The sequence below is a fragment of the Amycolatopsis sp. La24 genome (assembly GCF_029087445.1).
Classification (GTDB): Bacteria; Actinomycetota; Actinomycetes; order Mycobacteriales; family Pseudonocardiaceae; genus Amycolatopsis; species Amycolatopsis nivea.
In genome coordinates this window covers 1-111,034 of the sequence record NZ_JARACH010000005.1, presented here as the reverse complement: position 1 = coordinate 111,034, position 111,034 = coordinate 1, and the positions used below count along the sequence as shown (strand labels likewise).

At 69.8% G+C, this 111,034-nt stretch carries 121 protein-coding genes (1 of these 121 cut by a window edge); 68 read left to right on the top strand and 53 right to left on the bottom strand.

Annotated elements, in window-relative coordinates; genetic code table 11:
• Positions 1-236: the 5' portion of a DUF2231 domain-containing protein gene (locus tag PUT80_RS08705; protein ID WP_158242502.1), read on the bottom strand. It extends 241 nt beyond the left edge of the window; 236 of the gene's 477 nt are visible here — the first part of the coding sequence; the start codon lies at positions 234-236; the stop codon falls past the left edge of the window.
• A 142-nt stretch (positions 237-378) separates the two neighbouring features.
• Between PUT80_RS08705 and PUT80_RS08700 the strand changes: the two genes are divergently transcribed.
• Positions 379-924 carry a VanZ family protein gene (locus PUT80_RS08700; RefSeq protein ID WP_037359803.1) on the top strand — a complete coding sequence of 182 codons (546 nt, stop codon included), beginning with the start codon at positions 379-381 and terminating at the stop codon, positions 922-924.
• Here PUT80_RS08700 and PUT80_RS08695 read toward each other — a convergent pair.
• Positions 884-1,201, bottom strand: coding sequence for a hypothetical protein (locus PUT80_RS08695; protein WP_200862801.1), 318 nt, complete (start codon positions 1,199-1,201; stop codon positions 884-886). The two genes, PUT80_RS08700 and PUT80_RS08695, sit on opposite strands and share 41 nt — an antisense overlap.
• Before the next feature lie 538 nt (positions 1,202-1,739).
• Here PUT80_RS08695 and PUT80_RS08690 point away from each other — a divergent pair.
• The gene (locus PUT80_RS08690) at positions 1,740-2,411 is read left to right on the top strand and encodes a hypothetical protein (RefSeq protein WP_037359801.1); all 672 of its coding nucleotides are present in this window, start codon (positions 1,740-1,742) and stop codon (positions 2,409-2,411) included.
• The gene (locus PUT80_RS08685) at positions 2,405-2,818 is read left to right on the top strand and encodes a hypothetical protein (RefSeq protein WP_037359798.1); all 414 of its coding nucleotides are present in this window, start codon (positions 2,405-2,407) and stop codon (positions 2,816-2,818) included. The genes PUT80_RS08690 and PUT80_RS08685 overlap by 7 nt, the downstream gene beginning before the upstream one ends.
• On the opposite strand, the gene PUT80_RS08680 is transcribed toward PUT80_RS08685, so the two are convergent.
• Positions 2,815-3,270, bottom strand: coding sequence for a hypothetical protein (locus tag PUT80_RS08680; protein WP_101437989.1), 456 nt, complete (start codon positions 3,268-3,270; stop codon positions 2,815-2,817). The two genes, PUT80_RS08685 and PUT80_RS08680, sit on opposite strands and share 4 nt — an antisense overlap.
• 65 nt (positions 3,271-3,335) lie before the next feature.
• Positions 3,336-4,001 carry a hypothetical protein gene (locus PUT80_RS08675; RefSeq protein WP_051165923.1) on the bottom strand — a complete coding sequence of 222 codons (666 nt, stop codon included), beginning with the start codon at positions 3,999-4,001 and terminating at the stop codon, positions 3,336-3,338.
• Between the two features lie 330 nt (positions 4,002-4,331).
• Here PUT80_RS08675 and PUT80_RS08670 point away from each other — a divergent pair, with 330 nt between their 5' ends.
• From PUT80_RS08670 to PUT80_RS08620, 11 genes are all read left to right on the top strand, one after another.
• Positions 4,332-4,730, top strand: coding sequence for a hypothetical protein (locus tag PUT80_RS08670; protein ID WP_037359793.1), 399 nt, complete (start codon positions 4,332-4,334; stop codon positions 4,728-4,730).
• Positions 4,731-4,798: 68 nt separating this feature from the next.
• On the top strand, positions 4,799-5,911 hold the full coding sequence (locus tag PUT80_RS08665; RefSeq protein WP_037359789.1) for a PLP-dependent cysteine synthase family protein: 1,113 nt from the start codon (positions 4,799-4,801) through the stop codon (positions 5,909-5,911).
• Positions 5,908-7,152, top strand: coding sequence for an MFS transporter (locus PUT80_RS08660; RefSeq protein ID WP_037359786.1), 1,245 nt, complete (start codon positions 5,908-5,910; stop codon positions 7,150-7,152). Before PUT80_RS08665 ends, PUT80_RS08660 begins: the two co-directional genes overlap by 4 nt.
• A 96-nt stretch (positions 7,153-7,248) precedes the next feature.
• Positions 7,249-7,662 (top strand): hypothetical protein, encoded by a 414-nt coding sequence (locus PUT80_RS08655; RefSeq protein WP_037359783.1) that lies wholly within the window; start codon positions 7,249-7,251, stop codon positions 7,660-7,662.
• Between the two features lie 65 nt (positions 7,663-7,727).
• Positions 7,728-8,402, top strand: a complete 675-nt coding sequence (locus PUT80_RS08650) for a DUF305 domain-containing protein (RefSeq protein WP_037359780.1) — start codon at positions 7,728-7,730, stop codon at positions 8,400-8,402.
• A 244-nt stretch (positions 8,403-8,646) separates the two neighbouring features.
• Positions 8,647-9,705, top strand: coding sequence for a C40 family peptidase (locus PUT80_RS08645; RefSeq protein WP_037359777.1), 1,059 nt, complete (start codon positions 8,647-8,649; stop codon positions 9,703-9,705).
• A gap of 37 nt (positions 9,706-9,742) precedes the next feature.
• Complete coding sequence (locus PUT80_RS08640; protein WP_037359775.1) at positions 9,743-10,105, top strand: BlaI/MecI/CopY family transcriptional regulator; 363 nt, start codon at positions 9,743-9,745, stop codon at positions 10,103-10,105.
• Positions 10,102-11,046, top strand: coding sequence for a M56 family metallopeptidase (locus tag PUT80_RS08635; RefSeq protein WP_037359772.1), 945 nt, complete (start codon positions 10,102-10,104; stop codon positions 11,044-11,046). Before PUT80_RS08640 ends, PUT80_RS08635 begins: the two co-directional genes overlap by 4 nt.
• A gap of 587 nt (positions 11,047-11,633) precedes the next feature.
• Positions 11,634-12,038 carry a DUF302 domain-containing protein gene (locus PUT80_RS08630; protein WP_037359769.1) on the top strand — a complete coding sequence of 135 codons (405 nt, stop codon included), beginning with the start codon at positions 11,634-11,636 and terminating at the stop codon, positions 12,036-12,038.
• Positions 12,035-12,628: a hypothetical protein gene (locus PUT80_RS08625; protein ID WP_037359766.1), complete on the top strand. Its 594-nt coding sequence runs from the start codon at positions 12,035-12,037 to the stop codon at positions 12,626-12,628. Before PUT80_RS08630 ends, PUT80_RS08625 begins: the two co-directional genes overlap by 4 nt.
• A gap of 228 nt (positions 12,629-12,856) precedes the next feature.
• Positions 12,857-13,126, top strand: coding sequence for a metal-sensitive transcriptional regulator (locus PUT80_RS08620; RefSeq protein ID WP_037359763.1), 270 nt, complete (start codon positions 12,857-12,859; stop codon positions 13,124-13,126).
• 116 nt (positions 13,127-13,242) lie between these two features.
• Here PUT80_RS08620 and PUT80_RS08615 read toward each other — a convergent pair whose 3' ends face one another.
• Genes PUT80_RS08615 through PUT80_RS08600 form a run of 4 tightly spaced genes read right to left on the bottom strand, consistent with a single transcriptional unit; the run spans position 13,243 to position 16,992 of the window.
• Positions 13,243-15,495 carry a heavy metal translocating P-type ATPase gene (locus PUT80_RS08615; RefSeq protein WP_037359760.1) on the bottom strand — a complete coding sequence of 751 codons (2,253 nt, stop codon included), beginning with the start codon at positions 15,493-15,495 and terminating at the stop codon, positions 13,243-13,245.
• Positions 15,492-16,400, bottom strand: coding sequence for a hypothetical protein (locus PUT80_RS08610; RefSeq protein WP_037359758.1), 909 nt, complete (start codon positions 16,398-16,400; stop codon positions 15,492-15,494). The genes PUT80_RS08615 and PUT80_RS08610 overlap by 4 nt, the downstream gene beginning before the upstream one ends.
• A gap of 49 nt (positions 16,401-16,449) precedes the next feature.
• Positions 16,450-16,656 carry a heavy metal-associated domain-containing protein gene (locus PUT80_RS08605; protein ID WP_037359755.1) on the bottom strand — a complete coding sequence of 69 codons (207 nt, stop codon included), beginning with the start codon at positions 16,654-16,656 and terminating at the stop codon, positions 16,450-16,452.
• Between the two features lie 27 nt (positions 16,657-16,683).
• Entirely contained in the window at positions 16,684-16,992 is a 309-nt protein-coding gene (locus PUT80_RS08600; protein WP_037359752.1) for a metal-sensitive transcriptional regulator, read from the bottom strand.
• A gap of 58 nt (positions 16,993-17,050) precedes the next feature.
• Here PUT80_RS08600 and PUT80_RS08595 point away from each other — a divergent pair, with 58 nt between their 5' ends.
• The 3 genes from PUT80_RS08595 (at position 17,051) to PUT80_RS08585 (ending at position 19,472) form a co-directional block, all read left to right on the top strand.
• A complete protein-coding gene (locus PUT80_RS08595; RefSeq protein ID WP_037359749.1) occupies positions 17,051-17,605 on the top strand; it encodes a carboxymuconolactone decarboxylase family protein in 555 nt (184 codons plus the stop codon).
• 560 nt (positions 17,606-18,165) lie between these two features.
• Complete coding sequence (locus tag PUT80_RS08590) at positions 18,166-18,519, top strand: BlaI/MecI/CopY family transcriptional regulator (protein ID WP_037359746.1); 354 nt, start codon at positions 18,166-18,168, stop codon at positions 18,517-18,519.
• Positions 18,516-19,472 carry a M56 family metallopeptidase gene (locus PUT80_RS08585; protein ID WP_037359743.1) on the top strand — a complete coding sequence of 319 codons (957 nt, stop codon included), beginning with the start codon at positions 18,516-18,518 and terminating at the stop codon, positions 19,470-19,472. The genes PUT80_RS08590 and PUT80_RS08585 overlap by 4 nt, the downstream gene beginning before the upstream one ends.
• Here PUT80_RS08585 and PUT80_RS08580 read toward each other — a convergent pair.
• Positions 19,401-20,048, bottom strand: coding sequence for a DUF2218 domain-containing protein (locus PUT80_RS08580; RefSeq protein ID WP_051165922.1), 648 nt, complete (start codon positions 20,046-20,048; stop codon positions 19,401-19,403). The genes PUT80_RS08585 and PUT80_RS08580 overlap by 72 nt on opposite strands.
• A 3-nt stretch (positions 20,049-20,051) precedes the next feature.
• On the bottom strand, positions 20,052-20,669 hold the full coding sequence (locus tag PUT80_RS08575; RefSeq protein ID WP_037359740.1) for a class I SAM-dependent methyltransferase: 618 nt from the start codon (positions 20,667-20,669) through the stop codon (positions 20,052-20,054).
• A 97-nt stretch (positions 20,670-20,766) separates the two neighbouring features.
• Here PUT80_RS08575 and PUT80_RS08570 point away from each other — a divergent pair, with 97 nt between their 5' ends.
• A complete protein-coding gene (locus PUT80_RS08570) occupies positions 20,767-21,360 on the top strand; it encodes a TetR/AcrR family transcriptional regulator (protein ID WP_037359738.1) in 594 nt (197 codons plus the stop codon).
• Here the strand turns inward: PUT80_RS08570 and PUT80_RS08565 are convergent.
• The 4 genes from PUT80_RS08565 to PUT80_RS08550 are packed head-to-tail and all read right to left on the bottom strand — an operon-like array spanning position 21,348 to position 25,027.
• Complete coding sequence (locus PUT80_RS08565) at positions 21,348-23,264, bottom strand: copper resistance protein CopC (RefSeq protein WP_081655050.1); 1,917 nt, start codon at positions 23,262-23,264, stop codon at positions 21,348-21,350. The genes PUT80_RS08570 and PUT80_RS08565 overlap by 13 nt on opposite strands.
• Positions 23,261-23,530 (bottom strand): glutaredoxin, encoded by a 270-nt coding sequence (locus tag PUT80_RS08560; RefSeq protein WP_037359736.1) that lies wholly within the window; start codon positions 23,528-23,530, stop codon positions 23,261-23,263. Before PUT80_RS08560 ends, PUT80_RS08565 begins: the two co-directional genes overlap by 4 nt.
• Positions 23,527-24,159 carry a peroxiredoxin family protein gene (locus PUT80_RS08555; RefSeq protein WP_051165921.1) on the bottom strand — a complete coding sequence of 211 codons (633 nt, stop codon included), beginning with the start codon at positions 24,157-24,159 and terminating at the stop codon, positions 23,527-23,529. Before PUT80_RS08555 ends, PUT80_RS08560 begins: the two co-directional genes overlap by 4 nt.
• The gene (locus PUT80_RS08550) at positions 24,143-25,027 is read right to left on the bottom strand and encodes a cytochrome c biogenesis CcdA family protein (RefSeq protein WP_037359733.1); all 885 of its coding nucleotides are present in this window, start codon (positions 25,025-25,027) and stop codon (positions 24,143-24,145) included. Before PUT80_RS08550 ends, PUT80_RS08555 begins: the two co-directional genes overlap by 17 nt.
• Positions 25,028-25,237: 210 nt before the next feature.
• On the opposite strand from PUT80_RS08550, the gene PUT80_RS08545 reads away from it, so the two are divergent.
• Positions 25,238-25,609 (top strand): BlaI/MecI/CopY family transcriptional regulator, encoded by a 372-nt coding sequence (locus PUT80_RS08545; protein WP_081655048.1) that lies wholly within the window; start codon positions 25,238-25,240, stop codon positions 25,607-25,609.
• The gene (locus PUT80_RS08540) at positions 25,606-26,565 is read left to right on the top strand and encodes a M56 family metallopeptidase (RefSeq protein ID WP_037359724.1); all 960 of its coding nucleotides are present in this window, start codon (positions 25,606-25,608) and stop codon (positions 26,563-26,565) included. Before PUT80_RS08545 ends, PUT80_RS08540 begins: the two co-directional genes overlap by 4 nt.
• Here PUT80_RS08540 and PUT80_RS08535 read toward each other — a convergent pair.
• Positions 26,558-26,998 (bottom strand): DUF2752 domain-containing protein, encoded by a 441-nt coding sequence (locus PUT80_RS08535; protein WP_158242501.1) that lies wholly within the window; start codon positions 26,996-26,998, stop codon positions 26,558-26,560. The two genes, PUT80_RS08540 and PUT80_RS08535, sit on opposite strands and share 8 nt — an antisense overlap.
• Positions 26,999-27,118: 120 nt before the next feature.
• Here PUT80_RS08535 and PUT80_RS08530 point away from each other — a divergent pair, with 120 nt between their 5' ends.
• The 5 genes from PUT80_RS08530 (at position 27,119) to PUT80_RS08510 (ending at position 29,868) form a co-directional block, all read left to right on the top strand.
• Complete coding sequence (locus tag PUT80_RS08530; RefSeq protein ID WP_167442019.1) at positions 27,119-27,295, top strand: hypothetical protein; 177 nt, start codon at positions 27,119-27,121, stop codon at positions 27,293-27,295.
• Positions 27,296-27,401: 106 nt separating this feature from the next.
• Positions 27,402-27,725 carry a DUF1707 domain-containing protein gene (locus tag PUT80_RS08525; RefSeq protein WP_037359719.1) on the top strand — a complete coding sequence of 108 codons (324 nt, stop codon included), beginning with the start codon at positions 27,402-27,404 and terminating at the stop codon, positions 27,723-27,725.
• 48 nt (positions 27,726-27,773) lie between these two features.
• A complete protein-coding gene (locus tag PUT80_RS08520; protein WP_101437987.1) occupies positions 27,774-28,388 on the top strand; it encodes a TlpA disulfide reductase family protein in 615 nt (204 codons plus the stop codon).
• A complete protein-coding gene (locus PUT80_RS08515; RefSeq protein ID WP_037359713.1) occupies positions 28,385-29,164 on the top strand; it encodes a cytochrome c biogenesis protein CcdA in 780 nt (259 codons plus the stop codon). The genes PUT80_RS08520 and PUT80_RS08515 overlap by 4 nt, the downstream gene beginning before the upstream one ends.
• 14 nt (positions 29,165-29,178) lie before the next feature.
• Positions 29,179-29,868 carry a hypothetical protein gene (locus tag PUT80_RS08510; protein ID WP_101437986.1) on the top strand — a complete coding sequence of 230 codons (690 nt, stop codon included), beginning with the start codon at positions 29,179-29,181 and terminating at the stop codon, positions 29,866-29,868.
• A gap of 194 nt (positions 29,869-30,062) precedes the next feature.
• Here the strand turns inward: PUT80_RS08510 and PUT80_RS08505 are convergent, their stop codons facing one another.
• Complete coding sequence (locus PUT80_RS08505) at positions 30,063-30,266, bottom strand: heavy-metal-associated domain-containing protein (RefSeq protein WP_037359712.1); 204 nt, start codon at positions 30,264-30,266, stop codon at positions 30,063-30,065.
• 310 nt (positions 30,267-30,576) lie between these two features.
• Between PUT80_RS08505 and PUT80_RS08500 the strand changes: the two genes are divergently transcribed.
• Together PUT80_RS08500 and ctaD are read left to right on the top strand one after the other, a co-directional pair.
• Positions 30,577-31,440, top strand: a complete 864-nt coding sequence (locus tag PUT80_RS08500) for a class I SAM-dependent methyltransferase (RefSeq protein ID WP_037359710.1) — start codon at positions 30,577-30,579, stop codon at positions 31,438-31,440.
• A 249-nt stretch (positions 31,441-31,689) separates the two neighbouring features.
• Positions 31,690-33,453 carry a cytochrome c oxidase subunit I gene (gene ctaD, locus PUT80_RS08495; RefSeq protein ID WP_101437985.1) on the top strand — a complete coding sequence of 588 codons (1,764 nt, stop codon included), beginning with the start codon at positions 31,690-31,692 and terminating at the stop codon, positions 33,451-33,453.
• 13 nt (positions 33,454-33,466) lie between these two features.
• On the opposite strand, the gene PUT80_RS08490 is transcribed toward ctaD, so the two are convergent.
• Positions 33,467-34,567 (bottom strand): prolipoprotein diacylglyceryl transferase family protein, encoded by a 1,101-nt coding sequence (locus PUT80_RS08490; protein ID WP_051166279.1) that lies wholly within the window; start codon positions 34,565-34,567, stop codon positions 33,467-33,469.
• A 544-nt stretch (positions 34,568-35,111) separates the two neighbouring features.
• Between PUT80_RS08490 and PUT80_RS08485 the strand changes: the two genes are divergently transcribed.
• The 4 genes from PUT80_RS08485 (at position 35,112) to PUT80_RS08470 (ending at position 39,732) form a co-directional block, all read left to right on the top strand.
• Positions 35,112-36,320 carry an Ig-like domain-containing protein gene (locus PUT80_RS08485; RefSeq protein ID WP_051166278.1) on the top strand — a complete coding sequence of 403 codons (1,209 nt, stop codon included), beginning with the start codon at positions 35,112-35,114 and terminating at the stop codon, positions 36,318-36,320.
• Positions 36,321-36,563: 243 nt separating this feature from the next.
• On the top strand, positions 36,564-37,412 hold the full coding sequence (locus PUT80_RS08480; RefSeq protein ID WP_235079427.1) for a sugar ABC transporter permease: 849 nt from the start codon (positions 36,564-36,566) through the stop codon (positions 37,410-37,412).
• Positions 37,409-38,299, top strand: coding sequence for a carbohydrate ABC transporter permease (locus PUT80_RS08475; protein WP_037365799.1), 891 nt, complete (start codon positions 37,409-37,411; stop codon positions 38,297-38,299). The genes PUT80_RS08480 and PUT80_RS08475 overlap by 4 nt, the downstream gene beginning before the upstream one ends.
• 35 nt (positions 38,300-38,334) lie before the next feature.
• Positions 38,335-39,732 carry an ABC transporter substrate-binding protein gene (locus PUT80_RS08470; RefSeq protein WP_037365829.1) on the top strand — a complete coding sequence of 466 codons (1,398 nt, stop codon included), beginning with the start codon at positions 38,335-38,337 and terminating at the stop codon, positions 39,730-39,732.
• A gap of 120 nt (positions 39,733-39,852) precedes the next feature.
• Here PUT80_RS08470 and PUT80_RS08465 read toward each other — a convergent pair whose 3' ends face one another.
• Positions 39,853-41,214: an MFS transporter gene (locus tag PUT80_RS08465; RefSeq protein ID WP_037365796.1), complete on the bottom strand. Its 1,362-nt coding sequence runs from the start codon at positions 41,212-41,214 to the stop codon at positions 39,853-39,855.
• 51 nt (positions 41,215-41,265) lie between these two features.
• On the opposite strand from PUT80_RS08465, the gene PUT80_RS08460 reads away from it, so the two are divergent.
• The gene (locus tag PUT80_RS08460; RefSeq protein WP_037365795.1) at positions 41,266-41,616 is read left to right on the top strand and encodes a metalloregulator ArsR/SmtB family transcription factor; all 351 of its coding nucleotides are present in this window, start codon (positions 41,266-41,268) and stop codon (positions 41,614-41,616) included.
• 169 nt (positions 41,617-41,785) lie between these two features.
• Here the strand turns inward: PUT80_RS08460 and PUT80_RS08455 are convergent, their stop codons facing one another.
• Positions 41,786-43,129 carry a HAMP domain-containing sensor histidine kinase gene (locus PUT80_RS08455; RefSeq protein WP_081655250.1) on the bottom strand — a complete coding sequence of 448 codons (1,344 nt, stop codon included), beginning with the start codon at positions 43,127-43,129 and terminating at the stop codon, positions 41,786-41,788.
• Between the two features lie 235 nt (positions 43,130-43,364).
• On the opposite strand from PUT80_RS08455, the gene PUT80_RS08450 reads away from it, so the two are divergent.
• From PUT80_RS08450 to PUT80_RS08430, 5 genes are all read left to right on the top strand, one after another.
• Entirely contained in the window at positions 43,365-43,964 is a 600-nt protein-coding gene (locus tag PUT80_RS08450) for a hypothetical protein (protein WP_101437983.1), read from the top strand.
• Positions 43,964-44,626 (top strand): ABC transporter ATP-binding protein, encoded by a 663-nt coding sequence (locus tag PUT80_RS08445; RefSeq protein WP_037365793.1) that lies wholly within the window; start codon positions 43,964-43,966, stop codon positions 44,624-44,626. Before PUT80_RS08450 ends, PUT80_RS08445 begins: the two co-directional genes overlap by 1 nt.
• The gene (locus PUT80_RS08440) at positions 44,623-45,357 is read left to right on the top strand and encodes an ABC transporter ATP-binding protein (RefSeq protein ID WP_051166276.1); all 735 of its coding nucleotides are present in this window, start codon (positions 44,623-44,625) and stop codon (positions 45,355-45,357) included. The genes PUT80_RS08445 and PUT80_RS08440 overlap by 4 nt, the downstream gene beginning before the upstream one ends.
• Positions 45,354-48,014 (top strand): FtsX-like permease family protein, encoded by a 2,661-nt coding sequence (locus PUT80_RS08435; protein WP_037365791.1) that lies wholly within the window; start codon positions 45,354-45,356, stop codon positions 48,012-48,014. Before PUT80_RS08440 ends, PUT80_RS08435 begins: the two co-directional genes overlap by 4 nt.
• A gap of 130 nt (positions 48,015-48,144) precedes the next feature.
• A complete protein-coding gene (locus PUT80_RS08430) occupies positions 48,145-48,894 on the top strand; it encodes a membrane protein (protein ID WP_037365790.1) in 750 nt (249 codons plus the stop codon).
• A 23-nt stretch (positions 48,895-48,917) separates the two neighbouring features.
• Here the strand turns inward: PUT80_RS08430 and PUT80_RS08425 are convergent, their stop codons facing one another.
• Positions 48,918-49,631, bottom strand: a complete 714-nt coding sequence (locus PUT80_RS08425) for a response regulator transcription factor (protein WP_037365789.1) — start codon at positions 49,629-49,631, stop codon at positions 48,918-48,920.
• Between the two features lie 135 nt (positions 49,632-49,766).
• Between PUT80_RS08425 and PUT80_RS08420 the strand changes: the two genes are divergently transcribed.
• The gene (locus tag PUT80_RS08420; protein ID WP_037365787.1) at positions 49,767-51,032 is read left to right on the top strand and encodes a MurT ligase domain-containing protein; all 1,266 of its coding nucleotides are present in this window, start codon (positions 49,767-49,769) and stop codon (positions 51,030-51,032) included.
• Complete coding sequence (locus PUT80_RS08415; RefSeq protein WP_037365785.1) at positions 51,022-51,741, top strand: glutamine amidotransferase; 720 nt, start codon at positions 51,022-51,024, stop codon at positions 51,739-51,741. The genes PUT80_RS08420 and PUT80_RS08415 overlap by 11 nt, the downstream gene beginning before the upstream one ends.
• 134 nt (positions 51,742-51,875) lie before the next feature.
• Here PUT80_RS08415 and PUT80_RS08410 read toward each other — a convergent pair whose 3' ends face one another.
• The 3 genes from PUT80_RS08410 to PUT80_RS08400 all read right to left on the bottom strand — a co-directional run bounded on the left by PUT80_RS08410 (position 51,876) and on the right by PUT80_RS08400 (position 54,403).
• Complete coding sequence (locus PUT80_RS08410; RefSeq protein ID WP_143271428.1) at positions 51,876-52,166, bottom strand: hypothetical protein; 291 nt, start codon at positions 52,164-52,166, stop codon at positions 51,876-51,878.
• 112 nt (positions 52,167-52,278) lie between these two features.
• Positions 52,279-52,959: a response regulator transcription factor gene (locus PUT80_RS08405; RefSeq protein ID WP_037365780.1), complete on the bottom strand. Its 681-nt coding sequence runs from the start codon at positions 52,957-52,959 to the stop codon at positions 52,279-52,281.
• 16 nt (positions 52,960-52,975) lie between these two features.
• The gene (locus tag PUT80_RS08400; protein WP_051166275.1) at positions 52,976-54,403 is read right to left on the bottom strand and encodes an ATP-binding protein; all 1,428 of its coding nucleotides are present in this window, start codon (positions 54,401-54,403) and stop codon (positions 52,976-52,978) included.
• Between the two features lie 202 nt (positions 54,404-54,605).
• On the opposite strand from PUT80_RS08400, the gene PUT80_RS08395 reads away from it, so the two are divergent.
• Positions 54,606-55,718: a phosphodiester glycosidase family protein gene (locus PUT80_RS08395; RefSeq protein WP_051166274.1), complete on the top strand. Its 1,113-nt coding sequence runs from the start codon at positions 54,606-54,608 to the stop codon at positions 55,716-55,718.
• A gap of 274 nt (positions 55,719-55,992) precedes the next feature.
• Positions 55,993-56,835, top strand: coding sequence for a prolipoprotein diacylglyceryl transferase (gene lgt, locus PUT80_RS08390; RefSeq protein WP_051166273.1), 843 nt, complete (start codon positions 55,993-55,995; stop codon positions 56,833-56,835).
• Here lgt and PUT80_RS08385 read toward each other — a convergent pair.
• From PUT80_RS08385 to PUT80_RS08375, 3 genes are all read right to left on the bottom strand, one after another.
• The gene (locus PUT80_RS08385; protein ID WP_235079432.1) at positions 56,832-56,975 is read right to left on the bottom strand and encodes a hypothetical protein; all 144 of its coding nucleotides are present in this window, start codon (positions 56,973-56,975) and stop codon (positions 56,832-56,834) included. The two genes, lgt and PUT80_RS08385, sit on opposite strands and share 4 nt — an antisense overlap.
• Positions 56,927-57,046, bottom strand: a complete 120-nt coding sequence (locus PUT80_RS08380) for a hypothetical protein (protein ID WP_235079431.1) — start codon at positions 57,044-57,046, stop codon at positions 56,927-56,929. Before PUT80_RS08380 ends, PUT80_RS08385 begins: the two co-directional genes overlap by 49 nt.
• 223 nt (positions 57,047-57,269) lie before the next feature.
• Positions 57,270-57,668 (bottom strand): hypothetical protein, encoded by a 399-nt coding sequence (locus tag PUT80_RS08375; RefSeq protein WP_101437982.1) that lies wholly within the window; start codon positions 57,666-57,668, stop codon positions 57,270-57,272.
• A gap of 180 nt (positions 57,669-57,848) precedes the next feature.
• Here PUT80_RS08375 and cei point away from each other — a divergent pair, with 180 nt between their 5' ends.
• Entirely contained in the window at positions 57,849-58,505 is a 657-nt protein-coding gene (cei, locus tag PUT80_RS08370; protein WP_051166272.1) for an envelope integrity protein Cei, read from the top strand.
• A 9-nt stretch (positions 58,506-58,514) separates the two neighbouring features.
• Here cei and PUT80_RS08365 read toward each other — a convergent pair whose 3' ends face one another.
• The 4 genes from PUT80_RS08365 to PUT80_RS08350 all read right to left on the bottom strand — a co-directional run bounded on the left by PUT80_RS08365 (position 58,515) and on the right by PUT80_RS08350 (position 61,593).
• Positions 58,515-59,132 (bottom strand): phosphatase PAP2 family protein, encoded by a 618-nt coding sequence (locus PUT80_RS08365; protein ID WP_037365777.1) that lies wholly within the window; start codon positions 59,130-59,132, stop codon positions 58,515-58,517.
• Positions 59,133-59,229: 97 nt separating this feature from the next.
• Complete coding sequence (locus PUT80_RS08360; RefSeq protein WP_037365774.1) at positions 59,230-60,129, bottom strand: M48 family metalloprotease; 900 nt, start codon at positions 60,127-60,129, stop codon at positions 59,230-59,232.
• Entirely contained in the window at positions 60,126-60,521 is a 396-nt protein-coding gene (locus tag PUT80_RS08355; protein WP_037365772.1) for a BlaI/MecI/CopY family transcriptional regulator, read from the bottom strand. The genes PUT80_RS08360 and PUT80_RS08355 overlap by 4 nt, the downstream gene beginning before the upstream one ends.
• Before the next feature lie 175 nt (positions 60,522-60,696).
• The gene (locus PUT80_RS08350; protein WP_101437981.1) at positions 60,697-61,593 is read right to left on the bottom strand and encodes an alkaline phosphatase family protein; all 897 of its coding nucleotides are present in this window, start codon (positions 61,591-61,593) and stop codon (positions 60,697-60,699) included.
• Positions 61,594-61,813: 220 nt separating this feature from the next.
• Between PUT80_RS08350 and PUT80_RS08345 the strand changes: the two genes are divergently transcribed.
• On the top strand, positions 61,814-64,231 hold the full coding sequence (locus PUT80_RS08345; RefSeq protein WP_143271427.1) for a transglycosylase domain-containing protein: 2,418 nt from the start codon (positions 61,814-61,816) through the stop codon (positions 64,229-64,231).
• A gap of 151 nt (positions 64,232-64,382) precedes the next feature.
• On the opposite strand, the gene PUT80_RS08340 is transcribed toward PUT80_RS08345, so the two are convergent.
• A complete protein-coding gene (locus tag PUT80_RS08340; RefSeq protein ID WP_037365768.1) occupies positions 64,383-65,729 on the bottom strand; it encodes a hypothetical protein in 1,347 nt (448 codons plus the stop codon).
• Positions 65,730-65,930: 201 nt separating this feature from the next.
• Here PUT80_RS08340 and PUT80_RS08335 point away from each other — a divergent pair, with 201 nt between their 5' ends.
• Positions 65,931-67,688, top strand: coding sequence for a CocE/NonD family hydrolase (locus PUT80_RS08335; protein WP_235079424.1), 1,758 nt, complete (start codon positions 65,931-65,933; stop codon positions 67,686-67,688).
• A 449-nt stretch (positions 67,689-68,137) separates the two neighbouring features.
• On the opposite strand, the gene PUT80_RS08330 is transcribed toward PUT80_RS08335, so the two are convergent.
• The 3 genes from PUT80_RS08330 to PUT80_RS08320 all read right to left on the bottom strand — a co-directional run bounded on the left by PUT80_RS08330 (position 68,138) and on the right by PUT80_RS08320 (position 70,710).
• Positions 68,138-69,061: a sensor histidine kinase gene (locus tag PUT80_RS08330; RefSeq protein WP_037365766.1), complete on the bottom strand. Its 924-nt coding sequence runs from the start codon at positions 69,059-69,061 to the stop codon at positions 68,138-68,140.
• Between the two features lie 228 nt (positions 69,062-69,289).
• Positions 69,290-70,033, bottom strand: a complete 744-nt coding sequence (locus PUT80_RS08325) for a hypothetical protein (RefSeq protein WP_081655249.1) — start codon at positions 70,031-70,033, stop codon at positions 69,290-69,292.
• A 221-nt stretch (positions 70,034-70,254) separates the two neighbouring features.
• A complete protein-coding gene (locus PUT80_RS08320; RefSeq protein ID WP_275291600.1) occupies positions 70,255-70,710 on the bottom strand; it encodes a MarR family transcriptional regulator in 456 nt (151 codons plus the stop codon).
• Between the two features lie 83 nt (positions 70,711-70,793).
• Between PUT80_RS08320 and PUT80_RS08315 the strand changes: the two genes are divergently transcribed.
• Positions 70,794-71,123 carry a rhodanese-like domain-containing protein gene (locus tag PUT80_RS08315; RefSeq protein WP_134728205.1) on the top strand — a complete coding sequence of 110 codons (330 nt, stop codon included), beginning with the start codon at positions 70,794-70,796 and terminating at the stop codon, positions 71,121-71,123.
• Between the two features lie 20 nt (positions 71,124-71,143).
• Entirely contained in the window at positions 71,144-71,710 is a 567-nt protein-coding gene (locus PUT80_RS08310) for a YceI family protein (protein ID WP_275291598.1), read from the top strand.
• A 46-nt stretch (positions 71,711-71,756) separates the two neighbouring features.
• On the opposite strand, the gene PUT80_RS08305 is transcribed toward PUT80_RS08310, so the two are convergent.
• Positions 71,757-74,591 carry a BTAD domain-containing putative transcriptional regulator gene (locus tag PUT80_RS08305; protein ID WP_275291597.1) on the bottom strand — a complete coding sequence of 945 codons (2,835 nt, stop codon included), beginning with the start codon at positions 74,589-74,591 and terminating at the stop codon, positions 71,757-71,759.
• A 51-nt stretch (positions 74,592-74,642) separates the two neighbouring features.
• Here PUT80_RS08305 and PUT80_RS08300 point away from each other — a divergent pair, with 51 nt between their 5' ends.
• Positions 74,643-75,587 (top strand): alpha/beta hydrolase, encoded by a 945-nt coding sequence (locus PUT80_RS08300; protein WP_275291595.1) that lies wholly within the window; start codon positions 74,643-74,645, stop codon positions 75,585-75,587.
• On the opposite strand, the gene PUT80_RS08295 is transcribed toward PUT80_RS08300, so the two are convergent.
• From PUT80_RS08295 to PUT80_RS08280, 4 genes are all read right to left on the bottom strand, one after another.
• Positions 75,584-76,243 (bottom strand): response regulator transcription factor, encoded by a 660-nt coding sequence (locus PUT80_RS08295; RefSeq protein ID WP_134667310.1) that lies wholly within the window; start codon positions 76,241-76,243, stop codon positions 75,584-75,586. The genes PUT80_RS08300 and PUT80_RS08295 overlap by 4 nt on opposite strands.
• On the bottom strand, positions 76,240-77,325 hold the full coding sequence (locus PUT80_RS08290) for a sensor histidine kinase (RefSeq protein ID WP_134667309.1): 1,086 nt from the start codon (positions 77,323-77,325) through the stop codon (positions 76,240-76,242). The genes PUT80_RS08295 and PUT80_RS08290 overlap by 4 nt, the downstream gene beginning before the upstream one ends.
• A 90-nt stretch (positions 77,326-77,415) precedes the next feature.
• Positions 77,416-77,973, bottom strand: coding sequence for a GNAT family N-acetyltransferase (locus PUT80_RS08285; RefSeq protein ID WP_275291594.1), 558 nt, complete (start codon positions 77,971-77,973; stop codon positions 77,416-77,418).
• Positions 77,970-79,205, bottom strand: coding sequence for an amidohydrolase family protein (locus tag PUT80_RS08280; RefSeq protein ID WP_275291593.1), 1,236 nt, complete (start codon positions 79,203-79,205; stop codon positions 77,970-77,972). The genes PUT80_RS08285 and PUT80_RS08280 overlap by 4 nt, the downstream gene beginning before the upstream one ends.
• 79 nt (positions 79,206-79,284) lie before the next feature.
• On the opposite strand from PUT80_RS08280, the gene PUT80_RS08275 reads away from it, so the two are divergent.
• Positions 79,285-79,728, top strand: a complete 444-nt coding sequence (locus tag PUT80_RS08275; RefSeq protein ID WP_275291592.1) for a MarR family winged helix-turn-helix transcriptional regulator — start codon at positions 79,285-79,287, stop codon at positions 79,726-79,728.
• Between the two features lie 55 nt (positions 79,729-79,783).
• Positions 79,784-80,566: an IclR family transcriptional regulator gene (locus PUT80_RS08270; RefSeq protein ID WP_037816931.1), complete on the top strand. Its 783-nt coding sequence runs from the start codon at positions 79,784-79,786 to the stop codon at positions 80,564-80,566.
• A gap of 348 nt (positions 80,567-80,914) precedes the next feature.
• Here the strand turns inward: PUT80_RS08270 and PUT80_RS08265 are convergent, their stop codons facing one another.
• Complete coding sequence (locus PUT80_RS08265; protein ID WP_275291590.1) at positions 80,915-81,208, bottom strand: hypothetical protein; 294 nt, start codon at positions 81,206-81,208, stop codon at positions 80,915-80,917.
• A gap of 225 nt (positions 81,209-81,433) precedes the next feature.
• Here PUT80_RS08265 and PUT80_RS08260 point away from each other — a divergent pair, with 225 nt between their 5' ends.
• The 4 genes from PUT80_RS08260 to PUT80_RS08245 are packed head-to-tail and all read left to right on the top strand — an operon-like array spanning position 81,434 to position 85,050.
• On the top strand, positions 81,434-82,159 hold the full coding sequence (locus tag PUT80_RS08260; protein WP_275291589.1) for a creatininase family protein: 726 nt from the start codon (positions 81,434-81,436) through the stop codon (positions 82,157-82,159).
• Positions 82,160-82,163: 4 nt separating this feature from the next.
• Positions 82,164-83,042, top strand: a complete 879-nt coding sequence (locus PUT80_RS08255) for an amidohydrolase family protein (RefSeq protein ID WP_037816935.1) — start codon at positions 82,164-82,166, stop codon at positions 83,040-83,042.
• Positions 83,039-83,941, top strand: coding sequence for a dihydrodipicolinate synthase family protein (locus tag PUT80_RS08250; protein WP_275291588.1), 903 nt, complete (start codon positions 83,039-83,041; stop codon positions 83,939-83,941). Before PUT80_RS08255 ends, PUT80_RS08250 begins: the two co-directional genes overlap by 4 nt.
• Positions 83,938-85,050, top strand: coding sequence for an enolase C-terminal domain-like protein (locus tag PUT80_RS08245; RefSeq protein ID WP_275291587.1), 1,113 nt, complete (start codon positions 83,938-83,940; stop codon positions 85,048-85,050). Before PUT80_RS08250 ends, PUT80_RS08245 begins: the two co-directional genes overlap by 4 nt.
• On the opposite strand, the gene PUT80_RS08240 is transcribed toward PUT80_RS08245, so the two are convergent.
• On the bottom strand, positions 85,034-86,614 hold the full coding sequence (locus tag PUT80_RS08240) for a carboxypeptidase-like regulatory domain-containing protein (protein WP_275291586.1): 1,581 nt from the start codon (positions 86,612-86,614) through the stop codon (positions 85,034-85,036). The two genes, PUT80_RS08245 and PUT80_RS08240, sit on opposite strands and share 17 nt — an antisense overlap.
• Positions 86,611-87,948 (bottom strand): MFS transporter, encoded by a 1,338-nt coding sequence (locus tag PUT80_RS08235; RefSeq protein ID WP_275291585.1) that lies wholly within the window; start codon positions 87,946-87,948, stop codon positions 86,611-86,613. The genes PUT80_RS08240 and PUT80_RS08235 overlap by 4 nt, the downstream gene beginning before the upstream one ends.
• 211 nt (positions 87,949-88,159) lie before the next feature.
• On the opposite strand from PUT80_RS08235, the gene PUT80_RS08230 reads away from it, so the two are divergent.
• Entirely contained in the window at positions 88,160-89,590 is a 1,431-nt protein-coding gene (locus tag PUT80_RS08230) for an FAD-binding oxidoreductase (protein ID WP_275291584.1), read from the top strand.
• Between the two features lie 46 nt (positions 89,591-89,636).
• On the opposite strand, the gene PUT80_RS08225 is transcribed toward PUT80_RS08230, so the two are convergent.
• Positions 89,637-90,083, bottom strand: coding sequence for a VOC family protein (locus PUT80_RS08225; RefSeq protein WP_275291583.1), 447 nt, complete (start codon positions 90,081-90,083; stop codon positions 89,637-89,639).
• 106 nt (positions 90,084-90,189) lie between these two features.
• Between PUT80_RS08225 and PUT80_RS08220 the strand changes: the two genes are divergently transcribed.
• Positions 90,190-91,371, top strand: a complete 1,182-nt coding sequence (locus PUT80_RS08220; RefSeq protein ID WP_275291582.1) for a winged helix DNA-binding domain-containing protein — start codon at positions 90,190-90,192, stop codon at positions 91,369-91,371.
• Here the strand turns inward: PUT80_RS08220 and PUT80_RS08215 are convergent.
• Positions 91,340-92,347 (bottom strand): aldo/keto reductase, encoded by a 1,008-nt coding sequence (locus PUT80_RS08215; protein WP_275291581.1) that lies wholly within the window; start codon positions 92,345-92,347, stop codon positions 91,340-91,342. The genes PUT80_RS08220 and PUT80_RS08215 overlap by 32 nt on opposite strands.
• A gap of 91 nt (positions 92,348-92,438) precedes the next feature.
• Here PUT80_RS08215 and PUT80_RS08210 point away from each other — a divergent pair, with 91 nt between their 5' ends.
• A complete protein-coding gene (locus PUT80_RS08210) occupies positions 92,439-93,341 on the top strand; it encodes an LD-carboxypeptidase (RefSeq protein WP_275291580.1) in 903 nt (300 codons plus the stop codon).
• On the opposite strand, the gene PUT80_RS08205 is transcribed toward PUT80_RS08210, so the two are convergent.
• On the bottom strand, positions 93,338-93,799 hold the full coding sequence (locus tag PUT80_RS08205) for a dihydrofolate reductase (RefSeq protein ID WP_275291579.1): 462 nt from the start codon (positions 93,797-93,799) through the stop codon (positions 93,338-93,340). The genes PUT80_RS08210 and PUT80_RS08205 overlap by 4 nt on opposite strands.
• Positions 93,799-94,596, bottom strand: coding sequence for a thymidylate synthase (locus PUT80_RS08200; RefSeq protein WP_275291578.1), 798 nt, complete (start codon positions 94,594-94,596; stop codon positions 93,799-93,801). The genes PUT80_RS08205 and PUT80_RS08200 overlap by 1 nt, the downstream gene beginning before the upstream one ends.
• Positions 94,597-94,704: 108 nt before the next feature.
• Here PUT80_RS08200 and PUT80_RS08195 point away from each other — a divergent pair, with 108 nt between their 5' ends.
• Positions 94,705-95,913, top strand: coding sequence for a cytochrome P450 (locus tag PUT80_RS08195; protein WP_275291577.1), 1,209 nt, complete (start codon positions 94,705-94,707; stop codon positions 95,911-95,913).
• A gap of 58 nt (positions 95,914-95,971) precedes the next feature.
• Entirely contained in the window at positions 95,972-96,865 is an 894-nt protein-coding gene (locus tag PUT80_RS08190; protein ID WP_275291576.1) for a hypothetical protein, read from the top strand.
• Between the two features lie 6 nt (positions 96,866-96,871).
• On the opposite strand, the gene PUT80_RS08185 is transcribed toward PUT80_RS08190, so the two are convergent.
• On the bottom strand, positions 96,872-97,363 hold the full coding sequence (locus PUT80_RS08185; protein WP_275291575.1) for a DUF1453 domain-containing protein: 492 nt from the start codon (positions 97,361-97,363) through the stop codon (positions 96,872-96,874).
• A 77-nt stretch (positions 97,364-97,440) separates the two neighbouring features.
• Here PUT80_RS08185 and PUT80_RS08180 point away from each other — a divergent pair, with 77 nt between their 5' ends.
• The 3 genes from PUT80_RS08180 (at position 97,441) to PUT80_RS08170 (ending at position 99,761) form a co-directional block, all read left to right on the top strand.
• Complete coding sequence (locus PUT80_RS08180; protein WP_043832696.1) at positions 97,441-98,034, top strand: TetR family transcriptional regulator C-terminal domain-containing protein; 594 nt, start codon at positions 97,441-97,443, stop codon at positions 98,032-98,034.
• Positions 98,035-98,285: 251 nt separating this feature from the next.
• Positions 98,286-98,969, top strand: a complete 684-nt coding sequence (locus tag PUT80_RS08175; protein WP_238604434.1) for a papain-like cysteine protease family protein — start codon at positions 98,286-98,288, stop codon at positions 98,967-98,969.
• A gap of 9 nt (positions 98,970-98,978) precedes the next feature.
• Positions 98,979-99,761 (top strand): hypothetical protein, encoded by a 783-nt coding sequence (locus PUT80_RS08170; protein WP_275291574.1) that lies wholly within the window; start codon positions 98,979-98,981, stop codon positions 99,759-99,761.
• Here the strand turns inward: PUT80_RS08170 and PUT80_RS08165 are convergent.
• The gene (locus tag PUT80_RS08165) at positions 99,748-100,683 is read right to left on the bottom strand and encodes a helix-turn-helix transcriptional regulator (protein ID WP_051729262.1); all 936 of its coding nucleotides are present in this window, start codon (positions 100,681-100,683) and stop codon (positions 99,748-99,750) included. The two genes, PUT80_RS08170 and PUT80_RS08165, sit on opposite strands and share 14 nt — an antisense overlap.
• A 107-nt stretch (positions 100,684-100,790) precedes the next feature.
• Positions 100,791-101,231 (bottom strand): MarR family transcriptional regulator, encoded by a 441-nt coding sequence (locus PUT80_RS08160; RefSeq protein WP_037816960.1) that lies wholly within the window; start codon positions 101,229-101,231, stop codon positions 100,791-100,793.
• A 131-nt stretch (positions 101,232-101,362) separates the two neighbouring features.
• Between PUT80_RS08160 and PUT80_RS08155 the strand changes: the two genes are divergently transcribed.
• Both PUT80_RS08155 and PUT80_RS08150 read left to right on the top strand, forming a co-directional pair.
• Positions 101,363-102,430: an LLM class flavin-dependent oxidoreductase gene (locus tag PUT80_RS08155; protein WP_275291573.1), complete on the top strand. Its 1,068-nt coding sequence runs from the start codon at positions 101,363-101,365 to the stop codon at positions 102,428-102,430.
• Positions 102,427-102,960: an NAD(P)H-dependent oxidoreductase gene (locus PUT80_RS08150; RefSeq protein ID WP_275291572.1), complete on the top strand. Its 534-nt coding sequence runs from the start codon at positions 102,427-102,429 to the stop codon at positions 102,958-102,960. The genes PUT80_RS08155 and PUT80_RS08150 overlap by 4 nt, the downstream gene beginning before the upstream one ends.
• On the opposite strand, the gene PUT80_RS08145 is transcribed toward PUT80_RS08150, so the two are convergent.
• Positions 102,912-103,820: a LysR family transcriptional regulator gene (locus tag PUT80_RS08145; protein WP_275291571.1), complete on the bottom strand. Its 909-nt coding sequence runs from the start codon at positions 103,818-103,820 to the stop codon at positions 102,912-102,914. The two genes, PUT80_RS08150 and PUT80_RS08145, sit on opposite strands and share 49 nt — an antisense overlap.
• 107 nt (positions 103,821-103,927) lie before the next feature.
• Between PUT80_RS08145 and PUT80_RS08140 the strand changes: the two genes are divergently transcribed.
• Positions 103,928-104,317, top strand: coding sequence for a hypothetical protein (locus tag PUT80_RS08140; protein ID WP_205670168.1), 390 nt, complete (start codon positions 103,928-103,930; stop codon positions 104,315-104,317).
• Positions 104,314-105,888: a multicopper oxidase family protein gene (locus tag PUT80_RS08135; protein WP_275291570.1), complete on the top strand. Its 1,575-nt coding sequence runs from the start codon at positions 104,314-104,316 to the stop codon at positions 105,886-105,888. Before PUT80_RS08140 ends, PUT80_RS08135 begins: the two co-directional genes overlap by 4 nt.
• Here the strand turns inward: PUT80_RS08135 and PUT80_RS08130 are convergent.
• From PUT80_RS08130 to PUT80_RS08120, 3 genes are all read right to left on the bottom strand, one after another.
• Entirely contained in the window at positions 105,885-106,406 is a 522-nt protein-coding gene (locus tag PUT80_RS08130) for a hypothetical protein (protein WP_275291569.1), read from the bottom strand. The two genes, PUT80_RS08135 and PUT80_RS08130, sit on opposite strands and share 4 nt — an antisense overlap.
• Before the next feature lie 130 nt (positions 106,407-106,536).
• Positions 106,537-107,205 (bottom strand): response regulator transcription factor, encoded by a 669-nt coding sequence (locus PUT80_RS08125; RefSeq protein ID WP_134667275.1) that lies wholly within the window; start codon positions 107,203-107,205, stop codon positions 106,537-106,539.
• Between the two features lie 42 nt (positions 107,206-107,247).
• The gene (locus tag PUT80_RS08120) at positions 107,248-108,453 is read right to left on the bottom strand and encodes a HAMP domain-containing sensor histidine kinase (RefSeq protein WP_275291568.1); all 1,206 of its coding nucleotides are present in this window, start codon (positions 108,451-108,453) and stop codon (positions 107,248-107,250) included.
• 148 nt (positions 108,454-108,601) lie between these two features.
• On the opposite strand from PUT80_RS08120, the gene PUT80_RS08115 reads away from it, so the two are divergent.
• Genes PUT80_RS08115 through PUT80_RS08105 form a run of 3 tightly spaced genes read left to right on the top strand, consistent with a single transcriptional unit; the run spans position 108,602 to position 110,846 of the window.
• Positions 108,602-109,108, top strand: a complete 507-nt coding sequence (locus PUT80_RS08115; RefSeq protein ID WP_037816974.1) for a hypothetical protein — start codon at positions 108,602-108,604, stop codon at positions 109,106-109,108.
• Entirely contained in the window at positions 109,105-110,154 is a 1,050-nt protein-coding gene (locus PUT80_RS08110) for a peptidoglycan-binding protein (RefSeq protein WP_275291567.1), read from the top strand. Before PUT80_RS08115 ends, PUT80_RS08110 begins: the two co-directional genes overlap by 4 nt.
• On the top strand, positions 110,151-110,846 hold the full coding sequence (locus tag PUT80_RS08105) for an ABC transporter ATP-binding protein (RefSeq protein ID WP_275291566.1): 696 nt from the start codon (positions 110,151-110,153) through the stop codon (positions 110,844-110,846). The genes PUT80_RS08110 and PUT80_RS08105 overlap by 4 nt, the downstream gene beginning before the upstream one ends.
• The last annotated feature ends 188 nt before the right edge of the window (positions 110,847-111,034 follow it).

Genomic DNA, 111,034 nt, shown 5'->3' with positions numbered 1-111,034 from the left:
CGGATCGGCAACCCGTCGACAAATCCCGCGAACCCGGCGACCGCTGCGCCGAGCAGCCCGATCCCGACCAGCCACGTTGCCGCGGTGGTGAATTCCCGTGGATCGTGCGAGCGCGCCGCCAGGTCCAGCACCGTGCTCGCGAACCAGCATCCGATCGGGACGGCCACCAGCACCGGGTGCAGCCGCACCCGCGACCTCGTCCGGACCGGAGCGGCTTCCTCCGCTGTCTCGGTCACGCCGGTTCCCAGGACCGCACCGGATCCGTTCCGCAGCATGGTAGACGCAATGAACTCACCCCGTTGATACTATTTCACTTAGTATTATGTCGGCTCCCGTGTCCCGCCCGGCTTCCCCGCCGGACTGCAGCGAGGAGCAGCCGTGCTGGTATTCGGCGCCGTCGTGCCCGTGTCCGCCTGGACCATTGCCGTACTGGCCCTCGGCGCACTCGTCGGCCTCTCCGCGGCCCGGCCGCTGGCCAAGCGGACCGAGTGGCCCGCGCGCGGCATCCTGATCACCGTCGTGCTGTTGTCCGCGGTTCTCGCGCTCACTCTGCCACCCGGCAGCGAGCGGCACACCAACGGCCTGCACGCCTGCCTGCCCGAGGACTTCCCCGACCTCGTGGGCACGGTGCTGAACTCTGGCGGCGGGATCGCCGGCAACGTGCTCAACCTGCTCCTTCTCCTGCCGCTGACCGCCTCGGCAGTGCTCACCGTCGGCCGCACCGTACCCGCAGTCGTGCTCGCCCTCACGCTGCCGCCCGCGATCGAACTGGCCCAATCGCAGATCCCCGGCCGGTGGTGCAGCCTCGCCGACGTGCTCGCCAATGTCGCGGGCGCGCTCGCCGGAGCCCTGCTCGGCGCGGTGCTCCTGCGGCGCAGGACGGTCAGGCGCGAAACCGCCGGCCCGCGAACACCCCGCCGATGAGGAACAGCACGCCCGCCATCGGCCAGCCGATCAGCAGGTCCTGCAAGCCCACCGTCGGCAGCAAGGAGAACTTCCCCAGGTGCGCTCCGATGTGGACGATCGCCATCACGACCCCGACCCCCATCAGCACGAAACCCGCGACCCGCACGACGAGCCATTTCCGGTACGCGCCGGTGTAGCCGGCCTTCTCGGGCTTGACCGCCGCGCGGCGGACCCCGGCCTCGAGCGCGCGCTGCCTCGCGCGGCGGTCGCGCCCTCTCGTCGACACCTTCGGCATGTCACAACTCCTCGCACCAGCCACCTCTACTAAGCGAGATCGTAGTACGCGAGGAGCCTTCCGGAATCCCGCCTTGCCATCAATTACTAAGTTTCCTAGTATGTCGGTTATGTCGCGAGCTTCCCGCATGCTGTCTCGCGGCCGCGCCGGACCCTCCCCCTCGGCCGGCGCGTAACGCGGACGCGGGCCTCGTTCCTCCGAGGCCCGCGTCCGTGCCCGCCTCGATCCCAGGACCGCCTGCCGCGACCGCACGAAAACGGGCGCGCCGCATGAAATCCTCGTGATCGCAGCCCAAAGCGCACTCGATCAGGTCCAGTGACGCCCGCGAACCGACCATCCGGCGCCGAATTTCCGCGCGCTGCCACAGCAGGCCGAGCCCAGCCTCTTTGGCACACAGGATGACCGCCACCCGGACAGATCGTCCGCGCCGTACCGATGTCCCCCGCTCGCCGCGGCAGCGCACCTCACGCTTGCCTAATACCCCCACGGGGTATATCTTCAGGTTATTCGATACCCCTGCCCGGTATAGGAGGACGTGATGGTCACGCATCGGGAAGCAGCAACGACCGCGAGCCGGTCCGGCCTCGCCCCTGCCGGTCGCGCGTTCAGCGCCCGCTGGGAGGACATCGGAGCCGCGCTGCTGGGCCTGTGGCTCGTCGTCGCGGTGTTCCTCGACGGGCGGGCGCACTGGCTGGGCCTGCCGGATTCGTTCTTCACGCCGTGGCACGGACTGCTCTACGGCGGCCTGCTCCTGCTCGGCCTCTGGTTGCTGGCGATGGGCTGGCGGCGGCGCGGAACGGCGCCGCCCTGGCGGGCGGTCCTCGCCCCTCCGGCGGGATACGGCTGGCCGCTCGTGGGCGCCGGGATCTTCGCCGCGGGAGGCGCGGCCGATCTCGCGTGGCACGAGGTGTTCGGCATCGAGGCCGGGATCGACGCGTTGCTGAGCCCGTCGCATCTGCTGTTGTTCGCCGGTGCCGGGTTCCTGTTGGCGGGGCCGGTCCTGTCGGCTCGGGTGAAAGGCGAACCGTCGCTGGCGGCGACAGTGCTGGCGCTGCTGGCATTGTCGGCGGTCGCGGCGTTCGCGTTGAGCTTCCTGTCCGGATTCTTCAGCGATGCCCCGGTCTACACGGTCGGGCACTTCCCCGAGGGCACCCGGCCCACATCGCGGCGGAGACCAGGGCAGAGGCCGGACTGGGCAGCTACGTGCTGACCTCCCTCGTAGTCGTCGCGCCGCTGGCCTACCTCGCCCGGACGTGGAAGCTGCCGTTCGGCGCCACCACGGTGTTCCTGACCGCGCACGCGGTTCTCGCGTCCACGCTCGTCGACTTCGGCTTCACCGGCGGGCGGGTCGTTCTCGCCGCCGCTGTCGCCGGGCTCGCAGCCGATGCCGCTCTCTACGGCGTACGACGAGCGGGAGCGTCGCGCCGCGCACAATCACTGGCGGCTGCGGGAATCGTCCCGGTCCTGTTGTGGTCCGGGGTGCTGGCGGCGGTGCAACTGTCCTACGGTATTCGCTGGTCGGCCGAACTGGTCGGCGGAGTCGTGGCCGTATCCGCGCTGGTTTCGGTGCTCGTGGTCCTGCTCGGCCAGTCCGGCCGCACACCCGCGACGCCCTAGCCTGTCCGCATCGAACAGTCCACACCGGACGGTGCACTGACGGAAACCCGTGTCACCGCTTCATTCGGGACGGTAATACGGGTTCCGCAAATGCCGGCTGCCCGGCCGAGGTTCGCGTCCACGGCATCCCGGCAGGCGCCGGTGCAGTCCCTGGTCCAAGTGACCACCCGGTAGCGGCCGACCGCCAACGGCGCGGACAACTCCGCCGGAGCGGTCCGGAATTCACGCTCCAGCACCGCTTTTCCCTGGCCGTCTTCAAGCCGGAAATAGCGGACGGCGCGGCCCGCACGGCTGGCCGGCTCCGCCACGACGATGTCGACCGTCCCGGACGGGACCTTGACCGCGGACGGCTGATGCGAAGGAATGGAGTCGCCCCGGGGAGCCGCCGAGCTGCAGCCGCCCGCCACGACCGCGAGCATTCCCAGAAAAGCTGTCGGCACCGCTGGTTTCATGGAATCTCCTCGCACAAGGGGACACCGGCCGCCCCGGAGGTGCCGGGCCGGCCGGTGCGCGACGGTCAGTCCTTCCAGAAGATCGAGGTCACGACGCCCCCGGCGACGATCTTCGACTGCGAGCCGTTCGAGGCCGCGGCCGAACCGTCTCCGTGGTTGTAAATCGAGAGCAGTTCGCTGTAGTCGTGCGAATTGGGGGAAACGTAGGCCGGGTCGCTCTGCCCGGCGTAGTCCATGCACGAACCCGCGTTGGTGAACTGGTGGTCCAGGCCGAAGTCGTGGCCCACCTCCTGGCAAATCACGTGCTGTTTGGCGTAAGTCCCCATCGAATAGGAATCGTTGACCTTCGTGGTTCCCCACGCGATGTGGGTGCCGCTCGACAAATCGATTTCGGCGACGCCGAGCCAGCCGGTGCTGCCGTAGGTGTAGTTGCACACCCGGACTTTCCCGGCCGCCGCGGGGCAGCTGCGCCGGGTCGTCGCGCTGCTGTCGCTCGTGGAAAGGGTGTTCTCGAACACCGGTGACCGGTTCCAGTCGGCATTGGCCTTGCTGAGGTTGGCGTCCCAGCTCGACGTGACGCTGTCGAGCACGGTCAGGCGCACCGTGCTGGAGGTGGACGAGCGAGCCCAGTGGTATCCGTTCCAGCTGTTGCTTGCCGACGCCTCCGCCGTAGTGGCCGCGAGAGCCGCGACCGCGAACGACGTGAGGAAAAGCAGCCGCCATTTGCGCATGGCAAACTCCTTGCGATTTCCGTGGGGACCCGTCCGGGAGTGCGGACAGTGCGCATGAAAGTAGCCCGGCGTGATCCGGTGGCACAGCTACGAAAGTCGCAAGGGGGCCGATTTCTACTTCTCTACTTAGTAGAGTAGTAGCCGCGTGCGCCGGTCGGCGGACAGCCGCTGACCCGACCGGCTCCGGCCGTTCGTCGGATTCCCGTCACGCGGATTTCAACTACCGTACGTAGTAGTCATATCAAACGAGTGAATCCGCAGTCATGGCAAGGTGATCGCAGCCGCAGAACGTGGCGAGCACAAGATCATCGCTGATACGGTCCGCTGACTGTGAGGTGTCATTCCGCCACGAAGCGTCGCGCCGGCTGGCGCGCCCTGGCCGTCTTCGCTGTGCTGTTCGGTTTCCTGGTCCTGCACGCGCAACCCTGCTGCGAGACCGGCCACGCCGGGTCCGCCGTCGTGCACGCCGCGGCCGCGAACGACACCGCGGCGGTGCCGAGCGACCCGGGATGCGGATCAGGGCACCACGGCCACGACGGCAGCGACACGCTCTGCCGATTCCTTCGCAGCGCCAACGACTTCCTGTGGCTGGCCGTGCTCACCACGGCAGCCGCGGCCTGCCTGGTGCCCGGGGCGCGCCCGCTGTCGCGCCCATGGGCCGCACGGCCGCCGCCCCGGGGATCCCCCGGCTCGGCACTTCTGATCGAGCTCTGCGTCTCGCGGATCTGACGGGCGCCGGAACCCCTGCCGTCACCCCGTTCCGCCGCGCCCGCGGCACTCACGCGAAAAGAGACTCGATGGAAACCGTCTTGCCCCCTGCCGCAACGAATTCTCCCCCTCAACTGCTCACCGCCGCCGCGCGGTGCCACAGCCCGGCCCGCGCGGTCGGCAACACCCCGGTGCTCTGGGTCGATCAGCCCTTCGCCTCCGCGGGACGCGGCTTCTGGGCCAAGCTCGAAGGATTCAACCCCGGCGGCATGAAAGACCGGCCCGCACTGCACATGGTCGAGCAGGCCCGTGCCCGCGGCGAACTGGCCCCCGGAGCCCCGATCGTCGAATCGACGAGCGGCACGCTGGGCCTCGGGCTCGCACTGGCAGGCATCGTGCACGGCCACCCTGTGACGGTGGTGACCGATCCAGGCCTGGAGCCGATCGTGCACCGGATGCTGTCCGCCTACGGCGCCCGGGTCGAGCTCGTGACCGAACCGCACCCGACCGGCGGCTGGCAGGAAGCCCGCCGCGAACGGGTGCGCCGGCTGCTCGCCGAGCGGCCGGGAGCCTACTGCCCGGACCAGTACCACAACCCGGACAACGTCGCGGCCTACGCGCCGCTCGCCCTGGAACTGGTCGCCCAGCTCGGCCGGGTCGACGTGCTCGTCTGCTCGGTCGGCACCGGCGGCCACTCCGCCGGGGTCTCGCGGGTGCTGCGGGAATACTTCCCGCACCTGAAGGTCGTCGGCGTGGACACGGTGGGCTCGACCATCTTCGGCCAGCCCGCGGCACCCCGGCTCATGCGCGGGCTCGGCTCCAGCATCTACCCGCGCAACGTCGACTACGCGGGGTTCGACGAGGTCCACTGGGTCTCCCCCGCGGAAGCGGCCTGGACCTGCCGCCGGCTCGCCGCGTCCCACCACGCCACCGGCGGCTGGAGCGTAGGCGCGGTCGCGCACGTCGCCGGATGGCTGGCCCGCACCGAACCCGCCGACGCCCGGATCGCCGCCGTCTTCCCGGACGGACCGAACCGGTACTTCGACACCGTCTACAACGACGACTACTGCCGGCAGCACGGTCTCCTCGACGCGCCGCCCGCCGCGGAACCCGACCGCATCGGCGCTCCCGCCGACCGGGTCGTGCAGCGCTGGACCCGGTGCACGCACGTCGTCGACCCGACCCTGGCGGTGGTCCGGTGACCTCGCTCATCACCCGGTACCGGTCCTTCGACCGGCCTTCCCGGCTGCTCATGCTCAACCAGCTCACCATCAACCTCGGCTTCTACATGCTGATGCCGTATCTGGCCTCGCACCTGTCGGCGGACCTCGCGCTGGCCGGCTGGGTCGTCGGGCTGGTGATGGGCGTGCGCAACTTCTCCCAGCAGGGCATGTTCCTGATCGGCGGCACGCTGGCCGACCGGCTGGGCTACAAGCCGCTCATCATCGCCGGCTGCGCGCTGCGCACCGGCGGGTTCGCCCTGCTGGGCCTGGTCGATTCGGTCCCGGCGCTGATCATCGCCTCGGCCGCCACCGGGTTCGCCGGTGCGCTGTTCAACCCGGCCGTGCGCGCCTACCTGGCGGCGGACGCGGGCGAGCGGCGGGTCGAGGCGTTCGCGCTGTTCAACGTCTTCTACCAGACCGGCATCCTGCTGGGCCCGGTCGTCGGGCTCGTCTTGACCAGCGTGGCGTTCAAGGTGACCTGCCTGACCGCGGCCGCGGTGTTCGCGGTGCTCACGGTCCTGCAGATCCGCGCGCTGCCGGCGCACTCGGCCGAGCGTCCCGCGCAGCCGCGCTCGATCCGGCAAGACTGGGCCGGGGTGTTCCGGAACCGCTCGTTCGTGCTGTTCTCGCTCGCCATGATCGGCTCGTACGTGCTGTCGTTCCAGGTGTACCTCGCGCTGCCGCTCGAGGCGCGCCGGATCGCCGGCCCCGGTTTCTCCGGCACCGCCTTGGTCGCGATCCTTTTCGGACTGTCCGGCGCCCTCGCGATCGCCGGGCAGCTCCGGATCACCGCCTGGTGCCGCGAACGGTGGAGCCCGGGCCGCTGCCTCGCCACCGGCCTGCTGCTGATGGCCGCGGCGTTCCTGCCGCCCGCGCTGACCGCCGGTGCCGCCGGCGGCCCCGCAGTCCTGACCTGGGTCCCGCTGATCCTCTCCGCGGCGCTGCTGGCTTTGGGCACGCTGGTGGTGTTCCCGTTCGAAATGGACACCATCGTCGCGCTGTCGGGCAATCGGCTCGTCGCCACCCACTACGGGCTGTACAACACGGTGGTGGGAGTCGGGATCCTGCTCGGCAACCTCTTCACCGGGACCGTGCTGGACCTGGCCCGGGACGCCGGGGTGCCCGCCGCGCCGTGGTTGATCCTGGCCCTGCTCGGGGCAGCCTGCGCGTGGGCGATCCGGAGCCTCGGCGCGGCGAACCGGCTCGCCCCGGCGGCCTGAACACGGGCCGCCGACTACCCCCGCTCGTACTGGGTGACATAGCACTCGGACGGGCTCGGCAGCGTCGGCGGCCCGGTGCCTGAGTACGGTGGGGGCATGGCGGCGAACCGGCTCGGCGGCATCCGGCAGATCCTTCTGCTGGGTGCGCTGGCGCTGTGCATCGCCGCCATGCACCACATCAGCCTCCCCGGCGGTTCCGCGCACGCGATGGCCCCGGCCGCCGTGCCCGCCGCGATGGCGGACGCGCCCATCGCGATGGCAGACGCGGCCCCCACCGGCTCGGGCGAGGAACACCCCGGCACGCCGGGCGGCGCGCACACGATGCTGCACCTCTGTCTCGCCGTGCTGTACGCGGTCGGCGCACTGGTGCTCGCGCTGCTGGCTTTCCGCAGGCATTCCGCCGCGAAGCTCCCGGTCCCCGCCGGTCCGCGCGGCTCGCCCGTCCCCGGGCGGCCGCCGGACAGACGCGGCCGCCTGGTCCTTGCTTCTCTCTGCGTGCTGCGGACCTGACCGGCCGGGCCTGCCTGGTCCCCACCGGTCATTTCAGCAATCACTTTTCGAGAGAAGGATTTGTCGTGCGCAAAACTCTGGTGATCAGCGGCATCGCGGTGGCGTCGGCCCTCGCGCTCAGCGCCTGCAACAGCGGCGATCAGCCGTCCGGCATGCAGATGGGCTCGTCGTCCGCCCCCGCGCCCGCGTCGAACCAGCAGGCCGCGGGCCACAACAACGACGACGTCGCTTTCGCCCAGCAGATGATCCCGCACCACAAGCAGGCACTGGACATGGCGAAGATGGTGTCCTCGCGCAGCACCAACCCGAAGGTCGTCGACCTCGCCGGCCGGATCGACAAAGCTCAGGACCCGGAGATCCAGCAGATGCAAGGCTGGCTCACCGCGTGGGGCGCCGCTTCTTCCTCCGCTTCGGCCATGCCGGGCATGAGCGACCACAACATGCCGGGGATGTCGTCGATGCCGGGGATGGGCTCGTCGTCCTCGATGCCGATGCCGGGCGGGTCGATGCCGGGCATGATGTCCGACGCGGACATGGCCAAGCTCGACACGATGAAGGGCGCCGAGTTCGACAAGATGTGGCTCGGCATGATGATCAAGCACCACCAGGGCGCGGTCGACATGGCCAAGACGGAACTGGCCAAGGGCGGCAACGCCGACGCCAAGGCGCTCGCGCAGAAGATCATCGACGGCCAGCAGGCCGAGATCACCGAAATGCAGGGGCTGCTCTCGCAGGGCTGACCCGGGCCGCCGGGGCCACGGCCGCCGTGGCCCCGGCGCACCGCTTTGCCGTTCTCCGGGTCTACTCCCGGGTTCGTGCGTTCCCGCACGAACGTTTTCCTTCCTGTTCACCGGATTCCGACAACTGCTTCGCTAGTACTAGATGCGATAGTGGACAAGATCCGCGCGTTACCTTAATGTGACCGCGGGCCGGCGGGGCGGTCCACCCCGAACGCAGGTCCCCACGACAGGAGATTCAGCACCCGTGACACCGCAACGGCGTCGTGCCTTCCGACATCCGATAGCCGCCACCGCCGCACTCGTCGTCCTGGGATTGGCCACCCTGCCCGCGGCGGCGCAGGCCGCGCCGCCCCCGGGCGGCAGCCAGGATCCGATGCAGCGCTACCAGGAACTCGGCGCACAAGCGGCCAAGGCCGACGAGGACCTCCTGGGCGCACAGGAGTCGCTCACCGCCCGGCAGAACGACCGTGCCGCGGCCGACGCGGCCGTGGCCAAGGCCAACGGCGAGGTCGTCGGCGCGCAGGCGGCGATCGACCGGCTCCGTCCGCAAGCGAACCAGGTCGCGAACGCCGCGCTCGAAGGCGGCCAATTGAGCAACACAGCCCTGCTTCTCGACAGCAGCAACCGGCAGGAGTTCCTCGATCGCGCCTCCATCCTCTCCCTGCTCGCGGAGCGGAAGAACGAAACACTGACCGGCCTGCAGCGCGCGGTCGCCTCCGCGAACAACGCGAAGGCCGCCGCGGAGAAGGCGCAGAAATCGGCGCAGCTGGCCGCGAACGACGCCGCCACCGCGCTGGAAGAAGTCCAGGGACGCAAGACGGATCTCGACAAGCAGATCGGCGAGGTGCGCAAGGCGCTGGCGCAGCTGCCCTCGGCCGCCCGCACGAAGCTGGGACAGGTGCAGGACAGCGGTTCCTATCTCGGTCCTCCAGGCGCGGCGAACGACGCGCTGCAGGCGGCGCTGTCCAAACGCGGTTCCGAATACCAGTGGGGCGCCACCGGCCCGAGCCAGTTCGACTGCTCCGGGCTGACCTCGTGGGCGTACAAACAAGCCGGGATCACCTTGCCCCGGACGAGCCGGCAGCAGTTCACCTCAGGCAAAGCCGTGCCGCTGGACCAGCTCGTCGCGGGCGATCTGCTGTTCTACGACGACGGTTCCGGCAGCGCCGGCGCGATCCATCACGTGGGCATGTACGTCGGCAACGGCAAGATGGTCGACGCGCCCACCGAGGGCCAGCTGGTCGACGTGCGGCCGATCCGCGGGGACGGGCACCTGATGGGAGCACGGCGCATCGTCGGGTGATCCCGGCGGAGCAAGTATCCTGATCCCCGGAGGTGCCATGCTGAAACTGGGCGAGCTCGAGGCGTCGGTGATGGACGTGCTCTGGAACGCGGCGGAACCCATGCGGGTCCGGGAAGTGCTCGACGAGCTCAACCAGCACCGCGATCTCGCGTACACCACGGTGATGACGGTGCTGGACAACCTGCACCGCAAGGGCTGGGTCGAGCGCGAGATGCGGAACCGCGCGTACCACTACCAGGCGACCGCCTCCCGCGAGGAGGCGACCGCGCAGACGGTGCGCGATCTGCTGGACTCCACCGAGGACCGGGAATCGGTCCTGCTGCACTTCGTCCAGACGGCGTCCGAGGAGGAGTCGGACATCCTCCGCCGGGCGCTGCGCCGGAAGTCGCGGAAGCGGTGATCGTCGCGGCGGCGCTCCTGCTCGGGGCCGTGTTCGTGGGCTGGTGGTCGCCACGCCCGCTGAGCAGGCTGGCCGCAGGCCGGATCTCTCCCGGCACCGCGATCGCCTGGTGGCTGCTGAGCGCCGCCGGGGTCCTGGCGGGCGCTGTCGCGGGAGTGCTGCTGCTCGTGCTGCCCGGGCACGGCCCGGCCGACGCGGTGCTGCGGGCGCTGCACGACTGCTGGGCCGCGCTCAGCCACGGCGAAGTGCCGCTGCTGGACCCGGTCGTCGGCGCGAGCGCGGGAGCCTTCGCCCTCGCCGGAGCCGTCCGGCTGGCGGTGGCCTCGGCCGGGCGGCGCCGGAGCCGCAATCGCCAGTACCGCCGCCACCTGGCCGCCCTGCGGTTGTGCGGCTCGGCCGGCTCCCGGTCCGTGCCGACGCTGTGGCTGCCGCACGACGAGCCGGTCGCCTACAGCCTCGGCGGGCGGCGCGCGATGATCGTCGCCAGCGAAGGGCTCGCCGCCCGGCTTTCGGTACCGGAACTCGACGCCGTCCTGGCCCACGAGCGGGCCCATGTCCGCGGCCATCATCACCTGCTTACCGCGTGCGCGGACATTCTCGGCCGCACTGTGCGGTTCGTCCCGCTGATGCGGGAACTGCCCGCCGCCGTGCGGCTGCTCGTCGAACTGTCGGCCGACCACGCCGCGGCTGCCCAGTGCGGCACCGGGCCGTTGTGCTCCGCGCTGCTTTCGATCCGCGCCGGCGGCGGGCCATGGCGAGCGCTCGCCATGGCCGGCGGCGACACCGCCATCCGGCTCGACCGGCTCCGGGAACGACCGGCCCGCACCAACCGGGCGGCCGCCCGCCTCGCCGCCGTGACCGGCGGGCTCACCGCGTTGCTGGCCCCGGCACTGGTCGCGGGCGCACTGGTGGTGCTCACCGGCCTGGTGTCCTGCTCGTGACCAAGGCTGCTGCCGCGTCCCGGGGACGATCCGCTTCGCCGCTCCGCTCCTGATCGCCCATGCCAGGAACTTAAGGCTCCGAGATCTCGGCCTACTGACAGTCCACAAAGGACGCCAACAGTGCCGGAATGCCCGCTTTGCCACCATGAGGCCAGGTTGTGGTCCCGGGTCCGGGGCCCACAGCGACGTGCGCTCGACCGGATCGAGCCAGCTGAGCCTGGGAACACGCCGGAAGCGCGTCCGCAGCACAGCCTTACTGTGCCGATCATTACTAATCCGACCACAGCCACGGCCGAATGGCTTTCGTAGCAACGGTTACGTGCCGCGGTCGGGGTCGGCCTACTTTTGGCCGGATTAGTAAGTTCCTGGCATTGCTCCTGATCGCCCGAACGTCTCCCGCGCGACAGCGGCAGTCCTTCCCCTGCTTGGCCTCTGCCCACGTCGGTTCCTGCCGTCCCAGCGTGCCGCGATCGCCGAGCCTGAACACAGCTCACCGTGCTCGCGCTCGGCGCCACACCGGGTCGACTGATACCCTAGGGGGCATGCCCAATACCCCACCGGGTATCTGCCGAACGGAAGGAGCAATCGTGAAACTGGGTTTGTCCCGCACCTACCGAGGCGCGGGCTTCGACGAAGTGATGGCGCGGACGCGGGCCGCGCTGGCCGCAGCGGGGTTCGGGGTGCTGACCGAGATCGACGTGCAAGCGACCCTGCGCGAGAAGCTGGATGAGCGGATGGAGCGCTACACCATCCTCGGCGCCTGCAATCCCGCGCTCGCCCACCGGGCGCTGGAGGCGACCCGGGAGATCGGATTGCTGCTGCCCTGCAACGTGGTCGTCCGCGAGAACGGCGCCGGCGAGACGGTCGTCGAGGCGATCAATCCCGCGGTCATGGCCGAAGTCGCGCCGGCGGCCGGAGTCTCCGAAGTCGCCGGGGAGGCCGCCGAACTGCTGGAATCCGCGTTGAACGCCGTGGACCGGGAGCTGGCATGAACGACGTGGTGCTCTACGGGGATCCGGTCTGCCCGTTCGCCTGGCTGGCGTACCGCTGGCTCGACGGCACGCGGACGGAGTTCCCGATGCGGCCGATGAGTCTCGCGGTGCTCAACGAAGGAACCGAGGTGGCCGAGGCGCATCGCCGGCGGATCGAGGATTCGCTGCGCGCCGGCCGCGTCCTCGCGGCGATCGAGGACCGGTCCGCCGCCGCCCGGTTCCACGTCGCGCTCGGCCGCCGGATCCACGAGCAGCGGCTGCCGGTGGACAACGCGCTGCTCCGCACCGCGCTGACCGCTGTCGGCTTGCCGGAAGACCTTGCGGCCAAAGCGGATTGCGCCGATCTGGACCCGGCGGTGCGAGCCGCGCACCAGGCGAGCCAAGACGCCCTCGGCGACACCGCGGGCAGCCCGATCACCGCGATCGGCGGCCGGGCTTTCTTCGGCCCGGTGCTGACCGAACTGCCCGCCCCGGCAGAAGGGCAGGCCCTGCTCGACGCCCTGCGCACTGCCTCGGCTGTCCCCGGATTCGCCGAACTCCGCCGTCCGCGGCGCGGCGCCCCGGCCATGCCGGCGGGACAACCGGTCTGATGTGCCGTCCCGTCTCGTGCCGCACCTGCGGCAAAACCACCTGGGCCGGCTGCGGCCGGCACGTCGGCCAGGTCAAAGCCGCCGTGCCGGCCGCGCAGTGGTGTCCCGGCCACCCTTCGCCACCGCGCCCGCCGCGTTCGTGGCCGTGGCGCAAGCGCGGCTCCTGACCAGGAATATACCCGCCGGGGTATTGTGAGCCTTCGTGAAACCAGCCAGGGAGGGGACCCCATGATCGGCGACCAGGACACCGTCACCCAAGTGCGCAACCGGCTCCGCCGCGCGCAGGGCCAGCTCGCCGGCGTCATCGCGATGATCGACGACGGCCGCGACTGCAAGGACGTCGTCACCCAGCTCGCCGCCGTCTCCCGTGCCCTCGACCGGGCCGGCTTCAAAATCATCGCCAGCGGCCTGCGCCACTGCGTCACCGCCGACGGCAACGGCGACGAGGCCGAGATGACCGCGGAACAGCTCGAGAAACTGTTCCTCACCCTCGCCTGACGCCGTCCGCTGCGGCCCCCGTCGCGAAAAGTCCGTGAAGGACTCCTTGAGGGAATCTGATTCCCTCAAGGAGTCCTTCACGGACAACTACGGGAGCGAGTCCCGGGGCGCTGCGCTCAGCCGACCGCCCGGAATCCGCGCAGGCGGAGGCTGTTGCTCACCACGAACACCGAGCTGAACGCCATCGCCGCGCCCGCGATCATCGGGTTCAGCAGTCCCGCCGCGGCCAGCGGCAGCGCCGCCACGTTGTAGGCGAAGGCCCAGAACAGGTTGCCCTTGATCGTCTGCAACGTGCGCCGCGACAACCGGATCGCGTCGACCGCAGCCCGCAGGTCGCCGCGGACCAGCGTGAGGTCGGCCGCCTCGATCGCGGCGTCGGTGCCGGTGCCCATGGCCAGGCCCAGGTCGGCCTGAGCCAGTGCCGCGGCGTCGTTCACGCCGTCTCCGACCATCGCCACGACCTTGCCCTCGCCCTGCAGCCGCCGGACGACGTCGACCTTGTCCTTCGGCAGAACCTCGGCGATGACCTCCTCGATGTCGACCTCCGCGGCCACCGAGCGGGCGACCGCCTCGTTGTCGCCGGTGAGCAGCACCGGGGTCAGGCCGAGCTCCCGCAAGCGGGCGATCGCCTCGGCCGAGGTGGGCTTGACCGTGTCCGCGACGACCAGCACCGCCCTGGCCTTCCCGTCCCATCCGACCGCGACCGCGGTCCGGCCGTGCCGCTCGGCCTCGGCCTTGGCCGAAACCAGGTCGGCGGGCAGGTGCTGGCTCCACTCCGCCAGCAGCGCCGTGCGGCCGACGAGCACCGCCGCCCCGGCCACGACGCCTTGCACGCCAAGGCCTTCCACGTTGGCGAAGTCCTCGACCGCGGGCAGCTCGCCGACCTTCTCCCGGGCGCCCCGGGCGATCGCCTTCGCGATCGGATGCTCGGAAGCGTCCTCCAGGGCGCCGGCCAGCCGCAGCACGTCGTCAGGTTCGACGCCGTCCGCGGTGTGCACCTCGACCAGCGCCATCTGCCCGCTGGTGACCGTGCCGGTCTTGTCCAGCACCACGGTGTCCACCCGCCGCGTCGACTCCAGCACCTCCGGGCCCTTGATCAGGATCCCGAGCTGCGCGCCGCGGCCGGTGCCGACCAGCAGCGCGGTCGGCGTCGCCAGGCCCAGCGCGCACGGGCAGGCGATGATCAGCACCGCCACCGCCGCGGTGAACGCCGCCGAAGCGGTGTCCCCGGCGCCGAGCCAGAAGGCCAAGGTCCCGGCGGCGAGCGCGATCACGATCGGCACGAACACCGCCGAGACCCGGTCCGCCAGCCGCTGCACCTGCGCCTTGCCGGTTTGCGCGTCCTCGACCAGCTTCGCCATCTGGGCGAGCTGGGTGTCCGAGCCGATCCGGGTGGCCCGCACGACCAGCCGTCCCCCGGCGTTCACCGTGGCCCCGACCACCGGGTCGCCAGGACCCACCTCGACCGGGACGCTCTCGCCGGTCAGCATGCTCGCGTCGACCGCCGAGCTGCCGTCCTCGATCACGCCGTCGGTGGCGACCTTCTCCCCCGGCCGCACGACGAACAAGTCGCCGACTCGCAGCTGCTCGACCGGGATCCGCTGCTCCCGGCCGTCCCTCAGCACCGCGACGTCCTTCGCGCCGAGTTCCAGCAGCGCCCGCAGCGCGGCACCGGCGCGCCGCTTCGACTTCGCCTCGAAATAGCGGCCGGCGAGAATGAACGTCGTCACCCCGGCCGCGACCTCGAGGTAGATGTTGCCGTCGCCGGACATCCGCTGGACCGTCAGCTCGAACGCGTGCGTCATGCCCGGCACCCCGGCGGTGCCGAACAACAGCGCGTAGAGCGACCACAGGAACGCCGCGATGGTCCCCATCGAGATCAGCGTGTCCATGGTGGCCGCGCCGTGGCGCAGATTCGCCCACGCGGCACGGTGGAACGGCAACGCGCCCCACACGATCACCGGCGCGGCCAGCACCAGCGAGATCCACTGCCAATAGGTGAACTGCAACGCCGGCACCATCGCGAGCAGGATCACCGGCACCGACAGCACCGTCGAAACGATCAGCCGCTGCCGCAACGGGCGGGTGGCGTCCTCTTCCTCGGCGCCTTCTTCGCTCGCAGCCTTCTCCGCATTGGGCACGGTCGCGCCGTAACCGGCCGCCTCGACCTGCTCGACCAGCCGCTCCGGCGCCACGTCGCCGGAGTAGACGACCTTCGCCTTCTCCGTCGCGTAATTGACGGTCGCGGTGACCCCGTCGAGTTTGTTCAGTTTCCGCTCGATCCGCATCGCGCACGACGCGCACGTCATCCCGGTGATGGCCAGCTCGACCTCGCCGGTCGCGGGCTGGTTCTCCACTTCGGCGGTCATGACCCGTTCCCTCCCTGTGCCGTGGTGCTGACGGTGAACTCCGCGGTGTGCACGGCGCCGCCGTGCCGGAAGTCCAGGAACAACCGGTAGCCGCCTGCCGACGGGACTTCGGCGAAGAAGGTCACCGCCGGCCCGGCCGCGGTCTTCCCGTCGCCGGGGGCGCCGTCCGGGTGGACGTGCAGATACGCGAGATCGCCCTGCCGCAACGCCACCAGATGGCCGTACGCGCCCAGATAGGGCTGCAGGTCGACGACCTCCGCGCCGTTGCGCGTGACCGTCGCGGTCACCTTCGACGCGCGGCCGGGAACCAGGTCTCCGGTCAGCCGGACCTGGTAGCCGTCCACAGTGGCCAGTCTCGATTCGGGATGCGCCACCGGCCGGAAGTCGCCGGGAGCGACCAGATCCACGCCGAGCGTCGTCCCGGTCCCGCCGGCCGGGGTGAAGTCGGCGAATGCCCGATAGCTGCCCGCCTCCTTGACCGACAGCGGCACCGTCCAGGCGCCGTCCGCGCCGAGCTGCGGGTGGAGGTGCTGGTATCCGGTGGTATCGCGGCGCACCACGATGAAGTGCATGCGTTTTTCGTGCTCGACGTCGAACGCGGTCACCGCCGCGCCGCCGGGCCCGGTGATCCGGAACGCGAAGGGGCTGGTCGTGCCGGGGGTGAGCGTCGTGCTGGTGGGCGTGAGGGTGTAACCGCCCCTGGACGACGCCAGCCCGCCGGGCTGGTCGGTGTTCGCGGCCTCCGCGACGGTGCCGCTGTGAGCGTCCCCGTGCCCGGCGTCCTCGCCGCCGTGCACCCCGGCCGCGCCGGAGAAGGGACCGACAGCGGTGCCGATGCCCCAGCCGCCGCCGGCGACCAGAGCAAGCGCCACACCGTAGGCGGAGAGCTTCGCTGCTGTGTTCATGTCCTCAGTCCTCACCGCGGGCTTGGCCCGCAGTCGCGAGAGCCGCCGCTCAGGCGGTCAGCTGGTAACCGGCTTCTTCGACCGCGCCGCGGACGTCCGCGACGTCGATGTCCTTGACTGCGCGCACAGTCACCTTGCCGGTCGGCAGGTCGACAGCGACATCGGTGACGCCCTCGATCTCGCTGACCTCCTCGGTGACCGAACGCACGCAGTGCTCGCAGGTCATGCCGGTCACGGTGTAGGTCTGCTCGCTCACGGTATTCTCCTTCTGGGACAACGGTTTTCAGGAACGGACGAGACGGGCGATGGCGTCGCTCGCCTCGCGGATCTTGTCATCGGCAGCCGCGCCGCCCTCGGCGATCGCCTCGGCGACACAGTGGTGCAGATGCTCGTCCATCAGCCCGAGCGACACCGCCTGCAACGCCTTCGTGGCCGCCGACACCTGAGTCAGGATGTCGATGCAGTACTTGTCGTCCTCGACCATCCGCTGCAGCCCCCGGATCTGGCCCTCGATCCGGCGCAGCCGCTTGAGATAGTCCTCTTTGTCTTCGCTGTAGCCGTGGGGCCCGGCGGCCGCGGGTGACTCGCTCATGGCACATTTATACCCTAGGGGGGTACCGTAGTCAACGCACCCGACGACAGGAGCCCGCATGACCCGCCTCACGCCGCCCGACAGGTCCGCCGCACCGGAGAAATCCCGGCAACTGCTCGACGAGATCACCGCGCGCACCGGCGAGCCCGGGGCGATGGTCGCGACGATGGCGCACTCGCCCGCGCTGCTGCAGGGTTACCTCGAACTCTCCCGGGCGATCAAACGGGTCAAACTCCCCCGGGCGCTCAGCGAAAAGATCTCCCTCGCCGTCCAGGAATGGCTCGGCTGCGCACTGTGCCTCGCCGCGCACACCGAGGCGGCGCGCGCCGCCGGAGTGTCCGAAGCGGACATCGCCCTCGCCCGGCAAGCCACCTCGCCCGACGCCCGCGAGGCGGCGCTGCTCACCTACGCGGTGCGCGTGCTCGCCGAACCAGCCTCGATCTCGGACGAGGACGTCGCCGATCTGCGCGCGCACGGCTGGACCGACCGCACGCTCGCCGACGTGGTCGGACTGGTGTCGCTCAACCACCTCACGGGCGCCTTCAACCTCGTCGCCGGACTCGAACCGGCTGCGGCCGAAGAGCCGCAGGAGCACATCTACTACCCACAGTAAGACTAAACCGCATCGGTGCCGAAGACGAGCAGGCCCGGCCACAGACCGCGGGGAGGCGCGGAAAAGAGAGCCTGGACCGCTCCCGTCGCGGCCGGATTCGCGGACGGGCCCGGTGCGCGATGCGGACGTCCGTGAAGGACTCCTTGAGGGAATCTGGTTCCCTCAAGGAGTCCTTCACGGACTTCTCCCGTCTTTTGACTCGGGCGGGCGCGTGACCAATGCTGGGGACTTAAGGCGGCGCTGCGGGTGCGGTTTGCCCAGGTCGGAGGATCTGGGCGGGGCCAGGCGTCCGTGAGGGCCACCCTGAGGGAATCTGATTCCCTCAGGGTTCCCCTCACGGACCTCAAGACCCGGCCACATGGTCATAGATCAGGCATCCGACAGCACTGACGTCCTTTGTGGACGGTCGGCGGGCATGGGCTGCGCGGCCTGAGTCCCTGGCATTGGGGCGCGTGACGGCAGGGGCGCCGCCGGCCGCACGGCGGCGGCCGTTGACCGCGGAACCGGCCAGCTATACTAGTGTTGGTAGTAGTGAGTGGCGAGCTGCCCGTGGAGGTCCGGTGCGCGGTCTCGGTGAGCTGGAGCGGGCGGTGATGGACGTCCTGTGGGACGCCGACGGCCCGGTGAAGGTGCGCGACGTGCTCGACCGGCTCGACACCGGCAAGGATCTCGCCTACACCACGGTGATGACCGTGCTGGACAACCTGCACCGCAAGGAGTGGGCGGTCCGCGAACGCGTCGGCAAAGCGTATCTCTACCGGCCGTCGGTCAGCCGCGCGGACGCCGCCGCGCGGTCCCTGCGCGAGGTCCTCGACGAGTCCGGCGACCCGGCGGCGGTGCTGCTGCACTTCGCCCGCTCCGCGTCGGCCGAGGAGTCCCAGGCGCTCCGGCAGGGTCTGCGACCGCCCCGATGACGGCCGCCTTCGCGTTGCTGCTGGGCGCGTTCCTCGCGGGCCGCACCATTCCCGGGCTGCTCGGCCGCGCTGATCTGACCCGCACCGATCCGTCCGCCCTGCTCACCGCGTGGCTCCTGGCCACTGCGGGCGTGCTGGCGGCTGCGGTGTCCGGCATCGCGCTGCTGCTGTTTCCCGGCCACGGCACCGGGACGAGCGTGGTGGCCGCCGTCCACGGCTGTCTGGCGGCGATCTCGCACGGCACGTCTCCGCGGGCCGAGGAACTCGTGGGGCTGGCCGGTGCCCTGCTGCTGGTTGCTCTCGCTGTCCGGTTCGCAGTGATCGGACTCCGCATGGCCCGCCGGAGGGCCCGGACGCGGCGCGAGCACCTGGGGCTGCTGCGGATCGCGGCACGCCGCGAAGGCGGTGCACCGGCGACCTGGTGGCTGGAGCACGACCGGCCGCTGGCGTTCAGCGTGGCCCACGGCCGCGGCGTCATCGTCGCCACCGAAGGACTGCGTCGGCAGCTGCCTGCCCGCGAAGTGGCCGCCGTGTTGACCCACGAGAAAGCGCATCTCCGCGGCCGGCACCATCTCCTGATCGGCTGGGTCGAGGCGATGGGCCAGGGACTGCCGTTCGTTCCCTTGTTCCGCCGCGCTCCGTGCGCCGTCCGCGAACTGGTCGAGCTGACCGCAGACGCGGCCGCCGTCCGCAGCCACGGCGCCGAAGCGGTGCGCGCGGCATTGCTCGCCGTCGCCGGGCACGGTGCGCCGGACGGGTCTCTGGCGATGGCACGCGACGGCGTGGCCGTCCGGCTCGCGCGGCTGGACGCGGGCATCGCACCGCCCGGCCGGCTGCGCCAGGCGTTTTCCTGCGGTTTCGCCGCGACGGCGGCGACCTCGCTACCCGTGTTGATGGGTGCGACGCTGCTGTTCGGCGTCGCGGTCGCGGCGTGCCCGCTGTCGGGGGTATAGGGCCCGCAGACGCGCGTGGCCGTTGCGGAGCCGGTGCCGGGACAGCACCGCCACCACGACGATCTTCAGGACGACCAGGCCCAGCACGACGTCGGCGAGCACACTCGTCCATGCCCAGGACGCCAGCGCGAGCCCGCCGACCACCAGGTGCGCGGCCACCGCCAGCACGACTGCGACAGCGAGAGCCACGGCGGTCCGCCGTTTCCGCGGGCGTCCGGGGTTCGCGGACACGGGACCGACGGTGCCGACGCGGTCCCAGCCGACGTGCAGGCCGTCCCGCCGTCCGAACCGTTCGAGGGTGGCGGCAAGGACTTTTTCGGCCGCGCGCAGCCGGTCTTCGTCGTCGATGTCGAGCCGGACGATCAACGTGTCGTCGGTCGCGCGCAGAGTGCACCGCCCCCAGCTGAACTCGATCTTCCCGGACGTGTCGGTCCATTCGACGGCACCGACCTCGGGCCGCACCCCGCGGCCGTGCAGTGCACGCGCCTTCCCGCCCATCGCTTCGGCGTGCCGGCAGAGCTGGACGAGGTACCGGCTCGCACGCGAGGTCCGGATGCGGGCTTCGGACACCGGCATCGGTCAGCTCCTCGTCAGCGCGGACAGCCAGGCATGAATGCCGTCCGGATCGGGAATGATCTCGATGACGGCCGGTTCGATCGCGTCGATCCGCCAGCCGTCGGCGAAGGCGGCGACGATCTCGTCGCGGCGCACCCGATGCACGTGCGACCAGTCGCCCCGGGTTTCCCGGTCGCTGAAGCACAGCATGAAGTACCGCCCGCCCGGTTCCACCGCGGCGCGAAGACTCTCGGCGAAGACGGCGCGGTCGTCGGCACCGAAGATGTGGAACAGCCCGCAATCGCGCACCGTGTCGAACGTTCGGCCGAGGTCGCCGAGACGGCGTGCGTCGTGGAGGCGGAACTCGGCCGTCAGGCTACGGGCGCGGGCCTTCTCCTTGGCCGCGCGGAGCGCCGTCTCAGCCAGGTCGACCCCCGTGGCGTCCAGGCCGAGCGAAGCAGCCATCAGCACGTGCTCACCGGTCCCGCAACCGACATCGAGGACCCGGCCCCGGATGTCCCCGGCGTCGGCGAGCTGGCGAAACGCCGGCTGCGGCCGGCCGATGTCCCAGGGCGGCCTGCACGCGTAGAGCTGGTCCGGGCTGCTCGGCGAGTGCGACTGCGGATGAATCGAACCGGTCATCGACGTGCCCTTCTCGAGGAGACCGCCAGTTTTATCGATACACAGTGTCTCTGTCAATGCACTCTGCCTCGTCCTTGGCATTGTGTATTCTCGCGGGGTGCCCAAGCTGTGGAACGACACGATCGAGGCGCACCGGCAGGCGGTTCGGGACGCGGCGCTGAACACCGCGGCCGCGCTGGTCGCCGCGCACGGTGCCGCGTCGGTGACGATGTCGCAGATCGCCGAGAAGGCGGGCATCGGCCGGGCGACCCTGTACAAGTACTTCCCCCACGTCGGAGCCATCCTGTCCGCCTGGCACGAGCGGCAGATCGACGCGCACTTCGCGCGCCTGGTCGCGATCCGGGACGAACCGGCGGAGCCGGAGGTCCGCCTGGAGCGAGTGCTGCTCGCGTACGCCCTCATCCACCAGGAGCGGGTGCAGCACCACCACGACGAGCCCTACGGCGCCGAGCTCGCGGCGCTGCTGCACCCCGACGAGCACGTCGCCCGCGCCCAGCAGCATCTGCACGAGCTGTTCCGGGAGCTGCTCGCCGACGCGGCGGCAGCGGGCGACGTCCGCGGCGATGTCGACCCCGCGGAGCTGGCGACGTACTGCCTCCACGCGCTCACCGCCGCCGGCGGCCTGCCGTCGAAGGCCGCGGCGGAGCGGCTGGTCGCCGTCACCCTCGCCGGGCTGCGTCAGCCGGGATAGACGAACCGCCGGTGGATCAGATGGGTGTCGTCGGACAGCGTTTCCTCGCTGATCCGGCCCTGCCCGTCGAGAGCGAGGACCACGTCGGTGGAGGCCGCCGGATAGCCGAGCGCCAGCCGCACCGGGCGGCCGTCCGGGGAGATCCGGGCGGCGAGCGGCGCGACCCCGGAGGCGTAGGGCTCCTGCGCGGCGAAGAACGACCCGGTCAGGTCCAGCCGCTGCGGCGGCGGGGCGGCCGCGGACGTGTCGCTCGTGACGGATTCGTAGACCGTCAGTTTCTCCGCCGACCGCAGCTTCTCGACCGCGCGGGAAAGGTCGCCGTTCCCGGGACGGGCGGGCCAGGGCACGATCAGGCTGACCACGCCGCCGTGCCATCCGGCCGCGCCGGCATTCAGCGTCAGGACGTTGTCCTCGGCTCTCCAGTCCACAGTGGACACGAAGCAGCCTTCCCCGCAGCCGCGGAAGGACAGATCGGAGTCGCCGGCGCTGAGCCGGCCGGAGAGCGAGAAGTCCTGCGCCGCTTGAGGACTGTAGTAGTCGCCGCGTCGCGGCGTGCTCAGGCGCACGACGAGCTGGCCGTCGCTGGCCGCGGCGCTCACCCCGATCTGCCCGGCCAGGGCACCGAGCGGCACGACCAGGCCGCTCGCCGGCGGAGGGCCGGACTGCTGGGACCCGGCGGGCGGAGTGGAGACCAGGACCGCGCTCGCCGCGAGCACGCCGATCAGCACGACAGCCTCGACCCGGGCCACCGCGCGTACGCCGCCGAGCCGGTTCCCGCGCGCCGCGGACCGGCCGGCCAGCGCGGCTCCGGCGGCGACCGCGACGAGACCGAGCTTGACCAGCAGGACCCGGCCGTAGGCAGTGTCGAAGAGGTCCGACAGCGGAATCAGGACCACGGCGCTCAGCGCGCCCGTCGCGACCACCGCGGCGAACACCCATCCCGCGAGCCGCAAGTATCCGGCCAGCACCCATCGGACCGCAGGCCGCCGCGTACGCCACGCGAACGCCGTCCGCACCACGTACACCAACGTGCCGGCCCAGACCGCGACCGCGGCCAAGTGCACGGCGGTCAGCGCCGCACCCCAGCCGGGGATCGCCTGGTTCGCGTGCGACCGGAGGCCGTCGGCGACCACCACGGCCAGCAGCGGCAGCGCGCTCGCCCGGCGGAACCGTCCACTCGCGACAGTTCCGAGCACGAGCGCGAGGACCAGCCCGGCCGATTCCACGAGCAGCAACAGCCCGATCCGGCTGCGCCACGCCTCCGCCCCGGCTCCGGCGAGCAATACCGCCACAAGTCCGGCAGCCCCGGCGAGCGCGACGAGCGTCCCGGGCGCCAGCTGAGACCTCGGCGCGCGCAACGCCGGATTCTCCGCGCGCGCCGATGCGGCGAATCGTTCGCCGACGAGTCCGCCGAGCGCGACGGCCACTCCGGCGAACAGCAACCAGCGAAGCGCGGCTTCGAGCCAGGAGATCGAGCTGCCGCCGCTCGTCCCCGACCCGGTGACCGCGGTGCCGATCGCGAATCGGAATTCCTCCTCGACCTGGTCGCCGTCGGAGCCGGTGACCCGCCAGCGCACGCTGTAAGCACCGGGCGCGAGGGGCCCGGCCGGGCGCGCGCTGACGTTCTGCCCGCCGCGCGCGAGCGTCGGCGCACCGAGCGGGACCTCCCGGCCTGCGCCGTCGAGGAGGGTGACGGCCCGCTGGCCGACGGTCACGGGTTCGTTGAACGCCAAGGTGAGCAGAGTCGGCGCCGTGGGCACGGCGGTGTCCGGGGCCGGATCGGTGAACAGCAGTGTCGGATGCGCGCTGGCCGGGGTCACGGCAGCGAGCAACGTGCCGAACGAGAGCACCAGCAGCACCGCTGCCCGCGCGGCCGCGCGCCGTGCGGAGCGAGCGGCGGTCATGCGTCCATCCGGCGCTTTTCCAGCGCACGCCGCAGTTTCCGCTCCGACAGCCGACCGTAGGAGAAAGCTTCCCCGTCGATCAAGACTCCCGGCGCGAACAGGACGCCCGCCGTTGTGGCAAGTGCGCGGCCTTCGTCGGTCGCGAGAGGGATCTCTTTGACCTGCAACGGGAATTCCCGGCCGACCCGGTCGAGCACCTCTCGGGCAACGGTGCAGAAGGCGCAGTCGTCCTGGGTCAGCAGGGTGATGTCGAACCGGTCGGTCACGAGGCGCGCTCCGCCTTCAGGTCGGTGAGCATTTTCCCGGTCGGCAGGAACATCGTGTAGTCCGGCGCGCCGCCGTAGTCCGCGCGCCAGCGGATCGTGCCGTCCGGGCCGACCAGCACGAAGCTGTGGCCGTCGCGCATTTCGCCCATCATGCCGTACTTGTTGGCGTTGTACGCCCGCGACACCCGCAGGTCCGGATCGGACAGCACCGGAGTGGCCAGCTTCTCGTCGGAGGCCTTCCGCCCGATGAGTTCCGCCGGGTCGGTGGTGATGGAAACGACGCTGTCGACGCCCGCCGCCTTGAGCGCGGCCTGGTTCTGTTCGAGGTCTTTGATCTGGTCCCAGCACGGCTGGCAGGACAGCCCTTCCTGGAAGTACAGCAGCACGGTTTTGCCGCGGAAGTCCGCCAGGCTGATCCGGGCGCCGCGGTCGGACGCGAGGGTGAACGCGGGTGCCGCCGTCCCGGCTCCGGGCGCACCTGAAACGTGCTGGTACCCGGAGCCGCCGATGGCGTCGGAACTGCTGCTCTGCGAGTTCTGGTAGACGACGAACAACACGACGACTGCGACCACCGCGGCCGCCGCCACGCTGATGATCGTCGCCCGCCGGGTCTTAACGCTGCTGCTCACGGGAATTCTCCTCGGAAGGTCGAGTACGGTCGGCGGATCTCGTTCGCAGGACCCGGCGGACGAGCAGCGCGAAGCCGAGTGCGAGCAGCGCCGCGAGGCCCCATCCGGGAAGCCAGGACAGCCGGCCGGCCGCGACGCTGCTCAGGTGCTGCAGCCAGGCGGACAGTTCGACCTGCCACCCGCCGCTCATGCCCGGCCCGGTGAACGCGAGGACCGCCGCGAGGACGCCCATGAGCATCATCAACGCCCCGCTGACCAGCGTGCCGAGCGCGATCTCTCGACGCCGCAGGCGCACCTTGCGGTCGGTGAGCAGCCGCGTCGCGTGTTCCCGGCGCTTGTCCCACAGCAACGCCACGACCGCCAGCGGCACCACCATGCCCGCGACGTAGGACGCGCCGATCGCCAGCGCCGCCGGGAACGACGCGGCCGCGCCGGACAGCACCGCCACCCCGGCCAGCACCGGCGCGCAGCAGGCGCTGGCCGCACCGGAGAAGGCACCGAGCACGTACGCCGAGCCGAAGCTGCCTTCGCGCACCGCGCGGCCGCCAGGCATCGGCAGCCGCGGCTTCCAGCCCGCCAGCGTCGCGAGCCCGCCGGCGATCATCAGCGCGCCGCCGATCGAGAAGATCCAGACGTGCCGGGTGAGCAACAGGCTGCTCAGGAACGTCGCGCCCAGCCCGATCGGCAGGATGACCGTCGCGACGCCCGCGCCGAACACCAGGGTCGCGGGGACCACTCCGCCCCGGTGCCGGAACCCGGTCGCCAGGTAGGCGGGCAGCATGACCGACACGCAGCAGGGCGCGAGCAGCGCTACTACGCCGCCGAGGAACGACGCGAGCAGCGTCGAGCCGAACAGCACCTCGCCCACGGCCGCCTCCCGGTCTCCTACGATCTACGTACGGAGATAGTACGTAGCTGGCGTGAGGTCCGCGCAGCGGCCCCCGCTACCCTGGAGAGACCAATGCCAGGAACTTCAAGCGCGCTGCGGGTGCAGCCGCCCAGGTCATGTGCCTGGGCGGGACCAGACCTCGCAGCCTGAGTACCTGGCATTGCCGGAGACGAAGGCGGAGGAGGCCGGGTGCGCGGATTCGGGGATCTGGAAGCGGTGATCATGGACCGCGTCTGGCGCCGCGGCGGAACGATGACGGTCCGCGCCGTCTTCGAGGATCTGCTGCACGAGCGGGAAATCGCCTACACCACCGTTATGTCCACAATGGACAATCTGCACGGCAAAGGCTGGCTGTCCCGCGAACGGCGGGGAAAGGCGTTCGTCTACTGGGCCACCTTGAGCCGGGACGAGTACAGCGCCCGGTTGATGCGGGACGCACTCGACGCGGGAGGCGACCCCGGTGCCGTGCTCACACACCTGGTCGAACAGCTCACCGACCAGGAGTCGACCGAACTGGGCCAGGTGCTGCGGCGGCTGAAGCGGACGCGAGGCACCCGATGAGCGTCGCCGCCTGCCTCCTGCTCTACAGCTTCACCGTCGCGGTGCTCGTGCCCCGCCCCCTGCGCAGGCTGACCCGCCGCGGAACCGCTCCCCGGGTCAGCGTGCTGGCATGGCTGGTGGTCATGGTCAGCGTGGTGGGCTCGTGGGCGGCCGCCGCCGCGTCGCTCGCCGTCGAGGCCGTCGGCGACTGGGGACGCCCCGCCCAGCTGGCCAGCACGTGTTTCGCCGCCGTACAGGCAGTGGCCACCGGCCGCTACGGCATATTCCTGCAGGCCGGGCTCATCGCACTGGCCACGGCGGCCGCGGCCGCTCTCGTCGCGCTGGCCTGCCGTCTCGGACGCGCCCTGCACACGGCGCGCGCCCGCACGCACGAGCACGCCTCCGCCGCTCGCATCGTCGGCCACCGGGTCGAGGGCGTGGACGCGGTCGTCCTGGACGCCACCGAGCGGGCCGCCTACTGCGTCGCCGGCCGCCCGGGCACCATCGTCGTCACCAGCTCGGCGCTCGACGTCCTCGACCGGCAGAACCTCGCCGCCGTCCTGGCCCACGAGCACGCCCACCTGGACGGACGGCACCACCAGATCCTCGCGTTCACCCGCGGCCTGGCGGCGATCCTGCCGTGGGCCGCTCTGTTCACGATCGGCGCCGCCGAAGTCGCCCGGACGCTGGAGATGTGCGCCGACGACGCGGCCGTGCGCAGGCACGGGCCGGACGCGCTCCTGGACGGCCTGCTGGCCCTCACCGGCCAGCCTCCGCTCCCCACCGGAGTCTTGGGCGCCACCGGCGCGAACGTACTGGCCCGGGCCGAACGCCTCACCCTCCCCGCGGCACCGCGCGCGCAGTGGCAGTCCCGCCTCGTGCTCACGCTCGTCACGCTCGCCGCCGCCGCGGGTCCCGTCCTGACCGGACTGCTGGCGGCCAGCGGCCTCGGCGTGTGCGACTTGTCGTTCAGCTGACCCCTGCGCCCGCCCAAGCGCGCGTGAGCAAATCAGCCTCGGCCTGCTGGCGAATCCACAGAAGCGCGACCGCCACCGCGAGCGCGGCCAGCAGCGCTCGTCGCCAGCCGGCCGGCAGCCGGATCTCCAGCCACCGCCGGCAGGCGACCCCGATTCCCGCGCGAACCAGCAGACCGGCCGCGATCGCCGCGAGCGGGAACACAATCGGGTTGTACCGCGCGGCCCCGGCAGCATCGCCGGACAGCAGAAGAAACGCCGCCCGCGTCCCGCCGCACAACGGGTCCATGACGCCGAGGTAGTGCAACGGGCCGTGGACGTCGACTGGCGGAAGCCCCGCTACGCGCAAGCCGACCGCCGCGGCACTCGCCACGACAGCGCAGAGCGTCCATGGGCGATGCGAGTCGCGGACGCTCCACTCGACTCGGGTAGCCATCCGCCGACTATGGCACGACAGGCGTGAAACCGTTGTCATTCCACCGTAATCGACGGGTGTGCACCCGGCCGCACCATCGTCTACTATCGAAGTACGTAGATCCGAGCCCTGGAGGTTCTCATGCAGTCACTGTTCCTGGGCATCGCAGCACTGGCTTGCCCGGTCGGGATGGGCTTCATGATGTGGATGATGTCGCGCGGCCAGCACAAGGACCGCGACGACGGCACGCACCAGGTCGAGCAGCTGCGAGCGGAAATCGACCAGCTCAAAGCCGAACGCGCCCACACCGGCCGCTGATGCCGGTCTGGCTCGCAGCATTGTTTGCCGTGTGCTCCGTCACCGCGACCTACTTTTCCTGCATACGGCCGCATCTGCGCCGCAATCACCGGATAGGACGTGACAAATGGCGGACCCGAAAATCCGCGCGTCTGACGCAGACCGAGAGGAGACCGTGGAACGCCTGAGCCATCAGGTCGCCGCGGGCCGCCTCTCCATGGACGAGTTCTCCGAACGCGCCGCCCGCGCGCACGAGGCGAAGACAGCCGGCGAACTGGCCGCACTGACCAGCGACCTGCCCCGCCCGTCGCCGCCTCGTTCGACCGCGCGCAAGCCGAACACCGTCCTGATCGTCGCACTCGTCGCCATTGTCGTTCTCATCGCGTTAGGCGTGCTCGCAGTCGTCCTCATGGGGTCGATGATGGGCAACATGGGCCCGATGCATCCGTGACCCGCCTCACCTACTAACCTACGGAGTAGATACGTAGGAGGTGGGTCGATGCGCGCAACGCGCAGTCGCAAGCATGCGCTTGCCGTCGCCGGACTGGCGCTGCTCACCGCGTGCAGCGCCGGCAAGGACGCGGTGGCGCGGGGCGGCACGTTCGAGTTCGTCTCCCCCGGCGGCCGGACCTCGATCTTCTACGACCCGCCGCAGACCCGCGGCACCAGCCCGGAACTGGCCGGGGACGATCTGGCCGATCCGGGAAAACAGCTCCGCGTCTCCGGATATCCGGGCAACGTGGTCGTCCTGAACATCTGGGGCTCCTGGTGCGGGCCGTGCCGTGCGGAAATGCCGCACCTGCAACAGGTCTACAACGAGACCGAAGCATCCGGCGTCCAGTTCCTCGGCATCGACGTACGCGACGAGCCGCGCACCGCGCCACAGGACTTCGTCCGCGACCGGCACGTCGCCTACCCGTCGATCTACGACCCGCCGGGCCGGTCGCTGCTGGCGCTGAAGGGATACCCGCGCAACGTCGTGCCGTCCACCATCGTGCTCGATCGCCGCCACCGCGTCGCCGCGGTCTTCCTCACTTCTCTGCTGGACACCGATCTCCGGCCCGTCGTCCAGCGGCTGGCCGCCGAACCCGCGTCCGGAGGTCCGGGCGCGTGAACCTCACCGACCTGGCCGTCTCCGGCCCGCTGTTCCTGGCCTCGCTCCTCGCCCTGGCCGCCGGTGCGGTGTCCTTCGCGTCGCCGTGCTGCTTGCCGCTGGTGCCCGGGTATCTCGGCTATCTCGCCGGCCTCGTCGGCACCGAACCATCGCCGGCCGGGCCGGACGGGAACTTGCCGCCCGCCACCGGGCGGTGGCGGGTCGCCGGCGCGGCACTGCTGTTCGTCCTGGGGTTCACCGTCGTGTTCGCCGCGACCACCATGGCGGTGCTCGGAGTGTCGGATGCGTTGCTGGCCAACGAGGAGATGCTGCAACGGCTCGGCGGCGTCGTCACCATCGCCATGGGCCTGGTCTTCCTCGGGCTGTTCCCGCCGCTGCAGCGCGGGATGAAGCTCCGGCACAAGCCGCGCGACGGAATCTGGGGCGCCCCGCTGCTGGGCGCGGTGTACGGCCTGGGCTGGACGCCGTGCCTCGGCCCGACGCTGGCCGGCGTCATCGCGCTCGCCAGCGGAACCGAAGCCGGGCCGACCACCGGCCGCGGCCTGCTGCTGATCACCGCCTACTGCGTCGGGCTCGGCCTGCCGTTCGTCCTGCTCGCGCTCGGCGCCCGCTGGGCAGTCCACGCGACCGCGTGGGTGCGCCGCCACATCCGCCGCGTCCAGCAGGCCGGCGGCGCGCTTCTCCTCCTCGTCGGCATCGCACTGGTCACCGGCCTCTGGGGCGAGATCATCGCCTGGCTGCGCGGCCCGATCGCCGGATTCTCCGTTCCCCTCTGACCACAGGAGCACCCGTGACCGCCAAGAAGTCCGCCCGCAATTCCGTGACGCAAGCGCGAAAAGGCCAAGGGCGCAGCACACCCTTGTTGATCGGCGGCATCCTGCTCGTCGTCGCACTGCTGGTCGTCGTCATCGTCACGGTGACGAACACGGCCAAAACCGGCCAGGGCGACACGGCGGCTGCCAGCTTGAACCATCCGCCGGCCACCACCGCGGCGGGCCGCGCCACCTCGCCGCCGTGGCCGGCCCCCGCCGACGCGACCGCCGCGGCGCGCGCGGCGGGCCTGCCGATGCTCACCGAAGAAGGCGCCGTCGAGCACATCCACGCCCATCTCGACGTTCTCGTCGACGGCCGGCCGGCACAAGTGCCGGCGATGCTGGGCATCGACCAGAACCGGGCCAGCATCAGCCCGCTGCACACGCACGACCCCAGCGGCGTCGTGCACATCGAATCACCGGTCGCCCGCCGGTTCAGCCTCGGCGAACTGTTCAGCGAATGGGACCTCAGCCTGTCCGCGGACAACATCGGCGGCCTCCGCGCCGGCAACGGCAAAACGGTGCGCGTGTTCGTCAACGGCAAGCAGCAGAACGGAAACCCCGCCGCCGTCACCTTCACCGCCCACGACGAGGTCGCCGTGCTCTACGGCAGCCCGCGCCCCGGCGAAAACGTGCCGTCGCGCTACGACTTCCCGTCGGGCGAGTGAGCCGCGCGACCGCATCGCGCGGCCGAGCCCTCGACGTTGCTCCTGAGTGCGCGCACCGCACAGCCCAGCAGGCAGACCAGCACAGCGCGGACAGCGTCCGAGGCGAGCGCCTGCCGCATCCGGCTCGAACCTGACGCCGTCACGGGTCTCCCCTGCCGCACGCGCACCCGGCCGCCTGAACCTGTTGCCACGGCTCAGGCCACTTCGTATCCCGCCTCAGCCACCGCGGACCGCACCACGGCAGCGTCGACAGGCCCGTCGCTCACCACGGTCAGCTCTCCGCTGGAGACGTCGGTGGCGACCTCCGACACGCCCTCGACGCCCTGAACCGCAGACGTCACCTTTGCCGAGCAACCCGAGCACGTCATGCCCTTCACCGTGAAGACAGTGGTCGCCATCCTTGGATCCTTCCCTTTGGCCGATGCGGTGCGGCGGACCGTTCCGCCGCACCGCATTACATTACCCCCGTAGGGTACACACGTCAGGATCTCCGCGCGACAGCCAAAATCGAAACGCACGACACCGTCGACGATCGAGCCGACGCTGCCGCCCAGCCTCCGCTGACGCCCGGCCGCGACCGGCGGACACCAAGGAATATCCGCGCATTCCCGGCATTCAGCGATATCGCTGTAACGATCTACTATCCCAAATAGTCTTAACCGTCGTAGTGGCCACTCGCGACCAGACAACCGGACCACGGAGGCAAGGATGGCACTCGGCGGCACCAGCGGCCAGGCCAGGCAACCCAGGCACGACGCACGCGACGATCGCGTCGGGGCACACTATGCCGATACCGCCTTGGTGTCCGGATATGCCGCCTCGCACGATGGGTGGGGCCCGCCTGCCCGGTACTTCCGCTCGCGTCTCCATGTCGTCGACGAGGTGCTCGGACAATGCCGCGGCGGCGATCTCCTGGATGTCGGCTGCGGGCCGGGCATGCTGGTCCGTCACCTGCTCGACGCGCGGCCGGGCGACTTCCGGATCACCGCCTGCGACCGGTCCCCGGCCATGATCGATGCCGTCGGCCGGCAGACCGGGCAACGCCGCGATCTGCGCCTCTCGGTGGCACGCATCGAAGATCTGCCGTTCCCGGACGGGAGCTTCGACGTTGTCCTCGCGACCGGGGTCCTCGAGTACGTCGACGTGCGCCGCGCGCTGGACGAGATCGCCCGGGTGGCCCGGCCCGGCGGGCTGGTCGTGGTGACGATGCTCAACCCGCTGAGCCCTTATCGCGCCTTCGAATGGTTCCTCTACTGGCCGGCACTACGCCTGCTGGGCCGAGTCGAGCGACTGCTGGGCATCCGGCCCGAGCGGCGCCACGGCGTGCGCAGATCCGGAATCCGCGCCTTGACCTCCCGCCGGCTCAGCGTGGCCTTGCGCACCGCGCGACTGCGCCCCGAGGACGTCGTGTTCTACGACCTCACCGCCTTGGTGCCGCCGTTCGACAAGGTCGCCCGGCGATGGACCCGGCGGTGGCGCAGCCATCCGGAGACCACCGCGAGCCGGAGCCGCCGCGGCTGGCTCGGCACCGGCTATCTCGTCGCCGCACGGCGAGCGCCCGACCCGAACTGACAGCACACTTCCCGCGCAAACCCCGTGCCGCCGCGGTCCACCTGCTTCCCGGCACTCCTGACCGCGGTCCGCCGCACGAAAGTTCACGACACCGTTTTGCGGAGTACAGCGACGGCGCCCCGTCGCCGACCTTGTCGCGCCGTGCGAGACAACCTCCGAGTGCACCGATCGGCCGCGAATGTACTATCTGCGATAGTAGACAGTGCCGAGGTTCCTTGCGCGGCGCGGACAAGCCGAACGGAGTCGTCCATGGTCGTCACCCCCAGCCCGGCCGCGATCCGGCCGTCGCCGGCCTCCCCTCCGCCGGCCAGCGGGTCGCTCCTCCTGCGGTTGTTCCGGACGACGGATCACAAGCAGATCGGGGTGATGTACCTGGTCACCTCGTTCGGCTTCTTCATGATCGGCGGCGCGCTGGCGATGCTGATGCGCACGGAGCTGGCCCAGCCCGGGCAGCAGTTCCTGTCGCAGGAGCAGTACAACCAGATGTTCACCATGCACGGCACGATCATGCTGCTGCTGTACGCGACGCCCAGCGTGTTCGGGTTCGCGAACTTCATCCTGCCGCTGCAGATCGGTTCGCCGGACGTGGCGTTCCCGCGGCTCAACGCGCTGTCGTACTGGCTCTACCTGTTCGGCAGCCTGCTGGTCGTGTCGGGATTCGTCACCCCCGGAGGCGCGGCCGACTTCGGCTGGTTCGCCTACACCCCGCTGTCGGACGCCATCCACTCGCCGGGAGCCGGCGCCGACCTGTGGATCACCGGGCTCCTGATCTCCGGCCTTGGCACGATTCTCGGCGGCGTCAACATGGTCACCACGGTGGTCTGCCTGCGCGCGCCGGGCATGACGATGTACCGGATGCCGATCTTCACCTGGAACATCCTGATCACGAGCATCCTGATCCTGATCGCGTTCCCCATCCTCACCGCGGCCCTGTTCGGCCTGCTCGCCGATCGTCAGCTCGGCGCCCACGTGTTCGACGCGGCCAACGGCGGGGTGATCCTGTGGCAGCACCTGTTCTGGTTCTTCGGCCACCCGGAGGTCTATATCCTCGCGCTGCCGTTCTTCGGGATCGTCTCCGAGATCATTCCCGTGTTCAGCCGCAAGCCGGTCTTCGGCTACAAGGGGCTCGTCTTCGCGACGCTGTCCATCGCCGCCCTGTCGGTGGCGGTGTGGGCGCACCACATGTACGCCACCGGAGCCGTGCTCCTCCCCTTCTTTTCCTTCATGACGTTCCTCATCGCGGTCCCGACCGGCGTGAAGTTCTTCAACTGGATCGGCACGATGTGGAAAGGCCAGCTGACGTTCGAGACGCCGATGATCTTTTGCATGGGCTTCATGGTGACCTTCCTTTTCGGCGGCCTTTCGGGAGTTCTGCTGGCCGCCCCGGCACTGGATTTCCAGGTGTCGGACAGCTACTTCGTGGTGGCGCACTTCCACTACGTCCTCTACGGCACGATCGTGTTCGCGACCTTCGCCGGGATCTACTTCTGGTTCCCGAAGATCACCGGCCGGATGATGGACGAGAAGCTCGGGAAGTGGCACTTCTGGACCACGTTCATCGGCTTCCACACCACGTTCCTGGTCCAGCACTGGCTGGGCGCGGAAGGCATGCCGCGGCGCTACGCGGACTACCTGGCCAGCGACGGGTTCACCACGCTGAACACGATCTCCACGATCGGCGCGTACATCCTCGGCGCGTCCACGCTGCCGTTCATCTGGAACGTGTTCAAGAGCTACCGGTACGGCGAGATCGTCACGGTCGACGACCCGTGGGGCTACGGCAACTCGCTCGAGTGGGCCACGTCCTGCCCGCCGCCGCGGCACAACTTCACCGAACTGCCCCGCATCCGCTCCGAGCGCCCCGCGTTCGAGCTGCACTACCCGCACATGGTCGAACGCCTCCACGCGGAAGGCGAGATCGGCTTCTTCGGCAAGGCCAAGCACGTCGCGGCCCCGTCGCAGAAGCTCGTCGCCTCCGGGGACGACCAGGACAACACCAGCCAGCAGCGTTGAACGGGGCGGCGCGCTAAGCGAGCACCTGCGCCGCCACCGCACCGATCAAGACCAGCCCGCACACTGCCATCGTCACCGCTCGGCCCGTGGCGGTGTGCGGGTCGCTGCGCAACGGGAACAGCAGCTGCCGGGCGAAGGTGTAGGCAGCGAGCGCGCCCGCGAAGATCGCGCCGTGCACCGACGGCTGCGCAGCGAGAACGAGCACCAGCGACACCACGCCGATCACCAGCGCGGCGGCCGCTTCGACCAGCTGGACGGGGAACCGGCGAACGATCAGGCGGCGGTCGGACGAGACCAGGCCCCACCGCGACGTCGTCGGCCTGCCCGCACAGCACCCGGTGAGGAAACACCCGGGCCTGCCCACCGCCATGCCCAGGAAGATCCCCGGAGCCGTGGCGTCCAGCACCGTCCCGACGGGATACCCCGCCAGCAGCGATCCGCCCACCACCACGCCGAGCGCGACGAGCAGGAAGCCTTGAATGCACGCGCCCGAGGCGAGCAGCTCCCGCGGATGTTTGCGGTGCAGCACGAGGTACCAGACCTTGCCGCCGACGAAACCGAGCAGGCAGCCGATCGCGGAAACCGCCAGCACGACACCGAAGTTCATCCCCCAGCGCGCGGACAGCACCGACTGCAGGACAAGCGCCAGCACGGCGCCGAGCCCGACGAGCACCGGCCAGGAGAGCAGGCTGACCTTCGGTCCCTGCGCCAGCACCCCGAACCGGCTGTTCGCCGCACTGGTCCGCCGCGGCAGCCGCACGCCGGACGAGCCGCCCCGCGCCGCCGGCCCGGCGGTGACCCGCCACGCGCCCGGGTTCAGCCCCTCGACCCGCGACGTGACCCCGATCCGGCCGCTGCCGGGCAAGACGCCGGCCACGCGCTCGACGACGTCGAACCGGTCCTGTGCGGTGCGCTTGCCGCGCACGTCGTCGCGCACCCCGGTGAAGCGGATGTCGACCGAGTAAGGCTCCCCGGCCGGCGCGGCGTCGAACCAGTACGTCGCCGCTACGACTTGTGGTCCGGTATCGGCCGTGACGCGGTCAAGACACCCCAGGGATTCCCTTCGGTTTTGCTCGACCTGCAGCTCCTCCTCGGCCGCGGCACTCGCGGGCACCGGCGCGCGGACGTTCGACGGCGGCCTTGGCCGACCGGCGAGGGCAGGAGGGACACCGCCGTGCGCCTGCTGCTTCCCTGCCGAGGCCGGGCCGCCGGCCGCGGCTCCGGCCGGCTTCCGCGTCGCAGAAGCACTTCCGGTTTCCGCGCCGACCGCGCTCCTGTGTGCCTTCTTTCCCACGTCACGCTCCCTGCCGCGCTATCAACTATGTGTGATAGTACTACTTTACTTAGTGTTAAGTCGCGGCTTGGCGGAGCCTGCGACACACCGTCGGCCAGCAGGCGCCAGAAAATCGGACGCCCCCGCGACCGCGACTCGTCGGCAGCCGCCGGGTCGGCGATTGGCGCGATCGGAGGCGGCGCGACAGATCCGACCTCCCGTGCCGCGGCTCGGAACACCCGGCCCCTGCCGTTCGGGCACGCCCGGACTCGACCTGCCTACTATTGCAATTAGTACATCAGCCCATGGCACCGCGCACCCGAGGCCGTACTACTATCTTTCTTCGTAGCGAAAACCGGGTTGGTTTCGGAACGAGGGAGCAGTCGTGGCACGAGTCACTGCACAGCAGCGGTACACGGCCCGGCGGCACCGCATTGCGGCACTCCTGGCCGTGGTGGCTCTCGGCGCGGCGGCCTGCACCTCCGCGCCGGACCGGCAATCCGCACCCGCGAGCACGTCGGCCGCGCCGGCCAAAGCGGCGTCGATCGCCATCGAGCCGGCCAGCACAGATCCGGTGAGCCCGGCCACTCCGGTCGTCGTGCGCGCGGCCGACGCGGCGCTGACGAGCGTCACGGTGACCAATACCGCGACCGGCAAGCAGGTGTCCGGCCGCACGACCCCGGACAAGCGAACCTGGACCGCGTCCGAACCGCTCGCCTACGGCGCTTCCTACCAGGTGAAGGCCGATGCGACGACCCCCGGCGGCACACCGCTGGAGCAGACCGGCTCGGTGCGCACCCTTCAGCCCAGGGTCCAGGCGTTCCCGTCGTTCATCCCGGCCCCGAACGTCTCGGACGTCGGCGTCGGCCAGCCCTTGGTGGTGAAGTTCGACCAGGACGTCGCTGACCGGGCCGCCGCCGAGAAAGCGTTGCAAGTCAACGCGAACCCGCCCCAACCGGGCGGCTGGTACTGGCTGTCCAAGCGGGAAGTCCACTACCGGCCGCAGAACTACTGGCAGCCGGGCAGCACCGTCACCGTGACCGCCAAGGTGTACGGCGTGAACCTCGGCAACGGGGTGTACGGGCAGACCGATCGCGCCGAGACGCTGAAGATCCACGACTCCTGGATCGCCAAGGCCGACGGCAAGACGGAGAAGCTGCAGATCTTCCACAACGGACAGCTGGTCAACACGATGCCGATGAGCCTCGGCTCGCCGGGCTTCCCGACGCACGAGGGCACGCACGTCGTCTCTGACAAGCAGCCCAGCATCATCATGGATTCCTGCACCTACGGCGTCTGCAAAGGACAGCCCGGCTACTACCGGGAGCAAGTCGCCCTCGACGAGCGGATCTCCAACGACGGCGAGTTCGTCCACTCCGCACCGTGGTCAGTCGGACAGCAAGGAAACAGCAACGTGTCGCACGGCTGCGTGAACCTCGCCCCGGCCGACGCCCAGTGGTTCTACGACCGCTTCGGACTCGGCGACGTCGTCGAGATCACCAACTCCGGCGGCTCGGCACTGCCTATTTGGGACACCTACGGCGACTGGGCCGCGTCCTGGCCGCAATGGCAAGCCGGCAGCGCCCTGCACTGAACGAACGCGGGCTCTCCGCAAGAGGCTCTGACGCGCGCACCTGCTCGATCCGATTACAACAATGTCATTCTCCGGCCCGGCAGTGGCAAGATTCCCGGCATGGCCGAGACCGACGACGTTCAGCGAGCCAGGCCAGGCTTCCGGACCGTGCCCAGCACGACCGCCCGGTCCGGAAACGCCGGCGATTCCGCACCGCGGCCGCGAAACCGGAAGCGTCATCGGCCGCGGGAAATACTGCTGGGCATGGTGTTCTGCATTCCAGCTTTGGCCGGTTTGGGCACTTTTGTCTTTTTCCCTTTGGTGCAGGCGCTCTTCCTTTCCACGCGAGGCACCGACATCAACGGAAACCCTTCGCGGTCGGTGGGCGGGCAGAACTTCGCGCAGCTGTTCACCCCGGAATTCGGCACCGTCCTGCTCCACACCCTGTTCTTCACGCTCTTCGTCGTCGCGGCCGGGGTCGTGCTCCCGATGGCGCTCGCGGTGCCGCTGGCCCAGCGGCTGCCCGGCATGCGCGTGTTCCGGACGCTGTTCACCCTCCCGTTCGCCTACTCCGCGTCGGCGGCGAGCGTGGTGTGGCTGCTCATGCTGGACCCGTCGATGTCGCCGGTGAACTGGCTGCTCGAACTGCTCGGGATGGACGCGCCGGGCTGGACCACCGAATCGCCGTGGGCGCTGCTCACCGTCGCGTGGGCGACAGTCTGGGTCGCGAGCGGATTCAACCTGCTCGTCCTCGGCGCGGGGCTGGCCGGCGTCGACGAAGACGTCCTCGAGGCCGCCCGGCTGGACGGCGCCACCGGGCTGCGCAGCTTCTTCAGCGTGGTCCTGCCGATGATCTCGCCCAGCGTGTTCTTCGTGGTGGTCACCACCACGCTCACTTCGCTGCAGGCGCTCGGCCAGGTGCAGGTCATGACCGACGGCGGCCCCAACGGCAGCACCAGCACCCTGGTCTTCTCGATCTACCACAACGCCTTCGAGAACGGGAACAACAACTACGGCCTCGCCAGCGCGCAGGGCCTCGTCCTGCTGGTGGTCGGCATCGTGCTCGCCGCGATCCAGTTCGGCGTCGTGGAAAGGCGGGTGCATTACCGGTGAGCCAGGCACTCGAACGCCCCGCGAAGACGTCGCCCCGGCGGCGCCGTTCGCTCAACCGGCCCGGGCGCCCGGTCAGCGCACTGACCTACGCGTGGCTGCTCGTGGCCATGGTCGTGCTGCTGTTCCCGGTGCTGCTCACCGTGGTGGGCGGGTTCCTGCCGGAAGGCCAGCTCGTGCGTCGGCCGCCAGGGCTGTTCAGCGGCAGCTACGGGTTCGACAACTACGTCGCGGCCTGGCGGGAGACCGTCGTTCCGCTGCTGCCCGCCTTCTTCAACTCGTTGTTCGTCGGAGTGGTGATCATGGCGGCGCACCTGGTGACCTCGTGCCTGGCCGCCTACGCGCTGGTGTTCGTCCGGATGCCGTTGCGGCAGCCGATCTTCTGGCTGTTCATGGTCACCATCATGGTGCCCTACGAAGCGATCGTCGTGCCCAATGCGCTGTTCATCCGCAGCATGGGCATCGAGAACAGCCAGTGGAGCCTGGTGCTGCCTTTCCTGGCCAACGGGTTCGGCGTCTTCCTGATGCGCCAGTCGTTTCGGCAGTTCCCCGCCGAACTGTCGGACGCCGCGCGCATCGACGGCTGCGGGCACCTGCGGTTCCTGTTCACGATCGTGCTGCCCTCGGTCCGCCCGTCGCTGACCGCGCTCGCCGTGTGGTCGTTCCTGCAGGGCTGGAACATGTACTTCTGGCCGCTGATCATCTCGTCGTCGAACAACTCGATGAACACCTTGCAGACCGCGGTGTTCGCGCTGAAGGCCAACGGCAACGGCACCCAGCAGGCCCTCGTGCTCGCCGGGGTCACCATCACCCTCGTGCCCACCCTGCTCCTGGTGATCTTCGGGCAACGCTGGCTCGTCCGCGGCTTCCTGGCCGGAGCCGTGAAATGACCACCGCACCCACCGTCCGACGAAAGGAAAACACCGTGCCGAACCGGAACCGCCGCGGTATCGCGGCCTTCGTGCTCGCCCTCGCCACCGCTGTGGCCGGCTGCTCGTCGGCGACCAACGCCGGCCCCCCGCCCGGCTCGGTCACCGCGCCCGGCGCGGACGCGCTGAACGGCAAGGGCGAGGTGACCGTCAACTTCTGGCACGCGATGAGCGGCACCAACGGCGAGACGTTGCGCAAGCTCGTCGACCAGTTCAACCAGCAGCACGCCGGCACGATCAAGGTCAACCTGAACTACAAGGGCCAGTACGACACCGCGCTGGCCGCGTACAAGAACTCCTCCCCGCAGCAGCGGCCGGACCTGATGCAGATGTACGACATCGGCACCCGCTACATGATCGACTCGAAGACGATCGTGCCGATGCAGTCGTTCATCGACGTCGACCACTACGACGTGTCCGACATCCAGCCGAACATCGCCGGCTACTACACCGTCGACAACAAGCTGTACTCGATGCCGTTCAACACCTCCATGCCGCTGCTCTACCTCAACCGGGAGGCCTTCGCGAAAGCCGGCCTCGACCCCGGCAAGCCGCCCGCGACACTCGACGAGATCACCGCGGACGCGCGCAAGATCAAGGCCACCTCGGGCGAAACCGTGCGATACGGCTTCGGCGCGACCCTCTACGGCTGGTTCGTCGAGCAATGGAACGCGATCGCGAACCAGACCGTCTGCGACTCCGAGAACGGCCGCACCGGCCGCGCCGGCAAGGCGACCCTGGCCACCGGCACCACCATCAAGCTGCTGCGGTGGTGGCAGCAGATGGTCAACGAGGGCCTGGCCATGAAACTGGACAGCAACACCGACAACGGGGACAACGCGTTCAGCTCCGGCACCGTCGCGATCGGACTGGAGTCCACCGGCTCGCTCGGCCAGTTCACCAAGGGCGCCGCCGCCGCGAAGAACCCGTTCACCGTGTCCACCGGCTTCTTCCCGAAGGTCAACGCCACCGACACCGGCGGCCCCATCATCGGCGGAGCCTCCCTGTGGACGATCAACTCCGGCGACGCCGCCCGCGAGCGCGCGTCCTGGGAACTGGTGAAGTTCCTCGCCGGGAAGCAAACCCAGGTCGCCTGGCACACCTCGACCGGCTACTTCCCCATCAGCAAAGCCGCCCTGCGGGAACCGGCCGACCAGCAGTGGGTCGCCCAGAAACCGCAGTTCGCGACAGCGATCCGACAGCTTGAGGCCACCAAGCTGACCCCCGCCACCCAGGGCTGCTCGGTCGGCGTGATGCCGGACATCCGCAAAGACGTCGAACAAGCCCTCCAGGCCGCGGTGCTCCAAGGCCAGGACGCCAAACAAGCCCTCACCGACGCCGAGAACAAGGCAGCCAAGCAGATCGCCGACTACAACGCCAAGCTCGGCGGCTGACCCCTCCCCCGGCCCGCGGCGCGTCCCTGCTGCTCGGCTTCGGTCCCGTGGGCGCCGAGCCGGGTGCCCGGCTCGGCGCGCTGATGATCGACCTCGGCCGTCACCGGCGCGTCCCGCCGCTCACTCCTGATCCGGCCGACCGGCCGAGACCGGCCAGCGGCGGTGCCGGCCGTCGATGACGAACGCGTGGCGGTGCCGCCACAGCCCGTCCTCGCCCTCGACCGCATCGGCGAGGTGCTCGGGGTCAGTACTCGCGTCGTGCGTGTGCTCGACCAGCGCAGGATCTCGCCGCGGCCACACGCGGGCCGCGGCCACCGCGCCCACCGCGGCGAGAGCAGCGAGCACGATCCAGGCCGCGGTGAACCCCGCGCCGGTGGCCAGCCATCCCGCGATCGGGTAGGCGAGCAGCCAGCACGCGTGCGACAGCGAGAACTGCGCGGCGAAGACAGCCGGGCGGTCAACCGGTGCGCTCGACCGCCGCAGCACCCGGCCCGCCGGTGTCAGGACCAGCCCGGTCCCCGCGCCGACGACCGCCCACACGACCAATGCGACCGGCCAGCGCCAGCCGCCGGCGTCCGCCGTGGACAGCGCGACCGCGCCGGCGACCGCGGCGAGAAGCCCCGCGGCGCCGGCGAACATGACAGCGCGCTCACCGGCCCGGCGGAGCAACTTCGGCACCAGCAGCGCGACCGCCATCGTGCCGACGCCGTTGCCGGCCAGCAGCCAGGCGACGTCGGCCTGCGATCGGCCGAGTTCGCCCTGGACGTAGTTGACGGTGTTGACCATCACGATCGCCCCGACCGCCGCCACGACCAGATTCAGCCCGAGCACGCCCCGCAGCCGCGGCGTCGCGGCGTAGATCCGCATCCCGGCCAGGGTCCGCTCCCACACGCCGCCGCGCCCGCTGCGAGCCGCGTCCGGGATCCGCGTGGTCACGACCAGAGCAGCGGACGCCAGGAACCCCGCCGACGTGCCGGTGAACAGCCAATGGAACGACACCGCGCTCAGCAGGGCCGCGGCCAGCATCGGAGACAGCAGGCTCTCCATCGTCGAGGCCAGCTGCGATGCCGACAACGCCCGCGTGTAATCGCGTTCGTCGGGCAGGATGTCCGGCAGCACGGCCTGGAACGTCGGAGTGAACGCGGCCGACGCCGACTGCAGCACGACGATCAGCACGTAGATCTGCCACACCTGGTCGACGAACGGCAGCGCCAGCACCACCAGGGCCCGCACCAGATCCAGGCAGACCAGCAGCACCCGCCGCGGGACCCGGTCCGCATACGCGCCCGCGACCGGAGCCACCGTCACGTAAGCGACCATCTTGATCGCCAGCGCGGTGCCCAGCACCGCGCCCGCGTCCGCACCCGCCAGTTGATATGCCAGCAGCCCGAGCGCGACCGTGGTCAACCCGGTCCCGAACAACGCCACCAGCTGCGCCCCGAACAGGTGCCGATAGTCCCGGCGGCCGAACAACGACAACACAGCGGCACACTCCTACTACCCGACGAGGACTGCCTCCCATGATAGGTGCACATGTACGCACATGATGAACCTGGTGTCCAATGGACCCAGCTGCCGCCTGCCGAACTGGTCGAAACCGCGTCTACCGCGCTGCGGATGCTCGCCGAACCTGGCCGGCTGCGGATGCTGTGGCTGCTCAGCGGCGACGAATACGACGTCGCGTCGCTGGCCGCGGCAGTCGGCATCGCCCGGCCGTCGGTTTCCCAGCACCTGGCCAAGCTCCGCCTGGCCGGGCTCGTCGAACTGCGCCGGGACGGGCGCCGCGCCCTCTACCGCGCCCGCGGCGGCCACGTGCGACGCCTCCTGGCCGAGGCCATGAACGCCGCCGACCACCACCTGCACAGCATCCCGGACCACGACTAGCCCGGAGGCGGTGCGTGCCGCCGGCCGACGCGAGGTTCCGCTACCTCGTCCGCTTCTTCGCCCGCTCGAACGCCACCCGAGGCCGGCCGTGCACTCGGGGTGCGAGTGTGCGGCCTGCCGCCGACGCTCGACGGCTCGGCCTGTCACGCGAACAGCTCGAAGGCCAGCGTCAGCGGTCCAGGTCGAGCGCGGCGTGGGCCTGCCGATCGTCGTTCTCCCTGCCGGTCGCATCGCCGCGCCGCACCGGCAGCAGCAGGGTGAAGGTCGGCGGCGCCGGCCGTCCCAGCAGCAGCCGGCCCCCTTCGGCTTCCGCCAGGCTGCGGGCGAGAGCGAGGCCGATCCCGTGCCCGGCGGCGGAGTCGGACCGCCGCCGGAAAGGATCGGCATCCGAGGCGAGACCCGGTCCTTCGTCGGTCACGTCGAAAGCGATGGCTTCTCCCATGTCTCGGACGGTGACGGTGACCGTGCCCCGGCCGTGCCGGGAGGCGTTGTCCAGCAGCACGGTCATGGCTTGGCGGGTCGCGAGAGCCGAGACGCGGGTCTCCGCGAGGTCGAGAGGATCTCGCAACAGCAAGACCCGGCCTTGCGCGGCCAGCAGACCGTGCCAATCCTGCCGGAACTCGGCGAGCGCGGTCTTCACCTCGACGAGTTCGGTGCCGGGATGGGCATCGCGGGCGAGGGCGAGCAGGTCGCGGATGGTGCGGTCGAGCCGGTAGGTCGTCTCCAGCGCGGCGGTGACAGCCGGGCGCAACGCCGGGTCCGGGCTCTCCAGCGCGACCTCGAGTTGCATCTGCAGACCGGCGAGCGGGGTGCGCAACTGGTGCGAAGCGTCCGCGGAGAACGCCCGCTCACGGGCGAGGATGTCCCCGATGCGCCCAGCGGTCGTGTCCAGTGCGATGCCCGCCCGGTCGATCTCGGGAATGCGGGACCGGCGGGTCCGCACGGTGAAGTCCCCGTCGCCGAGCCGCGCAGCGCTGGTGGACAGCTCTTCGAGCGGCGCGGCCAGCCGGACCGACAGGCGGTGCGCGACAAGCCAGGTGGCGGCCAGCGCCACCACCGCCAGGCCGCCCATGCCCAGCCACGTCAGCGCAGTGCGCCGATCCACCTCGCTGTGCGGGGTCGCGGCGCGCACCATGCCGACGACCGTCCCGGCATCGGTGATCGGAACGATGGCGACCAGGTCCGTCCCGGTGTCGTCGGCGATCACTTCGTTCGCCCGGATCGCCGAGCCCGCCGCTTCGAGCCGCGCGGGTCCGCCTCCGGCCAGCCGGTCCCCGGACGGGTTGTAGAGAGCCAGCGAGGTGTTCGCCTCCGCGGCCGGGAGCCGGTCGGGCAGATCGTGCCGGATCACCTGCGCCGAGACGGACAAGGCCGCCGAGTCGGCAAGCCGTTCCAGCTCGGCACGCTCGTCGTCGAGGTAGTAGCGGGCGACGCCGACCGCGAGCGGCAAGCCGAACAAGCTGATCGCCAGCACGCCGGCCAGCACGGTCAACAGGATGATTCGCTTGCGCACAACGGCTCCTTCGGCGGCGGGCGCGCGCCCTCGGCGTCCAGTGTGCAGCCGCTCCGGCCATCGTGCGTTCGCGAGGCGGTTCGTTTGCCGTCCGCTAACCGGCGGCCGCTCCGGCGGGAAACGGGAGGCCGCGGCCCGCGGAATTTTGCCGTGCGCTGGCCGAAACGAGCCGAAGGCCTTTCGCGCCCCTCTCTAGCGTCGTCCTCGCACCAGTCGCCGTGGGAGGGAAACCGCAATGAAACGCACGACCGGTCACGCCGGAATCGTTGTCGCGTCGCTCGCCGCGGCACTGGCACTGGGTGCGTGTTCCTCAGCGAACAGCCCGGCATCCCCGGGTGCTTCGCCCGCCCCGAATGCCCCGGAGGCCAATCCGGCGGGCGACATTCCCGACAACCAGGTGTACGTCCCGCTCACCACGCCAGACCACCGATTCACCGTGTCGGTTCCGGAGGGCTGGGCACGAAGCACAGCAGGCAATTCCGCGTTGTTCACCGACAAATTCAACAGCGTCCGCGTCGAAACCACCGCCCGCCCGCAAGCCCCCACCACCGGGTCGGCGACCGCGGAGGAATTGCCCGCCATCCGCACCGGCAGCCGCGGCTACGTCGCCGGGTCCGTCAGCACCGTCGCGCGCAAGGCGGGAAACGCGGTCCTGATCACCTACCAGGCCGACTCGCCACCGGACCCGGTCACCGGGAAATCGGTCGCTGACTCGGTGGAGCGGTACGAATTCTGGAACAACGGCGAAGAACTGGTCCTCACGCTGAGCGGCCCCAAAGGGGCGGACAACGTCGATCCGTGGCGCACGATCACCGACTCGGTGCGGTGGATGTGATGGCAGCGCCGCTGCACGCGCGCCAGCTGTATCGCTTCTACCGCTCGGGCGAGGAGGAAACCCTGGCGCTCAAAGGGGTTTCCCTCGCCGTCGAAAGCGGCGAGATCGTCGCGGTGACCGGACCTTCCGGATCGGGAAAGTCCACTCTGCTCGCCTGCCTGGCCGGCATGGACGATCCGGACGGCGGCAGCGTGCACGTCGCCGGCAGCCGGATCAGCCACCAGCCGGAGCCGGTGCGGGCCAGGCTGCGCTCCCGCCGGATCGGGATGCTGTTCCAGAACGGCAATCTCCTGGAGCACCTCACCGTAGCGGGCAACGTGGTGGTGGCACAGCGCCTCGCCGGCCGGCGCGCCGCGCGCGACCCGGGCGCGCTTCTGTCCGCATTGGGCATCGCGGATCGGGATCGTGCTTACCCCAGCCAGCTTTCCGGCGGCGAACTCGCCCGGGCGGGCCTCGCGGTCGCCCTGGCCAACACGCCGGCCGTGGTGCTGGCCGACGAACCCACCGGCGAACTGGACAGCACGACGGAACACCGGATCCTCGAACTGCTGGCCGAGACAGCACACGACGGGACGGCGGTGGTGGTCGCCAGTCACAGCCCGGCGGTGAGCGCGTTCGCGCACCGGACGGTCCGGCTCGACGACGGAAAGGTATGCGAATGACCGGCGACACCGCGCCCGCGACGCGATTCGGCCGCGCCGACCGCGAACCGGGGATATTGGCCGAATGCCGGGATGTCGCCCGTACCTACGGAAAGGGGCCGACCGCCGTCGTGGCGGTGCACGGCATCACCTGCCGGATCCGCCCGGGCCTGCGGCTGGCGGTCACCGGGCCGTCCGGATCGGGCAAATCCACTCTGCTGCACCTGATCGCCGGGATCGACCGGCCCACCGCGGGCACCGTCGAGTGGCCGGATCTGCACCACCGAGCCACCGAGGTCGGAGTCGTCTTCCAGGGTCCCAGTCTGCTGCCCGCGCTGGACGCGACCGAGAACGTGGCGCTGCCGCTTCTGCTGGCCGGAGAGCCCGAGGACGAGGCCTTCCGCCGTGCCCGGTCCGCACTCGGCCGGCTGGCGATCGACGACCTGGGAGGCAAGCTGCCGGACGAGCTGTCCGGCGGGCAGGCGCAGCGGGTCGCGGTCGCGCGGGTGCTGGCCGCCCGCCCGCTGCTGATCGTCGCCGACGAACCCACCGGCCAGCTCGACCACGAGTCCGCCGAACGGGTCATGACGGTCCTGGCCGCCACGGCCGACGAACTGGGCGCCGCGCTGGTCGTCGCGACGCACGACCCGTTCGTGGCCGCCCGGCTGGGGCAGGAATGGACGATGCGCGACGGCCGGCTCCACGGCGCGGCCGATCCCGGCCTTGCCGAGCGAAACGGAGAGACTCGATGATCCGGCATTGGATTTCCGGCTTGGTGCGCCGCCGAGGGGTCCGCCTCGGCGCGACGGCCGGCGGCATCGCGGTCGCCGTCGCGCTGCTGGTGTCCCTCGGCAGTTTCCTCGCCGCCGCACAGGGTTCGATGACCGGCCGCGCCGCCCGCGGCGTCGCCGTGGACTGGCAGGTCGAGGTGCGCGCCGGCGCGAACCCCGCCTCCGTCCGCGACCTCGTCCGGAACGGGCCGGGGGTGCTGCGCTCGGACACGGTGGGATTCGCGCGGACAACCGGCATGTCGGCATCCGGCGGCGGGACCGCCCAGACGACCGGACCCGGGGTGGTGCTCGGGCTGCCCGGCTCCTACCGCGGTGATTTCCCCGGCGCGGTGCGCACTCTGGCCGGAGCCGATCACGGAGTCGCACTGGCCCAGCAGACCGCCGCGAACCTGCACGCCAAACCCGGCGATGTCATCCAGCTCGGACGGGCGGGGCTGCCCCCGGTCAGCGTCCGCGTCACCGAGGTCGTCGACCTTCCGCAAGCGGATTCCCTGTTCCAGAAGGTCGGCGCCCCGGCAGGCGCGCAGCCCTCCGCGCCCCCGGACAACGTCCTCATCCTCGGCAGCGGCGCGTGGCACGCCTTGTTCGACCCGCTCGCCGCGGCCCGCCCGGACCTGGTGACCACCCAGATCCACGCCGCGCTGAACCGCTCGCTTCCCGCCGACCCGGCAACCGCCTACACCCAGGTCGTGGGCGCGGCACACAATGTCGAGGCCCGCTCCGCCGGCACTGCCGTCGTAGGCAACAACCTCGGCGCCGCCCTGGACGCGGCGCGCTCCGATGCCGCCTACGCGCGGGTGCTGTTCCTGTTTCTCGGGCTCCCGGGAGCAGTCCTCGCGGGCCTCCTGACGGCCGTGGCCGTGGCCGCGGGCGCCCCTCGCCGCCGGCGCGAGCAAGCTCTCCTGCGCGCGCGTGGCGCGACCGGCCGGCAACTGCTGCGCTTGGCCGCGGCGGAGGCCCTCCTCGTCGGCGCAGCTGGGTCGGTCGTCGGCGCCGCCGCTGCCGCCTTGATCGGGTTGACGGCTTTCGGATCGGCGCGGTTCGGGGCGAGCGGGGCGGACGCGACCGGCTGGTCCGTCGCCGCCGTTCTCTCCGGGCTGGCCATCGCCGGACTGACGGTGCTCGCTCCGGCCTGGCGCGACCTGCGCGGGACCACAGTGGCCTCGGGGCGGGCCGCCCTGACGCGCCGCGAGCGGCCGGCCTGGAGCCGGTACGGCCTCGATGTGCTCCTGCTCGCCGCCGCCGCGGTCGTGTTCTGGCTGACGAGCCGGACCGGCTACCAACTGGTGCTGGCGCCGGAAGGCGTGCCGGCCATTTCAGTGTCGTACTGGGCGTTCGCTTCGCCCGCGCTGTTCTGGCTCGGCTCCGGGCTGCTCGCGTGGCGATTGGCAGAGCTCTTGCTCGGCCCCGGCCGCCGTCTCCTGGGCCGCGGCCTCCGGCCCTTCGCCGGCTCGCTGGCGAATGTCGTGGCGGGCTCGCTGGCGCGCCAGCGGCGGCTGCTCGCGCACGCCATCGTGCTGCTGGCGCTGGCGCTCTCGTTCGCCGCGTCCACCGCGACGTTCAACGCGACCTACCAGGCCCAGGCCGAGGCCGACGCGCAGCTGACCAACGGCGCCGACGTCACGGTCACCGAATCGCCTGGAACTTCGGCCGGGCCATCCGCGGCCGGCCCGATCGCCGCCACCCCCGGCGTGCGCGGTGTCGAACCCGTCCAGCATCGCTTCGCCTACGTCGGAGCGGATCTGCAAGACCTCTACGGCGTGCGGCCGGACAGCATCACCACGGTGACCGCTCTGCAGGACGCCTATTTCCAGGGCGGCACCGCCCGGGAACTGATGCAGCGGCTCGCCGCACAGCCCGACGCCATCCTCGTGAGCGCCGAGACCGTCAAAGACTTCCAGCTGAGCCCCGGCGATCTGCTCAATCTCCGGCTGCAGGACGGACGGACAAAACAATTCACCACGGTGGCCTTCCATTACGCGGGCGTGGTGAAGGAATTCCCGACCGCGCCCAAGGACAGCTTCTTCGTCGCCAACGCCGCCTATGTCGCCCAGCACACCGGCAGCGACGCCGTCGGAGCGTTCCTGGTCGACACCGGCGGGCAGAACACCACCGCGGTGGCCCGCCGGCTCCAGGACCGGCTCGGTCCGGCCGCGACCGTGACCGACATCGCGCACACCCGCGCCACCGTCGGCTCCAGCCTGACCGCGGTCGACCTCGCGGGCCTGACCCGAGTCGAACTCGGATTCGCGCTCGTGCTCGCCGCCGCCGCGGGCGGCCTGGTCCTCGCGCTCGGGCTCGCCGAACGACGCCGCTCCTTCGCGATCGCCGGCGCACTCGGCGCGACTCCTCGCCAGCTGCGCTCGTTCGTGCTCGGCGAGGTGCTCGTGCTCGGCGCCGGCGGCCTCCTCGCCGGAGGCCTCGCCGGCTGGGCCCTTTCGCACCTGCTGGTGAAAGTGCTGACCGGGGTGTTCGATCCGCCTCCGGCCGCACTCACGGTGCCGTGGAGCTACCTCGTCGCGGTCGGCGCGACCGCTGTCGCGGCGCTCGCCGTGGTCGCCGCCGTCACGGTCAGAATCGCCCGGCGGTCCCCGATCGCGGTGCTCCATGAACTCTGACGCCCCGTCTCGCGCGGCCGCCCGCGGTGTCGGAATTACGTTAGACCACGGCAAAATCTCGCTCCGAACCCGTCACCGGATGGGCTGACGCACCGGCGAAACCGGCCGGCGGCACGCTTCACTGACGATCATGAACAAGCTTCCCCCGATCACCGCGGTCTTCTGGATCATGAAGATCGCGGCCACGACGCTCGGCGAGACCGCCGGCGATCTGCTCGCCCAGACCCTGCGCGTCGGTTACCTGGCAAGCTCGGCCATCCTCGTCACGGTCTTCGTCGCCAGCCTGGCGACCCAGCTGGCGGTGAAGACCTTCCGCCCGGCGCTCTACTGGACGGTCATCCTCGCCACCAGCACAGCCGGAACGACGATGTCCGACTTCATGAACCGGACCGCGGGCCTCGGCTACGCCGCCGGCGCGCTGGTCCTGGTGACCGCGCTGCTCGCCGTGTTCGCGATCTGGAAGTCCACCGGCTACTCGTTCGACGTGCAGACCATCGCCACGTTCAAGGGCGAATTGCTGTACTGGACGGCGATCCTGCTCTCCAACACGCTCGGCACGTCGCTCGGGGACTTCCTCGCCGACGATTCCGGCCTCGGCTTCGGCGGCACCGCCCTGGTGATCACCGCGGTCCTGCTGCTCGCGCTCCTGGCGATGCGGACGACCCCGATCTCGCGGACCCTGCTGTTCTGGATCGCTTTCGTCCTGACCCGGCCGCTGGGCGCGTCGGCGGGCGACTTCGTCAGCAAACCGGTCTCCGCGGGCGGGATGGGCTACGGCACCGTCGGAGCCTCGGTCCTGCTCGGATCGGTCCTGGTCGCGTTGATCGGCTACACCGCCTGGCAGCAACGGCAGATCCGGCTCGCCGGCCTCGCCGCGTGACGCGGACGGGTCCGGCGGGGTGCTCAGCCGTCCGGATCGCGGTCGGCTTGGGGCTGTTCGAGCCGATAGCCGTGGCCGCGCAGAGTCGTGATGGCGGGAGCCTCCGCCGGCCCGGCCGCGTCCTCGAGCTTGCGCCGCAGCGCGGCGACGTGGACGTCGAGGGTCTTGGTGGAGCCGAACCAGTGCGCGTCCCACACGTCGGCCATCAGCGTCGTGCGGCTGACCGCCGCCCCGGGTTCGGCCGCCAGCCGCGCGAGCAGGTCGAATTCCTTGGCCCGCAACGGAATCTCGTGTCCGGACACGGTCGCCCGGCGAGCCGCCCGGTCGACCTGGAGCGGCCCGACCGCGAGGACGGCCCGGTTGTCCGCCGGCGCCGCGCCCCGGCGCAGATGCGCCCGGATCCGGGCGTGCAGTTCGGTGAGCCGGACCGGCTTCGTCAGGTAGTCGTCGGCACCGGCCTCCAGTCCGACGACGACGTCCATCTCTTCCTGCCGCGCGGTGAGAATCACCAGCACGCAGCCCGGCTGGACGACTCGCAGTTCCCGGCACAATTCGACCCCGTCCAGGTCCGGCAGGCCGAGGTCGAGCAAAGCCAGTTCGAACTCGTGCAGCCGCGCTTCGCGCAGGGCCGCCCGGGCGGACCGGTGCCACGCCACCCGATGGCCGTGCTGGTGCAGGCTCGTCTGCAGGGTCCGCCCGATCGTGTCGTCGTCCTCGACCACCAGCAGCTCCGCCATGCCCCGAGCTTAGCCATCGGATTCCCGCCGGAAGGCCGGTACGGGCGGCCTCTCCCGGGTGAACCAGCCAGGTTTTGCGTTGCGCTAACCTCTGCCTTGACGGTTTTCTCCCCGCGCGTTCCTACCGTGGCGACTATGACGGTCCTGAATCGGCCCAGCCGCGGAACCCGGCCGTCCCTCCCGGTCCGGACGAGGGCGGCGGTCGCCGCCGGCAACGCGGCCGCCCGGGCCTCCCGCGCCGCCGGCCTCGGCCGCGGCGGCATCATCGGAGGCCGGGTCAGCTTGGCGCTCCAGCCGGCGGCGCTGGCCCATCTGTGCCGGGACCGGGAGGTGGTGCTGGTCACCGGGACGAACGGCAAGTCCACCACGACCTGCCTGCTCGCCGCCGCGCTGCGGCCGTTCGGCGGAGTCGCGTGCAACGCCAGCGGCGCGAACATGCCCGACGGCCTGGTCGCGGCGCTGGCCGCCAGCCCGACGGCCCGGTACGCGGCACTCGAGGTCGACGAAAACCACCTCCCCGCCGTGCTGGCCGAAACGACCCCGGCCGCGGTCGTCCTGCTGAACCTCAGCCGCGACCAGCTCGACCGGACCGGCGAGGTCCGGCGCACCGAGAATGTCCTGCGCGCCGCCTTCGCCGCCGGTCCGTCCACAATGGTCATCGCCAACTGCGACGACCCCCTTGCCGCCTCCGCGGCGATGGCTGCCGCGAATCCGGTGTGGCTTTCGGCAGGCAACTCCTGGCGAGGCGACAGCGCGTCCTGCCCGCGCTGCGGGAGCGCGGTGCGCGAAGCATTTGGCGGCTGGCGGTGTTTCTGCGGCTTCGCCCGCCCGGAACCCGCCTGGGTCCTGGACGACGGCGAACTCGTGCACCGGAAGGGATTGCGGGTCCGCTTGGCTCCCGCCTTGCCCGGACGGGCCAACGCCGGCAACCTCGCCTTCGCCGCCGTGGCCGCGGCGTCGCTCGGCGTGCCGCTGGACGCCGCCGCGGCCGCCGCCGGCGCGGTCGACCAAGTCGACGGCCGGTACCGCGTCGTCGGCTACCGGGAACGCCGGGTTCGCTTGCTGCTGGCCAAGAACCCGGCCGGCTGGGCGGAAACGCTGCGGATTCTCGCGCCGGGCGCCAGCCCCGCCGTGCTGGCGGTCAACGCGCGCGAAGCCGACGGGACAGACCCGTCATGGTTGTGGGACGTCGCGTTCGGCGCATTGCGAGGACGGCGGATCGTCGCTTCGGGCGACCGGGCCATGGACCTGTCGGTCCGGCTGAGCTACGCGGAAGTCGCACATCGCGTCGTGCCGGATCCGCTCGCCGCGGTCGCGGCGCTCCCGCCCGGGCCGGTCGAACTGGTCGGCAACTACACGGCGTTCCGCGACGCGGCGGCGAGGCTGGCGCATGCCCGGTGAGTCCGCGGTCCGCATCGGGCTGTTGCTGCCCGATCTGCTGGGCACCTACGGGGATTGCGGGAACGCCGAAATCCTCCAGCGACGCCTGCAGTGGCGGGGATTCCCCGCCGCGGTCATCCCGATCACCGTCGACGACGAGGTCGCCGACTCGCTCGACCTGTACGTCATCGGCGGCGGCGAAGACTCCGCGCAGTCGCTGGCCGCCGACTTCCTCGCCCGGCAACCCGGCTTCGCCCGCGCCGTCGGCCGGGGAGCGCCGCTGCTCGCCGTGTGCGCCGGGCTTCAGGTGCTCGGACGGGAATTCACGACCGGACACGGGCGGGTCCGGACCGGCATCGGCGTGCTCGATCTCGTCACCGCACCGGCCCGCGACCGGGCGGTCGGGGAGATCCGCACTCGCCCCGTTCCGTCTTTGCTCACGGAAGCGTTGACCGGCTTCGAAAATCACCAAGGCCACACCACGCTCGGCCCAGCGGCACAACCCCTCGGCCGGGTCGAGCACGGCACCGGGAACGGCGACGGCTTCGACGGAGCCGTCCAGGGCCGCGTCGTCGGCACCTACCTGCACGGACCCGCGCTCGCGCGCAACCCGGAGCTGGCCGACCTGCTCTTGAGCTGGGCCGTGGGCACACCGTTGCGCCCGCTCGAGGTGCCCGGCCTGGCCGAACTCCGGCGGCAGCGGCTGTCCCGCCCACGGCGTAGGCGCTGACGGCACGGCAGCCGATGCCTGATCCGGCGCCGTACAGCGGCTGCCGCCGGCCCAGGTCGACCGGCAGGCACCCGCTCCGTCGCCGCTGACCCCGTGCGCACGCTCCGCACGGGGTCAGCGCGATGCCCGAACGCCTACTCCTGGCCCTGGAACTGGTGATCCGCATTGCCCGCGGGATCCTGATGCCCGCCCGGGCCGTCGGCCTCCGCCGCGCCGCCGTGCGGCTCGGCGGTCGCTTCGGGCCCCTCCGCGCCCGGCTGCTCCGGCGCCGCCTGCGGCTCTGCCGCAGCCTGTTGCACCTGAGCAACGGGCGCAGCGGCCGGTGCCGGCGCGCTGGGGGCCGCGGACGCGACCGCTGTGCCCAGCATGGCGGCCAGCAGCGCCGCCGCTGCCGCGCCCGCGGCCAATCGTGCTCGTCCCGTCATGATTCCTCCTGCTGTCGTGACTTCGGCGACCGCTACCGGGCACCGTTGCCGCAGGCTGGCACGCGGACGCTGGCCACACGCTGAACGAAGCTGAGAAAACACCGTCGGCGACTCAGATCCGCGAGTCGTCGATCAGCCGGTAGCCGATCCCGCGCAGCGTCTCGATGGTCTGCCTGCCGAAGGGAACATCGATTTTCCGGCGGAGGTACCCGACATAGACCTCCACCACGTTGTCGTCGCCGTCGTACTGCGCGTCCCACACGTGGGCGAGGATGTCCGGCTTCGTCAGCGCCTCGCCCGGCCGGCGCATCAGGTACTCCAGGAGACTGAATTCCCTTGGGGTCAAAGCGATCTCCGTCTCCGCTCGCCGCACCGAACGCCGCGCCGGATCGAGGACCAGGTCGCCTGCCCGCAGCACGCTGGGGCGGGCCGGCGCACCGCGGCGGAGCAGCGCGCGCAGCCGGGCCAGCAGAACCACATAGGAGAACGGCTTGGTCAGGTAGTCGTCCGCGCCGAGGTCGAAAGCGTCCGCCTCGTCGTATTCGCCGTCCTTGGCGGTGAGCATGACCACCGGCACCCAGTTGCCCTCCGCGCGCAACGTCTCGAGCACGCGGTAGCCGGACAGCCCGGGCACCATGATGTCCAGCACCACGATGTCGTACGGACGCTCCCTGGCCGCCCACAACCCGTCGGGCCCGGTGCCGGCCACATCCACCGCGAATCCGTCCGCGACCAGGTTGCGGCGCACGGATTCGGCCAGCCGCGGTTCGTCCTCCACGAGCAGAACACGCATAGTCTCGACCTCTCGCTCAGTCCGGTGTCTCGTCCGCGACCCGCGCGGCGGCGGCTCCCGGGTCCTCCTCGGCGGCCGGGAATTCGACTCTGAAGAAGGCGCCGTGCCGACCGGGCGGCGGTGCGAGGCACTGGGCGCGACCGCCGTGGCGCGCGGCGATTCCCGCGACTATCGCCAACCCGAGCCCTGCTCCCCCATGGCCCCGGTCGCGTTCCGCGTCCAGCCGGACGAACCGGCCGAACACGTGCGACCGCTCCGCGGCCGGAACGCCCGCGCCGTCGTCGGACACCTCGACCACCGCCAGCCGGCCCTCTCGCCGGCAAACCAGCCGCACGGTGCTTTCCGCGTGCTCGCGGGCATTCTCGGTCAGATTGCGGACAGCGCGCGCGACCTGTGCCGCATTGCCGCGGATCCGCGCCGGCCGTACCCGGGCCTCGATCGTGAGCCCGCCGATCGACTTCAGCCGGATGGCTTCGGCCCGGACCACATCGTCCAGATCGACGTCGGCGGCGGGCGGTGCGTCACTGCCGTCGTCCGTGCGCGCGAGCACCAGCAGGTCGTCCACCAGCTCGCCCAGCCGGGCAGCCTCGGCGCCGTTGATGTCAACGAGCTCCGCCATGGTGATCCGTCCCGGATGCCGCGCCGCCAAATCCAGTGTCGCCGTGATCGTCGACAGCGGGGAACGCAACTCATGGCTGGCGTCGGCGACGAACCGGCGCTGCGCTGCCTGCGCGGAGGCCAGCCGCGCCAGCATCGCATTGAGCGTGCTGGCCAGGCGCTGGATCTCATCCTGCGCGCGCGGGACGGGGACCCGGACCGCCAGGTCTGTCATCGAGACCTCGGCGACGGTACGGCGCATCGCCTCCACCGGTCCCAGCGCGGCTCCCAGCGCCAGGTGGACCGCCAGCCACGCCAAGGCGAGCAACGGAACCGCAGCGGCGACCAGCAATACCGCCAGGCGCGCGACGGCCGTCCGGGCGCCTTCGAGCGACTGGGCCGCGACCACGGTGTAGCCGGCGGAGCTGACCGCCACCACCCGGTATTCGGCATTGTTCTGCCCCAACGGCAACGCGACGGTGGCGACCGCCTCGCCGCCGGCCGGCGGCAGGCCGGTCAGGATCGGCGGCTCGCCGGCCAGTTCGGCACTCGACCGCACCACCCGCCCGCCGGCGTCGAGAATCTGCACGGCCGCCGTTTCCCCGGGCGTCGCCGTGAGCGCCGGTTCAGCGACCGGGCCGCCCGCGGCGAGCGCGGCGGCGACATTCCGGGCTTTGGCCGACGCGGTATCGGTGGCGCCCGACACGAGCGAGCGGTTCAGCAACGCCAGCACGGCGACGCCGGCCGTGATCATGCCCAGCGCGAGAATGCCGATAGCGATGATGCTGCTCCACCGTCGAACACCGGCCCGCGCCACGCATTCGCGAATGCAGGCACTCGGCCTCATCTGCCGAGCATAACCGCGACACACCATTCGCTGAACGAATTCTCAGCATTTTCACAGCGCGCACCCATTTCGCGGCCGCGTTTTGCATTCCGCTTGCCGAACGCTGTCCTATTGCCCGCTCAACCGGGCCTACGGTCGGGTCATGGCCACTGCCGGCACACCGATGCCCAGACCCAAACGCCCGCGGCGCAAGCTAATTCTGGTGCTGGTCGTCGCGGTGCTCGCCTACCCGATCGGCAGCTACACCCGAGCCCTCACCTATCCCGGTGCGGCGTCGTTCGCGGTCCGCACTGTCGATTGGCTGCGCGAGATCGGGCTCGGCGGCGTCGTCAACACCGTCGAGAATTGGTGGTACACCAGGCATCCGCCCTCCGCCGCACCCCCGCCCGCCGGGTCGCTCCCGACCGCGCCGCCGCCTCTCCCCAGCCTCGGCGCCGGCCCCCGGCCCGCCGATCTCCCGGCACAACTCCCCCGGCTGCCCGGAGAAGGACGCTGGACCCCGGGAGCGAGTACGGCGGGCGGCCCGGTCGCCGACTACACGACCTTCATCCGGCCGGATCCCGCGCACGCCAGCGTGGTCGCCGGCGTCGCGTGGATCAACCAGTCGCTGGTGCGCGCCTCCCTCATCGCGGGCACCAAGGAGCCGGGCGGTTCCGGCTGGCCGGAGGGTGCGCGGGTGCCGTCCGGCGTGCGCCCGGCGCTGCTGGCCACGTTCAATGCCGGATTCAAGTTCAAAGACACCGCGGGCGGGTTCTACGCGGACGGCCGCACTGCCCGTCCGCTCAAGGACGGCGCCGCTTCGGTCGTCATCGACCGGTCCGGCCGGATATCGATCGCGCAATGGGGCCGCGACGCGACCATGTCCCCCGCCGTCCGCGCGGTACGGCAGAACCTCGCTCTGGTCGTCGACAACGGAAGCGCCGTCCCCGGGCTGCGGGCGAACGCCGTCGGCCGCTGGGGCAGCGCCAGCAACCAGTTCCAGTACACCTGGCGTTCCGGGCTCGGCACCGACCGGGCCGGGAATCTCCTTTACGTGGCCGGCGACAAACTGACCCTGCGGACGCTCGCCGGGGCCATGGTCCAGGCCGGAATCGTGCGCGGCATGGAACTGGACATCCACCCGGGAATGGTCGCGTTCAACGCCTACCGGCCCGACCGGCCCGGCAGCTCGCCGCGGAAGCTGCTGCCTGCCATGCCCGGCTCGGCGGACCGCTACCTGACCGCCGATCAACGCGACTTTTTCGCCATCGTCCTCCGGGGCGGAGCACCACCGGCCAGTGCCGGCGTCTCGCCGCTGTCGTCCCTCGGAGCGTGACAGCCGCCGCGACCGCGAGGACGCCCACCCGACCGGAAACTGACGTTCGGTCGCAGCCGACGCTGCGGCACCGTGCCGCCGCAAGGACCGGGAATCATTCTGCGAAAGAACGATCTGGACCACGCATGCGTGGTCCAACATCACTGAGGTTTTCTCCGCACGCGCTTGTCCGGCACCGCAGGTGCACACAGCGAGCACCGCGGAGAAGACTTCCAGGTCCGTGATCTATAGTTCTCCCACCGAGAGAATTCAGCTCCGAGGAGGGCCGTCCGCAATGGTCACGACGTCCCTGCCCAGCCCGCCGCAAGGCGTCTGGCACCTCGGACCGGTTCCGATCCGCGCCTACGCTTTGTGCATCATCGCCGGGATCGTCGTCGCCGTCTGGCTCGCCCGGCGACGCTGGCGCGCCCGCGGGCACAACCCCGACGACGTGCTCGACATCGCGATCTGGGCGGTCCCGTTCGGCATCGTCGGCGGACGGCTCTACCACTTGATCACCGACCCGGAACTGTACTTCGCCCCCGGCCGCGATCCGGTCCGGGCGCTCTACATCTGGGACGGCGGCCTCGGAATCTGGGGAGCCGTAGCGCTCGGCGCCCTCGGCGCCTGGATCGCCTGCCGCCGGCGGGGAATCAGCCTGCTGGAGTTCGCCGACGCCCTCGCTCCCGGGCTGGTCCTCGCGCAAGCCATCGGGCGCTGGGGCAACTACTTCAACCAAGAACTCTACGGCGCTCCGACCACCTTGCCCTGGGCATTGCGCATCGATCCGGCGCACCGCCCGCCCGACACCCCCGGCATCGGGCTGTACCACCCGACATTTCTTTACGAATGCCTCTGGGACGTCGGCGTCGCGGTGCTGTTGCTCTGGGCGGACAAGCGCTTCGACCTCCGCACCGGCAAGCTGTTCGCGCTGTACGTGGCCGCATACACCGTCGGACGCGCCTGGGTCGAAGCGCTGCGCGTCGACCACGCGAACCACTTCCTCGGCCTGCGCCTCAACGACTGGACTTCCCTGGTCGTTTTCCTCGCCGCGACAGCAGCGCTGCTGTGGCGGCGGCGCTCCGCGCGACCGCGCGACGACAGCGCCGGGGCGGCGAAAGGCCCGCCCCCGGTTTAACCGGTGCTCACCGCGGCCAGGGCCGCGTGCAACCGTTGCCCGGCTTCGTCGGTGACAGGCCGCAGATCCTGACGGCCGGGCACCGTGACCATCACTGCCGGGTCGAGCGCTTTGACCACGACATTGCACGGCAGCGGCACGCCGATCCGCGGCTCGATCTGCGGCGAGCCAGCTGCGGGTTGGAGGCCCCGAGAATCAACTGAGGGGGCACGGTCTCGTCCAGTTTCGCCTTGATCGTCGCTGCCACGTCGATCAGGACTCCGAACCTCTCCGCCGCGAGGGCTGCCGCACTTTTGCCACGACGGCTTCGGACGGATGGTCGCGGATGACCGACTTCGTGTAGTCCATGAGAGCATTTCCGTCCTGGACGCCGAAAACCGATTCCCGTCCGGCGACACGAACGGCATCCCTGACTCCGCGCGCGCGGCCCGCGCTCATCGCCCGTCCGGCATCCGACGGGGACGCTGCGGACGCTGGAGTCGTTCGCCGCGCGGAGGCGGCGCGGCGAACCGCTGGGGCGGCCTGGGAACCGCCGGACGGGGCGGCGCCGCGCGGCTCCGGTCTTGCGGCCCAAGGCTTTCCGGCCTGCGCCCCCGCGGAGACGCGACCGGCGGCGGTCCCGGGCGGCGCGTCGGCTCCGGCCGGTTGACCCACGCGTCGAACGTCACCAGGCCCGCCGCGAGAACGAGAAAAATGATCGTCATCACTACGCTGCGGGCGACGACCCCGACCCCGGCGATGGCCACGAGGCCGAGCACGGCGAACCAGCAGTAGGGATCCACGCGGCCGAACAACGGTTTCGCGCCTGCGCGTCTTCGCGAGCCGAGTGCCATCGCGCAACCCCAATCCACAGTGGACCGCTGACGCCCGGCCGCTCGTCGCCGCGCCGGAGCCCGGCCCGCGGCGAACGACACCGCGCTCGTCGCGGGACCTGGCCCTCATCCTACACGTTGTAGGATGAGGCTTGCCCGCTTCGGGCTGACCGCGCCGAACCAGACGACGGGAAGGGATCGATGCGGACCTTGACGGGACGACGCGATCCGCTGCGCTACCGGCGGCGAAAGCCCTTCGCCGGAATCGCCGCGCTGAGCGTCCTCATACTCGCCGCGATCGCGGTCTGGGTCACGACACTGCAGCGCGCCGCGGATGCCACCGCCTTGGTCGCCTGTCCTCCCCCGGCCGCCGGCACCGCGCCGCAGACGTTGGCCGCGCTGCCCTACGACGCGCTGGACGGCGTCGCTCCCGCGCCCGCCGCCGCCAGTCCGGTGACCGTGCTCAACGGCAGCGGCCAGCGCGGAAGCGCCGGACTCGCCGCGGGCGAACTCGCCCAGCTCGGTTTCCCGCAGGCGTCGCCCCCTGCCGACGACCCGTTGCACCCGGCCGGCGACTTGCGGTGTTTCGGCCAGATCCGCTTCGGTCCGGCAGGCACCGCGGCAGCCAGGACTCTCAGCCTGGCCGTACCGTGTGCCCAACTTGTGCGCGATCGCCGGACCGGCAGCAGCGTCGATCTCGCGCTGGGCAGCGACTTCAGCGACGTGACCCCGAATCCCGATGCCCGCCGGGCGCTCCAGCTGCTGGCGGCCGCGCCGAGCGGCCGTCCGGCCATCGGCGCGGCGCCGCCCGCCGTGACTCCGGCATTGCTGGCCGGGGCCCGCCGCGGGCAGTGCTGACCGCCGCCGTCATTCCACCGCCGCGCCCGCTGCCGGAGCCTCGACGCCGAGAAGAAGCGGGCGCAGCACGTTCGGCATCCGTCGCTGCACGAGCCTGCCCAGCAGCCCGGCGAGCGTCGGCACGAGCAGCAACGCGGCGACCGCACCGATGGCAAGCCCGGCCAGGACGTCGAGCGGGTAGTGCATCCCGGCGTACACCCGCGAGAAGGCAAGGAATACGGCGACCGCGCACGCGAGCACCCCCCAGCCGCGCGCGAACACGAGAACGCCCACCGCCAGTGCCGCGCCGAGCGCCGCGTGATCGCTGGGGAAGGAGTTGTCCGCCGAATGGCTCAGCAGCACAGTGACGCCGCGCAGAGCCAGGAACGGGCGAACCTCCTGGTGCAGCGCGGCGAAAAACTGGTTCAGACCCAGCGAGACGAGGGTCGCGACTCCGGTCAGCACCGCCGCCGCCAGCGCGCGGGCGGCGCCGCCACGGCCGCGGCGCGTCCACCACCCCAGAGCCAGCAGCAGCACGAGAATCACCGGGCCGCCCCACAACGCGAAGGCGGCCATGAACGGATGCGCCCACCCGGTGCGAGCGGCCAGCTGATTGATGTCCCAGAACAGGGCGAGATTCCACGGCACGGGCTTGGCTGGTCCTTCCGGCGGAAAGCGGATACGGCACAGACCGGTGATCCTACAGCTTGTAGGAAGAGCGAGCGGAAAGGCTCGCAACCGGCAGTCAGCCGAGCACCGCGCCGGCGACCCGCAGGAACGCGATGGTGGCGTCCGCCAGGACCGCGACGCCCGCACCGAGCACGGCCACAGTGGGCAGCAGCGACAGCGGGCGCGTCACAGTCGGAGCGCTTCGCAGAGCGCGGACGCGGCCCCCGACTCCGCGGTCGCTGAACGCGAGCGCGGGCGGGGCGGGCGGGACGGCGGCCAGCGCCGCCCGGGCCAGCGACCGCGCGGCGAGTTCACGGTCGGCCACCGCGGTCGCGGCATCTTCGTCCGCCCAGCGCTCGAGCTGAAACGCGATTTGGCCGCGCAGGCGGATCAGGACCGGATTGATCGCGACCGCGACGGCCGCGACCGCCTGATACCGATGGTGCCGGTGCGCGAGATGCGCGCGCTCGTGGGCCAGCAGCACGCGGCGCTCCTCGGCGTCGAGCGCCCGCAGCATGCCGTCGGAGACCACGATCCGGCCAGGCCGGCCGATGCCGCCCGCGACGGCATAGGCGTGCGGACTGGGATCGGTGAACACCACCAGCTCGCCGCGCGCGCCGGCGACGACGCCGTTCATCGCCCGCCGCACCCGGCCGCGGCGGTACAGCGCACTGGCCACCCGGACCACGATCGCCGCGAGCAGCACGGCCGCGACCAGGCCGGCGATCCGCGGCACCGGGTCCAGCCGGCGCAACTGGGCCGCCGAGATCGGCGAATGCTCGAGAATCTCCCCGAGATGGCTCAACCCCGCACCGGCGACCATGACCAATCCCCACAGAGTCCCCGCGCCGACCGCGGTCGCCACCGCGCAAAGAAGGCGCACCGCGGCAGGCGGCGCCAGCCGCCTGCCCGCCAGCGGAAGGCCGCGCACCGCCAGCACCGGAAGCAGCAAAGCCAGATACACGTCGACTCTCACCGCCGGCCGCCCTGGGGACGATCGCCCTCGTCGAGCATCTCGCGCAGCGCCGCCGCGTCCTCGGGCCCGAGGGTCGTCACGAACTTCTGCAACGCGGCCCCCCGGTCCCGGGCCTCGCGCAACGCCACGTTCATCCGTTCGGCAGTGAGCTCGGCATGCGCCCGCCGCGGCGAGTACACGTGCCCGCGCCCCGATGCCGCCCGTTCGGCCAGGCCCTTCTCGTGCAATCTGGTCAGCACGGTCAGCACCGTCTTGTACGAGAGATCCGTCCCCACCGCCTCGTGCACCGCCGCACCGGACAGCGGCGCCGGAGCAGCCCACAGCGCGGCCATCACTTCCGACTCCAGCGCGCCCGCCGCGCGCCGTGCCCGCGATCCGTCTCCGCCGGGCATGGTCCTCCTCAGTCCGTTCTCGCGGCACGGCCCCGCCCGCGCGCCCGCTCGGCTCGCCGGCCGCGAGCACCACGAGGGTACCTGCCGGACGCCGCCGCCCGGCTGCTGTCGCCGGACGGCGGACCGTCTCCGGGCACCGCCCGGGATTCGTCCCGGTCCTGGAAACGCCCGGGGCTCACCGCTTCCAGACGCCGGTGATCGGCCGGGCGGAAGCGGCCTCTCCGAGCGGTGCCAGGCCGTACATGTCCTCGACGGTGCGAAGAACGCTGTAGTGGTCGATCGGCTGGGCGCTGCGCGTCGTGCGCACCATCGGCCCGGACAGGATCGTCGGGATCCGATTGGCGGGGGTCCCGGTGTCCTCGTCGAAGGTCACGATGAGGAGGCTGTTGTGCGCCTGCGCCCACCGGGCGTATCCGGACAGATTCCCGGCCGCCCAGCCGTCTCCCGCGGAAACCGGGCAATCGTGCATGTCGTGGCACATGTCGGGGATCACGAACGACACCGTGGGCAGCGTCGAGTAATCGGCGGGGAAATGCCGATAGGTCCGGTTCGCGCTGGGCGGCACGTTGCTGAAATCGGGCAAGGGGTTGTGTTTGCGACGGTAGGCGCCGTCAGCCGAGGAACACCCGGCGAATCCGTCGCGCGGCATGCCTTCCGCGAACCCGGCGAACCGGAATCCGGCATCGGTCAACTGGCTCGCCAGGTTGGGCCGCGCACCGAGGTCCCGCGGGCAGGAATCGTCGGCGACGCCCTGCGGAGAGCCGGAGAACAACGCCACGTAGTTCGGCTGGCTGGGATGCGCGATGCCGTGCGAATCGGACAGGCTCGCCCCCGCTGCCGCGAGCGAGGAGAGATAGGGAGCGCCGGCCGCCCCGTCGACCTCGGTCTCGCCCTCGTTCTCGAAGATCGCCACGACGACGTGGTCCGGCCGGGGAAGGCTTGCCGGAGCAGCGGCGGCTGCCGACGGGTGCGCCCGCGGGTACGGCGTCGGTCCGGACGAGGCGCACCCGGCCAGCAGAAGCAGCGCACCGCCCAGCGCCGCCGCCCGGCTCACCCGTTTCCCGCGATACACCGGACCTCCTCGCCGCACTCCGGACCTGGCATTCGTCTCGCGGTCACGCGGAACACACAAGCACGACTTCTACAATAATGTAGAAGCGTTGACCGTCAGGAATCGAGCCCATGCCCTCTCTCCCCGCGCCCGGCCCTCACCTCCTCGCGTTCCCGGCAGCGGGAACACGACCACGTCGAGCCCGAGGGGACGCCTTCGCCGCGGTGCCGGAGAACCGCTCGTGAACCGCCCGTACCCGCCCGGCGAGCCGCCGCACTGGCCCCGCGGCCGCCACCCGGGGCCGATCCCGCCCCGGCGGTCGGCCGGGCCGGGGCGGCCCGCGGATCCGCGCAACCAGCCGGAGCCGGAACTGCTCACGCATCGGCTGCCCGCCCCGCCCCCGCTGCCGGCCGCCCGGCCCAGGCCGGCCGGCCCACGCAACCCGCCGCCGCCGAGCGGGCCCGCCCGGCCGCGAGTGCCGCGGAAGAAGCTCTGGCGGCGCATCCGGCGCGGCCTCTACGTCCTGGCCGGCGTGTGCCTGCTCGGCCCGGTCATCGCCTTCGTCGTCGCGTACCAGTTCGTGCGGGTGCCCGATCCGACAGCGCTCGCCGCCGCGCTCAACCAGCCGGTCACCCTGTACTACGCGGACGGCTCCGTGATGTACACCAAGACCGGAACCGCAGGCAATCGCCAGCTGGCCACCTGGGACCAGATCCCGCAGTCGATGAAGAACGCGCAGATGGCCGCCGAGGACGAGACCTTCATGACCAACTCGGGCTTCGACCTCAACGCGATCGTGCGCACGGTCTGGAACCGGCTCAACGGCGGCACCGGCGGCGGCTCCACCATCGGGCAGGAGTACGTCAAGAAGGCCACCGGCAACGACCAGCCGACGCTCGCCCGCAAGATGGCCGAGATGGTCGAGTCCTACAAGATGACGAACACCTATTCCAAACAGGACATCCTGACCGCCTACCTGAACACCGTCTACTTCGGACGCGGCGCGTACGGGATCAAGGCGGCGGCCAAAGCGTTCTACGGGGAAGACGTCAGCAAGCTCACCAACGAACAGGCCGCGCTGCTGGCCGGGATGGTCCAGCTGCCGTCCTACGCGGACAAGCCCGCCTACGAGCAACAGCGCTACCGCTACGTGCTGGGGCGGATGCTCGCCAACCACTGGCTCAGCCAGGCGGAATACGACTCGGCCGCCTTTCCGGCGCCGATCGCCCAGACGAGCGCGGGATCCGGCCCGGCCCTTTCCCCCACCCGCCAGTACATCGTCGCCGCGGTGTTCGACGAGCTGGCCAAGAAGGGCCTCCCGGAACAGGCGTTGTCCCGGTCCAGAGCCAAGATCTACACCTCGATCCAGCCCCCCGCGCAGACCGACGCCGAACACGCGGTCGCGAAGATCACCTCAGCCGACCGCGGCTATCCGCACGAAGGCGCCGCACTGGTTTCGGTCGACCCGTCCACCGGCGGGATCGTGGCGTACTACGGAGGGGACGGCTCGACCTCCTACGATCTGGCCAGAACCCCGCAACAGCCCGGTTCCTCGTTCAAGCCCTATGTCCTCGCCGCCGGCCTGCGCACCGACCCGGGCCGCATCGGGCTGAACACCGTCTACGACGGCAGCGACAACCAGACCATCGACGGGCAATTGGTGCACAACTCCGACGGCGAGGGCGCCAGCCGGATCACCGTCAAGGACGCCATGACCAAGTCCGTCAACACCGTCTTCTACCGCATGGGCGCGCAGGCCGGAGTCAACAACGTGCGGCAAGCCGCCTGGGACGCGGGAATCCCGAAACGCATCACTTCCTCGCTGGGGTCCGCCTTCGACTCGCTCCAGCAAGACGACCCGGTCACCGGCAACGGAACCGGCAGCACCCAGCTCGGGATCTCGATCGGCCAGTACCCGGTCCGGCCGATCGACCAAGCCCAGGGCTACGCCACCTTCGCGAACGACGGGAAGTACCTCCCGGCGCACTTCGTCACGAAAGTGACGGACGGGACCGGAAGCCAGCTGTACCGGTTCGACACCGCGGCCGTTCCGGCATTCGGCTCCGACCCCGCCGCCAGCGCCGCGATCGCGCACACCGTCACCGCGTCGATGACCGACGTCGCCTCGTCGTCCGGCGACGGCTTGCGAGGCGGCCGCCCGAACGCGGCCAAAACCGGAACGGCCCAATTCAACAACACCGGGCACAACTCGGAAGCCTGGATGGTCGGCTACACCCCGCAAAACGTCACCGCCGTCTGGTTCGGCAACACCCAGCAGCCCGCACCGATCTACGGCAACTACCACAACGGCATCGGCTCCGATCACGGCTACGACGTCTACGGACGCGAAGAACCCGGTTACATCTGGCAGGACTTCATGAACGCCTACCTCGCCGGGCAGCCCGCGCGCGACTTCCCGCCCGCCCCCGCGGGCACCGCCGCCCCGGCCACGACCGGCAACCCGGCGCCGGCCACCTCGAACCAGACCACACCGGACACGCCGACGACCGCCCCGGCAACCACGCCCTCCACCACCGCCGCGCCGACCACGTCCGACCAGCCGACGAGCCCGCAACCCACCGCTGCGTGCGGCCCCAGTTGCCCGACCACCACGCCCGGCCGGCGGCACCACGGTCCGGGTCCGGGCAGCGGCGGGTAAGAGCACCGCCTCGCCCGGCCCCGCCGGAGGATTGCCGGTGCCGGCGCCTACGTGACGAAGCCGCTGCTCGACGCCCGCATCCTCGCGCTGCCGCGGCGCGCCGCACCGATCCGGCACTGCGACGTCCGCGTCGGCGATCTGCCCCGATCGATCAGTTCGGGTAGCCCGCCGGTGTCCCTGCGGTCTGCACGGCGTAGCCGGTGGCGCTGCCCGAGCCGCCGAGGGCGGGGCTGTCCTGGGTGTAGGCGATGTGCGCGAACCCGTTTTGGTCGGTGTCGACGCCGAAGTCGTCGAGCAGCTGACGGCCTCCGGTGCAGCTGACGCCGCCCTCGCAGATGGCACCCTTGTGCACGGGGACAACCTGGGTGGTCGACCAGCCGCTGCCGGTGTTCTGCGCGAAGTAGACGTACCAGGTCTGCCCGTCGGGGGTGCCGTAGTAGACGAGGTCGGTGCCCGCGCTGGTGGCGACGTGCCAGGGAAAGACAGCCCGCTTGGAAGTGCTTACCGGACCGGAACAGCTCCAGGTGTCGCCGTGGTCGGCCGAGGTGGCGACGTAGACGGCGGTGTCGTTGGAGACGACGTAGGACAGGGTGCCGTTCGGTGCGACCGAGACGTTGGGGAAGTTGTGGCCCAGCCCGGCTGCGCCGAAGGCCGTCGTGCAGGGGATCGGTTTGCTGGTCCAGGTGTGCCCGCCGTCGGCGGAGACGCCGAGGAACGCTTCGTTGAACTCGCTGCCGGAGGATGAGCTGGGCGCGACGAACGATTGGTAGGCCCAGAAGCCGCCGGACACCGGAGAGGCATTGCGGTGGTCGATCGCCAGGTTGCCGAGTTCGTTGTTCATTGCTTTGTAGTCGGTGTCCGGGATTACGCGGGCGACGTGCGTGTAGAGAGTGCCGCCGTTGTCGGAGCGAAGTACATCGATGTTGTTGGTGAGGATGTCGTGGTAGGTCAGCAGCGAGGTGTCGGCGCCGTAGGCGGCGATCCATTCCCGGTCGTCGAGCGGCAAGCCGGCCTGGACCGGGGTTTGGCTGAAAGTGCGGCCGTTGTCGTCGGACACCGCGACGTTGACCGAGGCGAGGTTCAGGCTCGCGACGTAGATCCGGTAGGTGCCGGCGGCGGATTTCTCCGGTGCGAAAGCGCTGTCGGTGTCCCCGCCCGACAGGCCGATGCCGCCGATCGCGTTGGGCTGGCCCGCGTAGGTCAGCCCGCACGCGGCCGCGGTGCTCGGGCCCTGCCAGTACTGGCTGCCGCCGCCGAGGCCGTTCTCGGAGCTGAGCCCCACCAGACCGGCCTTCGACACGTGGATCGACGGCTCGCCGGCCGCGTTGGCGCCGCACCCGCTCGCACCCGCGTTCTGCACCTGCAACTGACCGGTGGCGAAAGCGGAGCCGGCCGCCTCCGCCCGATGACGGCTCGCCGCTGCCGGTGCCGCCACTGCCAGGAGGACCGCCGCGGCGAACACCGTCGTCTTGGACAGCCGGTTCTCGGAGTTCCGCATGGTTTCCTCCAGCCTCGATGCCAGACGGCCTGACAAAGGAGAGGGAACTCGGCGACGACTATGACGTGCGTCACCGAATCTGTCGAAGCTCGTTGCCTAACAGCGGGCATGGACCGCATTTCGGGAGGTCTTCTGATGACGTCGTGTGCGCGCCGAGTGGCCCTGATCGCGGCAGCAGTGCTGTTGACCGCACCTTCGGGAGTGGCTGACGCTACGGCCGGGGCCGGGGCCGGGGCGTACACCGTGCGCACCCTGCACTTCGACGTGCTGGTCGGGCCCGGCGGGGTGCAGCGCTGCGACATCGTCGGCGACCTGTACACGCCAGCCGACGCCGGTCCGGGCCACCGCGTGCCGTCCATCCTCACCACCAACGGGTTCGGCGGGTCCAAGGACGATCAGGCCGGAATCGCGCGATACTTCGCCGCGCACGATTACGCGGTATTGTCCTATTCCGGCCTCGGCTTCGGCGGTTCGGGCTGCAAGATCACACTGGACGACCCGGATTGGGACGGGCAGGCCGCGAGCCAGCTGGTGAGCTTCCTCGGCGGCGCCGACGGGATCGCCTACGCGGATGCGGCACACGCGCAGCCGGTCGCGGGCGCCGACTACGTGGTGCGCGATCCGGTGGACCACGCCGGCCGGACTGACGCCGCGGATCCCCGGGTCGGCATGATCGGCGGTTCCTACGGCGGCGAGGTGCAGTTCGCGGCCGCTTCGGTCGACCCGAGGATCGACACCCTCGTCCCGCTGATCACCTGGAACGACCTGTCCTACTCGCTGGCCCCGAACAACACCGATCTCCGCACTGGCGTCACCTCGGCCACCCCCGGGGTCACCAAGCTGACCTGGCCGCTGCTGTTCTTCACCGAGGGCGCGGTCTTGGACAGCGCGACGGGCTTCACCAGCGACCCGTCGAGGGTGATCGGCTGCCCCAACTTCACCACTGACATCTGCGCGGACCTCGCGGCGTCCGGGACGCTGGGCTATCCGACACCGGACACGCTCGCGCTGACGCGGCATGCGTCGGTGTCCGCCTACGTCAACCGGATCCGCGTTCCGGTCCTGCTGGCGCAGGGCGAGAACGACACGCTGTTCAACCTCAACGAGGCGGCCGCCACGTACCGAGCGCTCAGGGCCCAGGGCACGCCGGTGAAGATGATCTGGCAGTCCTGGGGTCACTCCGGTGCCACCCCCGCGCCCGGCGAGCTGGACCTCGCCGGCCCGGACCCGGCCGCCCAGTACGAAGCCGCCCGCGTGACCAGCTGGTTCAACCAGTACTTGCGCGGCGGCCAGCCGGACGCATACCCCGGATTCGCCTATTTCCGCGACTGGATCGACTACACCGGCATCGCCACCCCGGCCTACGGCAGCGCCCCCGCCTACCCGGTGGGCACGGGCATGAAGTTCTTCCTCTCCGGCAGCGGCGACCTGGTCACCGATCCGAGCGGTGTCCGGGCCGGGGCACAAAGCTTCCTCACACCCCCGGCCGGATTCCCGACCAGTTCGTCCGGAATCGACGCGTTTTCGCCGAACCTGCCGCCCGACGAGAATCTCCCTGGGACTTACGCTTCCTGGACCGGCCGCCCACTGGCCGCGCCACTCGAAGTGGTCGGCGAGCCGCAGCTCGAGGTGAAGGTGCAGGCGCCCACCACGGCGGTCAGCAGCACGCTCGGTCCAGCCGGCCAGCTCGTGCTGTTCGCCAAGCTGTACGACGTGGCGCCGGACGGCACGGAAAGCCTCGTGCACAACCTGATCGCCCCGGTCCGGCTGTCCGATCCGGCCAAGTCCGCGCGCATCACACTGCCCGCCGTCGTGCACCAGTTCCCGGCCGGGCACGCGATCCGCGTCATGCTCGCCAGCGGCGACCTCAACTACCGGGCGGGCCTGGTCGCGGCGCCTGTCACGGTGAGCACCGGAGACACCGGTCAGGTCCTCACCCTGCCGACCACCGGTCGCTGAGCGCGGGGACCGCTCGCCCGCCGTCCGGGAGAACCGACCGGCTCCGCCCGCGACCACGGACCCGGCTTGCCCGCCGCTCACGGCCGCCCCAGGTCTGTTCCATGCCGGGCTTCAGACCTCTTCTCCCCCGGTATTCAGCGGTGAACCCGCCGCAGCCGAAAAGCACAAGAATCAATTCCGGTGGCCCTGGCCGGGTTTCTTCTCGTGACTGACCCGGATCCGAGAGCGGGCGTCCCTTCGCCCGGACGACGCGGGAGACGACAGCCGGGACTCGGCGTCGACGCCGAGGACGAAGACCGTTTCGATCGGAGGGTCAGCGAGCCCCCGTCGCGCAGCGCCCCGGCCGCTTTCCCGATGTCGCCAGCCGCCGCGGTCGCCCGCACAGCCTTCACCAGTCCGGTCCGGGTGCCGTCCTCCGGCAGGCACGCACAGCCGCCCGCGACCCTCGGTCACCCGGCGGCGAACCGGGCCTCGACCGTCGACCCGGCCGGGTCGGAGTGCATCCGCACCAGGTCCGCGAGATGGTTCACCAGCAGCAATCCGCGGCCGCGGACCTGGTCCGGCGGAGCCGGGAGGCGGCCGGCCATCGGATCCGCCAGCCACCCCTCGTCCCGGACCTGGCACACCAGTTCGCCGTCCGCGAACCCCAGCCGCACCACCGCGGATCCGCTGCCGTGCTCCACGCTGTTGACCGCCAGCTCCGACACCGCCATCACCGCGTCCTCGACCCGGTCCTCGGGCAGGCCGTGCCGCCGCGCCGTCTCTGCCGTCACCAGACGGAGGTCGCCAAGATCGGGTTCGGCGACGGCAAAGGACCGCGCGCCGAGCGGCGGCGGCAGCTCACGGTTGTAGTCGGCGACCACCGCGTCGGGCGCGTAATCGCCGCTCTCGCGCCACTCCCCCGCGCCCTCGATCAGCCAGGGATGCGTCCGGAGAGCATCCGCCAGCTCGGTCGCGCCCAGCGCTTCGGCGTCGTAAGGACACAGGATGGTCGCCCACCGGCCATGGAAAGCCAGGTTGATCAACGCCTCGTGCTGAGCGCACGCCGGATACTCCGCCGACGACCGGCCCGCCCAGACCGGCTCCCCGACGATCCGCACATGCTCGTCCGGATGCGCGTCGGCGAACGCGCGCAGCACGCCCGGAATGATCCGCCCCGGGTTGCGGCCTGCCTCGGTCATGTCGACCAGCAGCGCCCGATCCGCGTCCGCACCCAGCTCGGCCCGCACCAGGTCCACGTGCTCCGGCGGCGCGGCGACCGCTGCTGGCTCGTCCGCGGCCAGCCCGTCCCGGACGAACGGGACGACGCCCGCCAAGAACTCGGCGGCACCCCGGTAGAACAGCGCCGGATGCAGGAACGCTCGGGCCCGCATCACGGACGCCGCGCGGGCAACGACGATTCCTCCGAGCGCATCACGATCACTTCCTCACCGCCGCCACCCTGCCGGCAAGCTCGGGTCACTATGCCCAACGCTATCCCTCCCTGCCAGGTCGACGCACGGTCGAAGCGAACGTGCCGGTCATTTCGGCAAGCCGAATTGGCCCCGGTTCGGCACTTTGAGCTCTAGCGATGGTTGAGGTGAGGTCCCGGCAGGCGACACCTAAGCACCGTGCGCGTCGCCCGCATACCCTTTCCCCAGTGCCGACGCGTTCCCCAGACGAACCATCGCCACCAATGCCCGCGATGTCGTCGCCCCGACTCGAAGCTCCTTCCGCAACGTCTCCGCAGAAATCGGACGCCTGTGCAGTCGCCAGTGCTCAGCATCGGCCCGACGGGCCCGCTCCACCAACTCCCCGTCAAGATCACCAGCGCCCCCGGCCGCGGCCCCCAGCCGCTCCCGGCTGTCCGGCGCCAACGGCTCGCACATCGCCCGCTCCACGCCTTCATCCCGGTGGCCCACAGCGCAAGACCCGGGCAACCACGCTGATCCGGCACCGGTGCTGGCAGCGCTCAACGCCCGAAGCAGGCCGGGGCCAGCCTCAGCCCAGCCGACCAGGAGCAGCGGGCCTACCGAGTCGAACGCTGCTCTGCCCCATTGACCAGCACATACCGGATCAGCGACATTCAACAGCAGAGTCACCACACTCGCGGCCAGCAGCAGGCGACGCGCCGGGCGCAGCACGTCGTCGCCAACGCCCGACAACGCCAGATGCCGCGTACCCACCAGCAACCCAAGGACGGTCAGGTCGACAGCGGGCGCCACCAGCGGGGCCACGAACACTGGAACCTGCAGCTTCAGCGCCAAAGTCAAGACATTCCCGAAGCCGAACGTGAACGTGAGTCCAACGACTGATCCCATGGTGACCGTGACAAACTGCGCCACCGTTCGCGAATTGGCACTCACGACGAACTCCTCGCGGACCTGAGTCCGAAGGTGGCCTCCACCACCAACGTCCCGGCGAGAACCTCCTGGTCAGCCCCGTTCCCATCCTTGGGCAGTCCTGCCGAGGGCACATCTTCTTCACTTCTTTTTCCGGTTTCTGACGCCAGGCCTCTCTCGGCCGATGTCAGGTGGCACCTGAACCGCAGGGACTCCCCTCACCGCGGTGCCCGGCCGCTATTTCGCTAGCTCGGCCGTCCAGGTTTCCCGCTTTCGGCGACCCGCAGCAACGCCTTCCCGATCACCGCGGCTTCCTCATCGCTGAGGTGCGCCGAGAAATGCCGCTCGATGCTCTGCAGGTAGACCGGTGCGGTCTTGCGCAGCGCGCGGACGCCCTCGTCGGTGATCACCGCCCAGCTGACCCGGCGGTCGTCCGGCTCCGGGCGCTTCGTCACCAGCTCGGCACGGACCATCTCGTCGACCAGCCTGCTCACCCGCGTCCGGCTCAGCACCACGCGTTCGGCGACCTCCGCCATCCGCAGCCCCTTCTTTCCCGCCGCGTTCAGTTCCAGCAGGACGTCGTACCAGGCCAGGGGCACGGTCCCGCCCCGTTGCACGTCGGTTTCGATGGCTCGCACCGCGGCGCTGTGCGCGAGCAGCATCGCCCGCCACGCGTCCAGGCCGATCTTCGGGTCGCTCACGCCTCCCAGTGTAGGTCATTGCGTGCGGGCGCACTTAATGAGTAAGGTGCGTGCGTACGCACTTAAATCCTGAGGAGGCACCGATGGTCGAACCCATCACGCGCGACGAGGTCAAGAAGCACATCGACGCCGGATCGGCGATCGTCGTCGAGGCGCTGCCCGCCGACTACTACGCGAAGGCGCATCTGCCCGGCGCGCTCAACCTGCCAGTCGACGACGTCGAGAAACTCGCGCCAACCTTGTTGCCGCACAAGGACTCCGCGGTGATCGTCTACTGCGCCGACTCCCCTTGCCAGAACTCCGCCACCGTCGCGAAGCACTTGGCGGAACTCGGGTACACCCAGGTCTTCGACTACGACGAGGGCAAAGCCGACTGGATCGCGGCCGGACTGCCGACCGAATCCGGCCGTTGAGAGCGAAGGAGGGAAACGACATGACAGACGCAACCCGCGTGGTCGCCGGAACGGAACTTCCCGCCGCGGGGACCTGGAAGGTCGACCCCGGGCACGCCGAGGTCGGTTTCGTGGGCAGACATTTCCTGCTGACCAAGGTCCGCGGCCGGTTCACCGGGGTGGACGCCACGGTGGAAATCGGCGAGAAGATCGAGGACACCACGGTGCGCGCGGTCATCGAAATGGCCACTGTGGACAGTGGAGATCAGACCCGGGACGACCATCTGCGTTCCGGCGATTTCTTTGACGTGGAACAGCATCCGCGGGCCACGTTCGCATCGACCTCGGTCACCGTGACCGGCACCGAGGCGACCATGGTCGGAGACCTGACCATCAAGGGCGTCTCGCGTCCGGTCACCCTCGCCGTCGAGTATCTCGGCCACGCGCGCGATCCGTGGGGGAACGATCGCGCGGTATTCTCCGCTCGCGGCAAAATCAACCGCGAGGATTGGGGGCTGGTCTGGAACATGGTGCTGGAATCGGGAGGCCTGCTGGTCTCGAAGGAAATCGAACTCGTCCTTGAGATCGAGGCGATTCGCGCTTCCTGAGTGGACAGTGGACCGGCCGGGTTGGCCGCCGCGCCAACCCGGCCGCTCAGTTCGACTCGGTGAGGACCGCGGCGAGAGCGAACTGTTCCCGCGCCGCTGCCTCCTCGCCCCTCGCCTGGTGACAAGCCCCAAGCCGGTTCCGGACTTCGATCTCTGCCCACGGGGACATCTGGTCGGTCAACGCGCTCAGCGCCCGCAGATGATACGAGAGTGCGAGATCCAGGCTCCCCAATTCCTGTTCCGCAGAGCCGAGCCGCGAAAGCGAACTCACCAGCAACAACCGGTCGTCGAGTCGCTCAGCCAATTCGACTGCCTCGCGCAAGGGTTCCGCCGCGTCCGGGCGGCCCAGATGCAGGCGGACGCTGCCGATGTGGCTGGACGCCCGGCCCAGCATCGCCGGATTTCCCGTTGCGACCGCGACTTCTCGCGATTCGGCGAAACGGACGAGCGAGCGTTCGTATTCGCCGTGCTTGAAGTGCACGTACCCTAGGCCCGAAACCGCTCGTTCGACTAACCAGCTGTCCGCCACTTCCTCGGCTAGCGTCCGGGCGTCGGTCAGCACTTGTTCCGCTTCGTCCAGCGGTCCGGCGAACATCGTGACCATTCCCAGTCCGCACAAGCCCCGTGCGGTTTCTCGCCGGTCGCCGTTTTCCCGGCTGATCCGCAGGCCTTCCTCGCACCATTGCCTCGCCTGGACGGGATCGCCCAGCCCGAGGTATGCCCAGCCGAGCCCGAACCGCAGTGCCGTGCTCATCCGCTGATCCGCCACGTTGTCTACTTCGGACAGAGCAACTTCCAGCAGGGCAACGCATTCCCGGTACCGGATGCGGCGCACGAGGTAGTCGACGGCTCCCTCGGCAATCCAGCACGCGTAGTCCGGATGGCCCGCGGCGACCGCGGACGAGACGACTTCCACCAAGTCGCCCGCCTGGTCCAGCCACGCCGACGCGTCCACCAGCCCCGTGAAAGGCGAGTCGGTGGGTGCCGGGCCACTGGGGAAACCGGGTTCGCCCCATTCGCTCGCGGCGCGGCAGGCGTGCAGGTAGACCCCCAGTCCGCTGGCGACGTCGGGTTCGTCCGCGGCGAGGCGGCGCGCGTAGACGGCGACCAGGTCGTGCATCCGGTACCGGCCCGCGGCGGGCGCTTGCACCAGGTTCGCGTCGACCAAGTCTTCGAGCACGCTTTGCGCCTCGCGCCGAGGACAGCCGAGCATCGCGGCGAGGACGAGTTCGTCGAATTCAGGCGCGGGCGCGCGGCCCAGCGTGCGGAAGGCGCGTTGAGTTTTAGGCGGAAGCTGGTCATAGGAAAGCCGGAACGCGGCCTCGACGCTCCGTTCCTCCGCGGTCAGTTCGCCGAGCCGGTCAGTGTCGTCGACGAGCCGGTCCGCCAGGTCCCGGAAGGTCCACATCGGACGGTTTTGCAGCCTGGCGCCCGCGATGCGCAGGGCGAGCGGAAGACGTCCGCACAGGCTGGCCAGTTCGCGCACGGCCTCGCGTTCCTGGCTCGCCCGCGCCGGGCCGACGATCCGGCCCAGCAAGCCCGCGGCGGCGTCGGAAGTCAAGGGGCCCAGGGAAATCCGGCGATCAACGTCCAGACCGGGCAGTCGGCGACGGCTGGTGATCAGCACCCGGTTTCCGGTTCCGCCGGGCAGCAGCGGGCGAACCTGCTCGGCGCTGATCGCGTCGTCCAGCACCAAAACCAGGCGGAGCGGAGCGGTGGCGGCGCGCCAGTTCGCGGACAATTCGTCCAGGTCATCCGGAATGTTCTGCTCGTTGACGCCCGCCGAGCGCAGCAATCGCCGCACCACCCGTACCGGAGTGAGCGGAGCGCGGCTGGTGCTGTGCCCGTGCAGTGCGACGAACAGGCAGCCGTCGGGATGTTCCTCGCGCAGCAGCTGGGCCGCGCGCACCGCGAGCGCCGTTTTCCCAGACCCGGGCACTCCGTCCACTGCGGACACTGCGCTTCCGGGCGCGACGAGCCGGGCGAGTTCGTCGTCGCGGCCGGATAGTTCCCCGACGTCGTGCGGCAGTTCGTCCCGGATCCTGGGCGCCGTGGCTGGCCGCGCCGCGACGCCGAGCGCTCCGTCATCGCCGCGCAGCACCGCCTCGTGCACGCGACGCAGATCTTCGCTGGGTTCCAGCCCCAGCTCATCGCGCATCCGGACACGGAACTCGCGCCAGGTGTCGAGCGCGTCGCTCTGCCGGCCGGCCCCGTAAAGGGCCCGCATGAGCAGGCCGGTCAGCGGTTCACGGTCCGGATGCTCGGCGAGCAGCGCCGTCACCTCGCCGATCGCCGACGCGTAGTCACCGAGCCGGATCAACGCGTCCGTCCGGTCCTCGACCAGCCCGACTCGGCGTTCGACAAACCGCCTTCGCTCCCGTTCGGCGAACGGGCCGGGCAGTCCGGCCAGCGGAACGCCTTCGTAGAACGCCAGCGCCTGCCCGTACCCGTCGGCGGCAGCGGCGAGCGAGCCGGCCGCGGCGGCTTTCTTGGCCCGGGCGGCGATCTCGTCGACCCGCACCGCGTCCACTCCGACGCCGGCCCCGGCGAACCGGTACCCGCCCGGATCGGTCCGGAGCACGGATTTCGCGTCCGCGCCGGCCGCGGCCAGGGATTTCCGCAGCTGGTAGATGTAGCCGGGCACGCCGTCGCTCTCCGGCGGATGCTCGCCCCACACCCGGTCGACCAGTTCGGCGCGGCTGACCGTGACGTCCGGCCGCAGCAGGAGCGCGACCAGCATCGTCGTTCGCAGCACCGGCCCGAGTTCCAGCGGCTGCCCGCCGTACCAGCCGCGGACCGGCCCGAGCACCGTGAACTCCAGCCGGGACCCGGGCTCGCGCTCCGCCCCTCCCCGGCCGGTTCGCACGGCGCCCGACGACATACCGAGAGTTTAAAGCAGCTCGCCGGTGTCCCCCAGGAGAGCTACCCGCAGGTGTCCACCGCGCGGGGACGTTTTAGCCCGACCGGATCAGTAGCGTTTTCCGGCATGAAGGGGTATTCGATGCACAAGGCCGGGGGAACCGCGGCGGTGATCGCGGCTTGTCTGCTTCTGACGGGATGCGACGAGGAAACAGAAGCGGAGCCGGCACCGAACAGCGCACCGGTCAGCCAGGCCGCGTTCACCGGCGCGAAGAAAATCACCGTGGACGGCAAATCGGTGAACGTATCGTGTTCGGGGCCGCTCGAGAAAGGCAAACCGGTCGTCATTCTGCTGCACGGAGGCGGCGACGCGCTGGACAAATTCGCCAGTCTGCAGGAAACGCTGGGCAAGAAGAACCGGGTGTGTTCCTACGACCGGCTCGGCGCGGGCGGCAGCGATCAGCCCGCCGACCGGCAGACGTTCGAGACCACCGGAAAGGTGCTGACCGGCGTCCTCGGCCAGCTCGCCGCGGATTCGCCGGTCGTGCTGGCCGGGCATTCGCTCGGCGGGCTGATCGCCGCCCGCTACGCCCCGGACCACCAGGACAAGGTCAAGGGCCTGGTGCTGATGGACGCTACCTCGCCGACCCAGGGCGCGGACCTGACCAGGGAAATCCCCGCCGACGCCACCGGGGACTCGGCCGCTCTCCGCGCGCAGACCCTGGCGGTCTTCAACGGCGAAAGCCCGGAAAAACTGGTCGTCGCCGACGCGGACGTGAAATCCGCCGGGGACATTCCGGTCGAGGTGATCAAGCACGGGAAGGAATATCTCGCGCAACTGCCGCAGTACGGTCCGGGATTGGAACGGGCGTGGACTGAGGGCCAGGTGAAGTGGCTCGCGCTTTCCAGCCGCAGCGAACTGACCGTCGCGAAAACCAGCGGGCATTACATTTACCAGGATCAGCCGGACGTCGCCGTGCGGGAAATCGAGGACGTCGCCGCGCGAGTCGCGGGTTAATCGACCAGTCCGTGCCGATAAGCGTAAACGACGGCCTGCACCCGGTCGCGGACGCCGAGTTTGGCGAGCATGCGCGAAACGTAAGTCTTCACGGTCTCCTGGCTGAGCACGAGCGCCGCGGCGATTTCGCTGTTGGAAAGGCCTTCCGCGACCAGACGGAGGACTTCCAGCTCGCGCGGGGCCAGCGGGACGTCGCCCGGATCCGCGGCAGCGGGGCGGATCCGGGTGGCGTACCGGCCGACGAGCTGGCGCGTCACCTCGGGGTCGAGCAGCGCCGCGCCGGACGCGACGGTCCGGATCCCGTGCAGCAGCTGGTCCGGCGGAGCGTCCTTGAGCAGGAACCCGGAAGCCCCGGCGCGCAACGCCTGGTAGACGTTCTCGTCGAGGTTGAAGTTGGTCACCACCAGCACTTTCACCGGTGCCGCGACGTCGGAGCCGGCCAGCAGACGGGTCGCGGTGATGCCGTCGAGCACCGGCATCCGCACGTCCATCACGACGACGTCCGGGCTCAGCTCGCGAGCCAGCTCGACCGCGGCCTGCCCGTCGCCGCATTCGCCCGCGACCTCCAGGTCCGGCTGCGCGTCGATGATCGTCACCAGCCCAGTGCGGACCAGCACCTGGTCGTCGGCGACGAGGACCCGCAACGGCGCGCTCACGCCGGAATCCGGGCCCGGACGCAGAACCCGCCGCTTTCGCCGCGCCCCGCGGCGAAGTCTCCCCCGACGTCGCCGACCCGATCGCGGAGCCCCGCCAGCCCGCGCCCGCTGCCGCCGACCGCCAGGTCGACCTCGCTCTCGGTGCGGACTTCCACGGTGATGTCCTCCTCGCCGTGCCGGACCTCAACCGAAGTCGGGCTGCCGGGCGCGTGTTTGAGGGCGTTGGTCAGCGCTTCCTGCACGACCCGGTACGCCACCTCCGAGTTCGCGGGCGCGCCTACCTCGGTGAACTCCACCGGCTGCCCGGCTCGCCGCGTCTGCTCGACCAGCGTGTCGAGCCCGAGGGCGGGCTGGGCGCCGGGGTTGAGCACGTCGAGCAGATTCCGCAGCTCAGCGATGGCTTGGCGGCCGGTGCCGCTGACCGTGGCGAGGGTCTGGTCGAGCCGCTCGCCGGTGAGATACCGCGCGGATTCGGTCTGCACGACCATCGCGGTCACGTGATGGGTCACGACGTCGTGCAGCTCGCGAGCGATCCGCGCCCGCTCCGCCGCGCGCGTTTCCTCGGCGACCCGGCGGCGCCGTTCGGCCTCCGCGGCGCGGGTGGAGCGCAGCCACGCCCCGATCCCCCACACGACGACCAGCGACAGGTAGAACGCGGCCACTCCCGCCGCCGATTCCCCGCCGCCACGCAGCGGAAACGCGGCCACGAACAGCAGATATGCCACGGTGAACCCGATCGCCGCCGCGCGCCGTCCCCGATCCGCCCGCCAGCCGGCGTTGAGCACCGCGACCGGCAACGCCGAGCCCGCGAACGAGTGGTAACCGCACAACTGGTCGATCGCGAACCCGGCCGACACCAGCGCGAGCACCGCGATCGGCCATCGGCGGCACCCGGCGAGCGACAACGACTGCAACGCGACCGCTCCGACGGCCAGCGCGTCGAACGGCCGCGACGGCAGCCCGCCGAACTGCGTGCCGAACGTCTGCAGGGACGGCAGCAGCGATCCGGCGAACAACACCAGCCCGAGCAGGGGGAACCACACCGCGTGCCGAGCCCGCGAGACCCGCAGGAGGTTGATCACCCGGCGAGTGTATTCCGGACGAAAAGGATGTCGTACGTGCTCACCCGGCGGTATGGACGGCAGGGCACGAGTGTTGCCCCTGCACCGCGCTCAGCCCCGGCCGTTGGCCACCCATTCTTCGCGGGTCAACGCGTACTCGACCTCACCGTGTTCCGTGCCTGGCAATGGATCGTCGAAGTGCAGGTGGAAGGTGCGGACGTACTTCAGCCCGGACCGCTCCATCACCCGCCGCGACGGAGTGTTCACCGCCATCGTCTGCGCCCACACCCGCCGCGTGCCGAGCTCGGTGAATCCTTTGTGGATCGCCGCCCGGGAGCCTTCCGTCGCATACCCGCGACCCCAGGCTTTCGCCAGCAGCCGGTAGCCGAGTTCCAGCTCCGTCGTACTGCCGTCTTCCGGCGGCTGCAAGGAAATCCAGCCCATGAACTCGTCGGTCGCCTTTTCGATCGCCGCCCATTGCCCGGCTGGCCCGCGTTCGTAATCGGCGAGAATTCCGGGCAGCACCTTTTGTTCGATCTCGGCGCGAGGCGTCGGCTCGCCAGTGAGGAACCGCATCACTTGCGGGTCGCTGTCGAGCTGCACCAGACTGTCTAAGTCGGCTTCGGTGAACCGCCGCAGCAGCAACCGATCCGTCTCCAGGACTATCACCCGACCACCAATCCGGCCGCCGCCGCGATCCGGTCGCGAGATTCCAGCAGCCTGGTCCTGAGCTTCGGCACATCCACTCCCAGCAACCGGCCGTCCCGCTTGACCGCCTTGCCCCCGACGAAGACGCTGTCCACGACACCCGGGTGCGCAGCTGTGACCACTGTGGACACCGCGTCGTTGACCGGGAACACCGACAGATCCTCCGCGTCGATGAGCACCAGATCCGCGTCCTTTCCGACACTGATACTGCCCGCCCGGTCACCGCGTCCGCAGGTACGGGCACCGTCCACAGTGGCGAACTCGAGCAGGTCGCGCGCGACAAGACCGCCGTCGAGACCGCGCTGCGCGGCAAACGCCGTACGCATAGCCGAAAACATGTCACCCCCAGCAGACGGACAGTCGTCAATGGACAGCGACGGCCGGATCCCAGCCGCCAGCAACCGTCCGGTATCCGGCCATCCCATCCCCATCTTCAGCTCGACGTCCGGGCTGACCGTCACCGAACAGCCCGCGTCCGCGAGGATCGCCAACTGCGTGTCGGTGAGACCGTTGCCGTGAACTATCGTCGTCCGGTCGTCAAGCAGTTTTCGTTCGCGCATTTCGGGAATCGAGTCACCGGCTGCGCGATGGATGTGCACGCTCACCCTGAGGCCGAGTTCCCGCGCCAACGCGACGTCGGCGGCCGTCGTGTCCATTGTGGTCAGCATCGGCCCACGCAACCCGAACGCCATTTCATCGCCGGTTAGCCGCTTCCGCACGCGGACAGTGTCGGCTGGTTCCATCGCGCTGTAGCAAAAAATGGATCTCCCAGGAGCGTCCTGGAGCGCGTCGATCGCCGCGTCGGCGTGCTCCGGCCGGTCGGAGCAATGGAACCAATCGAGCATCGTCGTCACACCCGAGTTCAGCGCTTCGAGCCGCCCCAGCAGGTTGCCGAGATACACGTCCTCCGGCAGGTAGTGCGGCCGGAGCCGCTCGTGCATGACTTCGCGGTATTCGGCGAACTTCCAGTCCGCGCCGAGCCCGCGGAACGCCGTCTGCCAGGTGTGCCGATGAGTGTCCACGAATCCCGGCAGGACGATCTTGCCCGAGGCGTCGACGACCTCGGCGTCGGCCTGGATCGAAGGCCCGACCGCCGCGATCCGCCCGTCCTCGATGAGCACGTCGCCGCGCGGGAGATCCCCGACCGCCGGGTCAAGACTGACCACGGTCCCGTTCTGGAGCAATGTCTGCATGAACCCTCCCCAAAGTTGATACATCAACTCTAGAGCCGCTGAAGTTGATGAGTCAACTCCCCAGGTACGCTTCCGTCTCATGACCCCCGACGACTGGGAGCTGTGGAACGCCTGGGTGCACGCGCAACGCCTGCTCACCCGCGAACTGGATCGCGGACTGCAGCGGGACTGCGGCATCTCGAAGGCCGAGTTCAGCGTCTTGGTGACCCTCTGGCGCACGCCCGGCCACGAAACGCGCGTCGCCGACCTGGTCGAGGCGCTCGGCTGGGAGAAGAGCCGGGTCTCGCACCAACTGACGCGGATGGAGACGCGCGACCTGGTCGCCCCGACCCGCAGCGGCCCCAGCGGACGGCGCACCGGAATCGCCCTCACCGCACACGGCCGCTCGGTCATCCAGGAGGCGTTGGTGGTGCACGGCAGCAACATTCGCCGCCATTTCCTCGACGAATTGACCCCCGCCCAGGTCAACGCCATCCGATCATGGGCCGAAGAGACCATCGCGCGAATCGAGCCAGCCGGCTGACCGGACGCTACCGTGTTCCGAAGATGACTACAGGTATCCGAAAGGTTGATGCCGGATGAGCGACGCATCGGGCAAAGCAGCGTCGCCGGCCGCGGACCGGACGCTGACCGTGCTGGAAGCCCTAGTGCGGGCCGAGGAGCCGCTGACGCTGACCGCCCTCGCGAAGGCCGCCGGGGTTCCGCTCGCCACCTGCGCGTCGATCGCGTACACGCTGGAGCAGCGGGGGTATGCCGTGCGGCGGGTCGTCGGGCGCAGCCACTTCTGGCGTCCCACCCTGCGGCTTTACGGTTTGGCCATCGAGTTGGTGCGGAAGGTCGACCTGCCTTCGCTCGTCCAAGCCGACCTGCGACGTCTTGCGGAGAGCCTAGGGATGCCCGCGCATGTGGGGATCTTGGAGGACGCTTCGGTGGTTTATGTCGCCAAGGCATCCACGCCTGGGTTCGTCCAGTTCGACACTTATCGGGGGAAGGTCGCGCCGTTCGATCTGACCGCCCTGGGTCGGGCTATCGCGGCGCATCTTCCGGAGGCTGAGCTGAAGCCGTTGCTGTCTCGCCTTTCGCGCGGGGTTGGGCCCAAGGCTGCGGCTCCGGATGCGGGTCAGTTTTTGGCGTTGCTGGCGAAGGTGCGGGCGGATGGGTATGCGATTGAGAGCGAGGAGGAGCAGGCTGAGATCGCCTGCCTCGCTGCGCCGTTCTTCGACGCCGAGGGGGCTGTGGCCGGGGCCGTTGGAGTGACGGGGTTTGCGCGGCAGTTGGTTGGAGAGAAGAGGAAGGCTGCGGTGCGTGGGGTGGTGCAGGTTGGGCAGGAGGTCTCACGGCGGTTGGGGTTTGCGGTGTGAATGGCCGAAGTCCTAGGCGTCAGCAGCGGCCAGTGCAAGTTAGGGCATCTGGCGACAACAAGGTTTCCTAGAAACACCGCCACATCGTTCACCACCGCATACCAAAGATTGCGGAGACGATCCGGGTTGTCCGGGTTCGGTTCAACGTTCGCCCTGAACCAGTCGTTGAGCTCCTGCACCGACTCGTCCTCGTCCCCAATCTCGATCCCGTTGCGATGGAGCAACCTCCGCAGGCGCTCGACCCGCTCAGGCACCGCCTTCATGAGGCGCTCATAAGACTCGCGCGCCTGGCTCTTCGTCAGCTCCGCATGCGGCCGGTCGTACGGCGGCACGTACGGTTCGCAACCATCAATCTTTAGGATCAAATTTTCGCGCCGCCTTCGCTGCTTTCCGCTGGAAGCGCTCGTCAGGTTTCTTCGCATCCGCCCACGCTGGCGAGTTGTGGACAAGCAGCTTGGCTTCACCGAGCGAAATTCCGGCAATCCTCGACACCACATCCACGCAGCCACCCTTAGGGCAACCCATCTTACGCAGTTCAGCTACCAAATAATTTAGATCAACGCCTTGCTCGAGCAAACGTCGTGCATCATCATATTCGTAGAAGTCGATATCTCTCATTTCAAAGAATCTGCCGTCTGCCATCTCCGTACCCTACTTCCTGGTGCCAAATGCGGGCCTCGTCGCACGTCTTGGATGCGACAAGCGACGGGTCCGGACCTGCGTTGCGCGCGCTGCGCCCGGCCGGGCCGCTTCTTGTCGCCACGCCAACGGCATTGCGTCTCCCTCCCCGATCGACTATCTTCCTGAATCAAGAAGACTTCTACGAAATACCGGAAGATAGGCCAACCGGAGTATCGGGGAGACGTCGTGGGCGCACTGTTGCGCTGGGCGGAGGCCGATCGCGCCGTGGTGCGCGGGGTGCTTTCCGAGGCGCTCGTTCTGGTGTCCATCGGCGCGACTGAGCAGCATGGGCCGCACTTGCCTACTGGGACCGATGGCTTTCTCGCGGCTGCGGTGTGCGAGCGCGCGGCCGAGTTGGCGGCGCCGCGGGCTGGGCGGGCGTTGTTGCTTGCGCCGACCATTCCGTACGGGGCTTCCGATCATCATCTGCCGTTCAACGGGACGCTTTCGCTTTCGGCGCAGACCTTGTTGCATGTGCTCGACGACCTCGCCCGGTCGATCGCGGTGCAGGGCGGGCGGCGGCTGGTCGTCGTCAACGGGCACGGGGGCAACGTCGGCGTCTGCCATGCGTTCGCTGGTGCTGCCTCGACTCGGCACGGGCTTGCGGTGGCGCACACTGATTACTGGCGGGTCCTTGAGCCGGAGGACGTCGTGCCTGGGCATGCTGGTGAGTTCGAGACGTCGATGATGATGGCGGTTCGCGGGGAGCTGGTGCAAGAACCGGCGGCGAGGGAGTTGCCCGCAACAATCAGCGTGTCTGATGTGGACATTCATTCCGAGCGGGTTTGGCTGAGCATCGACGGGTACACCGACCGGCCTGAATTGGCTGCCTTGGATCGGGGCAGGCGGTGGTTCGAGAGGATCGCCAGCGGGCTCGCGGATCGGTTCGTCGAGCTGGCGGAGGTGTTGTGAAGCCATGATCGTGGACGTGCACACTCATACTCCCACCCACCAGGCCGCGGTGCCGGAGGACGAGCGGCGCGTCTACGAAGGGTGGCGGACCGACCGGGCTGTGGTCACTACGAATTCTTGGGCGGATTACGACAAAGCTACCGAGGTCGCCGATCTGTCCATTGTGTTCAACATTGCTGTTGAGGAGCCGGAAGAGGCGACTGGGCTGCCGTATCGGGCGGAGGATACTAATACTGCTACGGCGGCGTTTGTGACGGCTGACCCTGGGCGGCGGATTGGGTTTATGTCGGTCAATCCCACTGCGGCCGACGTGTTCGACGAGGCTGATCGGTGCCGGGAGCTCGGGCTGGTCGGGGTGAAGCTCGGGCCGAATTATCAGAATTTCGATCCGCTGGGGCCGAAAGCGTTGGAGTTCTACGGCTATTGCGAGCGGCATGGGTTGCCGATCTTGTTTCATCAGGGTGCGTCGCCGATCCGGCAGGCGCCGTTGCGGTACACGTATCCGCTGGTCACCGACGAGGTTGCGCTGCAGTTCCCGGAGCTCCGGATCGTCATGGCGCACATGGGCCATCCCTGGGGACGCGAGACTGTGGTGACCATCCGCAAGCATCCGCACGTGTATGCGGACGTGTCTTCGATTTACCTCCGGCCTTGGGTCTGTTACGAATCACTGCTCGCGGCGCAGGAGTGGGGCGTGCCGCACAAGCTGTTGCTTGGTTCGGACTTTCCGATCGCCACCACCGCGGAGGCGATCGCGGGGATCCGGCGGGTCAACGACATCGTCGCGGGTACCGCGTTGCCGAAGATCTCGCCCGAACTGATCGAGGGAATCATTCACGCGGACGCGGTCGCCGCGCTCGGCCTTCAGAAGGGGATTCGATGACGCCTATTCGCGGAGTGTCTCCCGTTCTCGAGGTGCCTTTCACCGACGACGGCGACATCGATGTTTCCGGCTTCCGGCGGGTCATCCGGCAGGTGCTCGGGACCGGGGTCGGCAGTGTGATGTTTCCTGGCTTCGCCTCGGAGTTCTACAAGTTGGCCGAGGACGAGCGGCACACGCTGACCGAGGTGTTGCTGGCGGAGACGAACCCGCGGGCGGATGTCCTGGCCATTATCGCGGTTCAGGACCATGCGACGCGGCTGGCGGTGCAGCGGGCCAAGGAAGTCGTGGCCGCGGGGGCGGACTTGATCAATCTTCTGCCGCCGCATTATCTGCAACCGTCCCGGAAAGCGCTGGTCAAGCACATCCGGGAGGTGCTTGACGCGGTCGCGCCGACTCCGGTGGTGTTGCAGTACGCGCCCGAGGAGACCGGAACCAGTCTTGACGCGGATGTGCTGCGCAAGATCGCCGCCAACCATGCCAATCTGCAGCTGGTCAAGGTCGAATCCAGCCCGCCTGGACCGTTGATCGCCGAGCTGGCCGCCGGGGATCCGCCGATACCGGCGGTCGAGGGATATGCGGGCGTGCAGCTGCCGGACGCGATCCGGCGCGGGGCGGTCGGGACGCAGCCGGGGTGTTCGTTCACCGAGATCTACGTCGAGATCTGGCGGCGGTTCGAGGACGGCGACGAAGCGGGCGGCGACGAGTTGCATCGACGGCTGCTGCCCTACATTTCCTATTGGATGCTGGACACTGAGCGGATTATCGCGGCGGAAAAACTGATTTCCGTACGCCGTGGGTTCTTCGGCAGCCCGTACTGCCGTGCGCCCGCGCATCGGCTCGACGCTGAGGACATCCGGATGATCGACCGGTTTCTCGCCGAGTTCCGCGAGTTTCTGTGAACACCGTCGACGACCTCGAGGTCACCGCGATCAGTCCGGTCGTCCGGCCGGAACTGGTCGTCGCCGGGGCTCGCGGGACGCATGACCGTTCCGACTTCCTGCTGGTCCGGGTGACCACTTCGGACGGTGCGACCGGGCTGGGCGAAGTCAGTGCGACGCTCCAGTGGAGCGGCGAGGACGCTGGCACGGCGGAGTATCTCATCAAGAAGGCACTTGCCCCGGCGATCCTCGGCCGGCTGCTCGTTCCGGTCGCTGATCTTGAGCGGCGCATGGACGAGGCAGTGGCCGGTGCGCCGTTCACCAAAGCCGGGATTTCGACGGCGCTGTGGGACGCGTACGCGCGCATGCTTGAAGTCCCGCTCGCGGTGGCGCTCGGGGGTCCATTAAGGACTGAGGTGCCGGTGAAATGTTCGCTCAGCGGCAGCGGGCGACGGCTCCATGACGTCTACCACGCAGCGTTCGCGGCCGGATTTCGCAGTTATAAGCTCAAGGTTGGCTTCGATCCCGAAGACGACGCGCGTCGGCTCGCTGAGGCACGGGAGCTCGTCGGAGCGGACACGTTCCTCGGGCTGGACGCGAACGGCGGCTACCGGCTCGGGGACGCTGCCCGGGCGATTCAGTTGATGCGCGACCAGGGTCCGGCGTTTCTCGAACAGCCGGTGGCACCTGGCGATCTGGCTGGGATGCGGGAGTTGCGCGGGCGCGGGTTGTCCATTGTGGCCGATGAAAGCGTGTTCGGCACGGAAGACCTCGTGTCGGTGATCCGGGCCGAAGCGGCGGACGCGGTCAGCCTGTACATCGGCAAAGCGGGCGGGCCGGGCCGAGTGGTGGCGATGGCGCAGCTCGCGAACGCGTTCGGGCTCGACGTCGTGCTTGGTTCCAATGGGGAGCTTGGCATTGGCGCGGCGGCCCAGCTCCACGCGGCGTGTGCCGCGCCTGGGCTGTCGGCCCGGATTCCGTCTGACATCATCGGCGCGCATTACTACGAGCGCGACATCCTCAAGACGCCGTTGAACAGCGACGGCCAGACCGTGCGGCTCGGCGACGCGCCCGGCCTCGGCGTCGAGGTGGCCGACGATATCGCCGCCGGGTTCAGGAGCGTCCGGTGAACCGGTCGAGGACATTCGCCGTGATTGCGGAGACGCCGTCGTCTACCAGCACGGCGGACGTCCAGGCGATCGATCCGACGGAGAACACCTCGCCGCCGCTGGCCGTGGTGTAGCAAGCGATTTCACCACCGCCGTCGCCGGGGTTCAAGCCGCGGGCGAGTACGTGAGTCCCTTGTGGACTGTGCGGGCCGGTCTTGTCGGTTTCGTGTCCGGAAGCGCCGCCTGGACACCGTTCGTGCAGGCTTCGGACGCCGAACAGGTCTCCCTTGTCCAAGCCGGTGCCGCGGAAAGCCCAGTGGCTGGGGTCGACGACCTCGTATGGGGCTCCGGTCATCGCTCCCGCGCTCGTGAACACGACGCCGAACAGCTCCGACGTCGGCCGGAACGTGCGGTGCATCCGGCTCTCATACGCACTGGACTCGACGGCCTGGGTGCGGAAGCGCAGTGCGTCCGAAGAGAACACCACTTCGCAGTCCGCGACATTGCCGCCGAAGTTGGCCAGTTTTCCGCCGCGGTCGTGCACCCAGGAATAGACCGCGGAGTACATCTCGCGGGACCAATACTCCGGATGTGTGCTCAGGACCAGCGTGCGGTAGCTGTCCAACGGCAGAGTGCCGTCGTGCAGGTGCGCGTCGGAGTAGAGGTCGTACTCGTAGCCGTTGCGTTCCAGCCAGCTGAGCAGCCGCCATTCCGCGGCGGCCAGGTGACACGGTTGCCTGCCGCGGATCGGGTCCTCCGGCTGGGCTTCGGCGCTGAGCTGGTTCAGCGGTTCCGGGCGTTCAAAGGAGAGCGGCGGGTACGCGTCGTCGGGCAGGGCGTGTTCGCTGAAGCTTGACGCCAGGTAGCGGGGCATTTCCAAGCGGGGCACCAAAACTGGCGCGGAAGGCAGAGCGGAGGCGTTGATGTAGTTGCTGCGGCCGCCGAAATTGTTGTAGGCGTTCCAGGTGTTCGTGGACGCGACGACGGCGATCGGCGCGGTCGGCTGGCGTGGCGCGACTACCCAGGGAAACGAAAACCGGGCACCGGATTCGCCTTCGACGTGGAAGTAGTACAGGCCGCTGCGGTCCGGAGCCGTGACGTACTGGCGATGGGACGGATCGACGTAGCCTTTTTCGTTGAACCGCACGCCGGTTTGCGTGTAGTCGCCATCGGGCGTGACCTGGACGGTGGCGCGCGGCGCGTGTTCGTCGAACCAGCCGATCAGCGCGGTCTCCTCGGCCACCGCGCCGTATCGCCACAGGCTCAGGCGGTACGGCTCGGGGCTGTGGATCCGGAATTCGCCTTCGTCGCCGCTGCGGGCCCATTTCGGCCACAGGTAACCGAAAATCTGGTCGGACAGCAGCCGGAACTGGTGCGGTTCGGCTCCGAGCGCGAGGTCGACGTGTTTGGCGCCGTAGCCGTCCTTGGCGAGGGTGACGCGGTAGTTGCCGGGCGGAACGTCGGCGTGGATCGCGCCGGTCGCGGTGGAGCGGGCGGTCCAGTGCGCATCGCCGGCGTTGATCTCGACCGCGACATCGGGCAGCGCGAGATAGCGTTCGTCGCTGACGTATCCCAGCAAGGTCATACTGTCGCGGCTTTCGGTTCAACGGCCGGTTCCGGCAACGGTTGCCCGGCGCGTTCGGGCAACAGCAGCATCGCGATCGCGCTGAGCACGCAGCCGGCTATGACGTAAATACCGACGCCCCACACCGCGCCGGTCGCGCCGACCAGCAACGCGCTGAGGTACGGCGCGAATCCGCCGCCGAGCACCGCAGTCAGCTGATATCCCAGGTTGACGCCGGTGACACGCGAGCGAGTGTCGAACAGTTCGGACAGAATCGTCTGGGACAGCGCGGACATCGCCATCACGAACACCGAGAAGCCGAGCACCATCGCGACCGCCACGAGGACCGGGTTCTTCGTCTCGAACAACCAGAACACCGGGAAGATCACCACGGCGAGCCCGATGCAGCCGCCGAGGAAGACCGGTTTCCGGCCGATCCGGTCGGACAGCGCACCCCACGTCGGCGCGAGAACGATCTGCGCGCCGGCGGCGACCATGGTCGCGGTGAGCGCCACGGACGCGGGCATTCCGAGATCCTTTTTGACATACGACGCGCCGTAGGTGGTGATGACGTAGCCGCCGATGCTGTTGGCGAAACCGAACAGAACGCCGTAGATCAAATTGCGCGGTCGGCGCAGCACAGCGACCAGCGGAATGCGCGCGCCGGCGTCCTTCTTGCGTGCGCGTTCAAAGTCCGGCGTTTCGCCTACGCGCATCCGGATGATCAAGCCCGCGACCAGCAGCACGAAGCTGAGCAGGAACGGGATCCGCCAGCCCCAGGCCAGGAAATCTCGTTCGGGAAGCGTGGCGAACAACGCCATCAGCCCGGAGGAAATGAGCAGCGCGACGCCTGCCCCGGAAAGGAGCAGGGCCCCGTAGAGACCGCGTTTGCGCGGCGGGGCGTGCTCGACGGCCAGCGAGATCGCGCCGCCCATTTCGCCGCCGGTCGAAAAGCCCTGCAGCAGCCGCAGGATCACCAGCAGAATCGGGGCCGCGACGCCGATCTGGCGGTATCCGGGAAGCGCCCCGATGAGAATCGTGGCGATCCCCATCAGCACGATGGTGAGGATCAAGGCCTTCTTGCGGCCGAACCGGTCCGCGATGTGCCCGATCACGATGCCGCCGACCGGGCGCAGCACGAACCCGACGGCGAAGGTGGCGAACGACGACAGCTGCCCGGTGAGCGGGTCCTCGGACGGGAAGAACACGGCCGGGAACACGACGGCGGCGGCCAGGCCGAACAGGTAATAGTCGTAGTACTCGAGCAGCGTGCCGATGCTGGAAGCCAGCACCGCGGACCGGCGCGCCGAGCGTGCCGGGGCCGAGCCTGCCGAGCCGGAGCGGTCTGCGCCCATGTCGCCCGCACCTCCTGATCCGATGGTGGATCAAGGCCGGTCGACCTCGACCCCAGCGCCCCCGAATCCCGCATTTTCGAAATACCGTAGATGCGTCTTCTATTTCGGAAAGATTAGTCTATGCTGGCGGCGTCGGACAAGGGGAATCTCGGGGCGGACCGGCGGGTTTCTTCTCGTGCGCGCGGGCCGCCGAGCCGTGGAGGGGTCGTCCATGACGTTGAGCCGTCGTCGTCTTTTGCAGTTGTCCGCGGTCGCGGCGGGCGCGGCCGTCGCCGGGACCGGAACCGTCGCCCACGCAACGGAAAAGGAGCCGGACTGGGCCAGGTTGCGCAGGCGGCTGCGCGGCGCGCTGCTGCAGCGGAACGACGCCGGCTACGCGGAAATCCGCCCGCCGTTCAACCTGCTCTACGACGATCGCTATCCGCCGGCGATCGCCCGGTGCGCCGACGCCGACGACGTCCGGAAGTGCCTCGAGTTCGCCGCGGAAAACACCGTCAAGTTCGCGGCCCGCAGCGGCGGGCACAGTTACGTCGCCTATTCCACTCCGGGCAACGGATTGGTCGCGGACCTCAAGCTGATGAACCGCGTCGAGGTCCGCCGGAACGGCACCGCCGTCGTGGGTGCGGGCACGCGGTTGCTCGACGTCTATCACGCACTCGCCGCCGAAGGACGCGCGTTGCCGGGCGGCACCTGCGGCTCGGTCGGCATCGCCGGGCTCGCGCTCGGCGGCGGGATCGGCGTCCTGATGCGGAAATACGGACTCACCTGCGACCACCTGGACGGCGCGAAAGTCGTGACGCCGCGCGACTTCCGGGTGCATTCGGTCGACCCGGGCTCGGACCTCGGCTGGGCGCTCACCGGCGGGGGCGGCGGGAATTTCGGGGTCACCACGGAGTTCACCTTCCGCACGGTTCCCGCGCCGCCGCGGGTCACCGTGTTCGTGGTGAACTTCCCCGAGGGCTCCGGTACTGACGTCTACGGGGCCTGGCAGGACTGGATCACCGCCGCGCCAAGGGAATTCTGGTCGAACATCTCGGTGCTCGGCGGCCCGAACCCGGCGGCGGGCGTCCCGGGCTGTCTCCTCGGCGGCGAACAGCAGGCCCGCGAACTCATCGCCGATCTGGAACGCCGGGCCGGGGTCAAGGGCACGGTCAGCGGTTTCCAGGAGACGGACTACCTGGGTGCGATGGATTTCTGGTCCGGAAGCCTGGAGCGTCGCCGGTTCATGGCCGCTTCCCGGGTGCTGGCGAAGAAGGCCGATCCGGCGCGGCTGAGCGCGCTCGTCACCGGCGAGACCAAGGTCGCGCTGGAGATCAACCCCCTCGACGCGGCGGTCTCCGACGTGCGGCCCACCGACACCGCGTTCGCCCACCGCGGGGTTTTCGGCGACGTGCAGGTCTACCTCAGCGCCGCCCCGGACGTCGACCGGGAGACCGCGAAGCACGAGGTGAACGACGTTCAGGCACGGCTGGCGGAGATCGCCACCGGCGGCGCGTACGTCAACTACATCAACGACGACCAGCAAGACTGGGCCACCGCGTACTACGGGGTGAACCTTCCGGCGCTCCGGGCGGCAGCGGCGAAGTACGACCCGAGCGGGGTGCTCGCGTTCGAGCAGGGTCTCTCGCCGCGCCCGGTGTGAAAGCCGGTCTGCGGCCGGCGCAGGACTCCGGCCGCAGACCGGCGGGCTACGCGGCGACCTGCAGAATCCAGGTGACGCCGAAGCGGTCCCGAAGCATCCCGAACGCCGGGGCCCACTGCGACGGGCCGAACGCCTCGACGACCGTCGCGTCCTCGGACAGCTTCTTCCAGAATCCACCGACCTCGTCGACGGAATCGCCGCTGACGGACAGGAAGAACTTCTCCGTGGTGATGGTCATCCCGTTCTCGCGAGTGGTCTCGCCGACCGGGGCGGCGGTCGCGACGCCCGGCACGTCGTAAGCCATCACCTGGAACCCGTTCTCGCCCGTCACCTGTCCGAACACCACGCGGTCCGCGCCGGGTGCGTCCTGGGGCATGCCGAAGTCGCCGTACGTGGCGATCCGGAGTTCCCCGCCGAACACCGACCGGTAAAACTCGAGCGCCTCCCTGGCCTCGCCCCGGAAGTTCAAGTGGGCGACGGCGTGCACTGCCATGATTTCGACTCCTCGATTCCCGCGCCGGACTCGTTCCCGCGCTGGAACCGAGACTCGCAGCAGTAGCGGTCAGGCAGTGACCGCTACTTCCGGCATGATCGAAACCATGCGAAAGGTGACCGACGCCGAGCGGCGTGACCGGATCGGGCTGCGGCACGCGTTGGCGACCGCCGCGTCCGGAGTGGAGGCCGCCGTCCGCGCGGTCACGTGCTTGCACGCGACTGAGGCCAGCAGCATCTATCTGTCCGCGTACGCCCGGTCCCGCGCCGACCGCGAGTCCATTTCGGACGCTCTGTTCGGCAAGCGGACGGTAGTGCGGCAGTTGGCGATGCGCCGGACCGTTTTCGCGTTTCCGGTCGATTTCCTCGCCGCAGCACGGGGAAGTGCGTCGGCCCGAGTTGCGAAACAGATGACCGCACGGCTGGCCAAAGACGCCGAACTCGCCGGAATAGACGACGGCCCGGCGTGGGTCGCCGACCGGTGCGCCGAGGCGTTGCAGGCGATCCGCGATGAACCCGGCACTACCGCACAGCTGCGTGATCGCGTTCCCTCTCTGAACGCGCGGATCGCCGCCGAAGGACGGCCTGCGGTGCTCGCCCCGGTCGGCTCCCGGGTGCTTTCCGTGCTGGCGTCGAGCGGTTCGGTAGTCCGCGGGGACAACGCCGGACGCTGGCAGGTCTCGCGTCCAGTGTGGACGGCGGTCGAACAGTGGCTCGGCGAGGATCCAGGCGTGCTGGACGAACGCGAGGGTTACCAGGAACTGGTGCGGCGCTGGCTGTGGTCGTTCGGGCCGGGGACCGAGGCGGACCTGGTGTGGTGGCTCGGCGCGACGAAAACCGCGGTCCGCCGGGCGCTGGACGACGTCGGCGCGACGCCCGCCCTGCTGGAGGACGGCACCCCGGCGTGGCTGCACCCCGACGATGCCGAGGAAGTCCGCCTCGACCAGGACTGGGCGGCCCTTCTCCCGACCCTCGACCCGACGACGATGGGCTGGCGCCGCCGCGACTTCTACCTCGGCGCCCACGGCCCGCACCTCTTCGACGGCGCGGGCAACGCCGGTCCGACCGCGTGGTGGAACGGGCGGATCGTCGGGACCTGGACGCAGCAGCCGGACGGGACGGTGGCGGTCGTGCCGATCGAACCGTTGTCCCTCGCTGCCGCGGCGGCGTTGGAAGAGGAGGCCGCGAAGCTCACCGCCTGGTTCGACGGTGAGGTGGTCGCGACCGGTTACGTGCCGCCGATGGTTCAGGGACGGATTAGCCGCGGCGGCGGAGCTTCGGGTCGGTAAGCGCCGGCGGAACGTACGACACGTCGATCGGACCCACGTCGGCGCCCGGCGCGACGATCTCGTCGATCCGGTCCAGGACATCGTCGTCCAGCCGGGTCTCGGCACCCGCCAGCAGGTCGTCGAGCTGCGGCAACGTCCGGGGGCCGAGGATCGCGGACGTCACGGCGGGATGGTTGACCGCGAACGCCAGCGCCAGATGCGTCAGCGAAAGCCCGGCTTCGTCGGCCACCTGAGCGAACTGCTCGACCGCCGCGTGCTTGCGCTCGTCGCTCATGTGCCGCGGCACGAACCGCAGCTGCGCTTCCCGGAGCCGCTCGCCGCCGGGCCGATAGCGGCCGGTCAGCAGTCCCATCGCGAGCGGGCTCCACACCAGGACCCCCATGCCGTACCGGTCGCACACCGGCAGGATTTCGCTCTCGATCCCCCGGTTGAGCAGCGAGTACGTCGGCTGCTCGGTCCGCAGCCGGGCCAGCCCCGCGCGTTGCGCCACCCACTGGGCTTCGACGATCTCGGACGCCGGGAAATTCGAGGACCCGACGGCGCGCACCTTGCCGCTGCGCACCAGATCGGTGAGCGCGGAGAGGGTTTCTTCCAGATCGGTGTCCGGGTCGGGGTGATGGAGCTGGTACAGGTCGAGGTGGTCGGTTCGCAAGCGCCGCAACGACTGTTCCACCTCCGCGACGATCCACCGCCGCGAACTCCCGCCGCGTCCTGGGCCCATCGAGCCGTTGACCTTCGTGGCCACCACGACGTCGTCGCGGCGGCCCTTCAACGCCGCGCCGAGGATTTCTTCGGACTCCCCGCCTGGCCCGTAAACGTCAGCGGTGTCAACGAAATTGATGCCCGCGTCGAGCGCCCGGTGCACCATCCGGACGCACTCGCCGTGATCGGGGTTGCCGATCTGCCCGAACTTCATCGTGCCGAGGCAGTAGGCGCTGACCTTGATCCCGGTCCGCCCCAAAAGCCGCATTTGCATGTGCCGGTTTCCTTTCCTGAGCAAGGTCACCGTGGCAGGGGAAGCGGCCATGCGGTGTCCGCTACTGCGGGAAGTCTGGGAAAGTGCTCGGGTGACCGACGCCGTGCGGCCGCCCCGGCTCCGACGAGGAGACCGGGTCCGGCTCGTCTCCCCCGCCAGCTGGCCCACCGAAGAACTGCTCGCGGAATCCGTGCGGACGCTGGAAAGCTGGGGCCTCACCGTCGAGGTCGGCGAGCACGCCCTCGACCGGCACGGTTACCTCGCCGGGCTCGACGAGGACCGGCTCGCCGATCTCAACGCCGCCTACCGCGATCCCGGCGTGCGCGCGGTCATCGCGACCCGCGGCGGGGCCGGCGCGTACCGGATCGCCGACGGGATCGATTTCGCCGCCGTCCGGGCGGATCCCAAGCCGCTCATGGGGTTCAGCGACATCACCAACCTGCACCTCGCGCTCTGGCGGCACTGCCGGATCGCCGGGATCCACGGTTTCCTCGCCGGTGCGCGCTCCGCCGAATCGACCCGGCGGCTGCTGTTCGAGACCGAGCCCACAACGCTGCACCGGGATCCGGACGCGCTCACCGCCGCGGTCTCGTTCCCCGGCACCGCCGCCGGGAACCTGATCGGCGGTCACCTCGGCACCGTCATCGGGTTCATCGGAGCCGGACTGCCCAGTCTCGACGACGCGATCCTGTTCCTCGAAGCCCCGCGCGCGATCGGGCTCGGCCAGGTCGACCGGCAGCTGACGCACCTCATGCGGTCCGGTTCGCTGCGCGGTCTGCGCGGGGTCGCGCTCGGCCGGTTCCCCGGGTTCGAGGACTACACCGACCGCGGCTGGACCGTGCTGGACGTGCTGCGCGACCGGCTCGGCGCGCTGGACGTCCCGGTGCTCGGCGGCATCGATGTCGGCCACGGCGACGACCCGTTGTCGGTCCCGCTCGGACCGGTCGCGAAGATCGACGGGGACACGCTCACCGTCGGACCCGCAGTCGGCTAGGCACCCCAGCTGAGGTGCCGGTAGTGCAGCCCGTTCTTCGACTCCTGCCACTCGCCGACCGTGTCCGGTTCCCGGCCGATCTCCGGCGCGTAGACGTCGCCCTCGAAGGACTCCCGGAGTTCGGTCACCTCGATCCGGTCGGCGAACGGCAGCGACTCCTGGTAAATCCGCGCGCCGCCCATCACCCAGACGTCGCCTTCAACGGCCGCAAACGCTTGCTCCAGGTCAGGGAACGTCTCCGCGCCCTCCTGCGGCGTGCGGGAGACCACGAGGTTCCGTCGCCCGGGCAACGGCCGGACGCGTTCCGGCAGCGACTCCCAGGTGCGGCGTCCCATGAGCACCGTCGCCCCCGCGGTCACCGTGCGGAAGTGCTTCATGTCCTCCGGGATGTGCCACGGCAACGCGTTGTCGCGCCCGATGACGCGGTTCGCCGCCTGCGCCCAGATGAGTCCGATCATCAGACGGCCACCGGAGCCTTGATGCCGGGGTGCGGGTCGTAGCCCTCCAGCGAGATGTCCTCGTAGCGGTAGTCGAACAGGCTCTCCGCCGGCTTCAGGCTCAGCGTCGGGAACGGGCGCGCTTCCCGGGAAAGTTGCTTGTGCACCTGGTCCACGTGGTTGTCGTAGATGTGGCAGTCGCCGCCGGTCCAGATGAAATCGCCGACGCGCAGGCCGACCTGGTCGGCGATCATGTGCGTCAGCAGGGCGTAGCTCGCGATGTTGAACGGCACGCCGAGGAACAGGTCCGCGCTGCGCTGGTAGAGCTGGCAGGACAGTTCGCCTTCGGCCACGTAGAACTGGAAGAACGCGTGGCATGGCGGCAACGCCATCTGCGGGATGTCCCCGACGTTCCAGGCCGACACGATGATTCGCCGGGAGTCCGGGTTTTCGCGCAGCGTACGCAGGACGTCGCTGATCTGGTCGACGTGCCCGCCGTCGGGGGTCGGCCAGGACCGCCATTGTACGCCGTACACCGGGCCGAGGTCGCCGTCCGGGGCTGCCCACTCGTCCCAGATCGTGACGCCGTGGTCACGCAGCCAATTGACGTTCGACTCTCCGCGCAGGAACCACAGCAGTTCGTACGCGATGGACCGGAAGTGCACCTTTTTGGTGGTGATCAGCGGGAATCCGTCGGCCAGCCGGTAGCGCAGCTGGTGCCCGAAAATCGACCGCGTGCCCGTACCGGTGCGGTCGCCTTTCTTGGCTCCGGTGTCGAGCACGTGCTGAAGCAAGTCTTCGTACTGCGTATCCGGCATGCCCGGATCGTAATCGAGACGGTCTGTCAGACCGTGGAGGCCCATGTCAGCGGGATGTCAGGTGGCGCGATGACGCTGGTCGCACCACCACCGAGAGGGGACCCGAAGATGACCCGCCCGCCCGGCCTGCCGCTCGAACGCGACGCAGGCCCGTTCGCCCCGCCGTCCGCCATCACCCGGCTGCGGGAGACCCGGCCGGTGAGCCCGCTGAAGTTCCCGGACGGGCACGACGGCTGGCTGGTCACCGGCTACGACGCGGTCCGCCAGGCGCTCGCCGACCCGCGGTTCAGCTCGCGCCAGGACCTCGGCGCGGTGCACGTGCCCTACGAAACGCCGAGCATGCCCGAGGCGCAGCAGGAGTTCGATCCGTCGCCGCAGGTGCCCGGCCTGTTCATCACGATGGACCCGCCGGACCACACCCGGCTGCGCCGGAAGCTCACCGGCGCGTTCACCGTCAACCGGATGAAACAGCTCGAGGAGCACATCGCCGAAATCGCGCAGCGGCAGCTCGATCATCTCGCCGAATGCCCGCGGCCTGCCGATCTGGTGCAGGAATTCGCGCTTCCGGTTCCTTCGCTGGTGATTTGCGAAATGCTGGGCGTCCCGTATTCCGACCGGGAGACGTTCCAGAAGAACTCCACGCAGATGATGCTCCGGGACCAGAGCATCGAGGACAAAATGGCCGCCTGGACGGCGCTCACTTCGTACCTCGGAAAGCTGGCGGCCGACAAGCGCGCGGACCCCGGGTCCGACATCCTGTCCGACCTGGCCCGCGACGACGGCCTGAGCATCGAAGAACTCGTCGGCATCGGCTTCCTGCTGCTGCTCGCCGGGCACGAAACCACGGCGAACATGCTGGCGCTCGGCACTTTCGCACTGCTGGAAAATCCCGGGCAAATGGCCGCACTGCGCGCCGAACCGGATCTGATTCCGGGCGCGGTCGAGGAACTGCTGCGCTATCTGGCGGTGGTCGATGTTCTGTTCCGTTACGCGTCCGAAGACCTCGAACTCGGCGGCGAAAAGATCAGCAAGGGATCGACCGTCCTCATTTCGATGCTGGCCGCCAACCGCGATCCTTCGCGTTTTCCCGAAGGCGACGAGCTCGACGTCGAACGGAATGCGCGCACGCATGTGTCGTTCGGCCACGGCGTGCACCAATGCCTCGGACAGCAGCTCGCCCGGATCGAAATGCGCGCGGGATTCGCCGGGCTGCTGCAGCGCTTCCCGACGCTCGCCCTCGCCGTCCCGCCGGAGGAGGTGCCGCTGCGGACCGGCATGAACATCTACGGCGTTCACGAGTTGCCCGTGACCTGGTGACACCCGCCGTCAACGTATCGGTTGACGCACGCCTGCGTCAACCGATACGTTGACGACCATGACGGACTCCGTGCAGGCAATGGCCACCCGGTACTTCCGGCAACGCGAGAACCCCTTCCTCACCGAACTGGTCCGCGCGGCGAGATCCGGCCGCCCGCCCGGCGAGGACCTGAGCGCCGAGGACGCGGCGGGCGCGTTGCACCTGGTCCCCGACGTCCGGCAAGACCTGGACCGCGCTGAGGTCACGCTGATCGAATCGGTCCTCGACCGCGGCTGGACCTGGGAGCAGCTGGGGGCGGAGTACGGCAACCGCTCCAAACAGGCGATGCAGCAGCACTACCGGCGGCGCGGCGGGACGCGTTCCTGGCCGGCCAAGGAACGCCCGCCGCGCACCGAATCACCGCATCGGCTGACCGACGAGGATCTGGACCCGGCCGATGTGGCGAAGGTGCGCGAGGCGATCATCGCGTTGCTCGCCACCGCGCACGACGTCGCCGAAACCCACACGGTCGACGGGGTGTGGACCGCGGGCGAACCGATCCTGGAGGAGATCTCAGCAGTCGGGCTGGATCCGTTGCCCCGCCTGGAAGTCGCGTGCCGCACCGCCGCCGCGGCGATCGAGGACATGGTCGTCGCGGGCTGGGAACGCCGCGATCCGGGCCGGACGGAACGGCAACGGCAGTCGTGGACGGTGCGACTGGAGGACGAGATGCGGGACATGGCGTCCTGGCTCGATCGGGAACCGCAAGGGCGGCTTCTTCCGCGAGCCGACCGTCCGTTGACCGTTGGGACGACTACTGCTGAGCGAGCAGACCACGTGGAGATCGCAGCCGAGGACGTGCCAGAAGTGCAGGAATCGATCAGCCTGACGCTCTCGCGACTGGAAGCCCATCGCGCCGTGTTTGATCAGGTCATTGCCGAGTTGAAGCGACGGCAGGCCGAACTGTCCTAAGCGGATTCATCGGGACGGAAGCCATCGCCGTTCTTTGTCCCTCGCGAATGGCACCTCCGAGGCCAGCCCGCGCGGGATGAGCACCAGCGCTTCTCCGGCGAAGCTGACCCCGATCGCCAACTGGTAGGGCCTCGCCTGTTCGTGCATGCCGCATTTCACTGCCAGCACAGTGAATCCGATCGAGACGGCAACGCCGAGCACGAACAGCGCAAGGCTCGACTTCCGGTAGCGCTGCCACAGTTCGCCCTTCTTCGCATACAGCCGGATCGTCGCGCCGCGCGCCGCTCCGAAGACGAGACCGACCGCGCAGCTGCCGACGATCCACCACACGTCAGCGCTGGTCAGCCCCTTGAATCCGACGACCCCCGCGACGCCGATCGCGATCAGCACGATCGGCGGCGCGACGGTGTCACGCCAGTTCAACGGCTCCCCGAGCATCCGGAACACCAGCATCACTACGACACCGACTACCAAGCTCACGAGTACCCATCCGCTCATCACGGACCCTCCCCAGGACGCGTTTTAGCACTTGCATGCTAAATCCATCGTGGCACCACCGTGCTATAAACGCAACCATGCCCAAGATCGTGGTGCCGGAAGACCGCCGCAAAGCTGTCAGCGAAGCCGTGGTCCGGGTAGTGCGCCGCTCCGGGGTCGAAGGCGCGACGCTCGGCAACGTGGCCAAGGAAGCGGGCCTCGCGATCGGGTCGATCCGGCATTACTTCGCCGACCACGAAGCGATGATGATCTTCACCATGGACCAGCTCGGCCGCCGGATCGGCGAGCGCGTCGCGGTTCGCGCGGACCGGCTGCTCGCCGCCGAAACCGGCCGCCGGACGCTGGTCGAAGACCTGCTCGCCGAGTTCCTCCCGCTCGACGACGAACGCCGGGACGAGGCGATGGCCTGGCTGGCGTTCACCGTCGCCGCGCGCACCCGTCCGGCGTTTCGCGCGAGCGCCGACGCGCAGCACCAGAACCTGCGCGACCTGATCACGCGAATCCTGCGCGAGGCCGTCGCGCTCGGCCGGCTTCCCGGGGAACTGGACCTGACCGTCGAAGCGGTCCGCCTGTCCGCGCTGCTCGACGGGCTGACCATGCAGGCGGTGCTGCACCCCGAATCGACGCCGCCGGAACTGCTCGTCACCGCGCTGCGGCGAAGCCTGCCGTAACCCCGGGTCCCTTGTGGACAAACCCCCGCGAGCGCGATTCATCGCTTGTGAACGCGCTGTGAATATTGCGAATTCCCTGTCGCCGCGGTGAGCGAAACCGCGGCGGTGCCAGTCATTTCCCCGCGGAACCGGCTGTGAACACTCACACCGCGTGCCGGAGCCGTTGCTCTGCGGGAGTGGGCGAGCACACAGTGATGCTCGGCCGGGGCATCCCGGCGAGCTCCCTTCCCCGTCTGGCACAAGGAGATTCGATGGATTACCGACCCACCCGGAGGACAGTCCGGATCACGGCGGCGACCGGGGCAGCCGCGCTTGCCGTGGCGTTGCTGCCGGGCACCGCGCTGGCCCAGTCGACCAACGACGCGCACCAGCCGAACGGCCTCATCAAAACCGCCACGCACACCCAGGTGCGCGAGGTCCAGCCGGTCGGCGGCGGCATGCGCGCCGCGGCGCTGCCCGTGTCGAAGCAGCTCGAATACAACCAGCAGGTGCAGGAAAACGACCAGTGGTGCTGGGCGGCGGACGGCTCCAGCATCGAGCAGTCGCAGGGCGGCACCGCCTCGCAGGCCGAGTTCTGCGCGGCGGGCAAGGGCACCCAGGCCGGGTACTGCCCGAACGAGGGCGGCCAGATCTACGAGATCGTGCAGGGCTTCCAGGGCACCGGGTTCTCCGCGCAGGACGCGAACGGGCCGATCAGCTACTCGTCGATCCAGAACCAGGTCAACTCCGGGATCCTGAACCTGACCGGCATCTACTGGACCTCCGGCGGCGGGCACGCCGAGGTGATCTACGGCTACGACAGCTCGAACCAGTCGCTGATGGTCGGCGACCCGTGGCCGAGCTACGAGCGGTACCAGACCTGGGACTACAACCAGTACCGCAGCAACGCCCAGTTCACCTGGAACGACACCATCGTCAACATCAAGAAGGGCTGACGAGCCGCCATGGGTGAGATCTGCCGGAAGTTCGCCGCCGGCGCGGCGATCGCGGTCGCGGCGCTCCTGTCCGCCGGTCCCGCCGAGGCCGCCGGGGCCTCGTGGGTCGCGCCGCCGTCGGAGCAGGACGTCGCGGCCGCGGTCAAAGCCGCGGAAACGACGCGCGCGATCAGTTTCGCCAAGTCGAACTTCCGGCAGGTCGGGCACGCCGATCCGGGCCGGATCACCCTGGAGCACAAGGGTTTCCCGGTCTACACGCTCAACCCGGACTTCGTCGCCGACAAGCCGGGAGCGCCGGCCGGGGTGCTGCGGGCGATCGCGGTGACGGCCACCGCGGCCACCGGCGCGAAAGCCACCCTCCGCGCCGCGCCCGACCACGCCGCGCCGACCGGCTGGTCGGTCGGGAACGTGTTGTCCGGCAACGACGAGGAGGCGCTGAGCGCCCGGCTGCGCCCGGGTTCGGTGCTGCTGAACGAACCGCAGATCAACGGGTGGTACGACCTCGGCCGCGACGGCGTCGTGTTGCTGCAGGCCAGCCTCCCGCAATCGCCGGTCGGCCAGTTCATGCCGATCGCCGAGTACCAGCAGCAGGTGCACTCCCGGTACGCCGACAAGCAGCCCGGCTCGGTTTACCAGCGCGGCGGCGGGCTCGGGTTCAAGCAGACCCTCCAGCGCGACACCGGACCGGCCGGTTCGCTGGTCGTCGGGCTGATCGTGCTCGGCTCCGCGGTGGTGCTCGGCGGCGCGTTCCTGGGGTGGCGCTGGAGGAAGCGGCGGATCAGTCCCAAATGAGGTCGACCCCGGCGATGCCCACGCCGAGTTCCTCGAAGTAGGCGCTGACCGTGTTCCCCGGCCCGCAGAACAGCGGCTCGCGGACCAGCAGTTCCAGGTCCTCCCTCGGCCGGACGGTCCGCAGGCAGCGCGCGGGCAGCGCGGCCGGGTCGAAGCGCAGCCGCAGCAGGTAGGCCGACATCCGGGAGCGCACGACCCGGTGGAAATTCCCCGGCCGGACCGAGGCGGCGGGACGCAGGGTGAACCCGAACGTGTGCGTCTCCCCCTCGGCGAGGCCGCGGTCGAAGAGCAACTCGAACACCATTCCGGCCGACCGCGCGCTGCGCCGCACCCGCCCGACCCGGCAGCCGTCGACCGCGATGATCTCGGTCGCCGTGACGTCGCTGCCGTCCTCGTCCTGGTGCGTCACCAGGAAGCTGTCAGGACCGGATCTTCGCGCGCGCACCACCATGGTCGACGAGATCTCCGCGGTCCGGCCTTGCGCGCCGAGCGTCAGCACGTCGACCACCGTCGCGACGTCCAGGTCCGCGTTCTCCTCGACGCCGGGCGTTCCGCTCAACTCGTCGCGCAGCGCGAACGTCTCCGCCCAGCTCTGCTGGAGTTCCGGCAGCGACGGCCTGCGGTCGGCGTCCGCGCTCCGGTGCGGTCCGATCAGCACCACGAGGCTGTCCGGCGGCAGGTTCAGCACCGACTCCAGAGCGCGCACGACATCGAGCGACCGGGGCGCGGACGGACTGCGCAGACCGCGCTGCCAGTAACTCAGCGTGGACTCGGCGACCGAAACCCCGTGCGCGGCGAGATGCGCGCGGAGCCGCGACAGGGACAACCCGCGCCGGTCGACAGCCTCGGACAACGCACGGTGAAACGGGCCGGACCGGACTGTTCGCGCCGACCACCGGACCGCCAAGCTCTGCTGCTGCATCTGGCTTCCCCTGCTCGTGCCGAATAGCTGTTCAGCATGAGCAGTTCGTGAGCGAGCAACAACCGTCCATGGTCGAGAATCGGACAAATCCCCCCGCTTGCGCGGGCTCAGCCGTCCCCGAGATCGCGCCAGACAGCCGCCAGAAGGCGCAACTGCTCGTCGTCCAGCCGGTCGAAGAACAGCGTCCGCAGGTCCTCGTGGTGGCGACGGCGGGCCTTGCGCATCAGCGCGCGGCCCTGCGCGGTCAGCACCGCGTCGAAGCTGCGGGCGTCCACCGCCGATTGGCGGCGCTCGATCAGCCCGCGGCCGACGAGACGGTCGGCCAGCCGGGTGAAGCCGCCGGTGGACATCAGGCGGCGCTGAGCGAGGTCGGTCATCCGCATGCCCGCGTCGCCCGCCTCCGCCAGGAGGGCCAGCACGCTGTACTCCGCCATGCTCACGTTCAGCGGCGCGAGCCCGTCCGCCAGCGCGCGCCACAGCCGCTCGTGCGTGAAGAGGAACCCGCTCCACGCCTCCTGTTCCAGGTCTCGCAGCCCGTCGCTCGCCATGCCGACACGGTAACCGGGCCCGGCAAACGGGTGAGCACGGCCTTCGCCGGAAATAGTTGTCTGCGCAGACAGGTTAATCCGGACAGGCCCGGCCGCGGCGTGCGACCGGGCGCCGGAAAGGAGCACCGACGATGGCTGAATCGCAGAATCCCCCGGCCGCCGGACCGCGACCGTTCGAAATCGGCATCCTGACGTTCGCCGAACTCACCAAAGACCCGGTCACCGGGTCGCTTCCCTCGCCGCGTCAGCGGGCGCGCGAGACGATCGAGCAGGCACAACTCGCCGACCAGGTCGGACTGGACGTCTTCGGCGCCGGCGAGCACCACCGCACCGACTTCGTCGGGTCCGCGCCCTCGGTCCTGCTCGCCGCGGCGGCCGAGCGAACCGAGCGGATCCGGCTGACCAGCGCGGTGACCGTGCTGAGTTCCGAGGACCCGGTGCGGGTGTGGGAGCAGTTCGCGACGATCGATCTGCTGTCCGCGGGCCGGGCCGAGATCATCGCGGGCCGCGGGTCCTACACCGAATCCTTCCCGCTCTTCGGCTACGACCTCGCCGATTACGCCGATCTCTTCCGCGAAAAGCTCGACCTCCTGCTGGCGATCCGCGAGCAGAACCCGTTGACCTGGAAGGGAAAGTTCCGGGCACCGCTCGATGACGCCGACATCGCGCCGCGCGCGGACGGTTTGCCGATCTGGGTGGGCGTCGGCGGGTCCGCGGCATCGGCGGTCAGCACCGGACGGCGCGGGCTGCCAATGGCGATGGCGGCTCTGCTGGGACCGCTCACCCAACACGAGCAGACCGCCGCGCTCTACCGGCAGGCGGCGCGGGAAGCCGGGCACGAGCCAGCGTCGATCAGCATCAACGTGCACGGGTATGTCGGGCGCACCAGTCAGGAGGCGCGCGAAACCATGTATCCCTACTTCGCACAAGGCATGCTGGAGAACAATCATCAGCGCGGGGTCGGGATGCGGATCTCCCGGTCCGCCTTCGAAGCGCAGGCGTCGCCCGGGTCGGCGCTGCTGGTGGGCAGTCCGGCGGAGCTGATCGAGAAACTGCTTGCCTACCACGAGGTCTACGGGCTGAACCGGGCGTTGATCCAGCTCGGGTTCGGCGGGATGCCGCAGAAGGAGCACCTCGCCGCGATCGAACGGCTCGGCACCGAGGTCGCCCCGGTCGTACGACGGGAGATCGCGTCGTGAGCGGGCTGCGGGTGGTGGTCGTCAACGGGAGCCCGAGCCGGCCGTCCAGGACGATGGGGCTGGTGGACGTCATCCTGGAAACGCTCGGCAAGCTGGTCCCCGTCGAGGCGTCCCGGATCGACGTGTACCGGCTGGGGCTCGGCGAAACCGTCGAACGCTCGGACGCGCCGCCGGAGGTCGAAGCCGCGTTGCGGAGCGCCGAAGAAGCCGACCTGCTGATCGCGGCGACGCCGGTGTTCCGCGGTTCGTATCCCGGGATGTTCAAGCAGTTCTTCGATCTGGTCGACCAGTACGCGCTCGCCGACAAACCCGTCCTGCTGGCCGCGACCGGCGGCGGCGACCATCACGCGCTCGTGCTGGAGCACGCGTTGCGGCCGTTGTTCGGGTTCTTCCAGGCCCTCACGCTGCCGGTCGCGATCTTCGCGTCCAGCGGGGATTTCGACGGAACCGTGCTGTTGAATCCGCGCGTGCACGGGAGGATTCAGATCGCGCTCGAGTCCGCGGGCCGGTACCTGCCCGTGCCGAAGTAGTCCATCGCGAACTCTGTCAACCGTTGTGCCGCAGCGGAAAGGTACGCGTCCGCGCGCTGCACCACAGTCAAGGTCCGATAGCAGTCCGGAGCGTCCAGCTCCAGCCCGACGGCCGCCTCGTCCTTGGCGGCCTGTCGGGCGACCTCCGGCACCAGTCCGATCCCCAGCCCGCTCGCGATCAGCTGGCCGGTCGCGCCGGGTTCGTCGCTCTCGCAGGAGTAGTTCGGTTCCAGTCCGGCTTCGGCGAAGAGGCGGTCGGAGAGGGTGCGCGGCCAGTAGCCGGGACGGGTGGTCACCATCGGCTCGTTCGCGAGGTCCGCCATCCGCACGCGTTTGCGCCGCGCGAGCCGGTGCGTGCTCGGCACGGCGAGAATCACCTCCTCGCGCAACAGTTCCCGCGCTTGGAGGCCGGGCTGCTGCAGCGGCTGCGAGGCGAAGCACAGGTCGACCTCGCCCGCGCACAACTGCTGCGCCATGGTTTCCGCCGAGGATTGGTACAGCCGCAGTTCGACGCCGGGGTACTCCGCGCGGAAGGCGCTCATCAGGCCGGTGAGCGTGAGCAGGGTTTCCGACGCGACGGCGACCCGGCCGTGGTCCAGACCGGCCAGATCGACGAGTTCCTGGCGGGCGTCGTCGAGTTCGCGCAGCGCCCGGTCGACGCGGCGCAGGAACGTGGTGCCGAAGTGGTTGAGCCGCAGCCCCCGCCCGGCGCGCTCGAACAGCGGCACGCCGAGATCCGCCTCCAGCCGCGCGATCGCCCGGCTCAACGACGGCTGCGCGATGTGCAGCTCGGCCGCTGCCTGGCTGAGGTGGCCGCGGTAGGCGACCGCCTGGAAGTAGCGCAGGTGCAGCAGGTCCATCTCATAGCTCCAGGATCATGAGTACATGGCGATTTTGGTCTTGGACGGCATGAGAAGTTCAGCTTAGCGTCTGAACGGGGGAATTCTTACGCGCACTAGGGGGAACGGTGGCCGAAGCGGCCCGGACACGCGGGCGGACGTTGCTGGTGGTGATGCGGGTCGTCGTGACGGTGCACGCCGTCGCGATCCTGGGTCAGCCGGTGTTCGCCGGACGGTATCTGATCGGCGACTACAGCATGCTGGCGATGCACGAACTCGGCGCGAACATCGTGTCGACGGTCGCGCTGGTGCAGCTCGTGCCCGCCGCGCTGTACTGGTGGCGCGGCGGCGTCCAGTGGCCCTTCTGGGCGAGCCTGCTGCTGGCCGGCGGCGAGACCGCGCAGTACTTCGCCGGGCAGGCCGGTGCTCTTGACCTGCACATTCCGCTCGGCGTCGCACTGGTCGCGATCGCGCTCGGGACGCTGTTCGGCATCTGGCGGACTGGGGCCCGGCGATGAGCGGGATGTCGCGCCGCCGGTTTCTCGGACTGGCGGGCGGTGCCGGAGTGGTGCTCACAGCCGGGTTCGTCACGCCGCGGTTGTTGCGGCCGGCCGCAGCCACCGGCGAGCTGCTGGCCAGCGAAGTACCGCTGCCGCAACCGTTTCAGGTGCCGCTGCCGCTGCCGCCGGTGCTGAACCCGGTCTCCCGCGACGGCGGCGTCGACCGGTACGAGATCGTGCAACGGGCCAGCACCGCGGAGATTCTGCCCGGACTGCGCACGCCGATCTGGGGTTACCAAGGCATTTTCCCTGGCCCGACGATCGAGTCCCGCAGCGGCCGGACCACGATTGTCCGGCACCGCAACGAACTTCCGGTCCCGACCGTCGTGCATCTCCACGGCGGACGCACGCCACCGGAGTCCGACGGCTACGCCACTGACCTCGTGCTGCCCGCCGACGGCCGGTATCTCGCCGGTGCCGGGCACGGGCATTCGGGGATGGCCGACCCGGACGCCGTCGTCACCACCGGCACCCGCGAGTACACGTATCCGTTGCAGCAAAAGGCCGCGATGCTCTGGTACCACGACCACCGGATGGATTTCACCGGACCGGCCGTGTACCGCGGACTCGCCGGACTGCACATCGTCCGCGACGCCGAGGAAGACGCGCTGCCACTGCCGCACGGCGAGCGAGAGATCCCGCTCATGATCACCGACCGCGCGTTCGCCGAAGACGGATCGATGCGATACCCCTCGTTGGATCCTTCATTGCGAACCGTGCCGGGAGTCGAAGACGCTTACGCGGCAGGGGTTCTCGGCGACGTACTGCTGGTGAACGGCGCGCCGTGGCCGGTCGCGGAAGTGTCGGCGACCCGGTATCGCCTGCGATTCCTCAACGGTTCCAACGCTCGCCGGTACGATCTCGCCCTCAACCCGCCACCGCCGAGCGGACCCGCGTTCACGCAGATCGGGTCGGATCAAGGCTTGCTCGACGCCCCGCGCGGCCACGAGCATCTGCCGATCGCGCCTGCCGAACGGTACGACATGGTGGTCGACTTCGGCGCTTATCCGGTGGGTACCGAGGTCACGCTGGTCAACCGTCTCGGAACCGGATCCACCGCACAGGTAATGCGATTCCGCGTCACCCGCCGGGCGAAAGACGACAGCCACATTCCGGCGAAGCTGTCCGAAGTGGAACGGCTCGACCGGGCACAAGCGACGGTGACCCGCGAGTTTGCGTTCCGAAGTGGACAGTTCAACGGCAGGCACGGCTGGACGATCGGCGGCGAGGCGTTCACTCCGGCGAAGATCGCGGCTCAGCCGAAACTCGGCGACGTCGAGATCTGGCGGTTCGTCGCGGATCTGCACCATCCGATCCACCTGCATCTGGTGCACTTCCAGGTGCTTTCCCGCGGCGGCAAGGATCCCGCGCCGCACGACGCGGGCCGGAAGGACACTGTGGACCTTCGGCCCGGCGAAGCGGTCGAGGTGATCGCGCGATTCGACGGGTACCGCGGGCGGTACATGTTCCATTGCCACAACGCCGAGCACGAGGACATGGGGATGATGGCCACGTTCAAGACCGTTTAGCCCGGTCGCAACCAGGTTTTGACGCGTCGGCCGGTCGCGAACGCGCACACCAGCAGCGGCAGCACCCAGTCCGCGTCGATCAGGAAGAACGAGACCAGAGACGCGCCGCCCGGGTCGAGCACTCGGCTGCCGTCGATCGGCACGAACGCGACGACCATGGCGACCGCGACCACCAGCAGTCTGCTGCCCGCGCCGAGCAGCACGAGCGTCCGGCCGAGCGGGTTGCGCAGCGCCAGCAGCATCGCGCCGGCCAGGCAGCACACTCCGCAGAGAACCTGGCTGACGAGTCCGCCGAGCATGCTGACCGAAAGGGTGCCGTCGTCCGCGGGCACGTACATCGCGATCAACGACAGCGCGTCGACCGGGTCCCAGCGGCCGCTCGGCTGGACAGAGTCCACTGTGGCGGACGGCCAGATCAGGAACACCGTTTCGCGTACGGCGACCAGTACCGCGAACCCGATCGCGAGTGCCGCGCCCGCCGGTAACCGCCTCGTCCGCTCGACCGTTCGCTCCGCCACCAGGCCCCTCCTTCGCCACCGAGGCGGCAAACCTAGCCCGGCGTGGAGGGGACCGGTCCCGGAACGTCCGTGAAGGGCTCCTTGAGGGAATCTGATTCCGTCAAGGAGCCCTTCACGGAACGGCGGCGGGCTAGGCGGGTGTGGCGGCCAGGCGGTATCCGGCACCGGCGACCGTCTCGATCACCGGCGGCGAGCCGAGTTTCCGCCGCAACGTCATCACCGTGACCCGCACCGTGTTGGTGAACGGGTCGGCGTGCTCGTCCCACGCCTTTTCCAGCAACTGCTCCGCGCTCACCACCGTCCCGTCGGCCCGCATCAGCACCTCCAGCACCGCGAACTCCTTCGGCGACAACGGCAGGAAGCGGCCGTCGCGGGAGGCCTGGTGCCGGGGCAGATCCAGGACCAGACCGGCCGCCTCCAGCACCGGCGGCAGCGCCGGACGCGCCCGGCGGGCCAGCGCGTGCACCCGGGCGACCAGCTCCGCGAAGACGAACGGTTTGGTCAGGTAGTCGTCCGCGCCGAGGTTCAGTCCTTCGATGCGGTCGGTGACGTCGGCGGCGGAGGTGAGCATGAGGACCCGGGTCTCGCCGCCCGCGTCGACGATCGCCGCGCAGACCTCGTCACCGTGGACGGTCGGCAAGTCCCGGTCCAGGACGACGACGTCGTACGCGTGCACGGCGACGCGTTCGAGGGCCTCGCCGCCGTCGTAGCAGACGTCCACCGCGATGGAATAGCGGCGCAGTCCTTCGGCGATCGAATCCGCGAGGAGCGGCTCGTCCTCGACAATCAGTACCCGCATTCGATCATCATGCCCTGAACGGCGATAAAGCCGAGATAAGGATCAAGCGGGCAGCCGCACCTCGACCGTCAAACCACCGTTCGGATTCGCCCGCGCGGAGACGTCCCCGTCGTGCGCGCGGGCGACGGAACGCACAATCGACAGCCCCAGTCCGGAATGGTCCGCCGCGCCGGTCCGATCCGGTTTTCCCCGCCGGAAGGGCTCAAACAAGCCCGCGACCAGGTTGTCGTCCACATTGGACCCGGAATTGCGGACGCTCAGGGCGGGTGTCGCGCCGATGGTGATCGAGACCCAGCCGTCCGGGATGTTGTAGCTGATCGCGTTGCTAACCAGGTTCAGCACCAGGCGTTCGAGCAGCACGGCATCGCCGATCACCGTACGCGCGCGCAGCCGGGTCTCCACGGTCACGCCAGCCTCTTTGGCTTGCGCGGCAGTGAGTTTCACTACGGAACGGACCACTTTGTCCAGTCGCACCGGAGACCGGGCACTCAGGCCGCGATCACTGCGCGCGAGCACCAGCAATCCTTCGATCAGCCGTTCGCTGCGTTCGTTGGTCTGCAGCAAATGCGCGCCCAGTTTGGTCAGCACCGGCCCGGCATCGGGGTTTTCCAACGCGACTTCGATCAGCGTCCGCTGCACCGCGAGCGGAGTGCGCAACTCGTGGGACGCGTTGGCTACAAACCGTTTCTGGCTGTCGAACGAACCGGCGAGACGGTCCAGCATGCTGTCGAAAGTGTCGGCGAGTTCCTTCAATTCGTCACGCGGGCCGTCGAGGTTGATGCGCTGATCGAGCTTCCCGGCTTCGAGCCGCCGCGCGGTCGAGGTGATCGTGTGCAACGGCCGCAGCGCGCGTCCCGCCATGAACCAGCCGAACAGCAACGCCAGCGCGGCGGTGACCGCCAGCGCGATCGCCGACGCGAGGACCAAAGTGGACATTGTCGAGCTGCGGTAATCGGTGAGCACGGCAGTCGCCACTTTCTCCGCGGAGGCGGGGACGGTCTGCATCGGGATCGTCGTCGCCTCCATCGGGACCGATTCGACGTCGGCGGCGACCTGGCTCAGTTTCAGGGAGGCTCCGTCGCCGAGATATTGCGCGGGCGCGGGCAGTTCGTTGCTGACGACGGTGTAGGTCACCACCACCAGCACGAGCCCGGCCAGCAGGAAGAACCCGCCGTACAGCGCGGTGAGCCGGGTCCGCACGGACAGCCGCAGCGGCCCCCGGCGCGGGCCTGCGCTCTTCTCGGCCAAGGGGTCCTCCCAGGTCGTGGCTGCCGACAGTCTGTCCTATCCGGGCATAAGGAGAGGATAAACAAGATCGCTTAACGAGCCTGTATCGCCGCGTCGGTACTACTGGGCCACCGGCGGGAACGGCCCGCCCGAGCGAAGGAGAATCCCGATGCGGAAAGCACGTCTGGCGGCTGTCGGAGCCGGATTGGCGCTGGCGCTGCTCACCGGGTGTTCGTCCGGGGAAACCGCGCCGCAGGTGCCGTCGATCTCCAGCCCGAAGGCAAGCCCGCAGCAGGACGCCGCCGCCGGAAAGGCCGATCCCGCGGCGGACCGGGACGCGATGCGCGCCTACGCGAAATGCATGCGCGAACACGGCGTCGACACACCGGATCCGGGCGAAAACGAAGCCCCGACCATCAACTTCTCCAACGATCCCAAGACCATGGCGGCCCTCGACGCCTGCAAGAAGCTGCTGCCGGGCGGCGGAATGCCGAAGAAGCTGACGCCGGAGGAACTGGACAAGGCCCGGAAGGACGCCAAATGCATGCGCGAGCACGGCGTCGACATGCCGGATCCGGACGCGAACGGCGGCGCACAGGCGCTGCCGATGAAGGACGACGGGACCAAATTCGAGGAAGCGCTCAAGGCGTGCGGAATGGGAATGGCCGGAAAGTGACGGGGAAACGAGGACGCTGGTTCATCACCGCGGGCGCGACGGTCGTCGTGCTCGGCACGACCTCGGCGGTCGTGCTGACCCACGTCGCCTCCGGCGGCGAACCGGCCGCGGCGGCGAAGCCGGTGGCGACCGCTGAAGTGACCAAATCGGACTTGAAGGAAGAGGAGAACGCGACCGGGAAACTCGGCTACGGCAAGGAATCCGCGCTGAGCGGCAAGAAGAACGGCACGGTGACCTGGCTGCCCGGCCGAGGCGACGTACTCGGCCGCGGCAAGACAGCGTACACAGTGGACGCCAAGCCGGTGCCGCTGTTCTACGGAACTCTGCCGTTCTATCGCGTGCTGAACGACGGCGTGGACAAAGGACCGGACGTCAAAGAGCTTGAAGAGAACCTGAAAGCGCTGGGATACGGCGGTTTCGGCACTCCGGACGAGAAGTTCACCTCCGCGACCGCGACCGCGCTCAAACGCTGGCAGAAATCGCTCGGCTTGGCGCAGACCGGGACGTTCGATCCGGCCGACGTCGTTCTGGCCCCCGGCGAGATCCGGGTGTCGTCGGTGACCGGCCAGCTCGGCGGCCCCGGCGCGGGCGAGGTTTTCAAGTACACCGGCACGGCCCGCGTCGTGGAGGCCGAATTGGACGCGACCAAGCAGAGCGTCGCGATCAAGGGCGCGAAAGTGTCCGTCTCGCTCAACGGCCGCACGCTGACCGGCACGATTACCGATCTCGGGAACACCGCCGCGGAGGACAAGGAGACCGGCAAGGCGAAGGTCACTGTCCAGATCCAAGTGGACGACCCGGCTGCTGCCGGAGACGTCGTCGATGTCCCGGTATCGGTGCGGTTCACCAAGGAGGTCCACCAGGACGTGCTGGTGGTCCCGGTCGGCGCGCTAGTCGCGCTCGCCGAGGGCGGATACGCGGTCGAGGTCGACGAGCAGGGCAAGCGGCGGCTGGTCGGCGTCGAGACTGGGTTGTTTTCGGGCGGGCAGGTCGAGGTCAAGGCCGCCGGCCTGCACGCGGGCCAGCGGGTGGTGACCACGTCATGATCCCCGTGCTGGCCGCGTATCGGGTGTCGCGCACCTACGGCGGAAACGTGCCCGCGCTGCGAAAAGTCTCACTGTCCTTTTCGGACGGAGAGATGGCGGCGATCGTCGGACCGTCCGGTTCGGGCAAATCCACGCTGCTGCAACTGATGGGCACGCTCGACCGGCCGACGGAAGGCCGGATCGAGATCCGCGGCCACGACGTCGCACAGCTGTCCGACCGCAAACTCGCCGCACTGCGCTCGCGGTGGATCGGGTTCGTGTTCCAGCAGTTCTTCCTGGACGACGGCGAAACCGCGGTGAACAACGTGTGCAGCGGCCTGCTGTACAGCGGAGTCCCGAAACGAAAACGCCGGACGCGGGCGCTGGAAGCCCTCGACCGAGTCGGGCTCGGGCATCGCGCCGGACACCTGCCAGGCGAACTCTCCGGCGGCGAACGGCAGCGAGTCGCGATCGCCCGGGCGGTCGTGAACACGCCGCCGATCCTGCTCGCCGACGAACCAACCGGAAACCTCGACACCGGCAATGGCGCGGCAGTGCTGTCCTTGCTCGCGGAGCTCAATGCTGGCGGCACCACGGTCGTGCTGATCACGCACGACCGGGAGATCGCGGCCGGAATGCCGCGGCGAATCGAGATCCTCGACGGGGAATTACGCCTCGACACTGGTGCGGCCGACTTGGCGGTGCCGCAATGACCGCGCCTCGCCCGGATCGGCTCGGTGCTGCCGACCTGCCGCACGCCGCTGCCGACCGCAAACCCCACCCCACCACCGCACCCGGCAAAGGCATCCCAATGACCGCACCCAGCCCGACACAGCCCCACCCCGCCAACCCGCCGCACACCCACCGACACCACCACCGCCCCGGCCGGAACGCCGCAATA

Coding starts and splice junctions, on each gene's coding strand:
- PUT80_RS08655 (WP_037359783.1), top strand. CDS start 7,249: ATGGCGGCGAACCGGCTCGGCGGCATCCGGCAGATCCTTCTGCTGGGT.
- PUT80_RS08575 (WP_037359740.1), bottom strand. CDS start 20,669: ATGACCGGTTCGATTCATCCGCAGTCGCACTCGCCGAGCAGCCCGGAC.
- PUT80_RS08170 (WP_275291574.1), top strand. CDS start 98,979: ATGGGTGAGATCTGCCGGAAGTTCGCCGCCGGCGCGGCGATCGCGGTC.
- PUT80_RS08145 (WP_275291571.1), bottom strand. CDS start 103,820: ATGGACCTGCTGCACCTGCGCTACTTCCAGGCGGTCGCCTACCGCGGC.
- PUT80_RS08235 (WP_275291585.1), bottom strand. CDS start 87,948: ATGGGCGCAGACCGCTCCGGCTCGGCAGGCTCGGCCCCGGCACGCTCG.
- cei (WP_051166272.1), top strand. CDS start 57,849: ATGCGGACCTTGACGGGACGACGCGATCCGCTGCGCTACCGGCGGCGA.
- ctaD (WP_101437985.1), top strand. CDS start 31,690: ATGGTCGTCACCCCCAGCCCGGCCGCGATCCGGCCGTCGCCGGCCTCC.
- PUT80_RS08125 (WP_134667275.1), bottom strand. CDS start 107,205: ATGCGGGTACTGATTGTCGAGGACGAGCCGCTCCTCGCGGATTCGATC.
- PUT80_RS08180 (WP_043832696.1), top strand. CDS start 97,441: ATGCCCAAGATCGTGGTGCCGGAAGACCGCCGCAAAGCTGTCAGCGAA.
- PUT80_RS08610 (WP_037359758.1), bottom strand. CDS start 16,400: ATGAACACAGCAGCGAAGCTCTCCGCCTACGGTGTGGCGCTTGCTCTG.
- PUT80_RS08440 (WP_051166276.1), top strand. CDS start 44,623: ATGACCGGCGACACCGCGCCCGCGACGCGATTCGGCCGCGCCGACCGC.
- PUT80_RS08410 (WP_143271428.1), bottom strand. CDS start 52,166: ATGACGGGACGAGCACGATTGGCCGCGGGCGCGGCAGCGGCGGCGCTG.
- PUT80_RS08585 (WP_037359743.1), top strand. CDS start 18,516: ATGACGGCCGCCTTCGCGTTGCTGCTGGGCGCGTTCCTCGCGGGCCGC.
- PUT80_RS08330 (WP_037365766.1), bottom strand. CDS start 69,061: ATGCGGGCCCGAGCGTTCCTGCATCCGGCGCTGTTCTACCGGGGTGCC.
- PUT80_RS08415 (WP_037365785.1), top strand. CDS start 51,022: ATGCCCGGTGAGTCCGCGGTCCGCATCGGGCTGTTGCTGCCCGATCTG.
- PUT80_RS08340 (WP_037365768.1), bottom strand. CDS start 65,729: ATGCGGAACTCCGAGAACCGGCTGTCCAAGACGACGGTGTTCGCCGCG.
- PUT80_RS08175 (WP_238604434.1), top strand. CDS start 98,286: ATGGATTACCGACCCACCCGGAGGACAGTCCGGATCACGGCGGCGACC.
- PUT80_RS08220 (WP_275291582.1), top strand. CDS start 90,190: ATGCGAAAGGTGACCGACGCCGAGCGGCGTGACCGGATCGGGCTGCGG.
- PUT80_RS08640 (WP_037359775.1), top strand. CDS start 9,743: ATGCTGAAACTGGGCGAGCTCGAGGCGTCGGTGATGGACGTGCTCTGG.
- PUT80_RS08270 (WP_037816931.1), top strand. CDS start 79,784: ATGAGCGACGCATCGGGCAAAGCAGCGTCGCCGGCCGCGGACCGGACG.
- PUT80_RS08665 (WP_037359789.1), top strand. CDS start 4,799: ATGGAAACCGTCTTGCCCCCTGCCGCAACGAATTCTCCCCCTCAACTG.
- PUT80_RS08160 (WP_037816960.1), bottom strand. CDS start 101,231: ATGGCGAGCGACGGGCTGCGAGACCTGGAACAGGAGGCGTGGAGCGGG.
- PUT80_RS08225 (WP_275291583.1), bottom strand. CDS start 90,083: ATGGCAGTGCACGCCGTCGCCCACTTGAACTTCCGGGGCGAGGCCAGG.
- PUT80_RS08405 (WP_037365780.1), bottom strand. CDS start 52,959: ATGCGTGTTCTGCTCGTGGAGGACGAACCGCGGCTGGCCGAATCCGTG.
- PUT80_RS08240 (WP_275291586.1), bottom strand. CDS start 86,614: ATGACCTTGCTGGGATACGTCAGCGACGAACGCTATCTCGCGCTGCCC.
- PUT80_RS08105 (WP_275291566.1), top strand. CDS start 110,151: ATGATCCCCGTGCTGGCCGCGTATCGGGTGTCGCGCACCTACGGCGGA.
- PUT80_RS08185 (WP_275291575.1), bottom strand. CDS start 97,363: ATGAGCGGATGGGTACTCGTGAGCTTGGTAGTCGGTGTCGTAGTGATG.
- PUT80_RS08615 (WP_037359760.1), bottom strand. CDS start 15,495: ATGACCGCCGAAGTGGAGAACCAGCCCGCGACCGGCGAGGTCGAGCTG.
- PUT80_RS08420 (WP_037365787.1), top strand. CDS start 49,767: ATGACGGTCCTGAATCGGCCCAGCCGCGGAACCCGGCCGTCCCTCCCG.
- PUT80_RS08200 (WP_275291578.1), bottom strand. CDS start 94,596: ATGCCGGATACGCAGTACGAAGACTTGCTTCAGCACGTGCTCGACACC.
- PUT80_RS08165 (WP_051729262.1), bottom strand. CDS start 100,683: ATGCAGCAGCAGAGCTTGGCGGTCCGGTGGTCGGCGCGAACAGTCCGG.
- PUT80_RS08595 (WP_037359749.1), top strand. CDS start 17,051: ATGACCCGCCTCACGCCGCCCGACAGGTCCGCCGCACCGGAGAAATCC.
- PUT80_RS08250 (WP_275291588.1), top strand. CDS start 83,039: ATGACGCCTATTCGCGGAGTGTCTCCCGTTCTCGAGGTGCCTTTCACC.
- PUT80_RS08480 (WP_235079427.1), top strand. CDS start 36,564: ATGGTGTTCTGCATTCCAGCTTTGGCCGGTTTGGGCACTTTTGTCTTT.
- PUT80_RS08530 (WP_167442019.1), top strand. CDS start 27,119: ATGCAGTCACTGTTCCTGGGCATCGCAGCACTGGCTTGCCCGGTCGGG.
- PUT80_RS08435 (WP_037365791.1), top strand. CDS start 45,354: ATGATCCGGCATTGGATTTCCGGCTTGGTGCGCCGCCGAGGGGTCCGC.
- PUT80_RS08315 (WP_134728205.1), top strand. CDS start 70,794: ATGGTCGAACCCATCACGCGCGACGAGGTCAAGAAGCACATCGACGCC.
- PUT80_RS08520 (WP_101437987.1), top strand. CDS start 27,774: ATGCGCGCAACGCGCAGTCGCAAGCATGCGCTTGCCGTCGCCGGACTG.
- PUT80_RS08255 (WP_037816935.1), top strand. CDS start 82,164: ATGATCGTGGACGTGCACACTCATACTCCCACCCACCAGGCCGCGGTG.
- PUT80_RS08460 (WP_037365795.1), top strand. CDS start 41,266: ATGTACGCACATGATGAACCTGGTGTCCAATGGACCCAGCTGCCGCCT.
- PUT80_RS08620 (WP_037359763.1), top strand. CDS start 12,857: ATGATCGGCGACCAGGACACCGTCACCCAAGTGCGCAACCGGCTCCGC.
- lgt (WP_051166273.1), top strand. CDS start 55,993: ATGGTCACGACGTCCCTGCCCAGCCCGCCGCAAGGCGTCTGGCACCTC.
- PUT80_RS08565 (WP_081655050.1), bottom strand. CDS start 23,264: ATGACCGCCGCTCGCTCCGCACGGCGCGCGGCCGCGCGGGCAGCGGTG.
- PUT80_RS08600 (WP_037359752.1), bottom strand. CDS start 16,992: ATGAGCGAGTCACCCGCGGCCGCCGGGCCCCACGGCTACAGCGAAGAC.
- PUT80_RS08675 (WP_051165923.1), bottom strand. CDS start 4,001: ATGCGCAAATGGCGGCTGCTTTTCCTCACGTCGTTCGCGGTCGCGGCT.
- PUT80_RS08680 (WP_101437989.1), bottom strand. CDS start 3,270: ATGAAACCAGCGGTGCCGACAGCTTTTCTGGGAATGCTCGCGGTCGTG.
- PUT80_RS08305 (WP_275291597.1), bottom strand. CDS start 74,591: ATGTCGTCGGGCGCCGTGCGAACCGGCCGGGGAGGGGCGGAGCGCGAG.
- PUT80_RS08135 (WP_275291570.1), top strand. CDS start 104,314: ATGAGCGGGATGTCGCGCCGCCGGTTTCTCGGACTGGCGGGCGGTGCC.
- PUT80_RS08500 (WP_037359710.1), top strand. CDS start 30,577: ATGGCACTCGGCGGCACCAGCGGCCAGGCCAGGCAACCCAGGCACGAC.
- PUT80_RS08450 (WP_101437983.1), top strand. CDS start 43,365: ATGAAACGCACGACCGGTCACGCCGGAATCGTTGTCGCGTCGCTCGCC.
- PUT80_RS08375 (WP_101437982.1), bottom strand. CDS start 57,668: ATGGCACTCGGCTCGCGAAGACGCGCAGGCGCGAAACCGTTGTTCGGC.
- PUT80_RS08265 (WP_275291590.1), bottom strand. CDS start 81,208: ATGGCAGACGGCAGATTCTTTGAAATGAGAGATATCGACTTCTACGAA.
- PUT80_RS08430 (WP_037365790.1), top strand. CDS start 48,145: ATGAACAAGCTTCCCCCGATCACCGCGGTCTTCTGGATCATGAAGATC.
- PUT80_RS08230 (WP_275291584.1), top strand. CDS start 88,160: ATGACGTTGAGCCGTCGTCGTCTTTTGCAGTTGTCCGCGGTCGCGGCG.
- PUT80_RS08525 (WP_037359719.1), top strand. CDS start 27,402: ATGGCGGACCCGAAAATCCGCGCGTCTGACGCAGACCGAGAGGAGACC.
- PUT80_RS08690 (WP_037359801.1), top strand. CDS start 1,740: ATGGTCACGCATCGGGAAGCAGCAACGACCGCGAGCCGGTCCGGCCTC.
- PUT80_RS08205 (WP_275291579.1), bottom strand. CDS start 93,799: ATGATCGGACTCATCTGGGCGCAGGCGGCGAACCGCGTCATCGGGCGC.
- PUT80_RS08505 (WP_037359712.1), bottom strand. CDS start 30,266: ATGGCGACCACTGTCTTCACGGTGAAGGGCATGACGTGCTCGGGTTGC.
- PUT80_RS08540 (WP_037359724.1), top strand. CDS start 25,606: ATGAGCGTCGCCGCCTGCCTCCTGCTCTACAGCTTCACCGTCGCGGTG.
- PUT80_RS08535 (WP_158242501.1), bottom strand. CDS start 26,998: ATGGCTACCCGAGTCGAGTGGAGCGTCCGCGACTCGCATCGCCCATGG.
- PUT80_RS08695 (WP_200862801.1), bottom strand. CDS start 1,201: ATGCCGAAGGTGTCGACGAGAGGGCGCGACCGCCGCGCGAGGCAGCGC.
- PUT80_RS08355 (WP_037365772.1), bottom strand. CDS start 60,521: ATGCCCGGCGGAGACGGATCGCGGGCACGGCGCGCGGCGGGCGCGCTG.
- PUT80_RS08425 (WP_037365789.1), bottom strand. CDS start 49,631: ATGGCGGAGCTGCTGGTGGTCGAGGACGACGACACGATCGGGCGGACC.
- PUT80_RS08280 (WP_275291593.1), bottom strand. CDS start 79,205: ATGCAGACATTGCTCCAGAACGGGACCGTGGTCAGTCTTGACCCGGCG.
- PUT80_RS08215 (WP_275291581.1), bottom strand. CDS start 92,347: ATGCAAATGCGGCTTTTGGGGCGGACCGGGATCAAGGTCAGCGCCTAC.
- PUT80_RS08195 (WP_275291577.1), top strand. CDS start 94,705: ATGACCCGCCCGCCCGGCCTGCCGCTCGAACGCGACGCAGGCCCGTTC.
- PUT80_RS08625 (WP_037359766.1), top strand. CDS start 12,035: ATGAACGACGTGGTGCTCTACGGGGATCCGGTCTGCCCGTTCGCCTGG.
- PUT80_RS08190 (WP_275291576.1), top strand. CDS start 95,972: ATGACGGACTCCGTGCAGGCAATGGCCACCCGGTACTTCCGGCAACGC.
- PUT80_RS08115 (WP_037816974.1), top strand. CDS start 108,602: ATGCGGAAAGCACGTCTGGCGGCTGTCGGAGCCGGATTGGCGCTGGCG.
- PUT80_RS08155 (WP_275291573.1), top strand. CDS start 101,363: ATGGCTGAATCGCAGAATCCCCCGGCCGCCGGACCGCGACCGTTCGAA.
- PUT80_RS08445 (WP_037365793.1), top strand. CDS start 43,964: ATGGCAGCGCCGCTGCACGCGCGCCAGCTGTATCGCTTCTACCGCTCG.
- PUT80_RS08275 (WP_275291592.1), top strand. CDS start 79,285: ATGACCCCCGACGACTGGGAGCTGTGGAACGCCTGGGTGCACGCGCAA.
- PUT80_RS08400 (WP_051166275.1), bottom strand. CDS start 54,403: ATGAGGCCGAGTGCCTGCATTCGCGAATGCGTGGCGCGGGCCGGTGTT.
- PUT80_RS08310 (WP_275291598.1), top strand. CDS start 71,144: ATGACAGACGCAACCCGCGTGGTCGCCGGAACGGAACTTCCCGCCGCG.
- PUT80_RS08580 (WP_051165922.1), bottom strand. CDS start 20,048: ATGCCGGTGTCCGAAGCCCGCATCCGGACCTCGCGTGCGAGCCGGTAC.